Annotated in this window: 112 protein-coding genes (1 of these 112 cut by a window edge); 55 read left to right on the forward strand and 57 right to left on the reverse strand. The window is 64.6% G+C overall.

The features are described from left to right. Positions 1-130: 130 nt before the first annotated feature. From B0E48_RS13580 to B0E48_RS13605, 6 genes are all read right to left on the reverse strand, one after another. Complete coding sequence (locus tag B0E48_RS13580) at positions 131-496, reverse strand: hypothetical protein (protein ID WP_077518699.1); 366 nt, start codon at positions 494-496, stop codon at positions 131-133. A gap of 218 nt (positions 497-714) precedes the next feature. Further along, positions 715-1314, reverse strand: a complete 600-nt coding sequence (locus B0E48_RS13585; RefSeq protein ID WP_077518700.1) for a hypothetical protein — start codon at positions 1312-1314, stop codon at positions 715-717. A gap of 2 nt (positions 1315-1316) precedes the next feature. Beyond that, a complete protein-coding gene (locus tag B0E48_RS13590) occupies positions 1317-1898 on the reverse strand; it encodes a DUF3501 family protein (RefSeq protein ID WP_077518701.1) in 582 nt (193 codons plus the stop codon). Between the two features lie 206 nt (positions 1899-2104). Further along, positions 2105-3448 (reverse strand): heterodisulfide reductase-related iron-sulfur binding cluster, encoded by a 1344-nt coding sequence (locus B0E48_RS13595; RefSeq protein ID WP_077518880.1) that lies wholly within the window; start codon positions 3446-3448, stop codon positions 2105-2107. Between the two features lie 133 nt (positions 3449-3581). Further along, entirely contained in the window at positions 3582-4001 is a 420-nt protein-coding gene (locus B0E48_RS13600) for a rubrerythrin family protein (RefSeq protein ID WP_077518702.1), read from the reverse strand. 127 nt (positions 4002-4128) lie between these two features. After that, positions 4129-5100 carry a LysR substrate-binding domain-containing protein gene (locus B0E48_RS13605; RefSeq protein ID WP_077518881.1) on the reverse strand — a complete coding sequence of 324 codons (972 nt, stop codon included), beginning with the start codon at positions 5098-5100 and terminating at the stop codon, positions 4129-4131. A gap of 150 nt (positions 5101-5250) precedes the next feature. Here B0E48_RS13605 and B0E48_RS13610 point away from each other — a divergent pair, with 150 nt between their 5' ends. The 3 genes from B0E48_RS13610 to B0E48_RS13620 all read left to right on the forward strand — a co-directional run bounded on the left by B0E48_RS13610 (position 5251) and on the right by B0E48_RS13620 (position 9347). After that, positions 5251-5790: a peroxiredoxin gene (locus B0E48_RS13610; RefSeq protein WP_077518703.1), complete on the forward strand. Its 540-nt coding sequence runs from the start codon at positions 5251-5253 to the stop codon at positions 5788-5790. Positions 5791-5926: 136 nt separating this feature from the next. After that, the gene (locus tag B0E48_RS13615; RefSeq protein ID WP_254423972.1) at positions 5927-6481 is read left to right on the forward strand and encodes a carboxymuconolactone decarboxylase family protein; all 555 of its coding nucleotides are present in this window, start codon (positions 5927-5929) and stop codon (positions 6479-6481) included. A 163-nt stretch (positions 6482-6644) separates the two neighbouring features. Beyond that, entirely contained in the window at positions 6645-9347 is a 2703-nt protein-coding gene (locus tag B0E48_RS13620; RefSeq protein ID WP_077518705.1) for a M1 family metallopeptidase, read from the forward strand. 85 nt (positions 9348-9432) lie between these two features. On the opposite strand, the gene B0E48_RS13625 is transcribed toward B0E48_RS13620, so the two are convergent. Together B0E48_RS13625 and B0E48_RS13630 are read right to left on the reverse strand one after the other, a co-directional pair. Further along, a complete protein-coding gene (locus B0E48_RS13625) occupies positions 9433-9915 on the reverse strand; it encodes a hypothetical protein (RefSeq protein ID WP_077518706.1) in 483 nt (160 codons plus the stop codon). 141 nt (positions 9916-10056) lie between these two features. Continuing rightward, positions 10057-10947 (reverse strand): LysR family transcriptional regulator, encoded by an 891-nt coding sequence (locus tag B0E48_RS13630; protein ID WP_077518707.1) that lies wholly within the window; start codon positions 10945-10947, stop codon positions 10057-10059. Positions 10948-11066: 119 nt separating this feature from the next. Between B0E48_RS13630 and B0E48_RS13635 the strand changes: the two genes are divergently transcribed. The 5 genes from B0E48_RS13635 to B0E48_RS13655 are packed head-to-tail and all read left to right on the forward strand — an operon-like array spanning position 11067 to position 15402. Beyond that, on the forward strand, positions 11067-12062 hold the full coding sequence (locus tag B0E48_RS13635) for an aldo/keto reductase (RefSeq protein WP_077518708.1): 996 nt from the start codon (positions 11067-11069) through the stop codon (positions 12060-12062). A gap of 25 nt (positions 12063-12087) precedes the next feature. Further along, the gene (locus B0E48_RS13640; RefSeq protein WP_077518709.1) at positions 12088-13071 is read left to right on the forward strand and encodes an aldo/keto reductase; all 984 of its coding nucleotides are present in this window, start codon (positions 12088-12090) and stop codon (positions 13069-13071) included. Between the two features lie 26 nt (positions 13072-13097). Further along, positions 13098-13850 (forward strand): carboxymuconolactone decarboxylase family protein, encoded by a 753-nt coding sequence (locus tag B0E48_RS13645; protein ID WP_077518710.1) that lies wholly within the window; start codon positions 13098-13100, stop codon positions 13848-13850. A 56-nt stretch (positions 13851-13906) separates the two neighbouring features. Continuing rightward, the gene (locus B0E48_RS13650; RefSeq protein WP_077518711.1) at positions 13907-14314 is read left to right on the forward strand and encodes a cupin domain-containing protein; all 408 of its coding nucleotides are present in this window, start codon (positions 13907-13909) and stop codon (positions 14312-14314) included. Positions 14315-14349: 35 nt separating this feature from the next. Next, complete coding sequence (locus B0E48_RS13655) at positions 14350-15402, forward strand: NAD(P)-dependent alcohol dehydrogenase (protein ID WP_077518712.1); 1053 nt, start codon at positions 14350-14352, stop codon at positions 15400-15402. A 221-nt stretch (positions 15403-15623) separates the two neighbouring features. Here the strand turns inward: B0E48_RS13655 and B0E48_RS13660 are convergent, their stop codons facing one another. The 6 genes from B0E48_RS13660 to B0E48_RS13685 all read right to left on the reverse strand — a co-directional run bounded on the left by B0E48_RS13660 (position 15624) and on the right by B0E48_RS13685 (position 22067). Beyond that, a complete protein-coding gene (locus tag B0E48_RS13660) occupies positions 15624-18452 on the reverse strand; it encodes a valine--tRNA ligase (RefSeq protein ID WP_077518713.1) in 2829 nt (942 codons plus the stop codon). A 159-nt stretch (positions 18453-18611) separates the two neighbouring features. Beyond that, positions 18612-18962, reverse strand: a complete 351-nt coding sequence (locus B0E48_RS13665) for a DUF3147 family protein (protein WP_077518714.1) — start codon at positions 18960-18962, stop codon at positions 18612-18614. Between the two features lie 23 nt (positions 18963-18985). After that, complete coding sequence (gene hemE / locus B0E48_RS13670) at positions 18986-20056, reverse strand: uroporphyrinogen decarboxylase (protein ID WP_077518715.1); 1071 nt, start codon at positions 20054-20056, stop codon at positions 18986-18988. A gap of 5 nt (positions 20057-20061) precedes the next feature. Continuing rightward, positions 20062-20322, reverse strand: coding sequence for a WGR domain-containing protein (locus B0E48_RS13675; protein WP_077518716.1), 261 nt, complete (start codon positions 20320-20322; stop codon positions 20062-20064). Between the two features lie 93 nt (positions 20323-20415). Continuing rightward, positions 20416-21513: a 3-dehydroquinate synthase gene (gene aroB, locus B0E48_RS13680; protein ID WP_077518717.1), complete on the reverse strand. Its 1098-nt coding sequence runs from the start codon at positions 21511-21513 to the stop codon at positions 20416-20418. Next, complete coding sequence (locus B0E48_RS13685; RefSeq protein ID WP_077518718.1) at positions 21510-22067, reverse strand: shikimate kinase; 558 nt, start codon at positions 22065-22067, stop codon at positions 21510-21512. The genes aroB and B0E48_RS13685 overlap by 4 nt, the downstream gene beginning before the upstream one ends. Before the next feature lie 35 nt (positions 22068-22102). On the opposite strand from B0E48_RS13685, the gene B0E48_RS13690 reads away from it, so the two are divergent. Together B0E48_RS13690 and B0E48_RS13695 are read left to right on the forward strand one after the other, a co-directional pair. Continuing rightward, complete coding sequence (locus B0E48_RS13690; RefSeq protein WP_077518719.1) at positions 22103-22936, forward strand: NAD-dependent epimerase/dehydratase family protein; 834 nt, start codon at positions 22103-22105, stop codon at positions 22934-22936. A gap of 26 nt (positions 22937-22962) precedes the next feature. Next, entirely contained in the window at positions 22963-23307 is a 345-nt protein-coding gene (locus B0E48_RS13695) for a YbjQ family protein (RefSeq protein WP_077518720.1), read from the forward strand. A 42-nt stretch (positions 23308-23349) separates the two neighbouring features. Here B0E48_RS13695 and B0E48_RS13700 read toward each other — a convergent pair whose 3' ends face one another. Beyond that, the gene (locus B0E48_RS13700) at positions 23350-24180 is read right to left on the reverse strand and encodes a kinase (protein ID WP_077518882.1); all 831 of its coding nucleotides are present in this window, start codon (positions 24178-24180) and stop codon (positions 23350-23352) included. A 239-nt stretch (positions 24181-24419) separates the two neighbouring features. Between B0E48_RS13700 and pdxH the strand changes: the two genes are divergently transcribed. Genes pdxH through B0E48_RS13715 form a run of 3 tightly spaced genes read left to right on the forward strand, consistent with a single transcriptional unit; the run spans position 24420 to position 26267 of the window. Then, positions 24420-25007, forward strand: a complete 588-nt coding sequence (gene pdxH, locus B0E48_RS13705; RefSeq protein ID WP_077518721.1) for a pyridoxamine 5'-phosphate oxidase — start codon at positions 24420-24422, stop codon at positions 25005-25007. Beyond that, the gene (locus B0E48_RS13710) at positions 25004-25444 is read left to right on the forward strand and encodes a secondary thiamine-phosphate synthase enzyme YjbQ (RefSeq protein ID WP_077518722.1); all 441 of its coding nucleotides are present in this window, start codon (positions 25004-25006) and stop codon (positions 25442-25444) included. The genes pdxH and B0E48_RS13710 overlap by 4 nt, the downstream gene beginning before the upstream one ends. Positions 25445-25463: 19 nt before the next feature. Next, on the forward strand, positions 25464-26267 hold the full coding sequence (locus B0E48_RS13715; protein ID WP_077518883.1) for a cobalamin-binding protein: 804 nt from the start codon (positions 25464-25466) through the stop codon (positions 26265-26267). A 36-nt stretch (positions 26268-26303) separates the two neighbouring features. Here the strand turns inward: B0E48_RS13715 and B0E48_RS13720 are convergent, their stop codons facing one another. From B0E48_RS13720 to proC, 3 genes are all read right to left on the reverse strand, one after another. After that, positions 26304-28403 (reverse strand): M13 family metallopeptidase, encoded by a 2100-nt coding sequence (locus tag B0E48_RS13720; RefSeq protein WP_077518723.1) that lies wholly within the window; start codon positions 28401-28403, stop codon positions 26304-26306. 81 nt (positions 28404-28484) lie between these two features. Next, the gene (locus B0E48_RS13725) at positions 28485-29060 is read right to left on the reverse strand and encodes a YggT family protein (RefSeq protein ID WP_077518724.1); all 576 of its coding nucleotides are present in this window, start codon (positions 29058-29060) and stop codon (positions 28485-28487) included. Further along, the gene (gene proC / locus B0E48_RS13730; RefSeq protein ID WP_077518725.1) at positions 29057-29881 is read right to left on the reverse strand and encodes a pyrroline-5-carboxylate reductase; all 825 of its coding nucleotides are present in this window, start codon (positions 29879-29881) and stop codon (positions 29057-29059) included. The genes B0E48_RS13725 and proC overlap by 4 nt, the downstream gene beginning before the upstream one ends. Before the next feature lie 363 nt (positions 29882-30244). Between proC and B0E48_RS13735 the strand changes: the two genes are divergently transcribed. Both B0E48_RS13735 and B0E48_RS13740 read left to right on the forward strand, forming a co-directional pair. Further along, complete coding sequence (locus B0E48_RS13735; RefSeq protein WP_077518726.1) at positions 30245-31282, forward strand: type IV pilus twitching motility protein PilT; 1038 nt, start codon at positions 30245-30247, stop codon at positions 31280-31282. A gap of 99 nt (positions 31283-31381) precedes the next feature. Beyond that, positions 31382-32554 (forward strand): PilT/PilU family type 4a pilus ATPase, encoded by a 1173-nt coding sequence (locus B0E48_RS13740; protein WP_077518727.1) that lies wholly within the window; start codon positions 31382-31384, stop codon positions 32552-32554. 73 nt (positions 32555-32627) lie between these two features. Here B0E48_RS13740 and B0E48_RS13745 read toward each other — a convergent pair whose 3' ends face one another. The 7 genes from B0E48_RS13745 to gshB all read right to left on the reverse strand — a co-directional run bounded on the left by B0E48_RS13745 (position 32628) and on the right by gshB (position 39035). Continuing rightward, positions 32628-32999 (reverse strand): BON domain-containing protein, encoded by a 372-nt coding sequence (locus B0E48_RS13745; protein WP_077518728.1) that lies wholly within the window; start codon positions 32997-32999, stop codon positions 32628-32630. Between the two features lie 262 nt (positions 33000-33261). Then, positions 33262-35049 (reverse strand): hypothetical protein, encoded by a 1788-nt coding sequence (locus B0E48_RS13750; RefSeq protein ID WP_077518729.1) that lies wholly within the window; start codon positions 35047-35049, stop codon positions 33262-33264. Positions 35050-35163: 114 nt separating this feature from the next. Continuing rightward, complete coding sequence (locus tag B0E48_RS13755) at positions 35164-36090, reverse strand: aspartate carbamoyltransferase catalytic subunit (protein ID WP_077518730.1); 927 nt, start codon at positions 36088-36090, stop codon at positions 35164-35166. 32 nt (positions 36091-36122) lie between these two features. Beyond that, on the reverse strand, positions 36123-36572 hold the full coding sequence (ruvX, locus tag B0E48_RS13760; protein ID WP_077518731.1) for a Holliday junction resolvase RuvX: 450 nt from the start codon (positions 36570-36572) through the stop codon (positions 36123-36125). Then, positions 36569-37138 carry a YqgE/AlgH family protein gene (locus B0E48_RS13765; RefSeq protein ID WP_077518732.1) on the reverse strand — a complete coding sequence of 190 codons (570 nt, stop codon included), beginning with the start codon at positions 37136-37138 and terminating at the stop codon, positions 36569-36571. Before B0E48_RS13765 ends, ruvX begins: the two co-directional genes overlap by 4 nt. Before the next feature lie 56 nt (positions 37139-37194). After that, positions 37195-38061 carry an energy transducer TonB gene (locus B0E48_RS13770; RefSeq protein ID WP_077518733.1) on the reverse strand — a complete coding sequence of 289 codons (867 nt, stop codon included), beginning with the start codon at positions 38059-38061 and terminating at the stop codon, positions 37195-37197. Further along, a complete protein-coding gene (gene gshB, locus B0E48_RS13775; protein WP_077518734.1) occupies positions 38058-39035 on the reverse strand; it encodes a glutathione synthase in 978 nt (325 codons plus the stop codon). The genes B0E48_RS13770 and gshB overlap by 4 nt, the downstream gene beginning before the upstream one ends. A gap of 401 nt (positions 39036-39436) precedes the next feature. Between gshB and pilG the strand changes: the two genes are divergently transcribed. From pilG to B0E48_RS13810, 7 genes are all read left to right on the forward strand, one after another. After that, the gene (pilG, locus tag B0E48_RS13780) at positions 39437-39802 is read left to right on the forward strand and encodes a twitching motility response regulator PilG (RefSeq protein WP_077446430.1); all 366 of its coding nucleotides are present in this window, start codon (positions 39437-39439) and stop codon (positions 39800-39802) included. Positions 39803-39824: 22 nt separating this feature from the next. Next, entirely contained in the window at positions 39825-40193 is a 369-nt protein-coding gene (locus B0E48_RS13785; RefSeq protein ID WP_077518736.1) for a response regulator, read from the forward strand. Then, complete coding sequence (locus tag B0E48_RS13790) at positions 40190-40729, forward strand: chemotaxis protein CheW (RefSeq protein WP_077518737.1); 540 nt, start codon at positions 40190-40192, stop codon at positions 40727-40729. Before B0E48_RS13785 ends, B0E48_RS13790 begins: the two co-directional genes overlap by 4 nt. A 142-nt stretch (positions 40730-40871) precedes the next feature. Beyond that, the gene (locus B0E48_RS13795) at positions 40872-42902 is read left to right on the forward strand and encodes a methyl-accepting chemotaxis protein (RefSeq protein ID WP_077518738.1); all 2031 of its coding nucleotides are present in this window, start codon (positions 40872-40874) and stop codon (positions 42900-42902) included. A gap of 74 nt (positions 42903-42976) precedes the next feature. Continuing rightward, positions 42977-49108 carry an Hpt domain-containing protein gene (locus B0E48_RS13800; protein ID WP_077518739.1) on the forward strand — a complete coding sequence of 2044 codons (6132 nt, stop codon included), beginning with the start codon at positions 42977-42979 and terminating at the stop codon, positions 49106-49108. Further along, positions 49101-50873, forward strand: coding sequence for a chemotaxis protein CheB (locus B0E48_RS13805; protein ID WP_077518740.1), 1773 nt, complete (start codon positions 49101-49103; stop codon positions 50871-50873). The genes B0E48_RS13800 and B0E48_RS13805 overlap by 8 nt, the downstream gene beginning before the upstream one ends. Beyond that, on the forward strand, positions 50870-51388 hold the full coding sequence (locus B0E48_RS13810; RefSeq protein ID WP_077518741.1) for a chemotaxis protein CheW: 519 nt from the start codon (positions 50870-50872) through the stop codon (positions 51386-51388). Before B0E48_RS13805 ends, B0E48_RS13810 begins: the two co-directional genes overlap by 4 nt. A gap of 25 nt (positions 51389-51413) precedes the next feature. On the opposite strand, the gene B0E48_RS13815 is transcribed toward B0E48_RS13810, so the two are convergent. After that, positions 51414-52148, reverse strand: a complete 735-nt coding sequence (locus B0E48_RS13815; protein ID WP_077518884.1) for a 16S rRNA (uracil(1498)-N(3))-methyltransferase — start codon at positions 52146-52148, stop codon at positions 51414-51416. Between B0E48_RS13815 and B0E48_RS17600 the strand changes: the two genes are divergently transcribed. Together B0E48_RS17600 and B0E48_RS13820 are read left to right on the forward strand one after the other, a co-directional pair. Further along, positions 52147-52350, forward strand: coding sequence for a hypothetical protein (locus B0E48_RS17600; RefSeq protein ID WP_139350303.1), 204 nt, complete (start codon positions 52147-52149; stop codon positions 52348-52350). The two genes, B0E48_RS13815 and B0E48_RS17600, sit on opposite strands and share 2 nt — an antisense overlap. Beyond that, positions 52317-52640: a hypothetical protein gene (locus tag B0E48_RS13820; protein WP_077518742.1), complete on the forward strand. Its 324-nt coding sequence runs from the start codon at positions 52317-52319 to the stop codon at positions 52638-52640. Before B0E48_RS17600 ends, B0E48_RS13820 begins: the two co-directional genes overlap by 34 nt. Positions 52641-52668: 28 nt before the next feature. On the opposite strand, the gene B0E48_RS13825 is transcribed toward B0E48_RS13820, so the two are convergent. Further along, positions 52669-54045, reverse strand: a complete 1377-nt coding sequence (locus B0E48_RS13825) for an adenosylmethionine--8-amino-7-oxononanoate transaminase (protein WP_077518743.1) — start codon at positions 54043-54045, stop codon at positions 52669-52671. Between the two features lie 67 nt (positions 54046-54112). Between B0E48_RS13825 and B0E48_RS13830 the strand changes: the two genes are divergently transcribed. The 6 genes from B0E48_RS13830 (at position 54113) to B0E48_RS13855 (ending at position 58807) form a co-directional block, all read left to right on the forward strand. Next, positions 54113-54919 (forward strand): type II secretion system protein N, encoded by an 807-nt coding sequence (locus tag B0E48_RS13830; protein ID WP_077518744.1) that lies wholly within the window; start codon positions 54113-54115, stop codon positions 54917-54919. Beyond that, a complete protein-coding gene (locus tag B0E48_RS13835) occupies positions 54916-55725 on the forward strand; it encodes an inositol monophosphatase family protein (protein WP_077518745.1) in 810 nt (269 codons plus the stop codon). Before B0E48_RS13830 ends, B0E48_RS13835 begins: the two co-directional genes overlap by 4 nt. Before the next feature lie 39 nt (positions 55726-55764). Then, positions 55765-56322 carry an ADP compounds hydrolase NudE gene (nudE, locus tag B0E48_RS13840; RefSeq protein WP_077518746.1) on the forward strand — a complete coding sequence of 186 codons (558 nt, stop codon included), beginning with the start codon at positions 55765-55767 and terminating at the stop codon, positions 56320-56322. Beyond that, positions 56319-57134: a 3'(2'),5'-bisphosphate nucleotidase CysQ gene (gene cysQ / locus B0E48_RS13845; protein WP_077518747.1), complete on the forward strand. Its 816-nt coding sequence runs from the start codon at positions 56319-56321 to the stop codon at positions 57132-57134. Before nudE ends, cysQ begins: the two co-directional genes overlap by 4 nt. Before the next feature lie 4 nt (positions 57135-57138). Next, positions 57139-57951 (forward strand): nucleoside triphosphate pyrophosphohydrolase, encoded by an 813-nt coding sequence (mazG, locus tag B0E48_RS13850; protein ID WP_077518885.1) that lies wholly within the window; start codon positions 57139-57141, stop codon positions 57949-57951. An 82-nt stretch (positions 57952-58033) separates the two neighbouring features. Then, complete coding sequence (locus tag B0E48_RS13855; protein WP_077518748.1) at positions 58034-58807, forward strand: DUF4097 family beta strand repeat-containing protein; 774 nt, start codon at positions 58034-58036, stop codon at positions 58805-58807. A 34-nt stretch (positions 58808-58841) separates the two neighbouring features. Here the strand turns inward: B0E48_RS13855 and B0E48_RS13860 are convergent, their stop codons facing one another. The 4 genes from B0E48_RS13860 to B0E48_RS13875 all read right to left on the reverse strand — a co-directional run bounded on the left by B0E48_RS13860 (position 58842) and on the right by B0E48_RS13875 (position 63992). Continuing rightward, complete coding sequence (locus B0E48_RS13860; protein ID WP_254423973.1) at positions 58842-59978, reverse strand: SLC13 family permease; 1137 nt, start codon at positions 59976-59978, stop codon at positions 58842-58844. 157 nt (positions 59979-60135) lie between these two features. Further along, a complete protein-coding gene (locus tag B0E48_RS13865) occupies positions 60136-60765 on the reverse strand; it encodes a glutathione S-transferase family protein (protein WP_077518749.1) in 630 nt (209 codons plus the stop codon). A 45-nt stretch (positions 60766-60810) separates the two neighbouring features. Beyond that, positions 60811-63294: an FtsX-like permease family protein gene (locus B0E48_RS13870; RefSeq protein ID WP_077518750.1), complete on the reverse strand. Its 2484-nt coding sequence runs from the start codon at positions 63292-63294 to the stop codon at positions 60811-60813. After that, a complete protein-coding gene (locus B0E48_RS13875) occupies positions 63291-63992 on the reverse strand; it encodes an ATP-binding cassette domain-containing protein (protein WP_077518751.1) in 702 nt (233 codons plus the stop codon). The genes B0E48_RS13870 and B0E48_RS13875 overlap by 4 nt, the downstream gene beginning before the upstream one ends. Here B0E48_RS13875 and B0E48_RS13880 point away from each other — a divergent pair. From B0E48_RS13880 to B0E48_RS13890, 3 genes are all read left to right on the forward strand, one after another. Further along, a complete protein-coding gene (locus tag B0E48_RS13880) occupies positions 63991-64602 on the forward strand; it encodes an arylesterase (protein WP_077518752.1) in 612 nt (203 codons plus the stop codon). The genes B0E48_RS13875 and B0E48_RS13880 overlap by 2 nt on opposite strands. A gap of 108 nt (positions 64603-64710) precedes the next feature. Further along, entirely contained in the window at positions 64711-65442 is a 732-nt protein-coding gene (locus B0E48_RS13885) for a response regulator transcription factor (protein ID WP_077518753.1), read from the forward strand. Between the two features lie 18 nt (positions 65443-65460). Beyond that, positions 65461-66486: a HAMP domain-containing sensor histidine kinase gene (locus B0E48_RS13890; RefSeq protein WP_077518754.1), complete on the forward strand. Its 1026-nt coding sequence runs from the start codon at positions 65461-65463 to the stop codon at positions 66484-66486. A gap of 26 nt (positions 66487-66512) precedes the next feature. Here the strand turns inward: B0E48_RS13890 and B0E48_RS13895 are convergent, their stop codons facing one another. Genes B0E48_RS13895 through purM form a run of 3 tightly spaced genes read right to left on the reverse strand, consistent with a single transcriptional unit; the run spans position 66513 to position 68977 of the window. After that, on the reverse strand, positions 66513-67220 hold the full coding sequence (locus tag B0E48_RS13895; RefSeq protein WP_077518755.1) for a DUF3108 domain-containing protein: 708 nt from the start codon (positions 67218-67220) through the stop codon (positions 66513-66515). Between the two features lie 35 nt (positions 67221-67255). Then, positions 67256-67927, reverse strand: a complete 672-nt coding sequence (gene purN / locus B0E48_RS13900; RefSeq protein ID WP_077518756.1) for a phosphoribosylglycinamide formyltransferase — start codon at positions 67925-67927, stop codon at positions 67256-67258. A gap of 21 nt (positions 67928-67948) precedes the next feature. After that, positions 67949-68977 carry a phosphoribosylformylglycinamidine cyclo-ligase gene (gene purM, locus B0E48_RS13905; protein WP_077518757.1) on the reverse strand — a complete coding sequence of 343 codons (1029 nt, stop codon included), beginning with the start codon at positions 68975-68977 and terminating at the stop codon, positions 67949-67951. 150 nt (positions 68978-69127) lie between these two features. Between purM and B0E48_RS13910 the strand changes: the two genes are divergently transcribed. The 3 genes from B0E48_RS13910 to hda are packed head-to-tail and all read left to right on the forward strand — an operon-like array spanning position 69128 to position 71991. Further along, positions 69128-70111 (forward strand): DUF2066 domain-containing protein, encoded by a 984-nt coding sequence (locus tag B0E48_RS13910; RefSeq protein ID WP_077518758.1) that lies wholly within the window; start codon positions 69128-69130, stop codon positions 70109-70111. Further along, entirely contained in the window at positions 70112-71287 is a 1176-nt protein-coding gene (locus B0E48_RS13915) for an AI-2E family transporter (protein WP_077518759.1), read from the forward strand. After that, positions 71284-71991 (forward strand): DnaA regulatory inactivator Hda, encoded by a 708-nt coding sequence (gene hda / locus B0E48_RS13920; protein WP_077518760.1) that lies wholly within the window; start codon positions 71284-71286, stop codon positions 71989-71991. Before B0E48_RS13915 ends, hda begins: the two co-directional genes overlap by 4 nt. 53 nt (positions 71992-72044) lie before the next feature. On the opposite strand, the gene B0E48_RS13925 is transcribed toward hda, so the two are convergent. Then, positions 72045-72848 (reverse strand): inositol monophosphatase family protein, encoded by an 804-nt coding sequence (locus B0E48_RS13925; RefSeq protein WP_077518761.1) that lies wholly within the window; start codon positions 72846-72848, stop codon positions 72045-72047. Between the two features lie 125 nt (positions 72849-72973). Between B0E48_RS13925 and B0E48_RS13930 the strand changes: the two genes are divergently transcribed. Then, entirely contained in the window at positions 72974-73732 is a 759-nt protein-coding gene (locus B0E48_RS13930; protein WP_077518762.1) for an RNA methyltransferase, read from the forward strand. Between the two features lie 87 nt (positions 73733-73819). Here B0E48_RS13930 and B0E48_RS13935 read toward each other — a convergent pair whose 3' ends face one another. Then, complete coding sequence (locus B0E48_RS13935) at positions 73820-75142, reverse strand: hemolysin family protein (RefSeq protein WP_077518763.1); 1323 nt, start codon at positions 75140-75142, stop codon at positions 73820-73822. 122 nt (positions 75143-75264) lie between these two features. Here B0E48_RS13935 and B0E48_RS13940 point away from each other — a divergent pair, with 122 nt between their 5' ends. Both B0E48_RS13940 and B0E48_RS13945 read left to right on the forward strand, forming a co-directional pair. Further along, on the forward strand, positions 75265-75894 hold the full coding sequence (locus tag B0E48_RS13940; protein ID WP_077518887.1) for a pit accessory protein: 630 nt from the start codon (positions 75265-75267) through the stop codon (positions 75892-75894). Positions 75895-75983: 89 nt separating this feature from the next. Beyond that, positions 75984-77102 carry an inorganic phosphate transporter gene (locus B0E48_RS13945; RefSeq protein WP_077518764.1) on the forward strand — a complete coding sequence of 373 codons (1119 nt, stop codon included), beginning with the start codon at positions 75984-75986 and terminating at the stop codon, positions 77100-77102. A 7-nt stretch (positions 77103-77109) separates the two neighbouring features. On the opposite strand, the gene B0E48_RS13950 is transcribed toward B0E48_RS13945, so the two are convergent. Beyond that, entirely contained in the window at positions 77110-77514 is a 405-nt protein-coding gene (locus tag B0E48_RS13950; protein WP_077518765.1) for a hypothetical protein, read from the reverse strand. A gap of 70 nt (positions 77515-77584) precedes the next feature. On the opposite strand from B0E48_RS13950, the gene B0E48_RS13955 reads away from it, so the two are divergent. From B0E48_RS13955 to B0E48_RS13980, 6 genes are all read left to right on the forward strand, one after another. Then, entirely contained in the window at positions 77585-77926 is a 342-nt protein-coding gene (locus B0E48_RS13955) for an MGMT family protein (protein WP_077518766.1), read from the forward strand. A gap of 74 nt (positions 77927-78000) precedes the next feature. Continuing rightward, a complete protein-coding gene (recQ, locus tag B0E48_RS13960) occupies positions 78001-79815 on the forward strand; it encodes a DNA helicase RecQ (protein WP_077518888.1) in 1815 nt (604 codons plus the stop codon). A 156-nt stretch (positions 79816-79971) separates the two neighbouring features. Next, the gene (ybaL, locus tag B0E48_RS13965; protein ID WP_077518767.1) at positions 79972-81663 is read left to right on the forward strand and encodes a YbaL family putative K(+) efflux transporter; all 1692 of its coding nucleotides are present in this window, start codon (positions 79972-79974) and stop codon (positions 81661-81663) included. A 91-nt stretch (positions 81664-81754) separates the two neighbouring features. Then, positions 81755-83179, forward strand: coding sequence for a sugar porter family MFS transporter (locus B0E48_RS13970; protein WP_077518768.1), 1425 nt, complete (start codon positions 81755-81757; stop codon positions 83177-83179). Positions 83180-83350: 171 nt separating this feature from the next. Further along, a complete protein-coding gene (locus tag B0E48_RS13975; protein ID WP_077518769.1) occupies positions 83351-84373 on the forward strand; it encodes a LacI family DNA-binding transcriptional regulator in 1023 nt (340 codons plus the stop codon). A gap of 82 nt (positions 84374-84455) precedes the next feature. Next, on the forward strand, positions 84456-84785 hold the full coding sequence (locus B0E48_RS13980; RefSeq protein WP_077518770.1) for a hypothetical protein: 330 nt from the start codon (positions 84456-84458) through the stop codon (positions 84783-84785). Between the two features lie 60 nt (positions 84786-84845). Here the strand turns inward: B0E48_RS13980 and B0E48_RS13985 are convergent, their stop codons facing one another. Beyond that, positions 84846-85886 carry a YeiH family protein gene (locus tag B0E48_RS13985; protein WP_077518771.1) on the reverse strand — a complete coding sequence of 347 codons (1041 nt, stop codon included), beginning with the start codon at positions 85884-85886 and terminating at the stop codon, positions 84846-84848. An 87-nt stretch (positions 85887-85973) separates the two neighbouring features. Between B0E48_RS13985 and B0E48_RS13990 the strand changes: the two genes are divergently transcribed. Continuing rightward, the gene (locus B0E48_RS13990; protein ID WP_077518772.1) at positions 85974-86861 is read left to right on the forward strand and encodes a LysR family transcriptional regulator; all 888 of its coding nucleotides are present in this window, start codon (positions 85974-85976) and stop codon (positions 86859-86861) included. Positions 86862-86975: 114 nt separating this feature from the next. On the opposite strand, the gene B0E48_RS13995 is transcribed toward B0E48_RS13990, so the two are convergent. From B0E48_RS13995 to B0E48_RS14055, 13 genes are all read right to left on the reverse strand, one after another. Further along, a complete protein-coding gene (locus B0E48_RS13995; protein ID WP_254423974.1) occupies positions 86976-87779 on the reverse strand; it encodes a hypothetical protein in 804 nt (267 codons plus the stop codon). A 207-nt stretch (positions 87780-87986) separates the two neighbouring features. After that, positions 87987-89732, reverse strand: a complete 1746-nt coding sequence (ptsP, locus tag B0E48_RS14000; protein ID WP_077518890.1) for a phosphoenolpyruvate--protein phosphotransferase — start codon at positions 89730-89732, stop codon at positions 87987-87989. A 68-nt stretch (positions 89733-89800) separates the two neighbouring features. Next, positions 89801-90070 carry an HPr family phosphocarrier protein gene (locus B0E48_RS14005; RefSeq protein ID WP_077518773.1) on the reverse strand — a complete coding sequence of 90 codons (270 nt, stop codon included), beginning with the start codon at positions 90068-90070 and terminating at the stop codon, positions 89801-89803. Beyond that, positions 90063-90455: a PTS fructose IIA subunit family protein gene (locus tag B0E48_RS14010; RefSeq protein WP_077518774.1), complete on the reverse strand. Its 393-nt coding sequence runs from the start codon at positions 90453-90455 to the stop codon at positions 90063-90065. The genes B0E48_RS14005 and B0E48_RS14010 overlap by 8 nt, the downstream gene beginning before the upstream one ends. Positions 90456-90492: 37 nt before the next feature. Next, positions 90493-91401 carry an RNase adapter RapZ gene (gene rapZ, locus B0E48_RS14015; RefSeq protein ID WP_077518775.1) on the reverse strand — a complete coding sequence of 303 codons (909 nt, stop codon included), beginning with the start codon at positions 91399-91401 and terminating at the stop codon, positions 90493-90495. A 4-nt stretch (positions 91402-91405) separates the two neighbouring features. Continuing rightward, positions 91406-92377, reverse strand: coding sequence for an HPr(Ser) kinase/phosphatase (gene hprK, locus B0E48_RS14020; protein ID WP_217318061.1), 972 nt, complete (start codon positions 92375-92377; stop codon positions 91406-91408). Positions 92378-92474: 97 nt separating this feature from the next. Next, positions 92475-92798: a ribosome-associated translation inhibitor RaiA gene (gene raiA / locus B0E48_RS14025; RefSeq protein ID WP_077518892.1), complete on the reverse strand. Its 324-nt coding sequence runs from the start codon at positions 92796-92798 to the stop codon at positions 92475-92477. Between the two features lie 152 nt (positions 92799-92950). Then, a complete protein-coding gene (locus B0E48_RS14030; protein ID WP_077518893.1) occupies positions 92951-94411 on the reverse strand; it encodes an RNA polymerase factor sigma-54 in 1461 nt (486 codons plus the stop codon). A 91-nt stretch (positions 94412-94502) separates the two neighbouring features. Continuing rightward, the gene (gene lptB / locus B0E48_RS14035; RefSeq protein ID WP_077518776.1) at positions 94503-95222 is read right to left on the reverse strand and encodes an LPS export ABC transporter ATP-binding protein; all 720 of its coding nucleotides are present in this window, start codon (positions 95220-95222) and stop codon (positions 94503-94505) included. A 3-nt stretch (positions 95223-95225) separates the two neighbouring features. Then, entirely contained in the window at positions 95226-95879 is a 654-nt protein-coding gene (gene lptA, locus B0E48_RS14040; protein WP_077518777.1) for a lipopolysaccharide transport periplasmic protein LptA, read from the reverse strand. Then, positions 95836-96438: an LPS export ABC transporter periplasmic protein LptC gene (lptC, locus tag B0E48_RS14045; RefSeq protein WP_077518778.1), complete on the reverse strand. Its 603-nt coding sequence runs from the start codon at positions 96436-96438 to the stop codon at positions 95836-95838. Before lptC ends, lptA begins: the two co-directional genes overlap by 44 nt. After that, complete coding sequence (locus B0E48_RS14050; RefSeq protein WP_077518779.1) at positions 96435-96986, reverse strand: HAD hydrolase family protein; 552 nt, start codon at positions 96984-96986, stop codon at positions 96435-96437. The genes lptC and B0E48_RS14050 overlap by 4 nt, the downstream gene beginning before the upstream one ends. 75 nt (positions 96987-97061) lie before the next feature. Continuing rightward, positions 97062-98072: a KpsF/GutQ family sugar-phosphate isomerase gene (locus tag B0E48_RS14055; protein ID WP_077518780.1), complete on the reverse strand. Its 1011-nt coding sequence runs from the start codon at positions 98070-98072 to the stop codon at positions 97062-97064. Positions 98073-98281: 209 nt separating this feature from the next. Here B0E48_RS14055 and B0E48_RS14060 point away from each other — a divergent pair, with 209 nt between their 5' ends. Genes B0E48_RS14060 through B0E48_RS14070 form a run of 3 tightly spaced genes read left to right on the forward strand, consistent with a single transcriptional unit; the run spans position 98282 to position 100160 of the window. After that, positions 98282-98521 carry a BolA family protein gene (locus tag B0E48_RS14060; RefSeq protein ID WP_077518781.1) on the forward strand — a complete coding sequence of 80 codons (240 nt, stop codon included), beginning with the start codon at positions 98282-98284 and terminating at the stop codon, positions 98519-98521. A gap of 44 nt (positions 98522-98565) precedes the next feature. Further along, a complete protein-coding gene (gene murA, locus B0E48_RS14065) occupies positions 98566-99825 on the forward strand; it encodes a UDP-N-acetylglucosamine 1-carboxyvinyltransferase (protein ID WP_077518782.1) in 1260 nt (419 codons plus the stop codon). Between the two features lie 29 nt (positions 99826-99854). Beyond that, on the forward strand, positions 99855-100160 hold the full coding sequence (locus B0E48_RS14070; RefSeq protein ID WP_077518783.1) for a hypothetical protein: 306 nt from the start codon (positions 99855-99857) through the stop codon (positions 100158-100160). 58 nt (positions 100161-100218) lie between these two features. Here B0E48_RS14070 and B0E48_RS14075 read toward each other — a convergent pair whose 3' ends face one another. Together B0E48_RS14075 and miaB are read right to left on the reverse strand one after the other, a co-directional pair. Next, entirely contained in the window at positions 100219-101415 is a 1197-nt protein-coding gene (locus B0E48_RS14075) for a DUF4105 domain-containing protein (RefSeq protein ID WP_077518784.1), read from the reverse strand. Between the two features lie 50 nt (positions 101416-101465). Next, a complete protein-coding gene (gene miaB, locus B0E48_RS14080; RefSeq protein ID WP_077518785.1) occupies positions 101466-102809 on the reverse strand; it encodes a tRNA (N6-isopentenyl adenosine(37)-C2)-methylthiotransferase MiaB in 1344 nt (447 codons plus the stop codon). Between the two features lie 249 nt (positions 102810-103058). On the opposite strand from miaB, the gene B0E48_RS14085 reads away from it, so the two are divergent. Further along, positions 103059-104225 carry a lytic transglycosylase domain-containing protein gene (locus tag B0E48_RS14085; RefSeq protein WP_077518786.1) on the forward strand — a complete coding sequence of 389 codons (1167 nt, stop codon included), beginning with the start codon at positions 103059-103061 and terminating at the stop codon, positions 104223-104225. Between the two features lies 1 nt (position 104226). Here B0E48_RS14085 and B0E48_RS14090 read toward each other — a convergent pair whose 3' ends face one another. After that, the gene (locus tag B0E48_RS14090; protein ID WP_077518787.1) at positions 104227-105405 is read right to left on the reverse strand and encodes a trypsin-like peptidase domain-containing protein; all 1179 of its coding nucleotides are present in this window, start codon (positions 105403-105405) and stop codon (positions 104227-104229) included. A 159-nt stretch (positions 105406-105564) separates the two neighbouring features. On the opposite strand from B0E48_RS14090, the gene petA reads away from it, so the two are divergent. The 5 genes from petA to B0E48_RS14115 all read left to right on the forward strand — a co-directional run bounded on the left by petA (position 105565) and on the right by B0E48_RS14115 (position 109363). Next, complete coding sequence (gene petA / locus B0E48_RS14095) at positions 105565-106170, forward strand: ubiquinol-cytochrome c reductase iron-sulfur subunit (protein WP_077518788.1); 606 nt, start codon at positions 105565-105567, stop codon at positions 106168-106170. After that, entirely contained in the window at positions 106170-107471 is a 1302-nt protein-coding gene (locus tag B0E48_RS14100; RefSeq protein WP_077518789.1) for a cytochrome bc complex cytochrome b subunit, read from the forward strand. The genes petA and B0E48_RS14100 overlap by 1 nt, the downstream gene beginning before the upstream one ends. Positions 107472-107484: 13 nt before the next feature. Continuing rightward, positions 107485-108213 carry a cytochrome c1 gene (locus B0E48_RS14105; protein WP_077518790.1) on the forward strand — a complete coding sequence of 243 codons (729 nt, stop codon included), beginning with the start codon at positions 107485-107487 and terminating at the stop codon, positions 108211-108213. Positions 108214-108282: 69 nt separating this feature from the next. Then, entirely contained in the window at positions 108283-108921 is a 639-nt protein-coding gene (locus B0E48_RS14110) for a glutathione S-transferase N-terminal domain-containing protein (RefSeq protein WP_077518791.1), read from the forward strand. Next, positions 108908-109363 (forward strand): ClpXP protease specificity-enhancing factor, encoded by a 456-nt coding sequence (locus B0E48_RS14115; RefSeq protein WP_077518792.1) that lies wholly within the window; start codon positions 108908-108910, stop codon positions 109361-109363. Before B0E48_RS14110 ends, B0E48_RS14115 begins: the two co-directional genes overlap by 14 nt. A gap of 41 nt (positions 109364-109404) precedes the next feature. Here the strand turns inward: B0E48_RS14115 and B0E48_RS14120 are convergent, their stop codons facing one another. The 3 genes in view from B0E48_RS14120 to B0E48_RS14130 are tightly spaced (at most 51 nt apart) and all read right to left on the reverse strand, a layout consistent with a single transcriptional unit that may run on beyond the window. Beyond that, positions 109405-109830 carry a DUF3301 domain-containing protein gene (locus B0E48_RS14120; protein ID WP_077518793.1) on the reverse strand — a complete coding sequence of 142 codons (426 nt, stop codon included), beginning with the start codon at positions 109828-109830 and terminating at the stop codon, positions 109405-109407. 51 nt (positions 109831-109881) lie between these two features. Beyond that, a complete protein-coding gene (nadC, locus tag B0E48_RS14125) occupies positions 109882-110739 on the reverse strand; it encodes a carboxylating nicotinate-nucleotide diphosphorylase (RefSeq protein ID WP_077518794.1) in 858 nt (285 codons plus the stop codon). Next, positions 110736-111868, reverse strand: the 3' end of a protein-coding gene (locus B0E48_RS14130) for a DUF1631 domain-containing protein (protein WP_077518894.1). The gene runs 1159 nt beyond the window's last position; only the last 1133 of its 2292 coding nucleotides appear in the window; the start codon falls outside the window, past its right edge; its stop codon occupies positions 110736-110738. Before B0E48_RS14130 ends, nadC begins: the two co-directional genes overlap by 4 nt.

The following is a 111868-nucleotide window of genomic DNA, read 5'->3' on the forward strand; positions in this document are numbered from 1 at the left end:
CGCCTTGAAATCATGGGTGTAACGATAGGTGGTTCGCGGGCCTGGCTTGGGCATCTTGTGGACTCCTGAAGTGGTAGTTCAGGGTGTCCACTAAAGCGAAGGAACTATCCCGTCCGCCTTGAACGAGTAGTTATGCCTGTGGCTGCGCATATGCCTTACGTACGGCACTTAAAAGGAAGACGCCATACAGAACTAAAACGGCTCCCATGGGAAAGATGAAATTTGTAACCCCGCCCTCCGTCACGAAGCCCCATGTGGCGAACAAGGAGCCTAGAACAATAAAGAATGCTGGGCCGAGGTATTTGTTGGAGCGGTTAACTGACTGGAGGCGTGCGGCTTTTGTAACCATGGCATGCGTGGATGTGACCTGTTCTTCACGGAGCTCGCGACAGGCCAGCCCGTAACCAAGATCGGTGGCGCAAGCCGCGCAGAGGCCTTTGCAGCAATGTTTGCACATGCCGATAGCCGCGCTCTCGTGATGGTTAAAGAACTGCATCGAATCTCCCCCTGAGGCATAACGCTTAGTAGACCCCAGATCTGGGGTGTTGCGCTGAGTATGTCGCCCTCATTGCGACCTGGGCAAGCGCCGAATTCACTTGTCTAGCAACGGTTTGTGCGCCTGCAGATGTGCCGGGCGGGCAGTGAAGCTCCAGTGTTATCCGGCACTTTAGAGGGTGTATGAGTTACGCCGTCAAAATCGGGGTGTAACAGCTTTCAAAGCGTCACGATGCTGAGGCTCTCCACATAAACCAATTCGCACGCACCCGCACCAACATCGTCGCGCGTCGTCGAGGTTTTCCAGAGCCAGCCACCGGGGCGGCTGGCGTCGACCAGGAAGCCTTCGATGTGCACGACTTCGCCCGGACGTACTTCCCTGAGGTCATGCAGCACGCCGGCGTCGGCGGGGATCATGTGCATGTTGGCGCTGTGCGTTTCGATCTCGCGGCGTGGTATCGGGAACTGTTTCACGTGCCATTCGTAGAAGCGGTCGGACTGGCTGATGTCGATGTTCGCCAGCACCGCGCTGTCGGACATGCGGCCCCAGCCGAGCGCGAGATCTTCGGGGATCAATTTGCCGTCGGCTCCCCAGGAATAGTCGGCGCGCGCCAGCACGCGGGCGGTAAGAGTGAAGCGGGCGCGGGTAGTGAGGGTCACGTCGTCGCGTTGCAGCTTCGCGCCATCCTCGATGTTGTCCTGCTCGGGCTCGTCTGGCGCCAGCACGCCGGGTGGTTGATGCAGTGGGCGGTGATGCCACCACGACACGCCGCCGCACAGCACCAGCAGCAGGGCGACGGCAACAAGGAGCTTGCGCATGCTCAGTTGAAGTCGGCCGCCAGCATGCAGCGCTGTTCGGGCGTGAGGGTTGCTTCGATCGGCATCGCCGGCAGGGTCGAAGCAAGAGTGACCGGCGCGCCGGCGTTCCAGTCCGCGATCATCGCTGCATCGAGTTCGAAGCGCAGGAAATGCACGGCGGCAGTCTTCTCGTCGTTGCTGCGTTCCATGTCCTCGTCGGCGATCGCGGTGACCGGTGCGTGTCCTTGCACGCTCAGCGTGATGGCGTGTTCGATATGGCGCAGGCGCACCAGCTCCAGCTTGCGCTGCTCGACGTCGGGATACTCGATCAGCAGGGTTGCCTTGAGATTGCCGCCGTCCGGGATCAGCGGGTTGTAGGCATCGAGTTCATCCTGGATGCCGATGCCCTCGAAGATGCGTTCGATGCGCAGCATCTCCTGTACCTGGTACTGCACGCTCAGCCGATCCTCGAAGATCAGCGTAAGGTGTTCGCCGATATGCACGCTGCGTTTTTTCTTGTGCACGATCACGCGGGTACGGAAATCGCCGCGTTGCTGCGCGTAGGCTTCGAGGGTGAGCAGGTCGGCGCGGGTCAGTTTTTGCATGCTGCATCCTGGATAGTTTAGCGTGATGCTTGAGTGCGCGGTCGAGGCTTTATTTTTGCTGTCATTCCCGCGAAGGCGGAAATCGCTTTACAACAACGGAGCGGGTCATCCATGGTTGTTTATGGAGTAAAGGCAACTGCGATTCCCGCCTTCGCGGGAATGACGACTATAAAGAGTGACGGCTATGGCGTGGCGTCATGCGCTCCTCAAATGCCATAGGCCTTGCGCAGCAGGCTCAGCGGGTGTTCCGCTGGCGGCTTGTCGTCGAGGCCGTGGGCGATATGGCCGCCGGCCATCGGGCAGTCGCTGGTGAAGTGATCGGGGTGGGCTTGCTCGACGCGATTTTCCACCGGTTTCGCCAGCTTGCGCGAGAGCGCATAGGTCGCATGCTTCACACCGTAGGTACCGTCGTGGCCGGAGCAGCGCTCGATGGTGATGACTTCGGTGTCCGGCACCAGTTGCAGGATGTCGCGCGTCTTCGGGCCGATCTTCTGCACACGCTGGTGGCACGGTACCTGCCAGGCGACCTTGCCCAGCGACTGCTTGAAGTCGGTCTGCAGCAGGCCGGCCTTGTGGCGCTCGGCGAGGTATTCGAACGGATCGAAGAAGCGCTCGCGCACCAGCGCCACGTCGGCATCGTCCGGGAACATCAGCGGCAGCTCCTGCTTGAACATCAGCACGCAAGACGGGATCGCCGCGGTGAAATCCCAGCCCTCGCGCGCCATCTTCGCCAGCACCGGGATATTGCGTTCCTTGTATTTCTTCACCGTCTGCAGATCGCCCAGTTCCAGCTTGGGCATGCCGCAGCAGCTTTCCTGTTCGACCAGTCGCGTCGGGATAACGTTGTGCGTCAGCACTGCGGCCAGATCCTCGACTACCACTGGGTCGGAATGGTCGCAGTAGCAGGTGGCGAACAGCGCCAGCTTGCCGCGCGTGCGGCCGGCAGGAGTCGCCGTGCCGCTGCCGTCGAGATCGCGCAGGCGCTTGCGTGCGGTAGGTGTGTGGTACTCGGGCACCCGCGCCTCGGCATCGACGCCCATGGTTTTTTCCAGTAGCTTTCGCGCGCCCGGATTGCGGTTGGCAGCGTTTATCACCTGCACCACCACCGGGATCGAAGCGAGTTTGCCGACGGCGCGGGTGTTGGACAGGATCATCGCCGACAGCGGTGCACCATGCTCATTAAAGTGCGTGGCCTTGGCGCGCAGCATCAGGTGCGGGAAGTCCACGTTCCACGGATGCGGCGGCGTGTACGGACATTTGGTCTGGTAGCACAGGTCGCACAGGTAGCACTGCTCGGTGACCTTGGGATAGTCGGCCTTGTCGACGCCGTCGATCTCCATCGTCTTCGATTCATCGATCAGGTCGAACAGGGTGGGGAAGGCGTGGCACAGGCTGACGCAGCGGCGGCAACCGTGGCAGATGTTGAACACTCGTTCGAGTTCCGCGTCGAGCGCCTGCTGATCCATGAATTCGGGATTGGTCCAGTCCAGCGGATGTCGGGTGGGTGCGTCCAGATTGCCTTCGCGTGTGCCGCTGATGGGCTCGGCCATGGTCGTGTCCTCGAAGCGTTGTAGGAGCGGCTTCAGCCGCGACCGCGGCGCAGCGTTGTCACGCAGCGCCGCGGTTATCCGGTACATCGGTCGCGGCTGAAGCCGCTCCTACAAAATGCAGGTCAGCGATAACTCAGCCCAGATCACCCAGCGCCTTGGTGAACCGGTTGGCGTGCGAACGTTCGGCCTTGGCCAGCGTCTCGAACCAGTCGGCGATTTCGTCGAAGCCTTCCTCGCGCGCAGCCTTGTGCATGCCCGGGTACATGTCGGTGTACTCGTGGGTCTCGCCGGCGATGGCGCTCTTCAGATTCAGATGGGTTTCGCCGAACGGCAGGCCGGTGGCGGGATCACCGACGGCTTCCAGGTATTCCAGGTGGCCGTGCGCGTGGCCGGTCTCGCCTTCGGCGGTGGAGCGGAACACCGCGGAGACATCGTTGTAACCCTCCACGTCGGCCTTGGCGGCGAAGTAGAGGTAGCGGCGGTTGGCCATCGATTCGCCGGCAAAGGCGTCTTTCAGGTTCTGCTCGGTCTTGGAGCCTTTCAGGTTGCTCATGACATCACCTCGTGGCGTGTGGCTGGGAGGGAAATACGAGTCGGCCTTGCGGTCTTGACCTGTCGAGCCTAGCGCCCGGCGGCCAGGGGATGAAATTGATTGTCTCGATGGAACGGATAGCCGGCGGCTATCGGCGTGCAGCGCGGCGTTTCGTTATGGGTGCGACTTCCGTGGCCAGTGGCGTGGCGGCGGTATGCGCGTCGAGCAGGTCGGCGGGCAGTTGTCGGAAGATCTGCGCCAGGCGTTTCAGGAAGCCATCCATCGCCGAACTCTTGCGCCAGATCATGGCGATGCGCCGGCTCGGCGGATGACCCTTGAACTCGATCAGGTGCAGGTTCTCCACCGGTGCCACCGGCGGCTTCACCGCGGTGACCGGCAGCAGGGTGATGCCGACATTCGCCGCCACCATCTGCCGCAGTGTTTCCAGGCTGGTGGCGCGGAAGCCGCTGTGCTCGCCGGCGCCGACCATGTGGCACACCTCGAGCGCCTGATCGCGCAGGCAGTGGCCGTCCTCCAGCAACAGCAGGTTCTGGTTGGACAGGTCGGCCAGCTTCAACTGGCCCTGCTTGTGTGCCAGCGGGTGTTCGGCCGAGACCGCCAGCAGGAACGGTTCCTCGAACAGGAACTCGCTGTGCAGGCTGTCCTCGTGCAGCGGCAGGGCGAGGATGCCGGCATCCAGCTTGCCCTCGCGCAACATGCGCAGCACCGATTCGGTCTTCTCCTCGACCAGCAACAGCTCTAGTCGTGGAAACGCCGTGCGTACCAGTGGCAGTACGTGCGGCAACAGGTACGGGCCCAGGGTCGGGAAGATGCCCAGCCGCACTGTGCCGGATTCCGGATCCAGCGTGCGCCGGGCCACGCCGCGGATCTGCTCGATCTCGTTGAGTACATCGCGCGCGCGCGCGGCGATGTCACGACCCACCTCGGTCAGCAGCACCTTGCGCGGCGTGCGTTCGACCAGCGGCACGCCAAGCTCGTCCTCGAGCTTCTTGATCTGGGTGGACAGGGTCGGCTGGCTGACGAAGCAGGCATCGGCGGCGTGGCCGAAGTGCCGATGCTCGGCCAGCGCCACCAGGTACTGGAGATCTCGCAGGTTCATCGCACGCCTCATCCAGGCCATAGGCTCAACCTATGATTGCGATGGTAACAATCAATTTGAACAATGCAAGTGCGGACGCTATCTTGTTCGTCAAGGCACCTGCTGCAAGGCGTCTCTCAACCCCCTAATCCATTACCGAAGGCTAACTCCATGCTGACCATTGGCGACAAGTTTCCCCAGTTCAACGTCCCGGCCACCGTCTCGATCGAGAGCCTGGACAAGGCGTTTCAGAACATCGACAACAACACCTACAAGGGCAAGTGGACCTGCGTGTTCTTCTACCCGAAGGACTTCACCTTCGTCTGCCCGACCGAGATCAAGGGCTTCAGCGACGTGAACCAGCAGTTCGCCGATCGTGACTGCCAGGTGCTCGCCGCCAGCACCGACAGCGAGTTCGTGCATCTGGCCTGGCGCAAGGACCACAAGGACCTGCGCGACCTGAAGTTCCCGATGCTGGCCGACATCAAGAAAGAGCTCACCAATGCGCTGGGCATCCTGACCGACGACGGCGTGGCGCAGCGCGCGACGTTCCTGGTCGATCCGGAAGGCATCATCCGCTTCGTCTACGTCACCGACGGCTCGGTCGGCCGCAACCCGGCCGAAGTGCTGCGCGTACTCGACGCGTTGCAGACCGACGAGCTGTGCCCGTGCAACTGGAGCCAGGGCGAAGAGACCCTCAAGGTCGCCTGATTCCGGCGTTTCGCTTGCAACACCCCGCGCGTCAGGAGTCCCTCCCTCTCCCCGCTGACGCGCGGGTGACCCCACCGGCGGCGAGGTTCGCTTCGCCGCCGGTTTTTTTATGCCCCGAATTTATTGAAGGTGTCCCATGAGTCATACCGACATGAGTCTTGCCGATCTGAAAAGCCAGTTGCCCGACTACGCCAAGGACCTGCGTCTCAACCTCGAGTCCGTATTGACCGAGGGTGGTGCGCCCGGCCTGACCCAGAAACAGATTGCGGTGATCGCGCTCGCTTCGGCGATTGCATCGCGCTACAAGCCGCTCACCGCGGCGATCAACGAAGAAGCCGCGCAGCACGCCAGCGCGGAGGAATTGAACGGTGCCCGCGTCGCCGCCGCGATCATGGGAATGAACAACATCTACTACCGCTTCGTGCACCTGGTCGGCGACGCCGAGTACGGCACGTTGCGCGCCGGCCTGCGCATGAACGCGATGGCCAATCCGGGCGGCGACAAGATCGACTTCGAGCTCGCCTCGCTGGCGGTGTCGGCGGTGAACGGCTGCGGCATGTGCCTGGAGTCGCATGAGAAGACCCTGCGCAAGCACGGTCTGTCGGCGCAGTCGATCCAGAGCGCGGCGCGTATCGCCGCGGTGATCCATGCGGTTGCGGTGGCGCTGGAGCAGGCTGATGTGGCTGGCTGAGTCCGGTCACCGGTAAACCGGAAAAATCCGAACCCCGGTCAGCGATGGCCGGGGTTTTTCGCATTCGTGGCGGGGATCAAGCTGTCCATGCCTTTTGGCACTGGGTCGCAAGTCATGCCTCGGCCTAGCGTGGGCGTTTGTTTTCGTCCCAGGGAAATCCGTCATGCGCCGTCTCGTTCGCCCACTTCTGCTTACCGCACTGGCCGCCTGCTGCGGCGCGGCGTTTGCCGCCACCGCCGATCAGGCGCCACAGGGCCGCCTGCCGCGCTGGGCCGTGCCGCAGTCGTACCAGCTGTCGTTCAAGGTCGACCCGGCGGAAGAGGATTTTTCCGGCACAACCACGATCAAGGTCAAGCTGACCCAGGCATCGGATCACTTGTGGCTGGACGGCAACGAGCTGAAGGTATCGAAGGTGGAAATCACCGATGCTGCCGGCAAGGTGCACGTCGGCAAATACGTTGAAGCAGATCCGAAGGCCGGCGTGGTGCGGGTCGATTTCGGCAGCACGCTCAAGCCGCAGGAACTGACCCTGAGTTTCGACTACACGGCGCCGCTCAACGCGCAGTTGCAGGGCCTGTACAAAGTCAGCGCGAAAGGCCAGCCGTATGCGATGACGCAGATGGAGCCGATCAGCGCGCGCTTCGCATTTCCGAGTTTCGACGAGCCGGGCTTCAAGACGCCGTTCGATATCAGCCTGACGATACCCAATGCCGACACCGCGGTGGCGAATACCCAGCAGGTGAAGGAAGTGCCAGCTGGCGACGGCTGGAAGACGCTGACGTTTGCACAGACGCTGCCGCTGCCGACCTATCTGGTGGCGTTTGGCGTGGGTCCGTGGGACATCGCCAAGGGCCCGGACATTTCGCCCGATGCGTATCGATCCACGCCGCTGCCGTTGCGCGGCATCGCCTCCGCCGGCGAGGCGCATCGCATGTCGCATGTGCTCAGTGAAACACCAAGCATCATCCATGCGCTGGAGAACTATTACGGCTTCGGCTATCCGTGGGACAAGCTCGACGTGCTCGCCGCGCCGGACTTCGCCGCCGGTGCGATGGAGAACGCCGGCCTGGTCACTTTCCGCGACTGGCTGCTGCTGCTCGACAAGGATTCGCCGGCGCGCAACGTGCAGGGCTCGTTCGACGTTACCGCGCATGAGCTGGCGCACCAGTGGACCGGCGACACGGTGACGCTGGAATGGTGGAACGACATCTGGCTCAACGAGGCATTCGCCACCTGGATGCAGCAGAAGGTGACGATGCAGGTGCATCCGGAATACCGCGCCGACCTCGACCGCGTGCGCGGTGCGCAGGGCGCGATGAGCAGCGACAGCCTGGTCAGCGCGCGCCGGATTCGCCAGCCGATCACCGGCAATGGCGACATCGAGACCGCATTCGACGGCATCACCTACCAGAAGGGTGCCGGCGTGATCGCCATGTTCGAGAACTACGTGGGCGAAAAGACTTTCCAGAAGGGCATGCAGGCGTATATCCAGCAGCACAAGTTCGGCAATGCGGTAGCTGCTGATCTGGTTGGCGCGATCGCCACCGCTGCGGGCAAGGGCGACGCGTTCAAGCACGCGTTCAACAGCTTCCTCGACCAGTCCGGCGTGCCGTACGTGCAGACGCAGCTGGAACAGAAGGACGGCAAGACCGTGCTGCATCTGAGCCAGAGTCGTTATCTGCCGATCGGCAGCACCGGCGATACGAAGCGCATCTGGGGCGTGCCGGTGTGCGTGCGCTACGGCACCGCCGCCAACGGCAAAGATAAAGCACAGTCCAGCAAGGTCAGCTGCGACATGCTCGACAAGGCGACTGGTTCGATGGTGCTGGCCGGCGCCAGCCAGCCGACCTGGGTGATGCCGAACGCGAATGCCGGTGGCTACTACCGCTTCAGTCTTGGCAAGCATGAACTGGCCGAGTTGACCGCGCACGTGGACAAGCTCAGCGACACCGAGCAGCTGGCTTATGCCGACGCGATCAACGCCAGCTTCCGTCACGGTGACCTGGATGCTGGTGATGTACTGGCCGCGTTGAAACCGCTGACCAGCTCGAAGATCCGCGAGGTCGCCACCGCGCCGCTGGGTCAGCTCGGCTGGATCTACCAGTACGAAGCGATCACCGATGCCCAGCGCGGCCGTCTCGCTACGTGGGCGAAGGACGCCTATCTGCCGCGTCTCGAACAGCTGGGCTACCAGCGCAAGTCCGGCGAATCCGAAGGCGACTCGTTGCTGCGCAGCTCGCTGGCCAGCAGCCTGGCGTTCGACTTCAAGCTGCCCGAAGTGCGTGCAGCCCTGCTCAAACAGGGTGAAGCAGCACTCAAACCGAAAGCAGATGGCCGTCTGAATCTGGCCGCGGCGGATCCCGACCTGCTCGGTGACGCGCTCGGCGTGGCGGTGCAAGAGCAGGGCAAGCCTGCCGTCGATGCCTTGATCGCCGAATTGCCGAAAACCAGCGACGCGGCACTGCGCAACGGCATCCTCGGCGGCCTCGCCAGCGTGGAAGATCCGGCCCTGACCGAGCAGGTGCGCAACTTCGCGCTGGACAAGCACGTCAAGGTCGGCGAGATGGCCATGCTGCTGCGCGCCGCCCGCGACACCGAGGCCCAGCGTGATGCGATGTGGCAATGGTTCACCGGCCACTACACGCAGGTGCTGGCACGCACCGGCAGCTTCGCCGGTGGTGCGTTGCCACGGCTCTCGGCGGGTGGTGGTTGTTCGTCCGCGGAGGCCGACCGCCTGCAGGCGTTCTTCAAGCCGCGACTGAACGATGCGGCCGGCGTCGATCGCGGCCTGGCGCAGACCGGCGAATCGATCCAGCTGTGCAGTGCACTGAAGGCGAAGCAGGATCCGGCAGCGATTTTGCGCTGAGGGCGGAGCAGGGCATGCATGCCGGCACATGGAACGTGCCGGTTGCCCGACGGCCCAACAGAACGCACGCCTCGGCAACGCGCCGTCATGTCGCGGAGACGAATTCCGTCGGCACGTTGGTATCGATCCAGCGGGTGATGAACACTTCAAGCGCCACTCGCTGCGGCACCTCGACGGCAGCCTCTCGCACGAACGCAGCGGCAGCCTTGATGAACGATTGCTTCGACTGACTGGAAGCCTGCCGCGCGGCAGCCTGTTGCTGTCGCAGCTGGATGATATGGGGCGATGGCTGCCCCGGCCTGGCGAACTTCTGGTAACGCCGCAATTCATCGGCTACCACGTCGGTATCGAATGACGCCTGCAGGACCGACTTGTAGGCCTTCAGCAGCTGGATCAGGTGAGCGATGGCTGGCGTCGGCTGGCCGGTTCCATCGGTTCCATCCGCGGCCAGAAGGATGCGCGCAAGTGCCGGCGGCATCGGCGTGGATGCGGTCAGGGGCGCGGATGCGCTGATGGACTCAAGCTGGCTCAGGAAGCCTGCTTGGGGGAAGGGCTTCGGCGTTGCCATGGGGAGCCTGATGTCGGGGAGCGATCACGATACGTCGTTCACTCCCGGGGCGCCATGCACGATATCGGGAATCTCCGCTTCGATTCCGACGGGCACTTCGTTCGATGTCTTGAGTGTTTGCAGAAGTGCAATGCCGCGGCCTCACGGATAGCGCAAGGCTTCCACCAGCAGCGAGAACGCCGGCGAGTGCTGGCGCCGGCTCGGGTAGTACAAGTGATAACCCGGAAACGGCGGACACCAGTCGCCCAGCAGGCGCTCCAGTTTGCCTGCCGCAATATCCGCCAGCACGATGTCTTCGGGCAGACAGGCCAGACCGAAACCGTCGAGGGCTGCCGTACGGATCTGCCGGCTGTTGTTGAAGGCCAGCCGACCCTCCACGCGGACGTTCAGGGCGTGACCGTCCTGCTCGAACTCCCACGCATAAAGGCCGCCGTGGGTAAGGAAGCGGATATTGATGCAGTCGTGTCCGGTGAGGTCGCGCGGGGTATGCACCGGCGGACGTGAGGCGAGGTAGTCGGGCGCACCGACGACGGCCATCCGCATCGGCGGCCCGATCGGCGTGGCGATCATGTCCTTGGCCACCTGCTCACCCAGCCGGATGCCGGCATCGAAACGTTCGGCGACAATGTCGGTCAAGCTGGAGTCGGTGATCACCTCGACGTGGATGTCCGGGTATTCCCGCAACAGTTTCCGTAGCGCCGGCCACAGGATCGTGGTGGCGGCATGCTCGCCAGCGGTGATGCGCAGCGTGCCGCTGGGCTTGTCGCGCAGCTCGCTCAGGTTCGCCACCGCCGCATCGATGTCGCCGAAGTTGGGTGTCAGCTCCCGGAACAGCCGCTCGCCCGCCTCGGTCGGGGCGACATTGCGCGTGGTCCGCGTAAGCAGGCGCAGACCGAGCCGGGCTTCCAGTCCGCGGATGGTGTGGCTGAGCGCCGATTGGGACACGCCCAGCTGCGCGGCGGCGCGGGTGAAGCTGCGTTCGCGCGCCACCGTCAGAAAGGCCAGCAGGTCGTTGTAGTTCTCGCGGGGCATGGGCGGACCCGGCTGATTGATGAGCTCAGATCATAAAAGCATTCGTATTGCAGCGGCTAATCACGGCAAACATTCGCGCGCAAACTGCCTGTATCCCGATTTCCGGCAAGAGTTACCTCATGCAAACCCGCAAACTTGGCAACAGCCATCTGGAAGTCTCCGCCATCGGCCTCGGCTGCATGGGCATGACTTCCGCTTATGGACCCGCAGCTGACAAGCAGGAAATGGTCGCGCTCATGCGCGCGGCCGTGGACCGCGGCGTGACCTTCTTCGACACAGCGGAGGCGTACGGTCCGTTTGCCAACGAGGAACTGGTGGGCGAGGCGCTTGCGCCGGTGCGCGACCGGGTCGTGATCGCGACCAAATTCGGTTTCGACATCGACCTTCAGACGGGTGAGCGAAGCGGCGGCGTCAACAGTCGCCCGGAGCATGTCAAGGCCGTCGCCGAGGCCGCGCTGAAGCGGCTCAGGACCGATCGCATCGACCTGTTCTACCAGCACCGTGTCGATCCGAACGTGCCCATCGAAGATGTCGCCGGCGCGATCAAGGACCTCATTCGCGAGGGCAAGATCAATCACTTCGGCCTATCGGAGGCCAGCGCGGGAACCATCCGCCGCGCACACGCCGTGCAGCCGGTGACTGCCGTCCAGAGTGAGTACTCGCTGTGGTGGCGTGGACCGGAAACCGAGATCCTGCCGACTCTCGAAGAACTGGGCATCGGCTTCGTCTGCTTCAGCCCGCTGGGCGCGGGCTTCCTCACCGGCAAGATCGATGAAACGACGAAGTTCGAGAGCACGGACTTCCGCACGGCGGTTCCCCGCTTCGCGCCGGAAGCGCTGAAGGCGAACATGGCGCTGGTGGATCTCGTGCGTGGCGTGGCCACGCGCAAGGGTGCGACCCCCGCCCAGATCGCCATTGCCTGGCTGCTGGCGCAGAAGCCGTGGATCGTGCCGATTCCCGGTACTACGAAACTGCATCGACTTGATGAAAACCTTGGCGCGCTTGTTGTCGAGCTCACTGCCGGCGATCTTCGCGAGATTGACGAAGCCGCATCGCGAATCACGCTGCAGGGAGCCCGCCTGCCCGAGAGCGTATTGAAAATGACAGGCCTGTAATCGCTGGATCATCGGAGTCAACGAAATGAAGACCCGCATATTGGGAAACAGCCAACTCGAAGTCTCCGCGCTCGGCTTTGGCTGCATGGGACTGAACCACGCCTATGGCGTTGCGATGGAGAAACAGGACGCGATCGCCTTGCTGCGGCAGGCTGTCGAAGTCGGCGTGACCTTCTTCGATACCGCCGAGGCCTATGGCCCGTTCACCAACGAGGAACTGGTGGGCGAGGCGCTGGCGCCGTTTCGCGACGACGTGGTCATCGCGACCAAGTTCGGTTTCAAGAATGGCGATTCGAAGACCGGCATGGACAGCCGGCCGGAGCGCATCCGCGCGGTCGCCGAGGCCTCGCTCAAACGATTGCGGACCGATCACATCGACCTGCTCTACCAGCATCGCGTCGATCCGAACGTACCGATGGAAGACGTCGCCGGCACCGTCAAGGATATGATCGCGGAAGGCAAGGTGAAACACTTTGGCCTGTCGGAAGCCGGCGTGCAGTCGATCCGTCGCGCGCATGCGGTGCAGCCGGTTGCCGTGCTGCAAAGCGAGTATTCGCTGTGGTGGCGTGAACCGGAGCAGGAGGTGTTGCCGACCTGCGCGGAACTGGGCATCGGCTTCGTGCCGTTCAGTCCGCTGGGCAGGGGTTTTCTCGCGGGAAAGATCGACGCAAGTACCTGGTTCGCCAAGGACGATTTCCGCAACAACGTGCCACGCTTCTCGCCCGAGGCGCGCCAGGCCAATCAGACGCTGGTCGACCTGCTGGGGCGCATCGCGGCCGGCAAGCAGGCGACACCGGCGCAGATCGCGTTGGCATGGCTGCTGGCGCAGCAGCCGTGGATCGTACCGATTCCGGGCACGACGAAGCTGCATCGGTTGAAGGAGAACATCGGCGCCGCGGATATCGCGCTGAGTGCTGATGATCTTCGATGGATCGCTGAATCATTGGCACAGATCCAGGTGCAGGGTGACCGCTACCCGGCGCACCTGGCAGCGCAAGCGGGCAAGTGAACGAACAGGATCCATGAGGCAGCACGATGGCAATCACTGAAGCAGCGCAGAGCAATCACGATCAATTGTTCCCCGGCCACATCTCGACGCTGAAGGTCAGCGATCCGGAGCTGATCGAGATTTTCGACAACTGGGCGTTCGACGAGATCATCAAGGCCAGCGACATGGATATCCGCCTGCGCCTGATGGTGCAACTGGCAGCGCTGATCGCCTGCCATGCGGTTGGGGAGTACCGCGCCATGCTGGACGGCGCGTTGAACGTCGGCGTGACGCCGGTGGAGGTGAAGGAGATCATCTATCAGGCCGTGCCCTATGCCGGCATGGGTAGGGTGTTCGATTTCATCCACGCCACCAATGAAGTCTTCCGCAACCGTGGCATCAACCTGCCGCTGGAAGGACAGTCGACCACGACGGCACAGACACGGCATGCCGAGGGGCTTGCGATACAGAAGCGCTTCTTCGGCGAACGCATCGACGCAATGGTTGCGCAATCGCCGAAGGATCAGCTGCACATCCAGCACTTCCTGTCCGCCAACTGCTTCGGCGACTACTACACCCGAAAAGGCCTGGACCTGAAAACCCGCGAGTTGCTGACCTTCGCAATGCTGGCGGCGCTGGGCGGCTGCGAACCGCAACTGGCCGGTCACGTCGCCGGCAACCTGGCCGTCGATAACGACCGCCAGGTGCTCATCGACACGCTGACTCAACTGCTGCCGTTCATCGGCTATCCGCGCACGCTCAACGCCTTGCGGGTGGTCGACGAAGGCACGTCGGCGTAAGCGAACAGGTTTGTCACGTCCGGCCCCATACACTCATCTATCCGCAGGACGTCCACATGGAAATCATCCGCAACGGCTCGCAGCCCTCCGTCACCGGGCCGGCCGAGTACTTCACCGGCAAGGTGCGCATCGATTCGCCGTTCAAGGGCATCGGTGGCGCGAACGTGTCCGGCGGCATCGTCACCTTCGAACCCGGCGCGCGCAGTTCCTGGCATACCCATCCGCTGGGGCAGGTGCTGATCGTCACCGCCGGCAAGGGCTGGACCCAGTGCGAAGGCGGTCCGATCGTGGAGATCAACGCCGGCGACATCATCTGCTGCCCGTCGAACCACCGGCACTGGCACGGTGCCACACCGACCACCGCGATGACCCACATCGCCGTCCAGGAAGCGAAGGACGGCAAGGTGGTCGAGTGGATGGAGAAGGTGACCGACGAGGAATATCTTGTGGGCCCGACCGCCTGACCCCATTACTTTCAGTCCCCAGCAAGGAAAACCCCATGACCACCAAAGCCTACGGCGCACACGCCGCCGACAAGCCGCTGCAATCCATCGACATCGCGCGCCGCGCGCCCGGCCCGCAGGATGTGCAGATCGACATCGCCTATTGCGGCGTCTGCCATTCCGACCTGCATACCGTGCGCTCCGAGTGGGGCGGCACGCTTTATCCGTGTGTGCCGGGCCACGAGATCGTCGGCCACGTCAGCGCCGTGGGCAGCGCTGTGACCGGCTTCAAGGTCGGCGACACGGTGGGCGTGGGCTGCCTGGTCGGCAGCTGCCAGCATTGCGCCGCCTGCGACGAGGGGCTGGAGCAGTACTGCGAGAACGGTTTCGTCGGCACCTATAACGGCCCGACCGCGGACGCACCCGGGCACACGCTGGGCGGCTATTCGCAGCGCATCGTGGTGGATCGGAAATTCGTGCTGAAGATCCGTCACCCCGAAGCGCAGCTCGCCGCGGTCGCGCCACTGCTGTGCGCCGGCATCACCACCTACTCGCCGCTACGGCACTGGAAGGTCGGTCCCGGCAGCAAGGTCGGCGTCGTCGGCATCGGCGGGCTGGGCCATATGGGCGTGAAGCTCGCGCACGCGATGGGCGCGCATGTGGTGGCGTTCACCACGTCGGACAACAAGCGCCAGGCGGCGCTGGACCTCGGCGCAGACGAGGTGGTGGTTTCGCGCAACGCCGACGAGATGAAGGCGCACGCCAACAGTTTCGACTTCATCCTCAATACCGTGGCCGCGAGCCATTCGCTGGATGCCTTCACGAGCTTGCTCAAGCGCGACGGCACCATGGTGCTGGTCGGTGTGCCGGAGCACCCGCATCCGTCGCCGAACATCACCAACCTGATCTTCAAGCGCCGCGCGATCGCCGGCTCGCTGATCGGCGGCATCGCCGAAACCCAGGAGATGCTGGATTTCTGCGCCGAGAAGGGCATCGTCTCCGACATCGAGATGATTCCCGTGCAGAAGATCGACGAGGCCTATGACCGCATGGTGAAGGGTGACGTGAAGTACCGCTTCGTCATCGACAATGCGACGCTGGCCAGATGAGGGATCTTTGGGCTTGCCCTGCGAGTCCGTGAGTCTCGGTCGGGTTTTTCGACAGGACTTCTATTCTGACGAGGGTGATTGGCATCCCTGCCAATCACCCTGCAGGCCTGTCGCCCACCACTCACCGCCGCAAGGAGTTCCCGCTAGAGCGGCGCACATTCTGTGCGCACTATTCAGAAAAGCGGCAAGCAAGGGCCCGAGCGAAAAGCGCGGCTACCAGCTCACCCCAGCTTTTGCGCCTGCTCGCGCAGCGCGGTCAGCGTGGTGTTCCAGTCGGTGATGCGCTGGCGTTCCTGGGTGACCACTTCGGCGGGGGCATTGGCGACGAAGTTGGCGTTGCCCAGTTTGCCTTCGCACTTCTTGATCTCGACTTCGATGCGGTTGATTTCCTTGGCCAGACGTGTCTTTTCGGCGCCGAGGTCGATCAGTCCGGCGAGCGGGATCATCACGCGCAGCGTGCCGACCACGGCAGCAGCGGCGGCCGGTTCGTCGGCGCCACTTTCGATCCACTGCGGCGTTTCGGTGCGGCCAAGGAAGGCGATTTGCGCAGCGAATTTCGCCGCGCGGGCGCGATCACTGGCGTCGCCATCGGCGAGCAACAGCGGGATCGCCTTTGCGGGTGAGATGTTCATTTCCGAGCGGATCCGGCGGATGCCGCTCAGCACGTTCTTGAACCATTCGATCTCGGCGGTGGCGGCATCATCCGCAACGATCTCATCGGCGCGTGGCCATGGCCGCTGCATCAGGCTGTTTTCGGTGAGGGCGAGTTTCGGCGCGACCGACTGCCAGATTTCCTCGGTGATGAACGGGATGATCGGGTGCAGCGCGCCCAGCACACTTTCCAGCACCACCAGCAGGGTGTGGCGAGTCGATGCGGCAGCTACTGCGTCATCGCCATTCAATGCCGGCTTGGAAAGCTCGAGGAACCAGTCGCACAACTCGTTCCAGGTGAACTCGTAGAGCGCCTGTGCGAGGTGATCGAAGCGGTAGCTGATGAAATGCTGTTCGACTTCGCCGAGAGTCTGCTTCAAGCGTGTGAGAATCCAGCGCTCCGCTTCGGTCACTGGCGCGCCGGCTGGTGCCGCGATCTCGCCTTCGGGCAGATTCATCAACACAAACCGCGCCGCATTCCACAACTTGTTGCAGAACGCCTTGTAGCCTTCGGCGCGCTTGATGTCGAAGTTGATCGTGCGGCTGTAGCTGGCCAGCGCGGCGAAGGTGAAGCGCAGCGCGTCGGTGCCGATTGCCGGGATGCCGTCGGGGTAATCCTTGCGGACACGCTTCTCGACCTTCTCGCGTACCTGCGGTATCAGCAATGACTTGGTGGACTTCGCCACCAGCGGCTCCAGCTCGATGCCGTCGATCAGGTCCAGCGGGTCCAGCGTGTTGCCCTTGGACTTGGACATCTTCTGGCCTTCCGCATCGCGCACGATCGCGTTGATGTAGACCTCGCGGAATGGCACTTGGCCGGTGAAGTACTTGGTCGCCATCACCATGCGCGCGACCCAGAAGAAGATGATGTCGAAGCCGGTGACCAGTACGGCGCTGGGCAGGAAGATCTTGTCCTGCTCCCAGTTCGCGACGATCTCGCCGCGCTCGTTCTTCACCGGCCCGTTCGCCGGCCAGCCCATTGTGGAGAACGGCCACAGTGCCGAGCTGAACCAGGTGTCGAGCACGTCGTCGTCCTGGCGCAGCGTGCCGACTGGCGCCGTGGTGGCAGACTTGCGTGCGTCCGCCTCGTCCTCGCCCACGAAGATGTTGCCGGCTTCGTCGTACCACGCCGGGATGCGATGTCCCCACCACAGCTGGCGGCTGATACACCAGTCCTGGATGTTGTCCAGCCACTGCGTGTACGTGGTCGCCCAGTTCTCCGGCACGAACTTGATCTCGCCCGAACGCACGGCATCCAGCGCCGGCTGGGTGATCGCCTTGCGGCCGCCCGGACGTCCATCGGCGAGCGTGTCGGAGGTGAGATCGACGAACCACTGGTCGGTCAGCATCGGCTCGATCACGGCGTCCGAGCGATCGCTCACCGGCACCTGCAGCTTGTGTGGCTTGGTCTCGACCAGCAGGCCGGTGTTTTCGAGATCGGCCAGTACGCGCTTGCGCGCGTCGTAGCGGTCGAGGCCACGATATTTTTCCGGCGCGTTCTCGTTGACCTTGGCGGCCAGCGTGAAGATGGTGATCGGCGCCAGCTTATGGCGCTGGCCGATCGCGTAGTCGTTGAAGTCATGCGCCGGAGTGATCTTCACGCAACCGGTGCCGAAGTCCTTGTCGACATAGTCGTCCGCAATCACCGGAATCTCGCGATCGGTCAGTGGCAGCTTCAGTGTCTTGCCGACCAGATGGGCATAGCGCTCGTCTTCCGGATGCACGGCCACGGCGACGTCGCCCAGCATGGTCTCCGGCCGAGTGGTGGCCACGACCACGCTCTCGTTGCTGTCCACGACCGGGTAGCGGATCGACCACATGTGGCCGTCGCGCTCGACATTGTTCACTTCGAGATCGGACACCGCCGTGCCCAGCACCGGGTCCCAGTTCACCAGCCGGTTGCCGCGGTAGATCAGCCCAGCGCGATACCAGTCGATGAACACCTTGCGCACCGCGGCCGACAGCCCCTCGTCCATGGTGAAACGCTCGCGCGACCAGTCCGCGGCGGCGCCGATGCGGCGCATCTGGTTGGTGATGGTGGAGCCGGACTCCTCCTTCCACTTCCACACGCGCTCGACGAAGGCGTCGCGACCCAGGTCATGCCGTGTCTTGTCTTCGACCGCCAGCTGGTTCTCCACGATCTTCTGGGTGGCGATCCCCGCATGGTCGGTGCCCACCTGCCACAGCGTGTTCATGCCGCGCATGCGCTGGTAGCGCACCAGCATGTCCATCACCGTCTGCTGGAACGCATGCCCCATATGCAGCGTGCCGGTGACATTCGGCGGCGGCAGCAGGATGCAATACGGATCGCCCTTGCCCGACGGCTGGAACGCGCCGCTGGTTTCCCAGCGCTCGTACCACTTCGACTCGATCTGGGCGGGTTCGAAACTCTTTTCCATCGGGATTGGGCTCGGTGGCGCGCGCAAGGCGCGCGCTTTGTCATGGGGATAAGCAAGCCATTGTACGGGGAGGTGGCTGTGCTGCCAAAAATGGGCGATGGCAGCCTAGGCCAGTTTTGTCCCTATCCCTTTGGGAAAGGGTCGGGGTGGGGGAGCGGGTTACAGCAATTCGATCCCAAACCGCCGCACCAGCAGTGCAAACAGCCAGAAGCACACCACCGTGATCACCACGCAGGCCAGCAGCGTCGGCCAGAAGCCGAGGCGTGGCAGCAACAAGGGAAAGGCCAGGAACATCGGTAGCGTCGGCACCACGTACCAGAACGTGTACCAGGCATGGTTGGCGATTTTCGATTGCGGCTGGCGCTCGACGTACAGCCAGATCAGCACCAGCACGGTAACCAGCGGCAGCGCGGCAAGCAGGCCGCCGAGGCGGTCGCTGCGTTTGGCGACTTCGGAGACGAGCACGACGATGGCGGCGGTGATCAGGTACTTGGTGACGAGCCAGCCCATCGGTCGATTCCTTGAAGCATTGCTCAGTTGCCGCGAAGGATGCGCCCATAGGCGTGCACTTCGTCCACCAGCACTTTGACATGCTCCGGATCGACTTCCGGCGTGATGCCGTGGCCTAGGTTGAACACGTGTCCGGGGTGGTTGCCGTAGTTGTCGAGTACGGTGCGGGCTTCGCGGCGGATCACGTCGGGGCTGGCGCGCAGGATCGCGGGGTCGAGGTTGCCTTGCAGGGCGACCTTGCCGGCGACGGCGCGACGGGCGTCGGCCAGATCCATGGTCCAGTCGACGCCGAGCGCGGCGCAGCCGGTGTCGGCCATTTCGGCGAGGTGCTGGCCGGCGCCCTTGGAGAACAGGATCACGGGTAGTTCGCGGGCATGCGGGTCAGCCTTCAGGGCGGCGACGATCTGCGTCATGTAGCGCAGCGAGAATTCGCGGAACGGCGCGGGGCCGAGCAGTCCACCCCAGGTGTCGAAGATCATCAGCGCCTGCGCGCCGGCGGCGGCCTGGGCGATCAGGTAATGCGTGACGGCTTGGGCCAGCGTGTCGAGCAGTTGGTGGGCGAGCTTCGGTTCGTTCCAGCACATCGCCTTGAGCGTGGCGAAATCCTTTGAGCCCTGGCCTTCGACCATGTAGCAGGCCAGCGTCCACGGGCTGCCGGAGAAGCCGATCAGCGGTACGCGGCCGTGCAGCTCCCGGCGGATCAGCCGCACTGCGTCCATCACGTAGCGCAGTTCACCGTCCATGTCGGGTACGGCGAGCTTGGCGATATCGGCAGCGGTACGTACCGGATGCGCGAACTGCGGACCTTCGCCCTGCGCGAACGTGAGGCCCAGGCCCATCGCATCGGGAATGGTGAGGATGTCGGAGAACAGGATCGCCGCGTCGAGTTCGAAGCGTTCCAGCGGCTGCAGGGTGACTTCGCAGGCAAATTCGGGGTTCTGCGCCAGGCCCATGAAGCTGCCGGCGCGGCTGCGAGTGGCGCGGTATTCCGGCAGGTAGCGGCCGGCCTGGCGCATGACCCAGATCGGCGTGGTGTCGGTGGGTTCCCGGCGCAGGGCGCGCAGGAAGCGGCCGTTCTTCAGCACATCATTCATTTCGATCAACGTCCGTACGGGCCTTCGAGGCCTTGGGCAAACATCAAGCGGAAGCCGCGCTTGAGCTGGGCATCGCGGGCTTTCTCAAAGGCGCTCACGGCTTCGTCGCGCTCGAGATACTGTTCGCGCTTCATCGTGGCGCGGCCGCCCTGGGTGCCGGACTCGCGGTACAGCGTCCAGCCGCCGAGCAGATCCTGCTCCAGCGTGATCTGGACGTAGCGGGGTGCGTCGGCGCTGCCGGGCACGGTTTGCAGATAGAGGCGCATGGATTCCGGATGGACTGTGCGGCATGCCGCAAACATGAGCATTCTAGAAGGCTGGCGGCCGGGTAGCGAGCGCGCCGGTGACGCAGGGGTCGCTTAAGCCGGTATGGCAGCCTGCAACACGACCAGTACATCGGCTTCGGCGACGCCCGCGACGATCTCCGCATGGCCGATGCCGCGCCACAGGATCAACCGCAACACGCCGGCGGTGTTCTTCTTGTCCAGCCGCATCAGCGCCAGCAGCTGCTGCGCGTCCATGCCGGGCGGGATCGCCGTGGGCAGACCAAGCTTTTCCAGTAACTGCCGCAGTCGCGCGGTATCGGCGGCGCTGCTCATGCCCAGCCGCTCGGACAACTGCGCCGCCAGCAGCATGCCGATCGCCACGCCTTCGCCGTGCAGCAGAGTGGTGTAGTGGCCGGCGGTTTCCAGCGCGTGGCCGAAGGTATGGCCGAGATTGAGCAGGGCGCGTTCGCCTTGTTCGGTTTCGTCGCGGGCGACCACGCCGGCCTTGTAACGCACCTTGTGTGCGATTGCCTCCAGCACGGTGGCGGGATCGCGTGCCGTCAGCGCGTCGGCATGCTGTTCCAGCCACGCGAAGAACGGCTCGTCACCGATTGCCGCGCCCTTGATCACTTCGGCGAGGCCGGCGCGGTATTCGCGTTCGGGCAGGGTGGCGAGCGTATCGATGTCGGCGATCACCGCGCGCGGCTGGTGGAACGCACCGGCGAGATTCTTGCCGACGGGCAGATTGACGCCGGTCTTGCCGCCAACCGAGGAATCGACCATCGCCAGCAGGGTGGTCGGCATCTGGATGAAGTCGATGCCGCGCATCCAGCACGCAGCGCTGAAGCCGGCCAGATCGCCGACCACGCCGCCGCCGAGCGCGATCACGCAGGCGTCGCGGGTAGCGCCGAGCTGACCTAGCGCTTCCAGCGCGCGGCCGACGTTGGCGAAGCTCTTGTGCGCCTCGCCGTCGTCGAGCAGGAACGACGACCAGTGCAGGCCTGCCAGCCCCTGTTCGATGCGCGGCAGGTACAACGGCGCCACCGCGATGTTGCTGATCACCAGCGCATGCCGCCCGCGCAGCATGGTGCGCCAGCGCGCGTGGTCGGCGAGCAGGCCGCTGCCGATCCATACCGGATAGCTGCGTTGGCCGAGCGCGACGGTGATGGTCTGGATTGCCGGATGGTTCATGCGGTCTGCTGTGATGATGCGTGGGATGGACGCTGCCAATGATGATCGATCAGTGCGATGCAGCGCTCGCTGGCGGCGGCGACGCTGCCGTGTTCGCCGGGCACGGTGAGGTCGGCCAGTTCGCGGTAGATCGGTTCGCGGATCTGCGCCATCGCCTGCAGGCGTTCATGTCGGTTCGGTACGGCCAGCAGCGGGCGGCGATGGTCGCGCTCCAGCCGTTCCAGCTGCTGCTCGATCGTGGTTTGCAGCCACACCACGTAACCGCGCTCTCGCAGATGAGCGCGATTGTGTTCGGCCAATACCACGCCGGCACCGGTGGCCAGCAACACCCCGGGGCGCTGACTGCACTCGTCCAGCAGCGCGCTTTCGCGCTGGCGAAAGCCTGCCTCGCCCTCGATCTCGAACACCGTGCTCACGTCGACGCCGCAATGCTGCTCGATCTCCTGGTCGAGATCGACGAACGGCAGTCCATAATGCGCGGCAAGCCGGCGTCCGATCGACGTCTTGCCGGCGCCGGTCGGACCGATGATGAAAAGGTTGCACGACGGATTCATGGGCAAATGCTAACAGGGCAGGTGCAAGGACAGTGATGAGCGAACGGGTGCTGCTGGCTGGCTGTGGCGACCTTGGCCTGCGCGTGGCGCAGCGACTGCGGGCGCGTGGCGATGAAGTGTGGGCGTTGCGGCGTCAGCCGCCGGCGTCGGACGACAGCGGCATGCATTGGTTGCGTGGCGACCTGACCCGGCCCGAAACCCTGCGCGAACTGCCCGCCGGCATCACCCAGGTGGTCTATCTGCCGACGCCGGACCAGCGCGATGCAGAGGCCTATCGCCGCACGTTCGTGGACGGCTTGCGACACCTGCTCGACGCGGTCGATCAGGCGTCACTGCGGTGCGTGCTGCTGGTTTCCTCCAGCGCTGTATATGGCGAACACGCTGGAGACTGGGTCGATGAAGACACGCCGCCGGCGCCGCCGGGATTCAATGGCAGCGTGTTGCTGGAGGCGGAGCAGTGGCTCGCCGCGCAGCCGGTGGCTTCGATAAAGTTGCGCTTGGCCGGCCTGTACGGGCCGGGGCGAATGCAGTTGATCGAACGCCTGCGCACCGGTCAGGTCAGCGTGCCGCGCACCCAGCCGCATTGGGCCAACCGCATCCATGTCGACGATGCCGCCGCGGCGATCGCGCATCTGCTGTCGCTGGTGGATCCCCTGCCGCTGTATCTTGGGGTGGATGACACGCCGTTGCCGCTCGATGTGTTGTACGACCACCTGTCTGCCCTGATCGGCGCGCCGCCGGCGGGTGACGGCCCGGCGCCGGCTGGGATCGGCAGTAAGCGGCTCAGCAATGCGCGTTTGAGTACCAGCGGTTTCGTGCCGCACTGGCCGGACTCGCGCAACGGGTATGCTGCCTTGCTTGATGCCTGACTATTCCTCACCCACGGAGAACCCGCATGGCCAATCCCATCCCCCATCATCAGGTCAGTACCGGCAACGAGATTATCGGTTGCCGCATCGTGCGTTCGTTCGGCATCGTGCGTGGCCTCACCGTGCGCTCGCGTAGCGTCGTTGGCAATCTCGGTGCCGCGTTGCAGACCCTGGTTGGCGGCAACATCACGATCTACACCGAACTGTGCGAGAAGGCGCGTGAGGAGGCGTTCGAGCTGATGCTTCAGCATGCCGCGGCGATGGGCGCGAACGCGGTGGTGGCAATGCGCTACGACGCTAACGATGTCGCTGAAGGCGTCACCGAGGTGCTGGCATATGGCACCGCGGTGCAGGTGGAGCCGGCGGCGTAATACCTGATCGTCCGGTGTGCTTGGGGGCTGAGTCTGACCTTGCTAGCCGTGGCTGAGTCCGGTTACATGCCGTTCCTCGTCGTATTCCACGCAACTGTCGGCGAGTGCCGGCAGCGTGGCAAGTGCGTGCCGGCTCAGTCGTTCGAAGTGCGCGAGGAACCGTTGCATCGCAGCGGCATCCATCGCCAGCGGCGCGTGACGCGCGAGCAGATCCTGTTCCTGCTCGCCGCGCCAGTCGCGCACGATTTCCCAGCTTGGCGCCTGCAGCACGATCAGCGCGTCGAACTTGCGCCATAGCGGCTGGTAACCGCGCAACTGCTTGTTGACCCAATGCCGCCAGCTGCCGTCGGCATCTTCCGTGCGCTCCAGCTCGTTGACCGGGATGTCGAGTGTGGCTTGCAGTTGCGGGCGCACGCCCAAGGCCCAGCCTTCCACGATCACCAGCTTCGGCGGTCGCGTGACACGCGGCCAGCGCGACGGCGGAATGCGCGTGTCGCGGCCCTTGTCAAAGCGCGGATGCGGCACCGGCAGTTTGTCCGAGGCGTGCGGCAACGCAGCCAGCACCGACAGCAATAGCTCGATCTCATGCGTACCCGGCACGCCGCGTGAGCGCAGCAAGGGGTGTACCTGGTGCGCCAGCGCTTCACGGTCGCTGCGGGAGTAATAGAAATCGTCCAGCGACAGCACTTCGGTGGCCCAGCCGCGTGCCTCGGCCTGGGCTTTCATCACCCGCGCCAGCGTGCTCTTGCCGCTGCCCTGCAGGCCGGACAGGCCCAGGATGTATGGTCGCCGTGAACGGGCAATGCGCCCGGCGTACTGGTCGAGCAGGTGGCCGGCAAGGGCCTCGTTCTGCTGGCTGGCAAGCGACATCATCAGCACCGCACCAGGTGACATGCGGGTAGCCTGATGACTGCCGGGTCGTGCCGACGGGACATTTCGTCGGCGCGGTTGTCCTGGTCAGCGCAAGAACATGCCATGGCAGGGAATCGAGCCATCAATGAATTCGTCAAGGCGATGCAGGATGAGTGGGGCATTGCACTATTATCGGTCATGTTCATTCGCGCCATGATGGCGCGTGTCGGCCACGATGCAAAAGGAAAGTTTCAGACACCATGCTCACACACGAGATCCTGGATACCTTTCAGCGGCTGCTGGACGAGGCCACGGCCAGCGGTGATCGCGAACCGACCGCGATGAACCTGGCCACGGCCGACGGTTCCGGCCGCGTCGCCTCGCGCATCGTGCTGCTGAAGGGGGTCGACGAGCGCGGTTTCCGCTTCTACACCAACTACCAGAGCGACAAGAGCAGCCAGATGGAGGCACACCCGCAAGTCGCGCTGTGCTTCCACTGGAAGCAGCTGCGCGAGGGTGTGCAGGTGCGCGTGGAAGGTGCCGCGCGCCGGTTGCAGGAAGAGGAGTCGGATGCCTACTTTGCCAGCCGCTCGCGCGGCAGTCAGATCGGCGCCTGGGCCTCGTTGCAGTCGCAGACGCTGCCCGATCGCGAGACGTTCGAGCAACGGCTGGCACGCTACGAGCATGAGTTCGAGGCGCGCGATGTGACCCGCCCGCCGCACTGGGGCGGCTACGTGGTGGAGCCGGATACGCTGGAGTTCTGGTATGGCGCCGAATTCCGCTGGCACGAACGGGTGCGGTGGAGCCGCCACGGCCAGACCTGGACCAGCCGGCTGCTGTACCCATGACCCGACCGTTGTCCGCAGATCATGTCGCGCAGGAAGGTTTCATCGTGCATACGCGCGGCCGCGGCTTCAGCGAGATCACGGCACCGGTGAGCAACGCGGTGGCCGCGAGCCACGTGCAGGTCGGCATAGCGAGCATCTTCACGGCGCATACCAGCTGTTCGCTGCTGCTTGGTGAGAACGCCGATCCCGCGGTGCGCGAGGATCTGGAGCGCTGGTTTGCCCGCGCAGTACCCGATGGCGACGCGATCTTCCGGCACGATGCCGAAGGTCCGGACGACATGCCCGCGCATGTCCGCTCGATCCTCACCGGCGTCAGCCTCACCGTGCCGGTGCATGGCGGCAAGTTGCTGCTCGGCACCTGGCAGGGCATCTATCTGTGGGAGCACCGTATCGACCCGCATCAGCGCAAGGTCACGGTGTCCGTGCTTGGGCATTGAGCGCGTGACCGATCAGGTCATGCCAGACCATTATCCGCAGCGCATCGTCTGCCTCACCGAGGAGCCGACCGAGGTGCTGTACGCGCTCGGCGAGCAGGATCGCATCGTCGGTATCTCCGGCTTCACTGTGCGGCCACCACGGGCGCGCAAGGAGAAGCCGAAGGTCTCGGCCTTCATCAGCGCGAAGATCGGCGAGATCCTGAAGCTCGAACCGGATCTGGCGATCGGGTTCTCCGATATCCAGGCCGACATCGCGCGCGAGCTGATCAAGGCTGGCATCGAGGTGTGGATCAGCAACCATCGCAGCGTGGACGGCATTCTTGCCTATATCCGCCGGCTTGGCGCGATGGTCGGTGCACACGAAAAAGCCGAGGTCTATGCGCAGCGTGCCGAGCAGCACATCGCCAGGATTCGTGCCGCGGTCGCGCAACTGCCGCGTCGGCCGAAGGTGTATTTCGAGGAGTGGGACGAGCCGATCATCACCGGCATACGCTGGGTCGCCGAGATCATCGGCATCGCCGGCGGTGACGACTGCTTTCCCGAACTCGCCCGCGAGCCGCTGGCGAAGCAGCGCATCCTGCCGAACGGCGACGAAGTGGTGCGGCGTGCGCCGGACATCATTCTCGGCTCGTGGTGCGGCAAGCGTTTCCGGCCGGAGAAAGTCGCGGCACGGCCGGGTTGGGAAACCATTCCGGCGGTGCGCAACGGCGACCTTTACGAAATCAAGTCACCGATCATCCTGCAGCCGGGACCGGCGGCGTTGTTCGATGGACTCGACGAGATCCATCGGATCATCGCCGAGTGGGCGGCCCGGCAGGGATGATCCGCGCCCCTGCGGCGCGGATCGGTACAGACGTAATTACCAGATCCTCACGCGATCGGCTTCGGCACGCCACATCGGCTGGCCGGGCTTGACGCCGAATGCCTCGTAGAATTCGGGCACATTCGACAGCGGCCCATTCACGCGCCACTTCGCCGGGGCATGCACGTCACTGAGCAGGCCGCGGCGCAGCAAGGCGTCCTGCTCCTCGAAGATCCACGACAGCGCATAACCGAGGAAGAAGCGTTGCAGCGGCGTGTAGCCGGCGATCTTCTCGCCTTTCTTGTATTGCTCGGTTTTCTTGAACGCGTCGAGCCCGATCAACACACCGCCAAAGTCGGCCATGTTCTCGCCCAGACTGGCGCGTCCGTTGATGTGCAGGCCGGGCAGCGGCTCGTACGCGTCGAACTGCTTGACCAGCACGTCGGCGCGCTGGCCGAATTTCTGTGCATCTTCCTTCGTCCACCAGTCGGCGAGATTGCCTTTCGCGTCGAACTGGCGACCTTCGTCGTCGAAGCCATGGGTGATCTCGTGGCCGATCGTCGAGGCTGCGGCATAGCCGTAGACGACGGCATCATCGACTTTGGCGTCCTTGAAGCCGGGAATCGAGAACTGCGCGGCCGGCAATACGATCTCGTTGTTCGACGGGTTGTAATAGGCGTTGTAGGTCTGCGGCGTCATGTCCCATTCGGTGCGATCGACCGGCTTGCCGAACTTCGACAGCTGGTCGTTGAACGCCCATCGCCGTGCGTTCATTTCGTTCTGCGCGTACGAATCGCGGCCGATCTGCAATGCGGAGTAGTCCTTCCACTTGTCCGGATAGCCGACCTTCTTGGTCACGGCCGCGAGCTTTTCGTGCGCCTTGGCCTTGGTCGCGGCGCTCATCCAGTCGAGATGGTCGATGCGTTCGCCGTAGGCGGTGCGGATCGCCTCGACCAGGTTGTTGTAGCGCTGCTTGGTCTGCTCGGGGAAATATTCCTTGACGAAGATGCGGCCAAGGATCATGCCGATCGCGTGGTTCTCCGCATCGAGAGTGCGCTTCCAGCGCGGCCGCTGCTCCTTCTGGCCCGACAGCACGCGGCCGTAGAAATCGAAATGCTCGTCGTCGATGGCCTTGCCGAGCGTCGGTGCATAGCTGTCGAGCAGATGCACGCGCAGGTAATCGCGCAGCACCGGCACCGGCGTCTGCGCGAGCAGTTTCTGCAGGCCGCCGAAGAACTCCGGCTGACCGACGATCACGTACGGTGCCGCGAGCTTCCATGCCTGCAACCGCTCGTTCCATGCGATGCCCGGCGTGAACTTCCGGGTCAGTTCGGACGGCGCCATCTTGTTGTAGTTCTTCTGCGGGTCGCGCAGGTCGGCGAGTGGCCGCGAGACCTTGGCCAGTGCGGTTTCGAAAGCCATGACCTTGGTCGCGCTGGCATCTGCCGCCGGGCCGTCCGCGCCGAGCAGCTTGAACATCCTGCGCAGATGATCGACGTAGGCGCTGCGCGCCTTGGTCACGCCGGCCTCGCTGTTGAAGTAGTAGTCGCGATCGGGCAGGCCAAGGCCGCCTTGCTCGACGTAGACCGCCATCACGTCACTCTGCTTCTCGTCCTGCTGCACGCCGAAACCGAAGAACGCATCGACGCCGAGTGGCTGCAGCGCGAAGGCCGCATCGAGCACGCCGGGCAAGTCGGTGGCGGCATCGATGCGTGTCAACTCGGGCTTGAGCGGAGCGATACCCTGGCGCTCGGCCAGTTCGCTGTCCATCGCCGTGTTCCAGAAATCGCCAATCTTCTGCTCGTCGCTTCCGCTCGTGGCGTCCTTCTTTGCGGCGGCGTCTTCGCTGATCTTGCGCAGGTTGGCGTAGAGGTCCTCCTGCACCAGCTTGCCGATCCCCCAATAGGCTTCCGAGGCAGGAATCGGGTGGCTCTTGAGCCACGCACCGTTGGCGTAGCTGAAGAAATCGTCGCCGGGATTCACCGACATATCGATGTTGGCTGCGACCACGTCGGGTTTCGGTACCGGAGCCGCCGCCGTGGCAGGAGCTGCCGGCGCCGGTGCTTGCGGAGCCGGTGCGCGATTGCAGCCCGCGACACCGGCGACGATGGCCACGGCAAGCAGGCACAGGTGGATGCGGTGCGATCTCGCTTTCATGCAGGACGTTCCATCAGGATGACGACGCATGCTAGCGGGGCAGCGGACTGCCCAGCAATGCTTACGCAGGGAGTGGCCCCGCTAGCCGCCCATGGCCAGCGTGCCGCCCAGATCCATCAAAGGTGCGGCGATCAGCAGGCGTGCGAGCAACAACACGATCATCACCGCCATCGGCGCGAAGTCGATATTGCCGGCAATCAGCTTGCCCCGCAGCGGGCGCAGCAGCGGTTCGACGATGGTGCCGGCCAGGCGCAGCAGCGGTTGCCGCCGATCCACCGCGAACATGCTCAGCAGCGACCAGCCGAACAGCAGCACGATGTAGAACAGCAGGGCGAAGTCGAGCAACTCGGCCAGTGCGAGCAGCAGCAAGCCGATGGGATGGGGCATCACGCCGAGCAGGGCAAACAGCAGCAGGCGTTTCAGCAGCATCGCCAGCCACGCCAGCAGCAGGGCGGCCAGGTTGATCCGGCGCCAGTTCGGCAACACGCGCCGGATGGGTGCCAGCACCGGGTTGGTATAGCGATAGACGAACTGGCTCAGCGGATTGTTGAAATCCGCGCGGCAGGCTTCCGCAGCCACGCGCAGCAGCAACAATGTGATGGCGGCCTCGAAGGCCAACTCGACCAGCATGGACAGCGCGTTCAGCAGATAACTCATGACAGCCGGTCCAGCTCGGCGGCCATTTCCACGCCGCGCCGGGTGGCGGCGGCGACGGCGCGGGCGGTGATGCGCGGCAGGCCATCGGCGCTGAAACTCTCCAGCGCAGCCTGGGTGGTGCCGTTCGGCGAGGTGACGCGCTGGCGCAGGATGGCGGGATCCTCGCCACCCTCGACCAGCATGCGGCCGGCGCCGAGGCAGGTCTGCGCGGCGAGCGCACGCGCGGTATCGCGCGGCAGGCCTTGCGCCACGGCAGCGGCTTCCAGTGCCTCGACCAGGGCGAAGAAATACGCCGGGCCGGAGCCGGACAGCGCGGTGACGGTGTCCATCTGTGCCTCGTCGTCGATCCAGCGGGTGATGCCGGCGGTGTCGAGGATATGTTGTGCCTGCGCCTTCTGCGATGGGCTGACTCGGCTGTTCGCGCACAGGCCGGTGGCGCCGGCACCGATCAACGCCGGCGTGTTCGGCATGCAGCGCACAATCGGCAGGCCGGCGCCGAACCAGCGCTCCAGTTGATCCAGCCGCACGCCAGCGGCGATCGAGATCAGCAGCGGCCGATTGCGTTGCAGGGTGTCGCGCAGCTCGGCGTGGATCGCCGGCATGATCTGCGGCTTGACCGCCAACAGGATGACTTCGGCATCGGCCGCGGCGAGCCGGTTCTCGGCATAGCAGGCGACGCCGAATTCGCGACCGAGCGCTTGCCGGGCTTCGGCCAGCGGCTCGGCCACGCTGATGGTGGCCGGCGCTACGCCGGTTTTCAGCAGGCCGCCGATCAGGCTGCGCGCCATGTTGCCGCCGCCGATGAAGGCAAGTCGTGTCATGCAGGGTTCCTCATTCGTCCAGACCGCGTACCTTACCGGAGCCGGTGCAGTTGCGAGGTGGTTTTGCGGGTATGGGTGGTCGTGCAAACGATCGATTGCTGCCGCCGACGACGATGGGGTGACGGTTTTCCGGGCAGCGCTGCAAACCGGGTCGACAGTTTGTACATCGGCGACGGGAAAGACTGGCCGCACAGCCGGTTGCGCGAGTAGTATCGACGCGGCTGCAAGGGGAATCGGTTTCGTTCGGATGGCTTGGTGGCGACTGCGCCACGCGCTGCGGCGCAGCATGCCCGCGAACCTCACCGCCTCCTGTTGCGGCATCCAATTCATGCCATCCAGGCGATCGGTTGAGGGGAACGACAGATGGACATTGCCGAACTGCTTGCTTTCTCGGTGAAGAACAAGGCCTCGGACTTGCACTTGTCCGCCGGGCTGCCACCGATGATTCGCGTTGACGGCGACGTGCGCCGCATCAACATTCCCGCGCTTGAGCACAAGCAGGTGCACTCGCTGATCTACGACATCATGTCGGACAAGCAGCGGCGCGATTACGAAGAGTTCTACGAGACCGACTTCTCGTTCGAAATCCCCGGCCTGGCGCGTTTCCGCGTCAACGCGTTCAACCAGAACCGCGGTGCCGGTGCGGTGTTCCGTACCATTCCGTCCGAAGTGCTGACGCTGGAGGATCTGGGCTGCCCGCGCATCTTCAAGGAGCTGATCGAGCAGCCGCAGGGCCTGATCCTGGTGACCGGCCCGACCGGTTCGGGCAAGTCGACCACGCTGGCGGCGATGGTCGACCACGTCAACAAGAACGAATACGGCCACATGCTCACGATCGAGGATCCGATCGAGTTCGTGCACACCTCGCAGAAGTGCCTGGTCAACCAGCGCGAGGTCCATCGCGATACGCATGGTTTCAACGAGGCGCTGCGTTCGGCATTGCGCGAGGATCCGGATTACATCCTGGTCGGCGAGTTGCGCGATCTGGAAACCATCCGCCTGGCGCTGACCGCGGCGGAAACCGGCCACCTGGTCTTTGCCACGGTGCATACCAGCTCGGCGGCGAAGACGATCGACCGCATCATCGACGTGTTCCCCGCCGGTGAGAAGCCGATGGTGCGCTCGATGCTGTCCGAATCGTTGCGCGCGGTGATCTCGCAGTCGCTGCTGAAGAAGGTCGGCGGTGGCCGTATCGCGGCGCATGAGATCATGGTCGGCATCCCGGCGATCCGCAACCTGATCCGCGAGGACAAGGTGGCGCAGATGTATTCGTCGATCCAGACCGGTCAGCAGTTCGGCATGCAGACGCTGGACCAGTGTCTGCAGGATCTGGTCAAGCGCGGTCTGGTGACGCGTCAGCAGGCTTCCAGTTACGCCAAGAACAAAGACAGCTTCAAGTAAAACCCGGAAGCGCGAAGCGGGACACGATCGGCAACTGCCAGTCCTGCGCCTGCTCTACGCTTCCAGTACCCCGTTCCCTGTCTCCGGAGGAGGCCCGCCATGAGCGATTTTGATTTCACCTCGTTCCTCAAATTGATGGTGCACAAGAAGGCCTCGGACCTGTTCATCACGGCCGGCGTGGCACCCTCGATGAAGGTGCAGGGCCGCATCGTGCCGATCACCCAGAGTCCGCTCAGCGTGCAGCAGTCGCGCGACATGGTGCTCAACGTGATGACGCCGGGGCAGCGCGAAGAGTTCGAGAAGACCCACGAATGCCAGTTCGCGATCTCGGCGCAGGGCGTTGGCCGCTTCCGTGTGTCGTGCTTCTACCAGCGCAACTGCGTCGGCATGGTGCTGCGCCGGATCGATTCGAAGATTCCGACCACCGAGGAACTGAACCTGCCGCCGGTGATCAAGCAGCTGGCGATGACCAAGCGCGGCATCATCATTTTCGTCGGTGCCACCGGCTCGGGTAAATCGACTTCGCTGGCGGCGATGGTGGGCTATCGCAACCTGAATTCGACCGGTCACATCATCACGATCGAGGATCCGATCGAGTACGTGCACAAGCACGAGGGCTGCATCATCACCCAGCGCGAAGTCGGCATCGATACCGACAGCTGGGAAAATGCGCTGAAGAACACGCTGCGCCAGGCGCCGGACGTGATCATGATCGGCGAGGTGCGCACACGCGAGGGCATGGACCACGCGATCGCCTTCGCCGAAACCGGTCACCTGGTGCTGTGCACGCTGCACGCGAACAACGCCAACCAGGCGATGGATCGCATCCTGCATTTCTTCCCGGAAGATCGGCGCGAGCAGCTGCTGATGGATTTGTCGTTGAACCTGAAAGGCATCGTGGCGCAGATGCTGATCCCCACGCCCGACGGCAAGGCGCGCCGGGTCGCGGTGGAAGTGCTGCTGGGTACGCCGCTGGCGCAGGATTACATCCGCCAGGGCGAGATCCACAAGCTCAAGGAATTGATGAAGGAGTCCACCTTGCTCGGCATGAAGACGTTCGATCAGAGTCTGGTCGAGCTGTATCACGCCGGCGAGATCTCCTACGAGGACGCGCTGCGTCACGCCGACAGCTCCAACGAGGTGCGTCTGCGCATCAAGCTGGCACAGGGCGGCGATGCGCATACGCTGTCGCAGGGACTGGATGGGGTGGAGCTGGAGGAAGACCGCGATGCGCAGAACTTCGGCGGCGGCAACCATCTGCTGAATCGCTGAGCGTCATCGCAACAATGGAAATGAAGAAGGAGCCCGCGGGCTCCTTCTTCATTTCTGCAGATCCGTCGCGGACTTACTGTGCTGGCGTGGCGCTGACGGCCAGGCCGCTGGCATCGACGCCCTTGACGCCCTTGACCTGCTTGGCCACGCGCTCGGCATGCATCTTTTCCTTGGCGCTGGCGACATTGCCGGTCAGGGTGACCATGCCATCGCTGGTCGAGACCGAAATATCCGTGGCCTGGATGCCCTTGGTGGTGCCGAATTCGGATTTCACCTTGGTGGTGATCCAGGCATCGGCGGCCTTGTCCGGTACGGTCTGGTTGTCGGACGACTTCTGCATCGAGCCGGCGTCCTGCGCAGCAACCTGGGCAAACGGTGCCGCCGCAAAGGCGACCATCAAGCCGGTGGCGAACAAGCTGTTGCGGATCATCGAATGGGTACGCATGGCAATCTCCTGACAGGGGTGGGGTTGGTCGGCGACGGTGGTCGTGGCTGCCGACTTCCGTGATCCATCGCAACAGCCATCCCGTGAATATCGCGTGGCGGTGGCAGGGTTTGATTCAGCAGACGATTACGGATGCGAAAGGCGTGTCATGAAGATGTTGGCTGGATGTTCGGCCAGGCTGTGGTCAGGTACGAAGTGATCACGCATGAAACCCCCGGGGCGCCGTAGCACCCCGGTTTTCGGTGACTGCCGCCGTAGCGGATTACTTCAGGGTGGTCTGGGTGCTGAACACCATGCCGTCATGGTCGACGTGCATTTCGGCATCGATGCTGTCGACCCGTTCGGCCTGAGCCTTCATCGCGGCGAATTGCGCCTTCGATCGCGCGGCGTTGGCGGCCGCCTGCGTGGCGTCATCCGCGCTGTCGCTGTCGATCGACGGCTCGTCGCTCTTGCTGAGTGCGGCGGTGGCGGCAGACAGGCTGTCGACCTTCTGCTCCATCAGCTGCAGCCAGTTCAGGTACATCGCGCCACTCAGGTGCATGCGGGTCATGCCGCCGGCATCGCCGGTGGGATCCTTGAGCGTGTCGCCGAGCTTGGCGTCCTCGCCGGCACCGATGCCCAGCGCGAGCGCCTTGTCGCCGAGAGCGATCCAGGCCGGCTGACCCAGGATGCTGGTCATGTCCTTCGGCAGCGGCAGCGGTCCGCCACCGCTGACGGGTTTCAACTGCGCCAGCGCGGGCACCATCATCTGGCCCATCGCGAGCAGGCCGGCGGGATTGTTGCTGCCGAGCACGATGCGGCCACTGAAGCTCGGCAGGCTGGCGTTCTGACCGGGCACCAGGGTGTCCAGCGCGATGCGCAGGCCGAGCATGTCGCCGAACGGCGGGATCGCCGCCTTCTGCATGGCTGGGCCGAGTTTGGCAAAACTGTCGTTGAGATCGTTCAATGCCGGACAGGTGAATGGCTTGGCGGTCACCGCATCGGCCTGGGCCGACCAGAATGTGCGCAGCTGCGCGACCGGCAGCGCGAGCGTCAGATCAAACGGCGCGGTGCCGGCACGGCCCAGTCCGGGCAGTTCCACCTTGAGGCCGGCGAAGGCCTTGCTGATGTCATCGGCCAGCGCCACGTCGAACCGTGCGTCCTGGTGCTTCGCGTCGAGCCGGATATAGCCGAAGCTCAATGACGGCACGCGGGCGGCGATACGGGCAGCGTCGGTCGCACAGCTCGGTGAGGTCTGCAGCTGGTTGGCGACGGGTTCACCGGTCTTGGCGGATTCGGCTTCGGCATGCGCCTTGAGGATTGCGCCGAGCAACGGGTCCTTGCCGCCGAGTGCCAGCGGCAAGGCACGGGTCAGATCCAGATCGCCGACGACCCATTGCTGATAGCCCTTGGCCTTGGCCAGCGTGGTCAGACGGCCATCGTCCAACAGATTCTTCTGTGGCCGATCCAAGCCAAGCGCCTGGCGCAACATGGCAGGCGCTGCATCGGCCGGCAGCAGTGCAGCCACGGCCTGTTTGCCAACCGTGGCCAGGATCACCTCGGTGCCCGACGCGGTGAAGACATACTTGCGGTAGCTCTGCGTGCCCAGATTGACGACATCGAGCTTCTTGCCATAGGCAGTTTCCAGCCGGCCGACGAAGCCCTCGAACGCCTTCGGGTCGCTCAGTTCGAAACGCATGACCGGCGCCAGGCCAAGGCCGTAGAGCGCCGAGTAGCCTTTGAGGTTGAAGCCGGCGCCGTCGGCGAAGCTCTCGACCGTCTTGCCGTTGAACTCCGCACTCAACGCGCGCAGCAGGCGCGCGCCGTCGGGATCCTTCAGCGCCATGCGATCGGCGGCGGCATTGATCTGGGCCAGCTGCGAGGGCAGCTGCGCGTCGGCCTGGGCAAGCAGGGCCTTGCGGGTGTCGTCATCCAGTACCTGCAGATTGGCCACCACGTACGGCGTGTCCGCCGGTACGAAGGCCAGTGGTGCATCCTTGTCCTTGTGCCCACAGGCAACCAGCATGACGCCGGCAAAGCCCAGCGCGATGAATCGCATCGTCGATCGCATGTAGATCCCCGGAGGTGATGGATGTTGCGCGGATATTATGCCCGCTTTGGCGCATTGCCGCAGTGCGTCAATTGTCGCCCGGCGCTGCGGGATCCGGGGATCGCACTTGGGGTATCAACGGGCCAGCACTTCGTTCAGCACGGCCATGCGCACGAACACGCCGTTGCCGACCTGTTCGAGGATGCGTGACTGCGCACCGTCGGCTACATCCGGGGCGATCTCGATGCCGCGGTTGATCGGCCCCGGGTGCATCACCAGGCAGCCCTTCGCGGCACGTGCCAGGCGGCGCTGGTCCAGCCCGTAACGGGTGAAGTAGGCCGCTTCGTCCGGCAGGTCGATCGAGGCCATGCGCTCCTTCTGCAGGCGCAGCGTGATCACCGCATCGGCACCTTCGATCGCCGCATCGAAGTCGTCGTAGTGCCGGCAATGCGGGAATTCCTCTGCTGTCGGCATCAAGGCGGCCGGGCCGCACAGGCGGATCTGCTTCACGCCGAGGGTGGTGAATGCATGGACGTCCGAACGCGCCACGCGCGAATGCTTGATGTCGCCGCAGATCACCACCGTGAGATTCTCGAAATCCGGCCGGTGCTGGCGGATCGTCAGCGCATCGAGCAGGCCCTGGGTCGGATGTGCACGGTTGCCGTCGCCGGCATTGATCACCGACACGCCGCTCATCGCGTGGCGGACCAGCTCGTCCGGCGTGCCCGAGTGCTTGTGGCGCACGATGATCGCGTCCAGATGCATCGCTTCGAGCGTGTGCAGCGTGTCGAACAACTCCTCGCCCTTGCTGGTGGATGACAGGCCAAGGTCGAAGTTGACCACGTCCGCGCCGAGTCGCCGGGCCGCCAGCTCGAACGAGGTGCGGGTGCGCGTGGATGGCTCGAAGAACAGGTTCAACACGGTGCGTCCGGCCAGTACATCGAGCTTGCGGGTGCCATGTGCGCAGGCATCGCGCAACGCCTCGGCGCGGTCGAGCAGGCGCTCGATCGTTTCGCGCGGAAGATGTTCCAGGGTGGTCAGGTGGCGCAGGCGAGGGCTCATGGCGGCAGGTCTGAGGATGGCGAAGGGAAGGGTCAGTGATCGGCGGTATCAGCGGGCAGCGAATCGGCCCCACCCAGCCAGCGTTCCACGATGATCGCGGCGGCCTCGGCGTCGATCGTCACCGCGTCGCGGCGGCGCTTGAGGCCGGCGGCGCGGGCGGCGGCAAACCGCTGGGCGGCTTCCTGCGAACTGTGGCGTTCATCGACCAGCACGACCGGCAGGCCGTAACGCTGCTGCAACTGTGCGGCAAAGCGGCGGGCGTGGCGACTGGCGGCCTGTTCGCCGCCATCGAGCGCCAGCGGCAGGCCGACGATCAAGGTGTCCGGCAGCCATTCCTTGCGCAGACCATCGAGCTGCTGCCAGTCCGGCTCACCATCCTTTACCGCCACGGTGGTCAACCCGCGCGCGCTGGCAGTGAATGCATTGCCGATGGCCACGCCGGTCAGGCGGCTGCCGACATCGAAGCCGAGCACACAACTCATGCGTGGCCCGCATAGCCGGACAACTGGCGCGGGTCGATCCCGACCAGTCCGGCAGCGGCGCTCCAGCGATCCTCCAGTGGGGTGTCGAACACTACGCGACCGCAGGCCTCGGCGGTGAGCCACGCGTTCGCCATCAGTTCCTGTTCCAGCTGACCAGCATCCCAGCCGGCGTAGCCGAGCACCATGATGGCCTGGCGCGGGCCTTCGCCGGCGGCCATCGCGACCAGGATGTCGCGCGAGGTGGTGACCGACCAGTCGGGATTGATGCTGTAGCTGGACTCCCAGTCGCCGGGTTCGCTGTGCAGCACGAAGCCGCGCTCCTGCTGCACCGGGCCGCCGATCAGCACCGCGGCGTCGGCCAGTTCGCTGTCCATGCATTCGAGCCGCATCTGCGCCAGCACGTCACCGAACCGGTATTCGGACAGCTGGTTTACCAGCAGGCCGACCGCACCACCTTCGTCGTGTTGGCATAACAGGGCCACGCCACGGGAGAACGGTGGATCGGCCAGGCCCGGCATGGCAATCAGGAAGTGACCGGTGAGGGTGGTCGATGCAGTCGTGCTCATGCGGCCATTGTAAGCCGAGCGGCCCCAAGTCGCGCGAAACGCAGGTGAGGACGGGACTATTTGTTGCGCAGCACATCGCCGGGCAGGAATTGCCAGGTGCGGGTGATGTACAGCTCGTCGACATGGGTATCTGTCGGCAACGGGGGGAACGGCGCGGCCAGCCGTACGATGCGTTCGGCGGCCGCATCCAGCAGTGGCTGGCCGGAGCTCTTGATGATCGTGATGTTCTTGATGCCGCCGTCGCGGTTGAGTCCGACGGTGAGCAGCAGATCGCCATACAACTTGCGCTCGCGTGCTTCGGCGGGATAGTTGAGGTTGCCGATCCGCTGCACCCGGTCCGACCAGCCGCGCATGTAGCTGGCGTAGACGTATTCCTTGGTGTTCGCCGAGATGAATTTCTTCTTCGGCCGCTTGGCCAGCGCCTCGGTCTGCTGGCGCAACTCGGCCGCGAGCTGGGCGATCGCCTGCTGGCGCTTCAGCTCGGCCGCGGTCGGGGTCGGCTCCTCGGGGTCGACCTGGGTCTGCGCGGTATCGCTGGAAACAGTGAGGTCGGTAGCGCCCGTGGTGGTGACCATCCGCGTCGGTGTGGCCTCGCGCGGCTGTGGCGTAGCGGCCTCGACCGGTTGCGCGGCGGTGCCAGGGTCCGGCTTGGGCAGCGCGCCGGAGAACATCTGCGACGGCCGCGCGGCGCGGTCACTCTGGCCGCCGCCGCTGTTGTTGGCCTGGGCCAGGAAATCCGCCTTGTCCGGTGCCTGCTGGTTCGCCACGTTGACCAGGGTCACGTCCAGCGTCGGCAGGCTGGGGCTGGGTTTCACGAAGTGGAATGTGATGCCGAGCAACAGCACGCCATGCAGCAGCAAAGAGAACAGCAAGGTGGCGCCGATCGGGTCCGGCGCACTGGAAACGGTTGCAGGGGTACTCACGTAGTGCGGTTTCCGGAGACGTGCTGTTCGATGACGTCGAACAACTGGCCGGCAATGTTAATCCCGAACTGGGCATCGAGTTCACGCACGCAGGTCGGGGATGTGACGTTGATCTCGGTCAGGTAGTCACCGATCACGTCCAGTCCGACAAAGCGCAGGCCGCGCCGGCGCAGCTCGGGTGCCACCTGGGCTACGATCCAGCGGTCGCGATCGGACAAAGGCACGCCTTCACCCCGGCCGCCGGCGGCGAGATTGCCGCGGAACTCATTGCCTTGCGGGATGCGTGCCAGCGCGTACGGTACCGGTTCGCCATCGATGACCAGGATGCGCTTGTCGCCGGCGGTGATCTCCGGAATGTACTTCTGCGCGATCGCCAGTTGCCGGCCTGCGCCGTGGGCATCGCCGCCGAGCAGGGTTTCCAGCATCGAATTGAGGTTGCTGTCGGCCGCCTTGACCCGGAAGATGCCGCGGCCGCCCATGCCGTCCAGCGGCTTCAGCACCACCTCGCCGTGCTCGCCGGCGAAGCGGCGCAGTTCGCCGGCGTCGCGGGAGACCAGCGTGGGTGCGATGCACTGCGGAAAAGCTAACGCGAACAGTTTCTCGTTGCAGTCGCGCAAGGCCTGCGGATCGTTGATTACGGCCACACCACCGCGCTGAGCGGCTTCCAGCACCATCGTGTCGTAGATGAACTGCGCATCGACCGGCGGATCCTTGCGCATCAGCACCACATCGAGTTCGCGCAGGTCGCGCCACTGCGCCTGCCCCAGGGTGAACCAGCGCTGCGGATCCTCGCGCACGTCGAGCGCGGCAATGCGTGCCCACGGCGCGCCGTCGCGCAACGCCAGGTCGCCCTGCTCGAAATAATGCAGTGCATGTCCGCGTCGCCGGGCTTCCAGCAACATAGCGAAGCTGGTGTCCTTGGCTATCTTGATCGCGCCGATGGGGTCCATCAGCACGCCGACCGAAAGGGCCATCGTGGTTCTCCGTTGGTGGCCCGGATGCGGCTGCGCGTGCGGGCGGCGAGGATCGTCAGGGGACTATCTTAAGTGGGATGGCTGACACGGAGTTCGCCGAGTGACGAGTCCGTCATGGTTTCGAAGCTGTCGCAGGTGGCCAGATGGTGCCACTATGGGTCACCTTTGTGCGCCATCTCGAAGTATTGCTTGACAGTTTTGACGGGCAGGCGGTAAACAGCAAAGTTACGGGATGCACCGCCGCAGAGCGGTTACAGGGTTGTCAGCTTCGAAATTTTTTACATGCACGCCTGGCGGCATGGCTGTTGCATGTCTTGGTGTCTAACCTGAGCCCGGGGCGGGCCGCAGGGGGAGTAGTGAATTTGAACGTGAGTGCAAATGACTTGGCGGGTCTCAAGGTCATGGTGATCGATGACTCGAAGACCATCCGCCGTACAGCGGAAACCCTGCTGAAAAAGGAAGGGTGCGAAGTATTGACCGCGGTGGATGGGTTCGAGGCGCTGGCCAAGATCTCCGACCAGAAGCCCGCGATCATCTTCGTCGACATCATGATGCCGCGGCTGGATGGTTATCAGACCTGCGCGCTGATCAAGAACAATCCGCTTTTCCGTGCCACGCCGGTGATCATGCTGAGCTCGAAGGATGGCCTGTTCGACAAGGCCCGCGGGCGCATCGTGGGGGCCGAACAGTATCTGACCAAGCCGTTCACGCGGGACGAGCTGCTTGGTGCCATTCATCGCCACGTCAGCACGGTGCCCAATCGCTGACTGCAGATTCTGAGGGGGACCTGTGGCAACTATTCTCATCATCGACGACTCGCCGACCGACGTGCGCGTGTTCACCACGCTGCTTGAGCGTGCCGGTCATCAGGTCGCCGCTGTCGGTACGGCCGAGGAAGGGATCGAGCGCGCGCGCGCCGAACTGCCTGACCTGATCATCATGGACGTGATCATGCCCGGCATGAATGGTTTCCAGGCGACCCGCACGCTGACCCGCGACCCGATCACGGCGGCGGTGCCGATCGTGATGATCACCACCAAGTCGATGGAAACCGACCGGGTGTGGGGGTTGCGCCAGGGCGCCCGCGCGTTCATCACCAAACCGGTGAACGAGAAGGAATTGCTGACCTGTATCCATGATCTGTCGAGCGCGACATGAACCAGTCCGTCAATCGCACCCCGTTCGAAATCCTGGCTCGCTACGAGCGGCTGTCGCTGGCGCATGCTTCCGATACGCAGGACAAACTGGAGGCGCCCGGACTGTGGCGCGGCATCGGCTTCCGTGTTGGCTCGCGGGTGCTGGTCAGTGGCATCGACGAGATCAACGAATTGCTGGCCGTGCCCACGCTCACGCCGGTGCCGGGCACTCAGCCATGGCTGCTCGGGGTGGCCAATGTGCGCGGCAACCTGGTGCCGGTCGTCGACTTCGGTCGCTTCCTGTTTGGCGAACGCACGCAGCATTCCGATCGCACCCGCCTGCTGGTGGTGCGCCAGGGCAGCGGCAGCGTGGCACTGCTGGTCGATGAAGTGTTCGGTCAGCGTACGGTGGACGAGCAACAGCGACGCGAGGCCGAGCGCGAGGAAGATCCGCGGCTGACCCGCTTCGTCGAAAGCCGGGTAGGTGAGCAGCAACTGGCGATTTTCAGCATGAATCGGTTGGTGCGTGCACCGGATTTCCGGCAGGCAGCGGCCTGAGCGGGACACGGTTTCAGTTATTTTAGGGCCGGTGCCGATCGTGGCCGGAAGCTTGGAACGACAACAATTCCCTGGCCAGCTGCCGCGCTTTGATGCGGAGCCGGCAACGTTATTGGTAATTAGCTAGACGGATGAGGTGAACATGAGCACTACAGGGGGCGTCAGCAGGGAACGGGGTTACACCGCACTCATTGTCCTGCTGCTGATTGCGATTGGTCTGGCGGCGTTTGACTTCTGGCGGTTGAACATCAAGAACGATGAGGATCGCCAAGCCATCGCGCTGACCACGCAGATCCAGGTGCTGTCACAGCAGACGGCCAAGTTCGCGCTGGAATCGGCAAGCGGCAACACGGACTCCTTCAAGGAGCTCGAGAGCACCCGCAACTCCATCGATTCGGCGGTGCAGCGACTGGACAAGGGCGATGCGACGGGTGGCATGCAGGCGTACGCCGATAACAACGCCACACCGGCCGGGCGCGCCGTGAGCGCGCTCGACGCCTCCTGGAAGCAGCTCGACGCCGATATCGGCAAGATCCTTTCCAACAAGGCGGTGGTGCTCGATTCCGGGGAGCGCGCCGACACGTTGTCGCAGCAGATGCCCTTGCTCAACTCGAGCATGGATCAGGTGGTCAACATCCTGCAGCAGCGCAACGGCAGCCCCGAACAGATGCTGGGCACGTCCCGTCAGATGCTGTCGGCTGACCGCATCATCCGCCGCGTGCAGGAAGTGCTGCAGGGTGGTGACAACGCGCAGTCGGCAGCCGATGGCCTGTCACGCGATGCGCAGCTGTACGGCAACGTGCTGAAGGGATTGATCGGGGGCAACGCCGACAGCGGCGTGAAGCCGATCGGCGACGCCAACGCGCGCAAAATCCTCACCGACATGGATGCCAGCTGGGAAAAGCTGGCCGACCCGGTGGCCAAGCTGGTCGCCGCCGCCGGCAACATTGCCGACGTGAAGCACGCAGGCAATCAGGCCTCGCTGGATTCGCAGACGGTGCTGTTGCGCGCGAACGACCTGTCCGAGCAGATCGGCAAGTTGCCGTTGCGCCGGCTGTTCCCGAACGTGTGGTGGGGTCTGCTCGGTGCGATCGCCGCGGTGGCGTTCGCGCTGTTGCTGGTGATCACGCTGGTGCGCGACCAGCGCAAGCGTTTCGCCAGCAGTACCGAACTGAACCAGCGCAACCAGGAGGCGATCATGCGTCTGCTGGACGAGATGGGCTCGCTCGCCGAAGGTGACCTCACGGTCAAGACCACGGTGTCGGAGGACATCACCGGCGCGATCGCCGACTCGGTGAACTACGCCATCGACGAGCTGCGCTCACTGGTCACCACCATCAACGAGACCTCCGAGCAGGTGTCGTCGTCGGCGCAGGAAACCCAGACCACCGCGCGCCATCTGGCTGACGCGGCCGAGCAGCAGGCGCAGCAGATCAGCTCGGCGACCTCGGCGATCAACCAGATCGTGAGCTCGATGGATACGGTATCGAAGGACTCCGCCGAATCGGCCGATGTGGCCGAGCGCTCGGTGAAGATCGCCTCGCACGGCGCCGAGGTGGTGCGCGAGACGATCTCCGGGATGGACTCGATCCGCGACCAGATCCAGGAGACCTCCAAGCGCATCAAGCGGCTGGGCGAATCCTCGCAGGAGATCGGCTCGATCGTGGAACTGATCAACGACATTGCCGAGCAGACCAACATCCTCGCATTGAACGCGGCGATCCAGGCGGCTTCGGCCGGCGAGGCGGGTCGCGGTTTCGCGGTGGTGGCGGACGAAGTGCAGCGACTGGCCGAACGCTCGACCAGTGCGACCAAGCGTATCGAGACGCTGGTGCAGACGATTCAGTCCGATACCAACGAGGCGGTGAACTCGATGGAACAGACCACCGCCGAGGTGGTGGCCGGTGCACGCAAGGCGGAAGATGCCGGCAGCGCACTGGGTGACATCGAGCGCGTGTCGCACGATCTGTCCGCGCTGATTCAGAACATCTCCAGCGCGGCACGTCAGCAATCCGCGGCGGCGACCGACATCTCGCATTCAATGAACGCGATTCAGGAAATTACTTCGCAGACCTCGCAGGGCGCGAGCCAGACCGCCGACTCGATCGGCACCCTGGCGCAGCTGGCGAGTGATCTGCGGCGCTCGGTAGCGCATTTCAAGCTGCCGGGTTGACATCGGAATTCAAGACGGGGGGCAGTCTCGTTGGTTGCGTGATGCTTGCGTTGTGCAACCGCTGAGAGAGGCGCATGAGACTTCAAGACCACATCGATTTCACCACGCTGCAGTGGGTCAAGCCGGAGCTCGACGATACCTTGTCGATCGCCCGCGAGGCACTGGAGTCCTACGTCGACAATCCGGGCAAGCGCGAGTTCATGCGCACCTGTGCGGATCACCTGCATCAGGTGCTAGGCACCTTGCGCATGGTCGAGCTATACGGCGCGGCGATGGTGGCCGCGGAGATGGAGACGCTCTCCATCGCGCTGCTTGAGGAGCATGTCGCTCATCGCGAGGAAGCTTATGCCGCGTTGATGCGCGGCCTGATGCAGCTGCCGGACTACCTCGAACGGTTGTCCAGTGGCCATCGTGACGTACCGGTAGTGTTGCTGCCGTTGTTGAATGACCTGCGTGCCAGTCGCGAGCAGCCGCCGCTGACCGACTCGGCGATGTTCCACCCCAATCTCGACGCGTTCCTGCCGGAGCAGGCGCCCGCGGCGATGAGCGAGGCATATGCCGAAGCGCATCGTGGCGAGTTGGTGGACTTGCGTCTGCGCTTCCAGCAGCAGTTGCTGAGCTGGTTCCGCGGACAGAATGCGGCACAGCAGCTGATCGGCATGCGCAAGACCCTGCTGGCGATTACCGCGCGCTGCCATCACGTACATGGCCGGCGCTTGTGGTGGATTACCGCCGGAGTACTCGAGGGACTGGAACAGGGTGCACTCAGGAGTCATGCAGCCGAAGTGCGCCAGCTGATCGGCAAGGTCGACCGCAATATCCGCCTGCTGATCGAACAGGGTGAAAACAGCCTGCGTGGCGGCGAAGCGGACGAAGTAGCAAGCCAGTTGCTCTACATCGTGGCCCAGGCCAAGCAGCGCAGTCCGCATATGGAACTGCTGCGCACGACTTATGCGCTGGACGGCCTGTTGCCTGCCGCCGGCGAACTGGAACACGCCCGTGGCTCGATGGCCGGGCACAACCGCGCGCTGCTTGATTCCGTATCGCGCGCCTTGAAGGACGACCTGCTGCGAGTCAAGGAAGCACTGGATCTGTTCCTGCGTCAGCAGGATGGTGATCCGGCACAGTTGGCCGCGCAGGGTGAGGTGCTCGAACGTGTGGGCGATACGCTGGGCATGCTGGCGCTGGCCGTGCCGCGCCGGGTGGTCAACGAACAACGGCGAGTGCTCGACGAGATCGCCAATCGCCTGCGCATGGCCGACGAAGATACCCTGCTCGACGTGGCCGGGGCCTTGCTGTATGTCGAGGCCTCACTGGACGATCACATCGAGAGTCTGGGCTCCGAAGGTGAACCGGTTTCCAGTGGAGCCGGACACGGTCTGCCGCGCAGCGAGGCGCTGGGCGTCGTCACGACCCTGATGCAGGAAGCGATCAGCAATACCAACAAGGTAAAGGATGCGATCGTTGCCTTTGTCGAATCCGGCTGGCAGCACGACCGTCTGGCCGGGACGCCGACCCTGATGAACGAGGTTGCCGGCGCCATGCGCATGCTGTCGGCGACGCGTTCGGCCGAGTTGGCGGATGGCGTGGGCCGTTTCGTCGGCTACGAATTGCTGGATGACCACCGCGTGCCCAGCGGGGCACAGATGGATCACCTGGCCGATGCGCTGGCGGCGCTGGAGTACTACCTTGAAGCCGCGCGTGAACATCGCGGTGGTCTGGAACATATTCTCGACGTGGCCGAGCATAGCCTGGGGCTGCTCGGTTACTGGCCGGTGCCGGCGATGCGCGAGTCGTCTGCGGCAACGGTTGCCGCGTCCGATGTGGAGGCGCCAGCGGAAGCGCGTGCCGGTCACGGCATCGAGCACGAGGAACATCCCGAACTTTCCGAGTCCGTCAGCCTGCTGCCCGGCGACGACTTGGGTCATTTGTTCATTGGCACCAGCGAACCGCATGCCGCTCCCGTCCACAATCTGGACGGACTGCGTCTGGCACAGACCGAAGCGACCACGCCGGCCATGCTGGAGGGGAGTTCGTCCGAGCTTCCGGATGGTGACTGGGTCGAGATCGAGGAAGAGGTCTTCGAACAACAGCCGGTCCGCGATGCACTGGCGGCCAACACCACCTTCAACACGAACGCGGAAGGTATCGATGACGATATCCGCGAGATCTTCCTGGAGGAAATGCAGGAAGAGATCGAGAACCTGCGCAGCGCCGAGGGTGTCTGGCTGGCTGACCCCGCGCAGATCTCGTCACTGATTGGTATCCGTCGCTCGTTCCACACGCTCAAGGGCTCCGGCCGACTGGTCGGTGCCGGTGTACTCGGCGAGTTCGCGTGGAAAGTGGAGGACATGCTCAACCGGGTACTGGACAACAGCATCCAGCCGGACGAGAACGTGCAGGCGGTGGTGCGGCACGCGATCGATTCGCTGCCTCAGTTGCTGGTCGCACTCAAGGGCGAGGGCGCGCCGACGGCACCGCTCAGCGCCATCATGCAGGCCGCCGAGCAGCTGGCGGCCGGTCAACCGGCACGCATGGAGGATTACGCGTCGGCTGCGACCGAAACAGTTCGACGTGTGGTGCGCCGGCGCGTGCCGCGGCTCGACGTGGCGGCGCAGTCCGTCCCGGAAGCGAGCGTGACCGATGCGCACAGCTTCGCCGCCGCGCATGAAGCGGTCGAGCAGATGCCGGTCATGGCCGGCCCGGTGATGCCGCCGGTTGATCCGGTACTGCTGGAGATCCTGCGCAGCGAGGTTGCGCAGTACCTGCAGACCATTCGCGCGGCGATCCAGCGCAGCCGTAACGCGTTGCCGATCGGCGAAGAACTGTTGCGCGCCGTGCATACGCTGCATGGTGCCATCGCGATGGTCGACATTCCGCTGCTGACCCAGCTGCTGTCGCCACTGGAAGGGCTGCTCAAGCGTCTGCGTGCCGCCAGCCTGCCGCTGTCTGCCGATGGCGTGCACCTGCTCGGCCAGTCGGTCGATGTGGTCGATCAGGTGATGAGCCAGTTCGATGTCGCTGAGCCGCAACTGCCCAATGTGGATGAATTGACCTCGCAGCTCATTGCCATGCGCGACCACTATCCCGAGTCGCAGGTGGCACATGTGGTGTTCGAGCCGCATCCCGACGAGGTGGAGCCGGCAGCAGAAGCCGCCGCGCCGGCACCTGCCGGGATCGACGAAACGGCGATGGGCGCTTCGCTGGATGCCAGCATGGATCGGCTTACGGCTGAACAGCCACAGCAGACGGGCACCGAGGCGCCGTCGAATGCCGCCCCGCTGCCGGAGATCCATCCGGACGACGCACACCATGCCGAACTCGCCGCCGAACTGGTCGCCGCACTGGGCGCGTTCGAGCCCGAGGCTGCCGTGGCCGAACGGGCTGCTGCCGAGAAGCTGGCCGTGGAGCAAGCGGCTGCCGAGAAAGCGGCCGCGGAGCAAGTTGCGGCCGAGCATGCCGCCGCGGAACAAGCTGCAGCCGAAAAGCTTGCGGCCGAGCACGCCGCCGCCGAAAAGCTGGCTGCGGAACAAGCTGCAGCTGAGAAGCTTGCGGCGGAGCAGGCAGCCACCGAGAAGTTGGCCGTGGAGCAAGCTGCTGCCGAGAAAGCGGCTGCGGAGCAAGTTGCGGCCGAGCATGCCGCCGCTGAGAAGCTGGCTGCGGAACAAGCGGCAGCGGAGCACGCTGCGCAAGAACAGGCAGCACACGAGCACGCTGCGGCCGAGAAACTGGCCGCCGAGCATGCGGCTGCCAACGACGGGTCCGTGGCGACTGAGGCTGAGCCGGCGCAAGAGCCGACTTACGCCCTGGCGGGATCGGGCCTGATCGATGCCGACCTGCTCGAAGTATTCATCGACGAGGCGCGCGAAATCCTCGATCACGCCGATGGCGTGCTGGCGCAGTGGCATGCCGAGCCAACCGAGCTGGCCCATGTGGCGGAATTGCAGCGCGACCTGCATACGCTCAAGGGCGGCGCGCGGATTGCCGGGTTGTCGTCGGTGGGCGATCTTGCCCATGCGATCGAGACCGTACTCGAGAAGCCGGTTCGCGATGCGCAAAAGACCGGGCCACTGATCGCGGCGCTGGAGGCGAGCTTCGACCAGTTGCATGCGCTGACCCAGCAGATCTCCCAGGGTCAGACGCCGGCGTACCCGCAGACCACGATCGATCATCTGTTGGGCCTGGCCGGCGAGCACACCCTGGCCGACGACGAACTGCCGGCAACGGCCGTCATGCCGACGCCGGAGTCGAAGCCGGTGCGGACAACACCGCTGCCGGTGCTGCCGAGCACGCTGGACGGCCTGGAGCTGCCAGAGTTGCTGCCGGAAGAGGAGCAGGAGGTACGCTCCCCGCAGGAACAGATCCGTGTTCGCGCCGACTTGCTCGACAACCTGGTCAACCATGCGGGCGAGGTGGCGATCTATCGGTCACGCCTCGAACAGCAGGTGGCCGGCTATCGCTTCAACCTGGTCGAGCTGGAGCAGACCGTCGCACGCTTGCGCAGCCAGTTGCGCATGCTTGAGATCGAGACCGAGGCGCAGATCATCGCGCGCTTCCAGCGCGAGCATCGCGAAGCGGGCCTGGCGGCATTCGATCCGCTCGAGCTCGATCGTTACTCGCAGCTGCAGCAGTACTCGCGTGCACTGGCCGAGTCGGTCTCCGATCTGGTGTCGATCCAGAGCATGCTGGACGAGCTGACCCGACAGGCCGAGACCCTGCTGATCCAGCAGTCGCGCGTCAGTACCGAACTGCAGGATGGCTTGCTGCGCACGCGCATGCTGCCGTTCGACACGATGGTGCCGAATCTGCGGCGCACCCTGCGACAGGCCGCGCAGGAGCAGGGCAAGAGTGCTCAGCTCTACGTGGATGGTGCGCATGGCGAAATGGATCGCAACCTGCTCGATCGCATCAAGGCACCGTTCGAGCACATGCTGCGCAATGCGATCGCGCATGGCATCGAAACCCCGGCCGAACGCCGCAAGGCAGGCAAGCCGGCCGAAGGTTCGGTGCATATCCAGGTCGCACGCGAGGCCACCGAGGTGGTGATCCGGGTCAGCGATGACGGTCGTGGACTGGATCGTGCGGCGATCCGCAAGCGCGGCATCGAGCGTGGCCTGCTGCGTGCCGATACCAAGCCGACCGACAACCAGCTGCTCTCGCTGATCACGCTGCCGGGCTTCTCCACCGCCAGCAAGGTGACCCAGCTGGCCGGTCGTGGCGTCGGCATGGACGTGGTAGCCAACGAGATCAAGCAGCTCGGCGGTTCACTGTCGATCGAGTCGGATGAGGGCAAAGGCAGCACCTTCGTGCTGCGCCTGCCGTTCACGCTCGCGGTGACCCAGGCCATCCTGGTGCGCATCGGCGAGGCGACGTTTGCGATACCGATGACGTCGGTGCAGGGTGTGGCGCGGGTCAATCCGGACGATCTGACGATCCTGCTGGCCGAAGACGAACCCTCATTCCAGTATGGTCTGGAATCGTATGGCATCCATGATCTGGCTGAATTGCTGGGTCTGCCGCCTGGCCTTCCGGCCGAGGGTGAGCAGCAACCGTTGCTGCTGACCCGTGCAGGTGATCTGCGTGCGGCGATCCGCATCGACGCGGTGCTCGGTTCACGCGAGATCGTGGTCAAGTCGGTCGGTCCGCAGATCAGCTCGGTGCCGGGTCTGCTCGGCGCAACGATCATGGGCGACGGTTCGGTGCTGGTCATTCTGGATCTGGCACCGCTGGTCCGTCACGGCATCACCCGTCGCATACAGCGCCTGTCCGATGGCCTCAGTGCGGTACAGGCACCAGTCATCGAGGAAGTGCGGGTACGTCCGCTGGTGATGGTGGTGGACGATTCGATCACCATGCGCAAGGTCACCAGCCGTGTGCTGGAACGTCACGAGTACGAAGTCAGCACGGCCAAGGACGGCGTCGATGCGGTGGAGAAACTGCACGAGCGCGTGCCGGATCTGATGCTGCTCGACATCGAGATGCCGCGCATGGACGGCTACGAGCTGGCGACCCACATGAAGGCCGATCCACGCCTGCGCAACGTGCCGATCATCATGATCACCTCGCGCAGCGGCGACAAACATCGCCAGCGTGCGTTCGACATCGGCGTGGATCGCTACCTCGGCAAGCCGTACCAGGAGGCCGAGCTGCTGATGCAGATCGGCGAGGTGCTTGAGCAGCGTGCGGCGGAGCCGGTTCATGACTGATACGACGCCGGCGGTCGCCCTGCTGTTCGACGACACGGTACTAGGCGGTCAGTTGCGCGAGGCGCTGCATGAGCGTGGCGCGCGGATTGTCCATGAGGGTGGCGTTGCCAGCCTCAATCGGGAGTTGTTGCACCAGGTGGGCGCCGATGTGCTGGTGGTCAATCTGGACGACAGTGCCGACGACGCGCTCGATCATCTGTACGAGCTGATCGATGGCGACCGACCGCGGGTGGTCTTCAATGATGCACAGGCCAGTCGCAACTTGAATGGCTGGGACCGTGCCCGCTGGGCGCGGCATCTGGCGGTCAAGGTGCTGGCGGCAGGCGATCTCGATCCGCCGCGCCCGGAAGATGCCCGCGGCATCGAAACACCGGCGCCGGTCGGGCAGCCTGAATCTGCCCACATTGCGGCTGTCACACTCGAAACCCCGGCTGAAGCCGCAGCGGCATTTGCCGAGACAGCACCGGTGCCGGCGGAATCCGGAATTGAAGAGCATGCGCCGGCCACTGAGCCAACGCCGGAAGCCGAGTCGGAGTCGATGCTGCTGGAGTCGGACTTGCTGCCGCATGACGACCTCGATGGTCAGTACGAGAAGAGCGCCAGCGCCGAATCGGAAAATCTGGCAGCGGAACTGGAGGCGTTGCTGGCTTCCGATGAATTGCACATCGACGCCGATGACGCATCCGGGCCTGGCCTGCGCTTCACCAGTGACGAGGAGTTGCCGCCGTTGCATGATGGCGATTTCGGCGTGCTGCCGACTCCAACCGAGGCAGGAGCGGGTCATCACGCGGCATCGTTTACTGCTGCAGCCACCCTGCCGCAGGCTGCGGCCTTTCAGCTCGATCATCTGCAGCTGGCATCGCAGGACGATCCGTCGATCGTGACCCTTCCGGCATCTGCGAACGAGTCTGCTCCTGTCGCTTCCATGGCTGCACCGGTCAGTGCGCCCGACAGTTGGGCGCTGCTGGATGACGATGTGCTACTTGCCGAGCCGACCAGGACCGATGCCGCTGCGTTTGGCGTCGAAAAATTGAGTGCCGCCGATTTCCTCGCGCCGGATGTCGGACCGGTTGCACCCGGGGTCGAGGCAGTGATGAATCTGGAGCTGATGTCGATCGAAGAGGCGATCGCTCCGACACCTTATTTGCATGACCATGATGGGCATGACCACGTGATGATGCTCGACGAACTGGGCGGTGCCCTGAGCCGGCTCGTCCTGTTGGGGGCCGCCCCCAGTGGCGCGGATTCCGTCTGCAGCTTCCTTGCGGCATTGCCGGCAAGTTCGCGATTGACCTTTCTGCATACCCAGCACCTGGGCGAACAGGAATCGGATGCTGTGTTGGCGCAGCGGCTGGCGGCAGTTTGCCCGCTACCGGTACGACTGGCGGAGCAGGGCAGTCGCGCCACGTCCGGTGAGGTGCTGCTGGTGCCGGCAGGAAAGCAGGTGATACTGCGTCGTGACGGCAAGATCGAACTGCAGGCGATCGCTTCGGATCAGGTACAGGGCCCGTCGATCGACACCAGCTTCACCATGGCGGCGAATGCGTTCGGCCGCGATGCAGTGGCGATCGTGTTCGCGGGGCGGGCCAACGATGCCGTCGCGGGCTCGCAGGCGATCCATGATCGCGGCGGCCAGGTCTGGGTAGAGTCGTCGTCCGGCGAGCATTTCGCCGATATGGTCAGCGGTATCTTCGCCGAACGACTGGTCAGTTTTTCCGGTACGCCGCATGAGTTGGCGGCGCACCTGATCGAGGTGTTTCCATGAGTGATCCGCTGCCGCGTGAAATCCGTTGCGTGCTGGTGCCAGTCGGCAACCAGCGCCTGTTGTTGCCCAATGCCACGATCGCCGAAGTGATCACCCAGAGCAAACCCGAACCGGTCGCCGGTGCACCTGAATGGTTGCTCGGGCGTATTGCCTGGCGCGGCTGGCGGGTGCCGCTGGTGTCGTTCACCCAACTGGCCGGTACCGAAGAAGGTGACGCCGAGTTGAGTGTGCGTGTGGCCGTGCTGAAGGCGCTTGGCGGCAACCAAAAACTGCCGTTCATCGCCGTGCTGACGCAGGGTTTTCCACGCCTGACCACGTTGAACGCAGAGTTGATCATCCCCACCCACGACGGCAGCCAGCTGCCGGCAGGTGTGCGCGCGCAGGTATTGGTGCGCGATGACGTCGCGATGATCCCCGATCTGGAATGGATCGAGACCGAACTGCTCGACCTGCTCGACAAGGCGGATGCGCCGGAGCCGGTGGAATCCGGCGAGTCGTCCGACAGCGAAGGCTGAAAGCAGATCGGGGACGGCGACAGGCCTAGCTGTCGCCGTGCAAGGCCTGCAACGCCGCGAGTGCGGCCAACCCGGCGGTCTCCGTGCGCAGAATGCGCGGGCCCAATCGCAGCCCGTCGAAACCGGCGGCAGTCAATGCGTTGATGTCGCGTTCACCCAGACCGCCTTCCGGACCCACCACCAGCAAGCCACCCGCTGCGGTGAAGCGCAGTTCGCGGGATGATCGGGTGGCCTCTGGTAGCAGCGCCAGGCGCAACGCATCCTCTCCGGTCAGGCCAGCCAGCCACAGCGGCAGCGGCAGCGCCGGGGTGATCTCGGGCAGGCGCGCGCGACCGCTCTGCTCGCAGGCACTGGAAGCCACCGCGCGCCAATGTGCCAACCGCTTTTCCGCGCGTGCGGCATCCAGTTTCACTTCCGAGCGCTCAGTCAGCAGCGGCACGATGCGCACTACGCCAAGCTCGGTCGCCTTCTGCACGATCAGGTCCATCTTCTCGCCACGTGCAACGCCCTGCGCCAAGGTCAGCGGCAGTGGCGATTCGTTGGCGAGCACCTGTCGGTCATCCACCCGCACCACGACTTCGCGCTTGCCGACACTCCGGATGGTGGCCGGGTAGTCGCTGCCATCGCCGTTGAACAGCGTGAGCGGGTCGCCGACTGTCAGACGCAGAACGCGGGCTACATGTTCCCCGGCCTGTGTCGGCAGGGGCCATTCGGTGCCGATGGCCAGCGGCAGGTCGACATGGATACGGATGGTGCGCATGAAGCTGTCGCTGGGCGAAAAGGGCAGCATAACCGAGCGCGCGCCGGCTGGCCTGCGCGGTGCCAAGCTGAATTCCAGCGAGATGAACGACGGCGATGCATTTGTCTACAGCGACGCAAGCGCGCAGCATGGATGCCCCACCCAAGGTTGCAACCGAGGTTTTCCGCCATGTCCAAGCTATCCATCATTACGTTCGCCCTGATGACCGGCCTTGGCATCAGCGCGACGGCATTCGCCCAGAGTGCTCCGCCAGCGGGTACTGCCCAGGTCAGCCAGTTAGGGCAGCAATCGGTACCGGCAGTGCACCAGGTCATCAAGCCTGGCGACCGTAATTGCATACGTGATACCGGCAGCCTGATCCGGGCCAGGAAGGGCGAATGCCTGCCGGTGACCGGCCGCAGTTATAGCCGCGACGAATTGCAGCGCACAGGCTCTCCCAATACCGGCCGTGCCTTGCAGATGCTCGACCCGAGCATTGGCAGCGGGCATTGACGTGGGCGGCGCCTGACGCGTTGACGGCCTATGGTAGAGACGTGCTTCCCACGGCTTGCTCGATGCCGGCGATGGCGGTATCCACCAGTTGGTCGAGCTCCTGCTCGGTGACCACATACGGTGGCATGAAATACACCACGTTGCCGAGCGGGCGCAGCAGCGCGCCATGCTGCAGACCGTGCAGGTACACCTGCAGCCCGCGTCGCTCCACTGCTGGAAACGGGCGTCGGCTGACCTTGTCGGCGACCAGTTCGATCGCCGCGATCATGCCGGTCTGACGCACGTCGGCGACATGCGGATGGTCGCGCAGCGGTTCGAGGCGTGTGGCCAGGTGCTTGGCGAGCTGGCGATTGCGTTCGAGTACCGGCTCATCGCGGAAGATCGCCAGCGTCTCCAGCGCCACCCGGCAGGCCAGCGGGTTGCCGGTATAGCTATGCGAATGCAGGAAGGCCTTGCCGGCGTTGTATTCCGCGTAGAACGCTTCGTAGATTCCGGTGGTGGTGAGTACCGCCGACAATGGCAGGAAGCCACCGGTGAGTCCCTTCGACAGGCACATGAAATCCGGCGTTACGTTGGCCTGCTCACAGGCGAACAGCGTGCCCGTGCGGCCGAAGCCCACCGCAATTTCATCCGCGATGAAATGCACCGCGAACTCGTCGCACAGCGCTCGCAGGCCGGTGAGGTAACTAGGGTGATACATGCGCATGCCGCCGGCGCATTGCACCAGCGGCTCGACGATCACCGCGCAGGTTTCATGCGCGTGTCGTTCGAGCAGCACGCGCATCTCGCCCAGGCGACGCGTGGCGATCTGTTCCGGTGACTCGCCTGGCTCGCCCTCGTACGCATCCGGCGATGGCGCCAGGAACGGCGTCAGCAGCAGCGGTGCATAGGTCTTGCGATACAGCGCCACGTCGCTGACCGACAGCGCGCCCAGCGTCTCGCCGTGATAGCTGCCAGTCAGCGCGATGAAGCGGGTCTTCTCGCCGTGGCCCTGATTGAGCCAATAGTGGAAGCTCATCTTCAACGCGACTTCGATAGCGGCCGAGCCATTGTCGGCGTAGAACACGCGATCCAGCCCGGGCGGCGTGATGCGTACCAGTTCTTCGGCCAGTTCGATCGCCGGCTGGTGGGTGAATCCGGCAAAGATCACGTGTTCCAGGGTGCGCGCCTGTTCGGCCAGCGCGGCGGCGATGCGTGGATTGGCATGGCCGAACAGGTTGGTCCACCATGAGCTGATGCCATCCAGATAGCGGCGACCGTCGGCGTCGATCAGCCACGCGCCGTCGCCGCGCACGATCGGCACCATCGGCACGCTTTCGTGATCGTGCATCTGGGTGCAGGGATGCCACAGGTGTTTCAGATCGCGCGTGGCGAGCGCGACATTGCTGCTTGCAGGGATGATCATCCGGCTATCATCGGTGCTCCACGATGGGCACTCAAGCCTGCGCATGGATCATCCCGGGAATCGACGTTTGAAGTATTTGCGAAAATGCCTGATCGGTTTCGGCATCTTGGCGTTGGTCGTGGCGTTGCTGCTGTGGTTTCTGCCGGCACGCCTGGCACTGCCGTGGATCGGGCCGCAACTACACGGGTTGCGCCTGCAGCAGCTGCAAGGCTCGCTGTGGGACGGTCATGCCGGCCAGGTGCTGACGGCCGATGGCCACGTCATGGGGCGACTGCAATGGACGCTGTCGCGGCGCGCCCTGTTCGGACAGGCGCAGGCACAGCTGGAGTTTCATGGGCCGCCGCTCGATTTTTCCGGTGGCATGCAACGCTTGCCGGATCACAAGCTTGAATGGCACGACGTGAGCCTGCGTGCCGAACTCGGGACATTGATGCCACGCACGAGTCTGCCGTTGGGTCAGCCGCGTGGCGAACTGCAACTGAACATCGAACATGCGCTGCTGCAAGGTGGCTGGCCGCTGCAATTGCAGGCGCAGGCGCAGTGGCGACATGCCGTCATGCACACACGTGATGGCGATGTGGCTTTGGGCGATCTGCACGGACAGGCGCAAGCGCAGGCCGGGGTGATTCAGGCGCAATGGCATGATGACGGACAGGGCCCGCTGCAGGTCGACGGCCAGCTGCAACTGAGTCCGCTCGGCTGGCGACTGGACGCAACGCTGCGCGCCAGACAGACTGATCCGGCATTACGCCATTGGCTGGCCGGGCTGGGACAGCCGGGTGCCGACGGAGATGTGCATATCCAACGCAGCGGCGGACTGGCGGCGACCCTGCCGGGCGCTGCCGCCACCAACCAGAGCACCAAACCACCATGAATTCCGAGATGGTCGCGTCGGCACTGACCGCCGCGCGCGAAGCGGCGGCTGCGGCCGCCGAAATAATTCGTCACTACTGGCATCGAGGCGTCGAGGTGGAACTGAAGCCGGATGCGACGCCGGTGACGATTGCCGATCGCGAGGCGGAGCGTGCGATTCGACAAATCCTGCAGGCGGCGTTGCCGCAGGCGGCGATCTATGGCGAGGAGTTCGGTTATGACGGCGGCGGGCTCGAAGGCGAGCGCGGTGGCCTGCTATGGCTGGTCGATCCGCTCGATGGCACCAAGAGTTTCGTGCGGCGCACGCCGTTTTTCTCCACCCAGATTGCGTTGATGGATGGCAACGAGCTGGTGCTCGGCGTGTCCAGCGCACCGATCTACGGTGAGACCATGTGGGCCAGCGCCGGCGGCGGTGCATGGCTCGATGGCGAGCGCGTGCGAGTAGCGGATACCAGCACGATCAGCGAGGCATCGATTTCCACCGGCAACGTCAAGACGCTGACCGCCGATGCTCGCTGGGATGCGCTCGGCGCCTTGATCCGCGACAGCAACCGCATCCGCGGCTACGGCGATTTCTGCCATTACCACCTGCTGGCGCGTGGCTCGCTGGATCTGGTGATCGAGTCGGACGTGAACATTCTCGATATCGCCGCGCTGGCGGTGATCGTGCGCGAGGCCGGCGGAGTGTTCACCGATCTGGCTGGCGCAGCATTGACGCTGGATACGCGCAGCGTGCTGGCCGGCACGCCGGCGATCCACCGGCAGGCGTTGCAGCGACTGCGCCTGGATGCCGGCACGGCGCCATGACCGCCTGCGTCGCGGCGGTCATGGCGCTAGAATGACCAGATGCGCAAGCCACCCATCATCCACGCTACGCGGGACGTCACCGACAGCCATTTCCTGCACGTCGAGCAGCTCGATCTGGAGTTTTCCAACGGCGAACGTCGCACCTATGAGCGACTGAAAAGCGGCAGCCTGGGTGCGGTGATCATTGTGCCGATGCTTGACGACGAAACAGTGTTGCTGGTGCGCGAATATGGCGCCGGTGTCGGTCGTTACGAACTCGGCCTGCCGAAGGGCCGGCTGGATCAGGACGAGACTGCCGAGCAGGGCGCCGAGCGCGAGCTGAAGGAAGAGATCGGCTACGGTGCGCGTCGGCTGAAGATTCTGCACGACCTGTCGCTGTTGCCGTCGTACATGACCCATGTGGCGCATGTGGTGCTGGCGCAGGATCTGTATCCCGAACGTCTGATAGGTGATGAACCCGAGGAACTCGACGTGGTGCCATGGAAGATGTCCGAACTGCATACCTTGCTCGGTCGCGATGACGTGACCGAAGGCCGCTCGATCGCTGCGTTGTTCATGGCTCGCGAGTACCTCGCCGGGCGCTTTCAGCGCGCATGAGTACGCCCCCCGCTTTTGCCCGGCAGATTGGTGAGATCGCCCGCGCTGCCGGCGCGGCGATCCTGGCGATCTACCACAGCGACTTCGCGGTGCAGACCAAGGCGGACGCTTCGCCATTGACCGCCGCGGATCTGGCGGCGCAGCAGGTCATCATGGCTGCCTTGGCCAAGCTTGAGCCGACGCTGCCGGTGTTGTCGGAGGAGGCCAAGGCACTGGCCTGGTCCGAGCGCCAACACTGGTCGCGCTACTGGCTGGTCGATCCGCTCGATGGCACCCGCGAATTCGTGAAGCGCAACGGTGAATTCACCGTCAATATCGCGCTGATCGACGATCACCAGTCCGTGCTGGGCGTCGTGCTGGCGCCAGTCACTGGCGAGTTGTATGTGGCGTCGCGCGGCGATGGCGCATGGTTGCAGACGCAGGCCGATGGTGACTGGCAACGTATCGAAACGCGGCCGCTGGCACAGCCGCCGGTACTGGCCGGCAGTCGTTCGCATGGCAGCCTGCAGGACTCCATGTTGCAGGCTCTGCTCGGTACAGACCATCAACTGGTGCCGCTCGGTTCCTCGCTGAAGTTCTGCCTGATCGCGCGCGGTGCTGCGGACGTCTATCTGCGCTTGGGTCCCACCAGCGAATGGGATACTGCCGCTGCGCAATGCGTGCTGCAGGAAGCCGGTGGCGCAGTGATGGATTTGCAGGGGCGCGCATTCCGCTACAACCGCGGCGAGTCACTGCTCAATCCCGAGTTCATCGCCGTCGGCGATCCCGCGGTCGACTGGGCGGCGCGGTTGCGTGCGGCTGGTTGTGAATGATCCGGTGAGCGACGATCGCCGCTACAGCCTCGATGACCTGCTCGCGATCATGGCGCGTCTGCGTGATCCCGAGCGTGGTTGTCCGTGGGACCTGCAGCAGGATTTCGCTTCGATAGCGCCGTACACCATCGAGGAGGCCTACGAGGTTGCCGATGCAATCGATCGTGGCGATTTCGATGACTTGCGCGACGAGCTTGGCGACCTGCTGCTGCAGGTGGTGTTCCATGCGCAGATGGCGAAGGAGGCCGGGCTGTTCGATTTTGCCGATGTCGCCGATGCGATCAGCGGCAAGATGCGCCGCCGCCATCCGCATGTGTTCGGTGACGTGCGTTATGCGGATGTCGAAGCGCAGAAGCAGGCATGGGAAGACATCAAGACGGCCGAACGCGCCAGCAAGGGCGCGCTGGCCGATGCCAGTGCACTGGCCGGCATTTCATCGGGACTGCCGGAATGGAAGCGCGCATTGAAACTGCAGCAGCGCGCGGCCGGCACAGGTTTCGACTGGACCGATCCGCAGCCGGTACTGGCCAAGCTGGCCGAGGAAGTGGACGAGGTGCGCGTCGAGTTCGCGGACGGCGCCGATCCGGCACGGCTGGAAGACGAGATTGGCGACGTGCTGTTCGTGATGGTGAATCTGGCACGCCATGCCAAGGTCGATTTCTCGCGCGCGCTGCGGCATGCCAATGCGAAGTTCGAGCGACGTTTCCGCCAGATGGAGCAGCTGGCGGCTGCCGAAGGCAGTGTGTTCGACGAGCGTACGCTCGTCGAACAGGAGCAACTGTGGCAACGCGCCAAGGCGATCGAGCGCGAGTCCTGAAACTCCGCGACCCCGCGCCATGGTTGCAACCCTTTGGTCGCCAGCGGCATCTGATGCCGTAGACCATCCGAGGAGAGTCACCATGCGCCGTCTTCTTTCCGCAGCCCTGTTGCTGGCCCCGTTCGCAGCATTCGCCGCCACCTCGTGCAAGTACGAGGCGCCGCGCCATTTGCAGCTCGACCTGGCCGGGGTTCGCGCCGTGCAGATTGAGGTACACAACCAGAATCTGCACCTGACCGGCAGCGACAGCACCAAGGGTCTCACGCTCAATGGCCGTGCCTGCGCTTCGGACCAGGCGGCACTGGATGGCCTGCAGGTCACCCAGCGGCGCGAGGGCGATCAGTTGCTGCTCGACATCGGTGGCGATAACCATGTCAGCTTCAACCTGTTCGGCAACTCCTACGCAAGCCTCGATGTCACCGTGCAACTGCCAGCCAGCCTGCCGGTGACCGTCAGCGTGGGCTCCGGCGACGCCGACGTCAGTGGTCTGCAACAGCTGCAGAGCAACGTCGGCTCGGGCGATCTGCATGTGCGCAAGGTGTCCGGCAAGTTCGCCACCAGCGTGGGCTCCGGCGATGTCGATGTCACCGATGTCGGCAGCTTGGAACTGGGGTCGGTTGGCTCGGGTGACTTCAAGGCGGCGGGCATCACCGGCGACGCCAAGGTCGGCAGCATCGGCTCGGGCGACGTGGTATTGCGCACGGTCGGCGGCAGCGTGCGCGCGGATACGCTCGGTTCCGGTGATCTCACCGTAAGCGATGTGGCTGGCGATTTCAGCCTCGGCGCCAAGGGCAGCGGCGACGTCAGTCATAGCGGCATCAAGGGCAAGGTCAGCGTGCCGAAAGACGACGATTGATCGCGGTCTCCGTAGGAGCGCACCCTGTGCGCTCCTACGACGTGGTCCAGCGCCAGACCAGATAGACCAGCGGCGCGCACACAAGCAGGAACGGGATCGACACCAGCTGGAGCAGGCGCAGGCCATGCTGCTGCCTGGCCAGGCGCAGCGCGATCAGGTTCGCCAGCGAGCCGATCGCCACGCCGAAGCCACCCACGTTCACTGCAACCGCCAATGCAATCGCATCGTGTGTGCGGTCGAGCAGCAGCACCGTCGCCGGCACATTGCTGATCAATTGCGAGGCGAAGATGCCGCTGACGTATAGAGTCAGTGGCTCGCTGAAGTCGAGTCGGTCCAGCGCATCGCGCACCAGCGACAGCTCGGCGAAATGGCCCAGTCCTAGAAAGATCGCCGCGAACGTCAGCAGCAGCAGCCAGTCGACCCGCGCCAGGCTCGAACGCGCCAGCAGCGCGAACAGCACCAGCAGCAGTACGGCACCCAGCGGCGCCTGGTGGTATTCCATCAGCAGCACCATGCCGACCAAGGCGACTGTCGACCATGCGCCGAGCCGGTTCGACGTCACCTGACCATCGATCTTGTCCGGAGTCAGTTCGATCCGGTCGCGCGGCAGCCACAGCCATGTGAATGCCGCCAACAGCACGAACATCACGGCCGCCGCCGGCAGCATGGCTGCAGCGAAATGCAGGAATGGCATCAACGAGTGCTGCCACAGCAGCAGGTTCTGCGGATTGCCGATCGGGCTGAGCGTGGAACCGGCGTTTACCGCGAGCGCCTCCAACACCACCATGCGCAGCACCGGCAGGTTCGACATACCGCCGATCGCCAGCGTCAGTGGCACGATCAGGAACAGGCTCACGTCGTTGGTCAATACCATCGACAGCAGTGCCGTCGCGCTGACCAAGAGCAAGCCAAGACTGCGCAGCGAATGCGCCCGTGCCACCACGGCCACGGCTGCATGCTGCACCAGCCCGCTGTCGCGAATGCCCTGGATCGCGATCAGCAGGCCCATCAGGCCGGCCAGCGTCGGCAACTGCAGCCAGTGCTGATACTTCGCCGACGGCTGAGGGTCGAGCAGGGTCAGCACGATCGTCAGCGCGGCGAACAGCAGCAACAGCCATTCGGCCTGCAGTTTCGCGCGCCAGTCAGTGCGCGGGTGTTCGAGCTCGTTCAACACGGCGAGCCGCGAACAACTGGCTTTTGCTCGTCATTCCTGCGGAGGCAGGAGTCCAGTTGCTTTGTGCGAATGAAGCCAAGGGCGCTGGGTTCCTGCTTTCGCAGGAATGACGGTGGTTTTGGAGGCTCTGTGCGTTTTGTCGTTACGCCGTAGCTCACCACTCGCTCAATCCTTCGATCTGGTACAGCTTCTGCCAGCTCGGCCGTGCGCGCACCAGGTCGGCCAGCCGCTTCAGTGCGGGCCATTCGGTGGCCGGACGCGGCATGTTGCGCGACCAGCGCATCAGCATGGTCAGCAGCAGGTCGGCGCCGGAGAATTCGGTGCCGAGCAGATACGGCCCATGTGCGGCGAGTTGTGCATCCAGCAGCACCCACACGCCTTCGATCTTGCGTTGCAGGGCGGCGCGCACTTCCGGCGTGTGCTCTGCCGCACCCAGTTCCGGTGGGTAGAACCAGAAACGATACGTCGACATCAGCGTATTGCTGAGATAGACGATCCACTGCTGCCATGCCTCGCGCTCGGGCGTGCCGGGCGCTGGCGCCAGCTTGGCTTCCGGGTGACGTTCGGCCAGCACCATCAGCAGCGCCGCCGATTCCGACAACGGCCGGTCGTCAATCACCAGCGTCGGCACCACGCCACGCGGATTGAGTTTCAGATAGGCCGGATCGCGCTGCGCCTTGGTATCAAAATCGACCAGCCGCAACTCATGCGGCGCACCGATCTCCAGCAGCGCCAGGTGCACCACCATGCTGGCGGTGCCGGGGGAGTAGTAGAGCGTATACATGCGATCTCCTCAGCAGTGTTCGGCACACGCGATCTTGGCGGCGGCTCACCCTTCGCGCAACAAGCGCATCGGCGATGTCCGCGTCACCTTCCGTGTCCCGGCCAGCCCAAGCAGCATCACCACGAAGGCGGCGCCGAGCGCGGCGAACGCGAGTGGCCACAACGGAGGCACGAAGCCGTCGATATGGAACACGGCGTGGCCCAGCCACAGCCCGGCGCCGGCGGCACCGAAGGCGGCGGTGAGCCCGGCGACAAGGCCGAGCAGGGCGAATTCGCAGGCGGCGGCGACGCGCAGTTGATTGCGACGTGCACCGAGTGTGCGTAGCAGCGCGGCCTCGTGCCGGCGTTCGGCGGCACTGGCGGCGAGCGCGGCGGCCAGCACCAGCGCGCCGGCTAGCAGGCTGAAGCCAAGGATCCAGCGCACCGCATTGCCGACGCGGTCGACGATCTCGCGCACGCGGTCGAGCAGCGAGTCGACATCGACCAGACTGAGGTTGGAATAATCGCGCGACAGCTGCGCCAGTTGCGTGGCATGGCCGCGCGGCAGATGGAAACTGGCCAGCCAGGTATGCGGCAAGTCACTGGCGTGGGCCGGGTCGAGCAGCAGGAAGAAGTTGACCCGGAACGAACTCCAGTCGACCTTGCGGATACTGCCGACCTTCGCCTCGATGTTGCCTTCGCCAACGTTGAAGCTCAGCGTGTCGCCCACTTTCAGCGCAAACATGTCGCGCCACATGGTGTCGATCGACACTTCGGCCTGGGTCGGATGCGCCCCCTGCCACTGACCGGCGATCACCTGGTTCGATGGTGGCAGGACATCGGCCCATGACAGGCGCAACTGCCGGTCGGTCCAATCCTTCGCGCGTTCGTCGGTGAAGTGCAGCTGGTCGATCGGTGAGCCGTTGATCGCGGTGAGCTTGCCCACCGCCAGCGGCAGCATGTTGAGCTGATCGCCACCGATGCCGGCCAGCGCGTGCTCGAAACCGGCGCGCTGATCGTCCTGCAGATTCAGCGCGAACCAGTTCGGCGTATCCGCTGGCAGTTCCTGCCGCCAGCCCTGCAGCAAGGCCGGTGCGACGATCGCCAGCAACAGCAGCGCGCACAGGCCGAGGCTGAGTGCAGTGGCCTGGATCAAGCTCAGCGTACGCCGTCGTGCCAGTGCGGCGAGGCCGAGTCGCAGCGCCGGATGCGCGCCGGGAGCTACGCGGCGCGCCAGCCATAACAGCAGGGCAGCCAGCAGCGCTGCGATCACCGCCACGCCGAGCAGGCTGGCGGCGAGGATGCCGGCCAGCTGCAGCGAGCTGCTCTGGCTCCAGATCAGGCCCAAGGCGACCAGCACCGGGATCAGGTACAGCGCATCGAAACGCCGCACCCGCCGCTGCACGCTCTGGCGGAACACCGCCACCGGGGGTACCTCGGCCAGCCGTACCAGCGGCGGCAAAGCGAAACCGACCAGCACCGCGATGCCCATCGCGGCGGCGGCGACCGATGGTGCCAGCGGCAGCACGGTCGGCACGCTGCCGAACAACGAGCTGGCGAACAACCACGCCAGTTGTGCCAGCCCCAGCGCCAGCAACAGACCGAGCGCGGTTGCGGGCAGGGCGAGCGCACCGAGCGTGCCGAGCAGCAGCCCCAGCACGCGCCGGCGTGATGTACCCAGGGCGCGCAGCAGTGCGACTTCCGAGGTCTTGCGCCGCGCGTAGCGTTGCGCGGACAGCGCAATGGCGATGCCAGCCAGCAACGCCGACAGCAGCGCGGTCAGGCGCAGGAACGCGCCGGCCCGATCGAATGCCGAGCGCATGCGTTCCTGGGTCTGTTCCGGCGTAATCAATTCGGCACCTTGCGGCAACGTGGTCGACTGCGCCCAGTCGCGCCAGCCCTGCACCGCCGACGGTTCGCCGGCCAGCAGCAGGCGATGGCGCGCGCGGCTGCCGACACCTAGCAGACCGGCCTTTTCGGCATCGGCCAGATTCATCAGCGCGCGTGGCGCCAGTGCGAACAACTCGCCGCCGTCCGGCTGACGCAGCAACTCAGCGGCAATGGTCAGATCGCGGCCGCCCAGCTGCAGTGGTTCGCCCACTTTCAGATGCAGCGCGACCAGCGCGCGATGATCGAGATAGACCTGGCCCACCGCCGGTGCATGGCCGTTGTAGGCGTGTCCATTCGCGTCGCCCAGCTCCAGCGTGCCGCGCAGCGGATAGTGCGCATCGGTGGCCTGCACGTCGAGCAACTGGGTTTGCTGATGCGCGAACGCCACGCTGGGGAAGCTGGCGGTGCGCGTGATCTGCAGGCCGCGCTGGCGGGCCTCGGCGGCGAAGCTTTCCGGCACAGTCTGCGGCGACGCCACGCCGATGTCGCCGCCGATCAGTTCGGCGGCGCTGGCCAGCATGCCGCGTTCGATCCGCGTCGCCAGCGTGGCAACCACGCCCAGCGCGACCACCGCCAGCACCAGCGACGCGGCCAGCGTGCGCAGTTCCGGCAGATGCCATTCGCGGCGCAGGCTGCGCAGGGCGAGCAGCAACATTTTCATGCGCGTGCGCCCACGCTTGGCGACACCACGCAGCCTTCCTCCAGTTCGATTCGGCGATCGCAACGCGCGGCCAGGGTGGCGTCATGCGTCACCAGCACCAGGGTGGTGTGGTGGTCACGGTTCAGCGCGAACAGCAGGTCGCAGATGTGGTGGCCGGTGCGCTGGTCGAGGTTGCCGGTGGGCTCGTCGGCAAACAGCACGCGCGGGCCGTGCACGAAGGCGCGGGCGATCGCCACGCGCTGCTGCTCGCCGCCGGACAGCTGGGCCGGATAGTGCCGGCGCCGTGGAGTCAGCCCGACCGCTTCGAGTGCTTCGCGGGCGCGTTGGCGCGCTGCGCTGCTGCCTTCCAGCTCCAGCGGCAGCATCACGTTTTCCTCGGCGGTGAGTGCGGGCAGCAGATGGAACGACTGGAACACGAATCCGACCAGTCGCCGGCGCAGGTCGGCGCGCGCTTCCTCGTCCAACTGCTCCAGCGCGTGGCCATCCAGGCCGATGCGACCGGTATCCGGCGTATCCAGCCCGGCCAGCAGGCCGAGCAGGGTGGTCTTGCCGGAGCCGGAGGCGCCGACGATGGCGAAGCTCTCGCCCGGCTGGATCTGCAGGCTGACCTTGCTGAGGATTTCCAGTTTCCCCTCGGGGCCGCTGACCGACTTGCTAACATCGCAGGCCTCAAGAAGTGGACGGGAAGAATCACTCATGCGTCGATGCCTTTGGCTGTTGGTCTTACTTTGTGGCATCGGCAGCGCCCAGGCGGCGCAACCGAAAACCGTGCTGGTGCTGGGTGACTCGTTGTCTGCCGCGCACAACATACCGGTCGAGTCCGGCTGGGTGCATCTGCTCGACGTGCGTCTTGGCAAGATGGTGCCGAAGTGGACGGCGATCAATGCCAGCATCAGCGGCGAAACTTCGTTGAGTGGACGCAACCGCCTCTCGGTGCTGCTCAGGAAGTACCACCCGAGCGTGCTGGTGCTGGAGCTGGGTGCCAACGATGGCTTGCAAGGGCTGCCATTGCCGACCCTGCGCGACAACCTCACGGCGATGATCGACATGGCGCAGCGGGCGAAGGCGCGGGTGCTGCTGCTCGGCATCGAGCTGCCGGTGAATTACGGGCCACAGTATCGCGATGGCCTGCGTGCGACCTATGCGGATCTTGCACGCGACCGACACACGGCGCTGGTGCCGTTTTTGCTCGACGGGGTTGCGCTCGATCCCGCGCAGATGCAGGAAGACGGTCTGCATCCGGTCGCCAGCGCGGAGCCGAAGGTGCTCGACACCGTGTGGAAACAACTGCAGCCGCTGCTGCATTGAGCAGTAAACCGAACGTGTTCTGAATTGCGGGCAAGCCAATTCACGCGACCATCACCCTGCAACCGGTTAGCTCTTCACATATGTGAAGCCGAACGAGGTAGGGACGACATGACCATGCATGACGAGCAAGCGGGACTGATTCTTCTGGTCGAGGACAACCGCCAGATAGCCGAGATGGTCGGCGAATTCCTGGAGCGTCGCGGCTACTCGGTCGACTATGCCGCCGATGGTGTCAGCGGCCTGCACCTGGCGGTGTCGAACAGCTACGACGTCATCGTGCTGGATCTGATGTTGCCCGGTCTGGAAGGACTGGAGGTCTGTCGCAAGCTGCGCCGCGAGGCCAAGAAATCCACGCCGGTGCTGATGCTGACTGCACGCGACACGCTGGAAGACAAGCTGGCAGGACTCGAAGCGGGTGCCGACGACTATCTGGTGAAGCCGTTCGAGGTGCGCGAGCTGGAGGCGCGGCTGCGTGCGTTGATCCGCCGCGATCGCCGCCAGGTATCCACCGAGGTGCTCACGGTCGGCGACATGACCCTGGATACCGCCACGCTGCGGCTGACCCGCGAGGGCCAGGAGCTGACCGTGTCGCCGATCGGACTGAAGCTGCTGGCGATCCTGATGCGCGAATCGCCGCGAGTGGTCAGTCGGCGCGATATCGAACGCGAGATCTGGGGCGACACCTTGCCCGATTCGGATACCTTGCGCTCGCATCTGTACAACCTGCGCCGAGTCATAGACAAACCCTTCGCACGGCCCCTGTTACACACCATCCATTCGGCCGGGTATCGCCTCGCGGATCTTGAATCGGAGGTGGCGTCGACCGTCCAGACAGCTTGAGGCTGAGCGGCGAAGCTAATGGACAGCAAGGTCAAACCAGCAGTGACATTTCCGGTGGGTGCCTTTCGACGGCACACCGCGTGGGTATTCGGGTTGCAGTTTGCGGCCGTGGCGATCGTGTGTGTCATGGGTATCTATGACGTGGCGCCCCTTGCGGCGGTGATCGCGGTGGTCGTCATCACCACCATCCTGGCGTGGCTGGCGATGCAGCGCGAATGGCGTCCGGTCAGCGCGCTGGCCAGGCTGGTCAACGGCTGGGACGATCAGCAACCCGATCCGGACATGCTGCGGCCAGAGCGGCTATCGCGGCACACCGATGCCGACGTGGCTTCGCTGGCGCGTGGCCTGCACGGCTTCGCCACGCGTGTCGCCGGCTTCAACCAGCGCGAGCGCAACTTCACCCGCGACGCCAGCCATGAACTGCGCAGTCCGCTCACCGTGATCAAGATGTCGGTCGACATGCTGGTCGACGAAGAGGGCATCAGCGAGTTTGGTTCCCGTTCGGTGCGCCGGATCAAGCGGGCCACGCTTGAGATGGAAGCGCTGGTCGAGGCGTTGCTGATCCTCGCGCGCGAGTCGGATGTCGGTCTCGACAGCGAACGCTTCGTTGTCAACGAGGTGTTGCGGCTGGAACTGGAGTCTGCCCGCGAGCTGCTGGTCGGCCGACCGATCGAGCTGCAACTGGAAGAGCCGGCGCGCTTTGCGCTGCAAGGCTCCTCCCAGGTGTTTTCCGTGCTGTGCTGGCAACTGATCCGCAATGCCTGCCAGCAGACCGAGCAAGGCCGCGTGGTGATCACCGTTTTGCCCGGTGTGGTGAGCGTGAGCAACCACGCGAATCCGGCGGTGCCAGTCGACCTGTCCCGGTCCATGCGTGCGCATGGTGCGGACCGGCATGGGTTTGAGCTGGCGATCGCCCAGCGCATCAGCGACCGCTTTGCGTGGCCGCTGGAGTTGCAGACACGGACGGGGCAGGAAAACATTGCGCGCATCCGTTTTCCGCATCCGCTTCCGGCCGAAGTGCCATGGGATTCCGTGCAATCGTAGCGGCGCCTTGTCGCGCCCTGATCGACTCAGTGCTGGCTATAGCTGACCAACTCCATCACCAGATCACCGCCATCGTGTTGCGAGAGTTTCACCGGCAGCAGGTAGCTGCCCGGTGCGTACCACGCGCTGAAGCCGCGCTCCGCATCGGTACGATCGATGCGTTCGGCATTGAAGCTGCCGGCCGGCACCTTGACGGTTTCCTTGCCGGTCACCTTGAAGTTCTGCGTCTGTACTTGCTGGCGTACCGCTACCGGCAGCGCGATCTGCTGCTGGCCATCGCGCAGGGCCAGCCCCAATGCCAGTGGCGTGGTGTTGCGCTCGACCATGCCGGGAACCGCCGGGTAGGCATTGGGGCCCTTGCCCTCGTCGACGGTCACCTGCTGTTTCGCCCAGTTGACCAGCATGTGGCGCTGTTTGTTCTTGATTGCTGCATCCAGCTGATAGTCGTAGCTGATCGCTTCGGGGACATCGCCTTTCCAGCGGAAGCGCGAGGTTTCCTTGATGCTGGCGCTCATCATGGCAGCCATGCCGGCGGTGCCCTTGACGTCCCGGCTGTAGATCCATTCACCGTTGCTGCCCTTGCGCAGGGTCACGGTGGCTTCGCCCATCGGTTCGCCGCCCTGCAGCACGTTGTAGTGGGCGGTAAAGCTGCTGGGTGTGGCGGCGAAGATGGCCGGAGCGCCGAGCAACAGGCCAAGGCCGAGAAGGGGAGCGAGCAGGGGTCGGATAGTCATGTAGCGAGTCTGCCGGCGCCGGGCTGAACCGTGGATCACTCTGCGGGCTGCAGGCCGTGATTGCCCAGCACCAGCGATGCGTGCAGCGGCTGGCCGTCGAAGCGGGGAGCATGGCCATCCCATTGCAGCCGCTGGCTGGCCAGCAGGTGCAGTACGGCCGGCAGCAGCCGGTGTTCCAGCGGCAGCAGGCGCTGCGCCAGCCGGTGCTCGTCGTCGCCAGCTTCGATCGCGAGGCGTGCCTGCGCGATCACCGGGCCGCCATCCAGTTCGGCGGTGACGAAGTGCACGCTGGCGCCATGCTCGCGGTCGCCAGCTTCCAGAGCACGACGATGGGTATGCAGGCCACGGTATTTCGGCAGCAGCGAGGGGTGGATGTTGATGATACGGCCGACCCACGGCCGCAGTGCCTCGCCATCGAGGATGCGCATGAAGCCGGCCAGCACCAGCCACTGCGCACCGCTGGCACTGATGCGGGCGAACAGGTCCAGGTCGAATGCACGCCGGTCCGGATAGCTGCGCGGATCGAGTGCCAGTGTCGGGATACCGGCCGCCTCAGCCAGCCGCAATGCACCGGCCGTGGCCTTGTCGCTACCGACCAGCACGAATTCGACCGGCAGTTCGCCGCGTTCGCGCGCGGCAAGCAGGGCGGCAAGATTGCTGCCGCGCCCGGAGGCGAGCACGGCGACGCGTGGCAGTGGGGTGGTCATCGACGGTGCTGGGAGACTGGATCAGCCAATCCGCACGCGTTCGTCGCCCTGCGCCGGCACGATCTCGCCGATCACCGAACTGGCCAGGCCGTGCTTCGCGAGCAGGGCCGAGGCGGCACTGACGGCATCGCGCGGCAGGATCACGGTGAAACCGATGCCGCAGTTGAACGTGCGCCACATTTCCTCGCGCGCCACGTTGCCTTCGCGCATCAGCCAGTCGAATACCGGCGGCAGCACGATGGTGCTGGCATCCAGTGTGATGCCGAGGCCGTCCGGCACCACGCGGATGATGTTTTCTTTCAGGCCGCCACCGGTGATGTGTGCCATGCCGTGCACGGTTTGGCTATGCAGAAGATCAAGCATGGCCTTCACGTAGATCGTGGTCGGCGCCATCAACGCGTCGGCCAACTTCACCCCGCCAAGATCAAGATCCAGTGGGTTGCCGGCGCGCTCGAGAATCTTGCGGACCAGCGAGTACCCGTTCGAGTGCGGGCCGGACGAGGCCACGCCGAGAACCACGTCGCCGGCGACGATCCCGTCGCCGCTGAGCATCTGCGACTTCTCCACCGCACCCACGGTGAAGCCGGCCAGATCGTATTCGCCCGGTGGGTACATGTCCGGCATCTCGGCGGTCTCGCCGCCGATCAGCGCGCAGCCGGCCAGTTCGCAGCCTTTCGCGATGCCGCCGACCACGGCGACCGCGGTATCCACATCGAGTTTGCCGGTGGCGAAGTAGTCGAGGAAGAACAGCGGCTCGGCGCCCTGCACCAGCACGTCGTTGACGCACATGCCGACCAGGTCGATGCCGATCGTGTCGTGGCGGTTGAGGATCTGCGCCAGCTTCAGCTTGGTGCCGACGCCGTCGGTGCCGGACACCAGCACCGGCTCCTTGTAGCGGCCGGACAGGTCGAACAGGCCGCCGAAGCCGCCCAGTCCGCCCATCACTTCCGGGCGGGCGGTGCGCTTGACCAGCGGCTTGATGCGTTCGACCAGCGCATTGCCGGCATCGATATCGACGCCGGCGGCGCGGTAGGTGAGGGCGTCAGACATGGCGGAAACCGGCGTGGATGAAACGCGCAAGTTTAGCAGCTTGTGAAGTCGTGCTGCCCGGCGCTGGTGGCTGCGCGCGGGCGCCGATGGACGCTGGGGGCGCGATTGGGCAGACTTCCCGGAGCTTTCCCCTCGAAGATGCCCACGTCCATGCGCCTGTCACGTCTGCTGATCGTTGCCCTGCTACTGGGTTTTGCCACGCTGCCGTCGCTGTACGCGCAAACGGCCGGTTCGCCCTATTCGGTCATCGTGCCGGTCACCGACACCAGTGCCGTCCAGCGTGATCAGGCCTTCGCTACCGCATTGGGGCAGGTGTTGACGCGGGTTGCCGGCGGTCAGGACCTGCGCGGCAATGCCGGTTACCCCGATGCGCTGGGGAGTGCCGGATCGATCGTGCAGAAGTTCCAGTACCAGCGTGCCGCCACCGGGCTGACCCTGGCGGTGGACTTCGAGCCCGGCTCGGTGCGCCGGCTGGTGACCAAGCTCGGTGTCGCCAGTACCGGCATCAAGCCGCCGGTGCTGCTGCTGGTACAGGGGGATGATGGCGCACTGTTCGACCAGACCGCGCTCGCCAGTCTGGCCGCGGCGGCGGCGGCGCGCGGTACCAACGTGGTGTATCCGGCCGCGGGCAGTACGCTGGATCTGGCCAAGCTCGGTGCGGCCGATTCGGCGACGCTGGCAGCGGTCAACCAGCAATACCACACCGGTCTGGTGCTGCTCGGCAAGCTGCATGGCGGTAGTGCCGACTGGACGCTGATTTCCGGTGGACAGGCGCAGCACTGGAGCAGTCAGGGCGCCACCGAGGACACTTTGCTCGCTACCGCCGGCACGGGCATGGTCGATCGCATCGGCAAGCAGCTCAACGTGGTCGGTGCCAGTGTCAGCGAGGGCAAGCTATGGGTGAGCGGGCTGAAATCGGCGCTGGACTACGCCAACCTGCTGGCCACCCTGCAGGCCGATCCGTCGGTGCGCCAGGTGTCGACACTGGGTGCCCAGGACGACGGCGTGCTGCTGTACGTCAAGGCAGCCCTGCCGCTGAGCGGACTGGCCGCGAACCTCGCCGCCAGTGGCCGCCTGCTGCTGAAGGGCGAACCGCATCAGGGCGCCGATGCCAACCTGCGCTGGGTGCATTGAGTGAATCACGAAAAGGACACTGCACGACACTGGCAGATGCTCGCCATCGCGGCGGTCATCGTCTACCTGATCTGGCTGCTGTCGCCAGTGCTGATGCCGTTCGCGGTCGCCGGCATGCTGGCTTATCTGGGCGATCCGCTGGCTGACCGGCTGGAGCGGCTCGGACTGAGCCGCGCCTGGGCGGCCACGATCGTGTTCATGGTGCTGATGGTTGTGCTGGTTGGCGTGCTGCTGCTGCTGATTCCGCTGATCGCGCGACAGGTCGAGAACGTGATCGAGAACCTGCCGCGCTACGGCGAATGGGCGCAGAACACCGCGTGGCCGTGGCTGCAGGCGCGCCTGCATCTGGATCCGCGCATGTTCGACAGCGATCGCCTGCTGGCCGCGATCAAGGCGCACCTCGGCTCGATCGGCGGGGTGGCGTCGACCGTGCTGGGCAAGGTGTCGCGCTCCGGGCTGGGCATCGTGATGTGGCTGACCAACCTGGTGCTGATCCCGGTGGTGGCGTTCTACCTGCTGCGCGACTGGGATCGGCTGGTCGGCACGATTGATCGCATGCTGCCGCGCTCGATCCAGCCCACCATTGCTTATCTGGCGCGCGAGTCCGACAAGGTGCTCGGTGCCTTCGTGCGGGGTCAGCTGTTGGTGATGCTGGCATTGGGCGTGTTCTACGGCACCGGCCTGACCCTGATGGGGCTGAGCGTGGGTCCGCTGATCGGCATGGTCGCCGGCCTGCTCAGTTTCGTGCCGTACCTGGGCTTCATCGTCGGCTTTGCCGGCGCGATCATCGCCGCGCTGGTGCAGTACGGCGACTGGACGCATGTGCTGCTGGTCTGCGGCGTGTTCATCGTCGGCCAGTTGCTGGAAGGCTATGTGCTGGTGCCCAAGCTGGTCGGCGACAAGATCGGCCTGCATCCGGTGGCGGTGATCTTCGCGGTGCTCGCGGGCGGCTCGCTGTTCGGCTTCCTCGGCGTACTGCTGGCGCTGCCGGCGGCCTCGGTGATCATGGTGCTGCTGCGCTACCTGCTCGAACGCTACCGGATGAGCGAGCTGTACAACGAGGAGGGGCCGGACGATCCGGTGATCGCCGAAGTGGACGTCACCGTGCATCGCGATGGGGAGGTCGAAACCGACACCACGATCGCACCGTCCGGGGATGATCGGGCCGCGCCATGATTCCGCAGTTGCCGCTCGCCCTGCGCTGGCCACGTCGCCAGCGCTTCGAACATTTCCACGCCGGTGCCAATGCCGCTGCGCTGGCCGCGGTACAGGCTTTGGCGCTTGAACTTGGCGCGCCATGGGTCTACCTGCATGGCGCCAACGGCAGCGGCCGCAGTCATCTGCTGATGGCTGCGTGTCAGGCAGCGAACTCTGCTGGAAGGCGCGTGCAATATCTGCCACTGGCAACGATTGATGATCATGCGGCGGCGTTGCGCGGCGTCGCCGGCAGCGAACTGCTGGCGCTGGACGATCTCGGCGCGATCGCCGGCAACCGCGAAGCGGAACATGCGCTGTTCGACCTCTACAACCGTGCTCGCGCCGAAGGCAGCGCGTTGCTGTTCGCTGCCGATGCCACGCCAACCCAGTTGGGTATCGGCCTGCCCGATTTGCGCTCGCGTCTCGGCGCCTGCACCCAGTTCGCGCTGAAGCCGCTCGACGACAACGAGCGCCGTGTCGTGCTGAAAGCTCAGGCCGCCTCGCGAGGTATCGAGCTCGATGACAGCGTGCTGGACTGGTTGTTCGCGCGTTATGCGCGTGATCTGGGTGCGTTGCTCGATCTGCTGGACAAGCTGGATGTAGCGTCGTTGGCAGCGCAGCGGCGTATCACGATTCCGTTCCTGCGTGGATTTCTGCGCGAGGCCGGCGAAGCCGCACCCTGAAACAGCAAAGGCGCCCTAGGGCGCCCTTGCTCGTGCAACCGCGTTGAGAACGCTCAGGCCTTCAGCAACCCAGGCGTCGCCTGCTGCCCGATCGCATCGACCATCGCCTTCGCCACGTTGAGGTTGCCGGCGATGATGTTGCCGCTGGCGGGGATGCCGTCGCGGCCGGCGAAATCGCAGTAGCGGCCGCCAGCTTCGTGCACCAGCAGCACGCCTGCGGCCATGTCCCACGGCTTCAGGCCGATCTCGAAATAGCCGTCGTAGCGGCCGGCGGCGACGTAGGCCAGGTCGAGTGCGGCGGAGCCGGAGCGGCGGATGTCTTCGGCCTGACCGAGGATCGCGCGGGTCATGTCGAGTTGTGCGGTCAGGTGTTCGCGCTGGCGGAACGGGAAGCCGGTGGCGATCATCGCGCCACCGAGGTTCTCGCGCTTGGACACACGCATGCGGCGGTCGTTGATGTAGGCGCCATCGCCCTTGCTGGCGGTGTACAGCTCGTCGCGCAACGGGTCGAATACCACCGCGTGGATCGGCACACCCTTTTCCAGCAGCGCGATCGACACGCTGAAGTGCGGGATGCCGCGCAGGTAGTTGTGGGTACCATCGAGCGGGTCGATGACCCACTGCAGCGGGCCCTTGCCGGTCGCGCCGCTTTCCTCGGCGAGGATCGCGTGGTCGGGATAGGCGCGACGCAATTCCTTGATGATCTCCGCCTCGGCCAGCTTGTCGACTTCGGAGACGAAGTCCAGCTGCTGCTTCTCGACGATGTTGAGGCCGTCGATGCGGTTCATGTAGCGCAGGATCACGTTGCCTGCAGAACGCGCGGCGCGCGCCGCGATCGTAACGTGGGGTCTGGGCATGGCTTCGACTTTGCAAAAGAGCGGGGTTGCGGCCGGCGATTCTAGCAGAGGCAGGCCCGGACCGGGCTGCAGTCGCCCGAAAACCACTATCCTTGCCCACTTGTTTACCGCCCAGCCTGCATCGCATGACCGACCTTCACGACCTTGCCACCCGCATCCGCTACGTACTGGTGCGCACCTCGCATCCGGGCAATATCGGCAGCGCGGCGCGGGCGATCCGCACGATGGGTTTCGAGCGGATGGAGCTGGTGGCGCCGGCGCGTTTTCCCGATCGGGAGGCGAATGCGCTGGCCGCCGGTGCGGATGAGGTATTGGCCAATGCGGGTATTCATGCGGAGCTGGTCGACGGCTTGGCCGGCAGCAGCCTCGCGCTCGGCTTGTCCGCGCGCCGACGCGGCGTGACCTTGCCGGAGATTTCCCCGCGTGAGGCGGCGCAACAGGCGCTGGCCGCGGCGGCCCGCGGCGAGCAGGTGGCGCTGGTGTTTGGCAACGAGCGTACCGGGCTGGAGAACGACGAGCTCGCGCGCTGCCATGCGATGGTGCGGATTCCCAGCGTGGATGATTTCAGCTCGCTCAATCTGTCGCAGGCAGTGCAGGTGATGGCCTACGAGCTGCGCGTGGCGATGCTGGGCGAGGCGCCCGCAGCGGTGCCTCCGGTGCATGATGAACCGCCGGCCGATGCCGCGCAGATGGAGCAGTTCTATCGGCATCTGGCGCAGACGCTGGACGAGATCGAGTTCCACAAGGGGCGCGAACCCACCACGATCATGCTGCGGCTGCGCAAGCTGTTTCAGCGCGCCCAGCCGGATGAGCGCGAGCTGCGCGTGCTGCACGGCATCCTCGCCGATGCGCAGCGGATGGCGGGGTTGGCGAAGAACAAATAGTGCTGTGCCGCCGGTCGCATGCAGGCGCACCCTATGCGCGATGTTCTTCGCGCAATAAACATCAGAGCATCGCGCAAAGGTGCGTTCCTACTGCTCGTCGTCCGACGGTTCCAGCGATGGCGCTGGGGTAACCAGCAACTTGTCGATGCGGGCACCATCGAGGTCGATCACCTCGAAACGGATGCCGTGCCACGCGAATACTTCGCCGGTCTGCGGGATATGGCCGAGCGCGGTCATCACCATACCGGCGACGGTACGGAAGTCATGTTCCTGTTCGCCGGGCAGCTCGCCAAGCTGCAGCAGTTCGCGCAGGTCATCGGTGGACAGGCTGCCATCGATCAGCCAGCTGCCGTCGGCGCGCTGCACGATCGGGGCGTCCTCGGCATCGCCGGCATGGCCGATCTGGCTGGCGCCGACCACCGCGGCCAGCAGGTCGTTGACGGTCACCACCCCTTCGATGTCGCCGTACTCGTCGACCACCAGCGCCAGCGGCGTCTCGGCGTCGCGGAACTCTTCCAGCAGATCCAGTGCGCGCGCGGTGGCTGGCACGAACAGCGGCTTGGACAGGTGCTCGAACATTTCCAGCTTGCCGTCGGCAAAGCTGTGCAGCAGTCGTTTGACCTCGACCACGCCGACCACGTCGCTCTCGTCGCCGCGATACACCGGGTAGCGCGAATACGGCGTCTGTCGTAAAACCTCGATGTTCTCCTCGCGCGGCGCGGCCAGATCCAGCCACGCGATGCGCATGCGCGGGGTCATCACGCTGTCCACCGTGCGGTCGCCCAGACGCAGCACGCGGTTGACCATGTTGTGTTCGTCCGGGTCGAGCACGCCCTGTTCGGCGCTCTCGGCGACCAGCAGGCGGATTTCCTCTTCGGTGACGGCTCCGCGGCCATGCTGGTTGACTCGCAACAGCCGCAGTATCAGGTTGCTTGATATGTTCAACAGCCACACGAACGGCGCGGTCAGCCGCGACAGCACCAACATCGGGATCGCCGCATACGAGGAAAACCGTTCCGGTGCCGACAGCGCCAGCCGCTTGGGCACCAGTTCGCCGATCACAATCTGGATGAACGAGATCAGCACGAAGCCCAGCAGGATGCCGAGGATCCGGGTATACGGCGCCAGCCAGGCCAGTTGTTCGTCATGCAGCGCATCGGCGATATGACCGCCGAGCGCATCGCCGGCAATCGCGCCGGTAACCAGCATCAGCAGGGTGATGCCGACCTGCACGGTGGACAGGAAATGCTCCGGCGCCTCGGCGTGGCGCAGCGCCAGTGCGGCACGGCGGCTGGTTTTCGCCATCTGCTTGAGCCGGCTCTTGCGGGAAGCGACCAGCGCCATTTCCGACAGCGCGAAGAAGCCGTTGCACAGGGCCAGGATGAGGACGAGCGCGATTTCGGTCAGCATCGCGGCAATGATAGGGGTGTCATGTGCCACAGTGTAAGGGCTGCCGGCCCGTGGTGGTGCGGGGCAGCATGACAGTCCTGTAACATGCGCGTCATTCCGTACCCCCTTCAGGCATGGCCAACATGTTTTCACTGCAGACGATTTTCGGCAAAGGCGACAAGTTCTACGGTTTGCTGGAACAAAGCGCCGCCACCGTCTGCGAGAGCGCCAAGGCCCTGCATGAGTTGTTGAGCAAGCCGGGCCAGGGCTCGGTGATGGCTGCATTTACCGCCACCCGTGCCCGCGAGAAGGAGCTGGCTGCGCAGATCAGCGAAGGACTGGTGAACACCTTCGTTACCGCACTGGATCGCGAAGACATCGAGGCGTTGAATTCGGCGCTGTACAAGATTCCCAAGACGATCGAGAAGTTCGCCGAGCGTTACGAGATCGTGGCCGCGCGCCTCGATGGCGTGGATTTCGCCCAGCGTGCGCTGGTGCTGGAGCGCTCCAGCGAAGTCGTGGCCCAGATGATCGGCGAGCTGCGGCGCGGTCTGCGCATCGACCCGGTGAAGAAATTGCAGGACCGCCTTCAGGCGCTGGAGTCGGAAGGTGACCGCATGCTGCTGTCGCCGTACCGAACCTTGTATGTGGAAGGTGGCGATGTGATGCGCGCGGTGCTGGCGAAGGATCTGTTCGAGCTGATCGAGAAGGCGATCGACAAGTGCCGCGATGTCGGCAACATCGTCTATTCGATCGTGCTGAAAAACTCCTGAGGGTTCGCCGTGATACCTTCCCTCGCGCGTTGCCTGATCGTGACACGGACGCTCCTGCGGCTTGAAGCTGGTGTCGCCGGAGACTTCACATGAGTCTCGGCCTGGTCGTGGCGGAAGTGCTGATTGCACTGGCCTTCACCTACATCAACGGCTTCCATGACACCGCCAACTCGATCGCCACGGTGGTGGCGACCAAGGTGCTGACACCGGGCCAGGCGGTGCTGCTAGCGGCCGTGACCAACCTGTTTGGCGCGTTGCTGGGCACCGCCGTGGCGGCCACGATCGCCTCGGGGCTGATCAACACCGGAGTGATCGCGGTGGGTCCGCAACTGGTGATCTGCGCCTTGCTGGCAGCGATTGTATGGAACCTGATTACCTGGTGGCTGGGCTTGCCGTCCAGTTCCAGCCACGCGCTGGTCGGCTCGCTGGTCGGCGCCGCACTGGCCGCATCAAGCAACAATTTCGCGTCGGTGATCTGGGTGCAGGGCAACTGGATCACCGGGCATGGCGTGATCCCCAAGGTGATCATCCCGATGGTGCTGTCGCCGCTGAGCGGTTTCATCATCAGCTTTGCGTTGATGGGCGGGCTATATGCGCTGCTGGCCTGGTTCGCCAATCGGCATGGCTGGTCACGCCGGTTCGGGCGCACCCCGTTCGTCAACAGCTTTTTCGGCAAGGCGCAGATTGTCTCGGCCACCGCTATGGGCGTGGCGCACGGCATGAACGATGCCCAGAAAAGCATGGGCATCATCGCGCTGGCGCTGGCTGGCGGCACCGCGGCGCATCAGTTCGACCAGCTGCCGCAGTGGCTGGGGTTCATGCGGATCGCCGAGGATACCGCCGGCGGCTTCGCCATTCCGGTCTGGGTGAAAGTGGTCTGCGCGCTGACCATGGCTGCCGGTACCGCCGGTGGCGGCTGGCGCATCATCAAGACGCTGGGCCACAAGATGGTCAAGCTGCATCCGATCAACGGCTTCGCCGCCGAGACCAGTTCGGCCGTGGTGATCCTCACTGCCTCGGCGTTCGGCATCCCGGTATCGACCACCCACAACGTGTCGGCTTCGATCATGGGCGTGGGCGCGGCCAAGCGGTTCAATGCGATCCGCTGGTCGGTGGTGGAGCGCATGGTATGGGCGTGGATCCTGACCCTGCCGATCACCGCGCTGCTGGCCTATGGGCTGGTGCGGCTTATCGCGACGGAGTTGTAAGCGCAGTTCAGAGTGCGTCGCCACCGTTGACGACGATCTGTTCCAGCTGGTCGCCGAGCGTGCCCAGTTCACCAACGACACGTTGCAGCTCGTCGCCGTCGAGAAATTCGTAGGGGCGGTTTTCGCACAGGTGCAGGTAGGGCGAGCCATCCAGATCGGCTACCGCCAGGAAACCGGTGCGCTGCTGCCAGTTGAAGCGCAGGCAGCGGCTGGGGTCGGTACCGGCCAGCGGTCCGATCGGGGTCGAGATGCGCAGGTAACGGCGCCCGGACTCGTCCTCGAGTTCGGCCAGATAGATGCCTTGATGACGATCGTGCGCCAGTTTCAGGTCGAAGCTGATCAGGTAAGGATCGTTGTGGCGCAGTTCGTGCTGGCTGCCGATATGGGAACGCACGGCTTCGAAGTGGCGCATGGTGCGACTTCCTTGGCTGGCGAAAAGCACTGCTACTCTGACACGACTCCGTGTCCAAGTCGCGCCTGTCATGAACGATCCTGCCACCCGTATTTACGCTGCCATCGCCGCGATTCCACCTGGCCGCGTCGCCAGTTATGGCGCCATCGCCGCCCGCGCGGGCCTGCCGGGACGGGCGCGACTGGTCGGTCGGCTGTTGGGCGAAGTACCTGATGGCATGGAACTGCCGTGGTACCGCGTGTTGCGATCGAGCGGTCACATTGCGATGCCGCCCGGCAGCCGTGGGTTTCGCGAGCAATCCCGGTTGCTGCGGGCCGAAGGCGTCGAGGTGAAGAACGGCCGCGTGCCACTGTCGCGGTTCGGCCTGGATGGTGATCTCGATCACACGTTGTGGGGCATGCCGGACGCCTGAATGGCGGCGGCTCTGACGATACGCCGCAGGTTTTACCGGCGGGTCGAGTGGCCCGGTTTGGTAGCATGTGGCCGATGAATGCCTCTGCCCTCGACCTGCTTCAAAGCGTTTTCGGTTATCCCAGTTTCCGCGGCCAGCAACAGGCGGTGGTCGAACACCTGAGCGAAGGTGGTGACGCGCTGGTGCTGATGCCGACCGGCGGCGGCAAGTCGTTGTGCTACCAGATCCCCGCGCTGTTGCGCCAGGGCACCGGCATCGTGGTGTCGCCGCTGATCGCGTTGATGCAGGACCAGGTCGACGCACTGCGCGAAGCCGGCGTAGCTGCCGCCTATCTCAATTCCAGTCTCGGCGCCGAAGAGCAGCGCGAGGTCGAGCGGCAGCTGCTGGCGGGTGAACTGAGCCTGCTCTACGTGGCGCCCGAGCGCTTGCTGACCGGACGTTTCCTCGGCCTGCTCGAACGCACGGAAGTGGCGCTGTTCGCGATCGACGAGGCGCACTGTGTATCGCAATGGGGCCACGATTTCCGTCCGGAATATCGCGAACTGGCGATCCTGCATCAGCGTTTTCCGCAGGTGCCGCGCATCGCGCTCACCGCCACCGCCGATCCGCGCACACGCGAGGAAATCGTCGAGCGCCTGTCGCTGCAGCAGGCGTGCCAGTTCGTGTCCAGTTTCGACCGGCCGAACATCGGCTACCGGGTCGGTCTGCGCCACAACGCGAAGCGGCAGTTCACCGAATTCCTGCAGGGGCATCAGGGTGAATCCGGCATCGTTTATTGCCTCAGCCGGCGCAAGGTGGACGATACCGCCGAATGGCTGGCCGAACTCGGGGTCGAGGCGTTGCCGTATCACGCCGGTCTGGATGCGGCGACCCGCGCGAAAAACCAGCAACGCTTTTTGCGCGAGGACGGAGTGGTGATGGTCGCCACCGTTGCGTTCGGCATGGGCATCGACAAGCCAGACGTGCGCTTCGTGGCGCATCTGGACCTGCCACGCAGCATCGAAGGTTATTACCAGGAGACCGGGCGCGCGGGCCGCGACAGCCTGCCGGCCGAGGCGTGGATGATCTACGGCCTGTCCGATGTGGTGACGATGAGCCAGATGATCGCTCAGTCCGAATCGGCCGACGAGCGCAAGCGGGTCGAGCGGCAGAAGCTGGAATCGCTGCTGGCCTATGCCGAAGCCACCGATTGCCGTCGCCAGCTATTGCTGGGCACATTCGGTGAAATCTATCCCGGCCCGTGTGGCCACTGCGACAACTGCATCGCGCCACCGAAAACCTGGGATGCCACGGTGCCGGCGCAGAAGGCGCTGTCGGCGGTCTATCGCAGCGGCCAGCGCTTCGGCTCCGGCCATGTCATCGACATCCTGCGTGGCGAGGAGACCGAGCGGGTGCTGAGCCTGCATCATCATCAGCTCAGCACGTTCGGCATCGGTGCCGAGATGGACGAGAAGCAGTGGCGTTCGGTGTTCCGCCAACTGCTCGCCGCCGGCCTGCTCGAAGCGGATGCCGAAGGTTACGGCACGCTGCGGCTGACTGCCGCCAGCCGTGCCGTGCTGAGTGGCGGCAAGCCTGTGAAGCTGCGTGAGGATGCGCGGCCTGAGCGCGGCAGTCGCCGCCGCCGCGACAGCAAGCTTGTCACCGGTGGCAGCCTCGGTATCGAAGCCTATGAACAGTCGATGTGGGATGAACTGCGCGCGCTGCGCACGCAGCTGGCCAAGCAGCAGGGCGTGCCGCCGTACGTGGTCTTCCACGACGCCACCTTGCTCGCGATGCTGCGCGCACTTCCCGCGAACGAAGACGAGCTGGCCACCATCAGCGGTGTCGGCGAAGCCAAGCTCAAACGTTATGGGCGCGATTTCCTCGCAGTGATCAACGCACAGGAATAAGTGCGCGTGGCGCTTGCGCTGGCCACGGATCGCCCTTACAACTGAAGGATCTTGCACGTGCAGGCCAGCGTCGTCAGATGGCGGCGGCGCACATCTCTGCATGCCGCGCCGCGGTCATCCCGCGCGGCTGCCATTGTTGTACTGAAAGGATCGCGCATGCACGACGCCCCACTCATTGGCACCCTCGTCAGCGGCATCGTGCTGGCCTTCATGTTTGCCGCGCTGGCGCACAAGCTGAGGTTGCCACCGCTGGCCGGTTACCTGATGGCCGGTGTCGTCGTGGGTCCGTTCACGCCAGGCTATGTCGCCGATGGTCATCTGGCGCACCAGTTGGCTGAAGTGGGCGTGGTTTTGCTGATGTTCGGTGTCGGTCTGCATTTCTCGTTGAAGGATCTACTGTCGGTCAAGAACATCGCGATTCCGGGTGCACTCGGCCAAATGGCGGTGGCCACCGTGCTCGGCATGTTGCTCGGCTGGGGTCTGGGCTGGCCATTTGCGCAAAGTTTCGTGTTCGGGCTGGCGCTGTCGGTGGCCAGTACGGTGGTGCTGCTGCGGGCGATGGAAGAGCGCCGCCTGATGGAAACCGAACGTGGCCGCATCGCGGTCGGCTGGTTGATCGTCGAGGATCTGGCGATGGTGCTGGCGCTGGTGCTGCTACCGGTGATCGGGCTGGCGCTGGGCGGTGGCGAGTCCGGTGGCGCCAGCTTGTCGTTCGCAGCGATCGCCGGCACCGTCGCGCTGACCATTGGCAAGGTGGTGCTGTTCGTGGCGATGATGCTGGTGGTCGGCAAGCGGCTGATTCCGTGGATTCTCAAGGTCGTCGCACATACCGGTTCGCGCGAACTGTTCCGCCTTGCGGTGCTGGCGATCGCGCTCGGCGTGGCGTTTGGCGCGGCTGGCCTGTTCGGCGTGTCGTTCGAGCTGGGTGCGTTCTTCGCCGGGATGATGATGGGCGAGTCGAAACTGGCCCAGCGCGCCACCGAGGAAACTTTGCCGCTGCGCGATGCGTTCGCGGTGTTGTTCTTCGTCTCGATCGGCATGCTATTCAACTATCAGGTGGTGCTGACCCAGCCACTGGTGGTGCTGGCGGCGCTGTCGATCATCGTGATCGGCAAGTCGCTGGCTGCGTTCGGCATCGTGCTGGCGTCTGGACGGCCATTGCGCACCGCGCTGACGATTGCCACCAGCCTGGCGCAGATTGGCGAGTTCTCGTTCATCCTGATCGGCGTGGGTGTGGCGCAGAACCTGGTGTCAAAGGAAGCACAGGACGTGCTGTTGGCCGCCGCGATCCTGTCGATCCTGATCAACCCGTTGCTGTTCAAGCTGCTCGATCGCGCCAAGCCATGGCTGGATGCACGCGAAGCACGGCAGCTCGGTGGCACGGCTGTGCCTGCGAGTATCGAACCGGCAGCGGAGACCCTGGTCACCAGCACGCTGAGCGGACATGTGGTGGTGGCCGGTTATGGTCGGGTGGGGCGGCTGGTCGGCGAGTCGCTGCACGAACAGGGCCATGCGGTACTGGTGCTGGAAGAGGAAAAGGAGCGGGTGGCGATGCTGCGCCAGCACGGCATCGAGACGATCGTCGGCAATGCGGCGCGGGATGATGTGCTGGAAGCCGCCAATCTCCCCCAGGCGCGTGCGTTGGTGGTGACCGTGCCCGATGCCTTCGAGAGTGGCGAGGTGGTGCGGGTAGCACGGCTGGCCAATCCGCACCTGCAGATCATCGCCCGTGCCGATTCCGATGACTGCATGACCCACCTGCAGCAGCAGGGTGCCGATCTGGTAGTGCTGGCCGAGCCCGAACTGGCGCGCTGCATGCTCGAGCATCTGGGTGCGCCGCAGCACTAAACGCTGCATACGTATTCAGCCGGACACGGCGGGGGGCACAGTGCAGACTCGGGTGCAAACATCTTGATGCCATGAACGTTGGGGAGACGCGATGAGCACAGTGGGCGCGACAGATGATGGGCTGGGCCAACGGGCCACTGCACGGGTAGTACTGATCTCGGGGGCAGCAGCGCTGGGCGGCTTCCTGTTCGGTTTCGACACGGCGGTGATCAACGGCGCGGTCGACGCGATCCGCGGCGCCTTCACACTGGATGCCGCACAGACCGGTTTCGCGGTGTCCTGCGCCTTGCTCGGCTCGGCGCTGGGTGCCTGGTATGCCGGCATGCTGGCGAACCGCTGGGGCCGTGTGCGCACCATGCAGGTCGCGGCCGTGCTGCTGGTGGCCAGCGCGCTGGGCTCGGGACTGGCGGGCGCCGTGTGGCAGCTGATCCTGTGGCGGCTGGTCGGCGGCATCGGCGTCGGCGTGGCCTCGGTGATCGCGCCGACCTACATTGCCGAAGTGTCGCCCGCGTATATCCGCGGCCGGCTCGGCTCGATGCAGCAGCTGGCGATCGTGCTGGGTATCTTCGCGGCGCTGCTCAGCGATGCGTGGCTGGCCGGTTCGGCCGGTGGTGCGTCGCACTCGCTGTGGTTCGGTATGGGTGCGTGGCGCTGGATGTTTCTGGCGGCGGTGCTGCCGGCGCTGGTCTACGGCACCCTGGTGCTGGGCGTGCCGGAGTCGCCGCGCTATCTGGTGGCCAAGGGGCGTCTGGCGGAAGCCAGGGATGTGCTGCGCCAAGTGCTGAACATGCACAACGACACAGCATTGGATAGCAAGCTGCACGACATCGAGGACAGCCTGCGTTCGGAACACCAACCACGCCTGAGCGATCTGCTCGGCAAGGCCGCCGGCCTGCTGCCGGTGGTATGGATCGGTATCCTGCTGTCGGTGTTTCAGCAGTTCGTCGGCATCAACGTGATCTTCTATTACTCGTCCACCCTGTGGCATTCGGTCGGCTTCAGCGAGGCCGACTCGTTCACGATCACCGTGGCCACTTCGGTGGTCAACGTGCTGGTGACCCTGTTGGCGATTGCCTTGGTCGACAAGATCGGTCGCAAGCCGTTGCTGGTGGTTGGTTCGGCTGGCATGGCCGTGACCCTGGCGGCGATGGCGTGGTGCTTCTCGCAGGCCACCGGCAGCGGCGCCACGCTGAGCCTGCCCGGTGCCACTGGCATCGTTGCGCTGGTCGCGGCGAATGCCTACGTGGTGTTCTTCGGGGTGAGCTGGGGTCCGGTGGTGTGGGTGCTGCTGGGCGAGATGTTCCCGAACCGGATCCGCGCCACCGCGCTGGCCGTGGCGGCGGCGGCGCAATGGCTGGCGAACTTCGCGATCACCAGCAGCTTCCCGGCACTGGCCGAAATCGGCCTCACGTTTGCCTATGGGCTGTACGCCGCCTTCGCGCTGTTGTCGCTGCTGTTCGTGCTGTACGCAGTGCGCGAGACCAAGGGGGTCGAGCTGGAGGACATGCGCGCCTGAGTGTCGTCAATCACGATGTGATCCCGAAGGCAGCCTCAGCGCAAGCACCGGGTTGACCCTGCCGCGAGGAGCGGCGGGAGGCATACGGCAGGCGGTGCGCAAAGCAGCTAGGATTCGGAACAGCCGACGGCGCTTCGCCGTACGGTGAGTGGGTTCCGGACCGGGCAGCAGATGAAGGGAAAATCCACATCGATCGACATTGCCCATCTGGCCGGGGTCTCCCAGGCCACAGTGTCGCGTGCGTTGCGCGGCAGCCCGCTGGTCAACGAGGAAACCCGCCGGCGCATCGAAGCTGCCGCCGAGCAGCTCAACTACAAGCTCGACAAGAACGCCTCCAACCTGCGCCGGATGCATACCGGCACGCTGGCGCTGCTGTTCTTCGAGGATCCTACCGCTGACGAGTCGCACATCAACCCGTTCTTCCTGTCGATGCTCGGCTCGATCACCCGTGCCTGCGCATTGCAGGGTTACGACCTGCTGATCTCGTTCCAGCAGTTCTCGCGCGACTGGCATGCCGATTTCGCCGACAGCAAGAAGGCCGACGGCCTGATCCTGCTCGGCTACGGCGATTATCTGGCTTACACCGACAAGCTGGAAAAACTGGTCGCCCAGGGCACCCGCTTCGTGCGCTGGGGTGCGGTGCTGCCGGATCAGCCGGGCGTCTCGATCGGTTGCGACAATTTCTGTGGCGGCCAGATGGTGGCCGAGCATCTGCTGGAGCGTGGCTGCCGCCGCATCGCCTTCCTCGGCGACGCCTCCAGCCACTATCCGGAATTCTTCGCGCGCTATCGCGGCTATGCCGCCGCCTTGCAGCAGGCTGGCGTGGAGCTTGACTCTGATTTGCAGGAAAACGCCGAGAGCACCGAACGCTCCGGCTATGAGGCGATGCGCGCGCTGATCATGCGCGAGGTCGGTTTCGACGCGGTGTTCGCCGCCAGCGACCTGATCGCGATCGGTGCGATGCATGCACTCAGCGACCACGGCTTGCGCGTGCCGCAGGATGTCGCGCTGGCTGGCTTTGACGACATCGCGATGGCCAGCTTCGTCAATCCACCGCTGACCACGATCCTGCAGGACACCCGGCAGGCCGGCGAAGCCCTGGTTGACAGCCTGCTCAGCCTGATCCGCGGCGAGCCGGTGGAAAGCCAGGTGCTGCCGGTGAAGTTGATGGTGCGGCGCTCAAGCCTGCGCTAGAGCAGACGGACAAGCCGCGATGTGCGGACATTTTTTTCAATGTGGATGTCGTGTGCAGGGTTCTTGCCTACAGGAGATTGCCATGTTTCGTGCGATGCTCATCTTGCTTGTATTCGGCGCCTGCGTGAGCGCCCCGTTGTTGGCCTCGGCACAGAACGGACTCAGCAGTATCGTCGACAGCGTCAATAGGTTGGACAAGAATTTCGACGCTGCTGACAGAAGTCATGACGGCCTGCTCAGCAAGGATGAGGCGGAAGCCGGACATGTCGCGTTCATTGCCAAAAACTTCGACGCCATCGACACGTCCAAGCGTGGTCTGGTGTCGAAGGACGACGTCCACGCCTATATCCGGCGCTTGCTGATGCACGGCCAGCCGGCGCCAGCTTCAGCGGCCAGTTCAAGTGGAAAGTGAATGTGTGGATTGAGTAACGAGTCGGGCATCCGCCCTTTTCTCACTCCTCTCCATTCACCTCTAAAGCTGCCCGATCGCCAGTTGCACCAGCAGGCTGCTTACCGATACGGCGATCCACACGCCCAGGCCGAGCAGGATCGGCCGTATGCCGCTGGCGGCCATCCGGCGCAGGTTGGCCGACAGGCCGATCGCGGTCAGCGCGACGATGATCAGGAACTCCGCCAGCAGGTGGATCGTCGGCTGGATGGCGGGCGGGATCAGGCCGGCGGTGCGGATCGCCGAGGCGACCAGGAACCACAGGATGAACCACGGGAAGATGCTGGCTAGGCTGAAGTGACCGGTGCTACCGCCCTGCGCGTGCTTGCGCTTCTCACGCGCTGCGACGACGAATGCCAGCACCAGGCAGACCGGGATGATCAGGGTGGCGCGGGTCAGCTTGACGATGGTGGCGTAATCGCCGGCGGCGGTGCTGTAGCTGTAACCGGCGGCGACCACCGACGAGGTGTCATTGATCGCGGTGCCGGCCCATAGGCCGAAACCCATGTCCGACATGTGCATCAGGTGGCCGAGTAGCGGGAACAGCAGCACCGCGACCAGGTTGAACAGGAAGATGGTGGAGATCGCGAATGCCGTGTCGTGATCATCCGGGCGGATGATCGGCGTCACCGCGGCAATCGCCGAGCCGCCGCAGATCGCGGTGCCGACGCCGATCAGGATCTTCAGCTTGTCGTGCACACCGAGCCAGCGCCCGAGCAGCCACGCGGCGAGGAAGGCCACGGTCATCGTTACCAGCGTGACCGACAGTGATTCGAGACCCGTCTTCGCCACCTGGCTGAGACTGAGTCCGAAACCCAGCGCGATGATCGACCACTGCAGCACGTACTTGCCGGCGAAGGCGATGCCCGGCTGGTAACGTTCGCCCGGAGACAACAGATTGCGCACGAGGATACCGAGCACGATACCGATCACCGGACCGCCGATCAGTGGCGCGTAACGTCCCAGCACCATGGCCAGCACACCAATTGCCACCGCCAGCAACAGGCCCGGTGTGCGCATGCGCATCGTGGGGTGGGTAAGGGCAGCAATGGATGACGCGTTCATGCATGGGCTCCGGTAATTGCGCCATTGTCCGCGCCCGCATCCATCAGGAAAATTTGGAATATCTGATGATGTGTATAAGATAGGCTGATGATCAACATCAGCCCGCGCCAGCTTCAGGTATTCGTGCAGATCGCGCTGCACGGCAGCGTGCGTGCCGCCGCCGAGCGGCTGCACCTGACCCAGCCTGCCGCCAGCATGGCGCTGGCGGAAATGGAGCGGCAGCTGGATGCGCCGGTGTTTGCACGCGAGCGCGGCCGCTTGCGTCTGAACGCGCGTGGCCGCGAGTTGTTGCCGCTGGCGCAGGAGTTGCTGGAGCGGCATGCTGAATTCGGTCGCCGTGGCCGTGAGGACGGTACGGCGCTGGGCGGCGAGCTGCGCATCGGCGCCAGCAACACGGTGGGCAATTACCGCGTCGGTGAACTGCTGGGTGCGTTCGTGCGTGCGCATGCTCAGGTGGCGATCCGCCTGCGCGTGGGCAATACCGAAACGATTGCCGCCGGCGTACTCGATCACAGCCTGGATATCGGTTGCGTCGAAGGGCCGGTGACTCATCCCTTGCTGGAAGTGCGGCCGTGGCGCGACGACTTGCTGGTCGTGTGCGCGCCGCCGGAGCATCCGCTGGCACGCAAGCGCAGCCTGAAGCCGGCGGATTTCGCCGGCGCTCGCTGGGTGCTGCGCGAGCCGGGGTCGGCCACGCGTGCGATCAGCGAACGCGCGCTGGCGCAGCTGCCGCCGGGTGAAACCGTGCTTGAACTCGACCAGATCGAGGCGATCAAGCAAGTCGTGGTGGCCGGACTCGGCATCGCCTGCCTGCCCGCGGTGGCAGTTACCGATGCGTTGGCGACGGGACGGTTGAAGGCATTGAAAACCCCGTTCCTCGACCTGCGCCGCAAGCTCTCGCTGTTGCTGCATCGACAAAAATATCGCGGCGCGCTGCTGGATGCCTTTCTCGACGGCACCGGTTTTGGCGGTTAAGTTCGCGCCGTAGCCTGCGCGCTTCCATTGACCTGCCGACAGGCCATCCATGGCCGGCGAAATCCCTGCAGTTGTACAAGATAGTCTTCAGGTGACAGGCAGGTCGTTGCAGGCCTACTGCTTTGCTGCCACGTACGACATGGTGGTTCCGTGCAGCTTGTCATTGACGGCGATATTCATCGTCTTGCCATCGGCCGCGATGGTCATCTTCGCGACACTGATGACTTTCCCGTCGCGCTTGTCGGTCTCTTCCACGCTGTTCTTGCCGAGCTTCTTCACCGCGACGCTGGTGGTTCCTGGATCGCCCATGTACGGCGCATCGGTGCCGTCCATCTTCGCGTTGTAGGACTGACCGGTCGGCGTGGTCATGCTCAACTTGTTGTCTTCGACCTTCAAGGTGACGGTCAATCCGTTATCCGAGACATTCGCGACGCTGGAGGTTCGCCATGAGCCGGAAATGGCATGCGCTCCCTTCGGACCTGCCGCTGTGCGGGTCATGGTGCCCTTGCCGGTCACCGGGTCGGCATTGGTGTCGCTGCTGTCGCTGAATTCGAACGCCGCGGTTTTCCCATCGGGCGCCACCGTGGTTTGCGAAGTGGCGACGACCTTGCCGTCTTTTTTCTGTGTTTCCTGGATCGTGTGATCGTCGATGACCTTGATCGCGATCAAGTCGAAATACGGATGTCCGGCAACTTTCTGGTCCGTGCCGTCCGCCTTGACGCTGAACGCCGGGGCGCAGGTCTTGCACTCGTACATGCCGTTTTGCAGCAGCAGGACGTCCGGCTTCGTTGGCAGGTGCGCCTTGCTCAAGTCGACCTTCCAGGTGCCGTCAAACGCGCTCTGCGCCAAGGCTGGTGTGGGTAGCCACCAGGCCAGCAGCAAGCCGCCCAGCAATCCGGCAAAAAGTAATTTCTTCACGATGGATTCTCCCCGATGTCGTTGATTGGATGCGCGAGGCGCCGGGAGCGGCCGTAGTGAAATACCGGCCGTCCGAACCTGCATGCCTCGACCTTCCCCTGACCTTCAACAATGCGCCGGGATGTGTAAAGGATGCCGAAACAATTCGTGACAAATTGGGTCGCTGAGGCAGCCGGTTGCCGAGTCGTCGCCATGGGGCAGAAAGCTTCAGCTCGCGGCTGACGCGTCGACGATCTCGCTCAGCAGCGCCTCGGCCTGCTCGTGCGTATGCGCGCGCAGCAGGCGGGCGGCATGGCGGCGCAGATGGGCGTGGTCGAGCGTGGCGAGGCGGTCGCGCACCTGCAGGATCTGGCCCGGATGCATGCTGAATTCGTGCAGGCCCAGCATCAGCAGCAACGCGGTGAAGTTCACGTCGCCGGCAATCTCGCCGCACAGGCTCACCGGTTTCTTCGCACGACGGCCGGCACTGATCACGTGCGACAGCAGCCGCAGCAGTGCCGGCTGCAGCGGGTTGTAGATGTTCTCCAGTGCGTCGTTGCCGCGATCGGCGGCGAGCACGTACTGGGCCAGGTCGTTGGTGCCGATCGCGAGGAAGTCTGCGTGTTCCAGCAGCGCGCGCACGTTGATCGCCGCGGCCGGCACTTCGATCATCGCGCCCAGCGGAAGCTTCTCCGGCAGGTCGATGTTCTCGCGCTTCAATTCCTGTCGTGCCAGCTTGAACAGCGTGCGCACCGCAATGAGTTCGTCCGGCTGAGTCACCATCGGCACCAGCACGCGCACCGGGCCGTAGCAGGCGGCGCGCAGGATCGCGCGGATCTGGGTGGAGAATACCGCGGGGTAGCGCAGCGACAGGCGCACGCCGCGCACGCCTAGCGCCGGATTGTCCTCGCCGCGCAGCACCAGTCCGGCGGCATCGGCCTTGTCGGCGCCGAGGTCCAGCGTGCGGATCGTCACCGGCAAACCGCCCATGCCCATCACCAGGTCGCGATAGGCGATGAACTGCTCGTCTTCCGACGGCAGTCCCTTGTGCTTGAGGAACAGGAATTCAGTGCGGTACAGGCCGACGCCGTCGGCACCGCGCGCGCGCGCGCTGGCCACGTCGGTGGGAGTTTCGGCGTTGGCCAGCAGGCAGATCTCGATGTTGTCGCGGGTGCGCGTGGGCGCATTCGCGAGCTTGGCCAGGCGGCGGCCCTCGATCACCGCCTCGCGTTGCCAGGCGCGGTAGCGCGACAGATCCTGTGCGGTGGGATGCACGATCGCTTCGCCGCGCTCGGCGTCGAGCAGGATCAGATCCTCGTCGTGGATGTTGGACAGTGCATCGCGCGTGCCGACCAGCATCGGCAGACCGAGGCTGCGCGCGAGGATCGCGCTGTGCGAATACGGGCTGCCGGAGCTGCCGACCACGCCGAGCAGACCGTTGCCGGCCAGCTGCGCCATGTCGGCCGGCGCGATGCTGTCGGCGATCAGGATCTCACCCACGCGCGCGGCCAGCTTGCGTTCCTCCGGGCTGGTCTGCCGCAGCAGGGCGGAGATCACCCGGTTGATCACCTGCTCGACGTCTTCCTTGCGGCTGCGCAGGTACGGATCGTCCATCGCCTCGAACACGGCGCAAAGGCGATCACGCTGTTTCTTCAGTGCGGCACCGGGACGGTAGTGGCCGATCCGCACCAGATCATCCAGCCCGCGCAGCAGCTCGGCGTCATCCAGCAGCAGGCTGTGCGCATCGATGAACTCGTTGACCTCGCGTGCCAATGCGCCATGCAACTTGCCGCGCAGTTCGCGCAGTTCCTGCCGTGCGGTGTCCAGCGCACGGTGCAGGTGGCCAATCTCTGCCTCGATCTCTTCCTCGGCCAGTGGCCGGGTGTCGACGCTGTAGCGGCTGGGTTGCACCAGCCGGGCCCGGCCCAGCGCCATGCCGTGGGCGGCGATCGTGCCATTGAGTACGTGCCTCACGCGCAGCACCTCGCATGCCGGATCGGCATGCGCAGCAGGATCACCAACTTGGCAGGCGCATTGCCCATTCAGGCTCCTTCGTCGAACTTGCGCTCGAACAGCGCGACCACGGCATCCAGGGTGGATTGCTCGTCCGGGCCGTCGGCGCGGATGGTCAACGGCGTGCCGATGCCGGCGGCCAGCATCATCACGCCCATGATGCTCTGTGCGTTGATCTCGCGGCCCTTGCTGACCAGCCACACGGTGGATTTGAAACCCTGCACCAGCTGCACCAGTTTTGCGGAGGCGCGGGCATGCAGGCCGAGTTTGTTGGAAACGATGATTTCTTGTTCAAGCATGATCGATGAAGATTCCCCCGCGGCCACCGCTGGCCGCGATCTCGGCCAGTTCGTCCAGTGGTTTTTCCGCATAGTTGAGTACACGCAGCAGCATCGGCAGGTTGAGACCCGACACGCAGCGAAGATGGACGCCCAGCGCACTCAGCGACAGACCGATATTGCATGGAGTGGCGCCATACAGGTCGGCCAGCACCAGCACGCCGTCGCCCTGATCGAGTTCGCGTGCATGGCGCACAGTGAGTGTGCGCATCACATCCGGATCGGATTGCGGCGGTATTTCCACCGCAGCGACCTGCAGCGGCAGTTTCGGCATCACGTGATGTGCGGCGGAGATCAGCGCCTTGCCGACCGCCTCGTGGGTCATCAACAGCACGCCGACGTTCATGAGAGGTTCTCCGTGATGCTTGCCAGCGGCATGATCTTCACTCCAGCTCACGGTGGAAGGTGAGTACGCCTTCGCGGCGATCACGGTAATGCGCGGCGAGTTTCTCGACCAGGTAGACCGAACGATGCCGTCCACCGGTGCAGCCGACCGAAATCGTCACGTAGCTGCGATCGTCCTGCTCGAAGCGCGGCAGCCACGCATCCAGCCAGCGCGCGGTGTCGGCAAAGTATTCGCTGACCAGCGGCTCGGCGTCGAGGAATTCGCGTACTGGTGCGTCCTTGCCCGACAGCGGTCGCAAGTGCGCGTGCCAGTGCGGGTTCGGCAGGCAACGCGCATCGAACACGAAGTCCGCATCCAGCGGCAAGCCGCGGCGGAACGCGAATGACTGGAACATCAAGGTGAGTCCTGCCGTCGCCTGGGCGTAACCGGTGGCCACGAGGCGGCGCAGCTGGTGCACGTTGAGCTCGCTGGAATCGATCACCTTCTCGGCGATCGCCATCAGCGGGCGCAGCAGTTTGCGTTCTTCGACGATCGCGTCGGCCAGCGACACGCCGCGTATGGCCAGCGGATGACGGCGGCGGGTTTCCGAGTAGCGCTTGATCAGTACCGCGTCGCTGCAATCCAGAAAGATCAGATGCACCTGTACGCCTGCGCCAGCCAGTTGCGAGAGTACGGTCGGCATGTGCGAGAAATCGGCACCGCGATTGCGCACGTCCACCCCCACCGCAATGCGTCGCGGCCGGCCACGGCGGTCGCCGCTGGTGGCGGCATCGACCAGTTGCGGCAGCAGCGCCGAGGGCAGGTTGTCGACGCAGTAGAACTCCAGATCCTCCAGCGCGCGCAGCGCCACCGTCTTGCCGCCGCCGGACATGCCGGTGAGCACGATCAGGTGGATCTCGTGCGGATCGTCCAGTGAATTGAGCAGGGGCGTGTCGGTTTCGTTCATGAGGTCACCACGGCGGCAGCCGACGCAGCTGGTGCGCCTGGCGGTCGATGAAGGTCTGTGCGGGATCGATGCCCTTGCTCTTCAGCGCGTGACTGCGCACGGCGGCTTCGACCAGCACGGCAAGGTTGCGTCCCGGCGCCACCGGGATGGTGATCATCGGCACCGGTACGTCGAAGATTTCGCGATGGCCGATGTCGCCGGTGAGGCGGGTCAATGCATCGGTTTCGTCGCCCTCGCGCATGGGCTTGAGGTGGATGACCAGACGCAGGTATTTGGACGGCTTGACCGACATGTGGCCGAACATCTCGCGCACGTTGAGTACGCCCAGGCCACGCACTTCCAGCAGGTCCTGCAGCAGCTCGGGGCAGGTGCCGTCGATCACGTCGGGTGCGATCAGGGTGAACTCGGTGGCATCGTCGGCGACCAGCCGGTGGCCGCGGCTGATCAGTTCCAGCGCCAGCTCGCTCTTGCCGGAGCCGGCTTCGCCGGTGATCAGCACGCCGATCGAGAACACTTCCAGAAACACGCCGTGCAAGGTGGTCTTCGCCGCCAGCATGCGTGCCAGATGGTATTGCAGATAAGTCAGCAACTCATGCCCACGCTTGGGGCTGATCCACAGCGGCGTGTTGGTTTCCTCAGCGACCTCGCGCAGGTCGGCCGGTACCGCCTGGTCCTTGGTCACGATCAACGCCACCGGCTGGTAGGCGGCGATCTTGTGCATCACCTCCCAGCGCTGGCGCGAATCAAGCGTGTCGAGGAAGTTCAGTTCCTCGGTGCCGATGATCTGGATCTTGTTCGGATAGATGACGTTGAGGTAGCCGATCAGCGAAGGCCGGCGCGACTGCGCGGCACCAGGCTCGATCACGCGCGTTTCCCCGCGCATGCCCGACAACCAGCGCAGGGCCATGCGTTCGTGGACGCCATCGTAGAGTTGTCGCGCGCTGATCCGGTCCAAGCGAAGATCCTTGCGTCGCATGGCGGGCTGCTGCGACGGCATGACCATTGTGCCAGCTTGGACGGATACGCGCCTTCGCAAGAAAGCGGCCTGCCGGAAGGGCAGACCGCGGGAGGGATCAGCCGTACTGGCGCGCGTCGCGCGCTTCCTGCTGATGCTTGTCGCTGACTTTTTCGCGATGCTTGCGCAACTGGTTGACCAGTTTGTCGAACAGGACGTCGATGGAGGCGTACATGTCGGCTTCGACGGCTTCGGCATGCAGGGTGGCGCCGATCACTCCCAAGGTACCTTCAGCCCGCTGTCGGAGCTTGTCGACCGACAATACGATGGCAAGGCTGATCAATTTCTCGTCGAGGCGTGTCAGGCGGTCAAGCTTGGCGGTGGCGTGGTCCCGTAGGGCCGGGGTGACTTCGATCTGCTGGCCGCTGAGTTGGAATTGCATAGCGTGCGCCTCCTCTGGTGCTGCAGTGCCGCTTTCGCGGCGGGTGGACGTACCGTGGCCGAGTGGCGGCGGTACATCGTCAATCATTCTTCGGTATCAGGTATGGGAACGTTTTTGGATTAACCAAGTTCCCGTGAATATATGCCAGTGAATCAACCGGCACGCTGGCGTTCGCTGGAACTGGGGATGCGCAATCCTTCCCGGTATTTGGCGACCGTGCGACGGGCGACCTGGATACCCTTGCGTTGCAATTCCTCGGCAATCGCCTGATCGGACAGCGGCTTGCGCGCATCCTCCGCATCGATCAGCTTGCGCAGCATGGCCTGGATCGCGGTGGCAGAAGCAGTCCCACCATCCTCGGTGGATACCCCGCTGGAAAAGAAATATTTCAGTTCGAACGTGCCACGCGGGGTATGGATGTACTTGCGCGTGGTCACCCGTGAAATGGTCGACTCATGCATGGCCACTTCCTCGGCCACCTCGCGCAGCACCAGCGGGTGCATCGCCTCGGGACCGTAATCGAGAAACGCGCTCTGCCGCCGCACGATCGCTTCGGCGACCTTGAGCAGCGTCTCGGCACGCGATTCCAGGCTCTTGATCAGCCAGCGCGCCTCCTGCAGCTGGCCGCGCATCCAGCTGGCGTCTTCGCCGCGCGCCTGTGCGATCAGTCCGCAGTAATGCTGGTTGAGCCCCAGCCGCGGCTGCGCATCCGGATTCAGGCTGACCCGCCAGCGGCTGCCGTCACGCAAGGCGTAGACATCCGGTGCGACATATTCCACCGGGGTGGCATCGAGACTCGCACCGGGGCGTGGATCGAGACTGCGGATCAACACGGCGGCGGCGGCCACATCATCCTCGCCGGCACGCAGGCGGCGCGCCAGCCGCGCGATATCGTTGCGCGCCAGCAGTTCCAGCTCGCTGTCGACGATGCGCAGGGCCAGTTCACGTTGCGGTGTGGCCGGATCGAATTGTTCCAGCTGCACGCGCAGGCAGTCGCGCAGATCCAGGCTGCCCACACCGGCAGGGTCAAAGCCCTGCAGTTGCCGGCGCACGGCGTCGACTTCGTCGAGACTCGCCTTCAGGTCGGCGGGCAGCACGGCCAGCACCGCCTCCAGCCCTTCGTTCAGGTAACCGGAGGCATTCAGTGCGTCGATCAGTACCGTGGCGATCAGATGCTGACGGGGATTGAACGAGGCCATGTTGAGCTGCCACAGCAGATGCTGCTGCAGGGTTTCCGGTGCGGCGTTTTGTGGCTCGAAATCGTCGTCGCCGCGCGAGCCAAGGCTGCCACTGCTGCCAACGCTGCTGCTGGAGAAGTCGATCGGTGCTTCGGCGCCGCCGCCATCGGCCCATTCACCGGTGTCTTCGCTATCGGTGCTGCCGGCCGCCGCGACGCTTTCGGCGCTCGGGTATTCGCTTTCGGCGCTTTCGCGATCGACGGTTTCTTCGTCCTCGGCCTCTTCGGCGAATTCCAGCAGCGGATTGCTCTCGGCGATCTGCCGCAGTTCGGCCTCCAGCTCCAGCTGCGACAATTGCAACAGACGGATCGCCTGCTGCAGCTGCGGCGTCAGGGTCAGTTGCTGGTGGAGGCGAAACTGCAGTGCGGGTTTCATGCCAGCCAGGTCGAAGGAACTCGCAGCCATCCTAGCGCTTGCTCGCAGATGCGGCCATAGCCGCATGCAACCGATTGCCGGGTAACGGCAATCAGAGGCGGAATTCGCGGCCCAGGTAGACCTCGCGCACCTTTTCGTCGGCCAGGATGTGCGCCGGGGTGCCGCGCGAAAGTACTTCGCCTTCGCTCATGATGTAGGCGCGGTCGCAGATGCCCAGTGTCTCGCGCACATTGTGGTCGGTGATCAGCACGCCGATGCCGCGCTCCTTCAGGTGCCGCACGATGCGCTGGATCTCGCCGACCGAGATCGGGTCGACGCCGGCGAACGGCTCGTCCAGCAGCATGTAGCGCGGCTGCGCGGCCAGCGCACGGGCGATTTCCACACGGCGGCGTTCGCCACCGGAAAGGCTGATGCCCTTCTGGTCGGCGATATGGCCGATCTTCAGTTCGTCCAGCAGGCTTTCCAGCTCGCTGTTGCGCTGCTGCTCGCTGAGGCCATCGCGTAGTTCCAGCACCGCCATGATGTTGTCGGCCACGCTGAGCCGGCGGAACACCGAAGCCTCCTGCGGCAGGTAGCCGATGCCGAGCTTGGCGCGTGCATGCATCGGCAGGCCGGTGATGTCCTGCTTGTCCAGCTTGATGCTGCCAGCATCGGCCTCGATCAGACCGACCACCATGTAGAAGCAGGTGGTCTTGCCGGCCCCGTTGGGGCCAAGCAGACCGACCACTTCACCCTCGCGGATCGAGAACGCGAAATCGCGCACCACCTTGCGTGCCTTGAAACTTTTTTGCAGACCGTCGGCGGAGAGCATCGGTTACGGCTGTCCGTGGGTAGCAGTCGAGGTGCTGGGGGCCGGTGTTGCGTCCGGCGCAGTCGCCGAAGCCGGCTTGGTAGCGGCTGGCGTGGTGGCGTGCTGCGGTGCCGTGGCAGCAGGTTTGGGCTTGGGCAGGATGATGCCGTGCACCAGGCCGTCGCCGCTGGATTCGCCGGTGATCAGCTGGGTGTTGGTGTTGTAGGTCAGCTTTTCGCCATGGAACTCGCCGCGACCTTGCTGTTTCATCTGGGCACGGGTGGTGAGCACGGCAATGCCGTTGATGTTGTCGTAATCGAGCGTGACGGCATCGCCTTGCACCAGCTGGTTGTTCTCGTCCAGCTGCTGGATATGCGCCAAGTTGCCGGTAACCACGATGCGGGCGATCTGGGTATCGGCGTCGAGGTACATCTTGGCCACATCGCCGGTGACCAGCAGGGAGCCCTGGGTGATTTTGACGTTGCCGGTGAGAGTGGTGACCGTGTTCGGCGCGTTGAACGCGTTGGTGGTCTTCGCCACGTAATTCATCGGCAGATCGCGATCCGATTTCTTGGCCAGCGCGAGCGTGGGCAGCAGAGTCAGCAGCGCTGCCGAGAGCAGGCCGATGGCGAGCTTACGACTTGCGCTTGCGTGGTGGGAACGTGCCGTGGCTGTCATCGAGCAACTCCAGGTGATTGTCGTTGAGATTGGCACGCATGCCGACCCCGTTCATTCTAGCGTCGCCTTGGATCATCTGTGCCGGCGCCGCAGTTTCCATGCGGTTTTCCTTGGGCCACGCGGTGATGTCGGTGGTGTACATGTCCGCGGCGGCGGTGTCGGCATACGCATTGCGGTGCATGTGGACCGGCCCTTGCAACTTGAGCAGGGTGCCGGGCTTGTTGACCCAGCCGTACAGCGACTCGCCTTCCCAGTCCGGTACGCCGGGTTGCTTGGCGGGCATCTGGAAGGTCGGCGTATTGAGGTAGAGTGAGTCGTCGCCCTCGCGCCGCTCCAGGTGCGGCGACTGCACCCGCAATCCGGGCTGGCCGTCGACGTTGTATTCGGTCACGCGGGCGTTGATCAGCGTATAGCCGGAACGTGGCGGTCCCACAAAATCATGGGTTTCCGCTGACGGCCCCATCCACCACAGTAGCAACTGGAGCATGCCCGCGGCGAGCGCGATCACGATGATCGCGGCCGGCAGGCGCCGGTCGCGCAGCCAGAGCCATAACTTCACTGCCAACGCTCCCGCTCGGCGGCGCTCTTGCCCTGCGCCTGCAGGATCAGGTCGCAGGCTTCACGCGCGGCGCCCATGCCACCACTTTTGCTGGTCTGCCAGTGCGCCTGCTCGACGACCCACGGATGCGCGTTGGCCACCGCCACCGCCAACCCGGCGATGCGCATCGGCGGCAGGTCGGGCAGGTCGTCGCCGATGAAGGCGGCCTGCTCAGGCGTGAGATGCAGTGCGTCGAGCAGCTCCAGCAGACAGGCGCGCTTGTCGGCCTGACCCTGGTAGACGTGAGCGATGTCCAGTTCCTCGGCGCGCAGCGCGACTGGATGGCTGATCCGCGCGGTGATCAGTGCCACCTGCACGCCATTCGCCTGCAGCTGTTTCAGGCCGACGCCGTCATGCACGTGGAATACCTTGGTTTCGTGACCGCCCTCGCCGTACCACAGCCGCCCGTCGGTCAGGGTGCCGTCCACATCGAACACGGCCAAGCGAACCTTGGCGGCACGGGCGAGGATGTCGGCGGGAAGATTTGCGAGGTAGGGGGAGTTGGGCACGGTTTTTGGGGTTCGGGGTGGAAAAGCGTCAAGAGCGGGCTTGCCTGATTTTCTGATTTGCCAAGGCAAATCAGATCAGACCACACGTGCACGGAGCAGATCATGAATGTTCAGCGCGCCGACCACGTGCTGTTCGTCATCGACCACCAGCAACGCATGGATCTGGTGCCTTTCCATCAACTGCGCCGCTTCGGCGGCCAGCTTGTCGGCGCCGATCGTCTTCGGGCCGCGGGTCATCAGCTCGGCCACGGTTGCACCGCGCAGATCCACCCCTTCGTCGTCCAGCGCGCGGCGCAGATCGCCGTCGGTAAAGACTCCCAGCAAGCGTTGCTCGGCGTCGACCACGGCGGTCATGCCCAGGTGCTTGCGGGTCATCTCGACCAGGGCAGAGGTCAACCCGGCATCTGGCGATACGCGTGGCACATCGTCACCGGTGTGCATCACGTCACTGATGCGCAACAACAGGCGGCGGCCGAGACTGCCGGCCGGATGCGAGCGGGCGAAATCGTCCGAGGTGAAACCGCGCGCTTCCAGCAATGCGATCGCCAGCGCGTCGCCCAGCACCAGCGCGACCGTGGTACTGGTGGTCGGCGCCAGGCCCAGCGGGCAGGCTTCGCTGGAAATGCTGCCGTCCAGATGCACGTCGGCCTGGCTCGCCAGCGAGGAGCCGGGCTTGCCGGTGATGGCGATCAGCGGGATGCCTTGCCGCTTGATCACCGGCAGGATGAACAGCAGTTCGTCGGTCTCACCCGAGTAGGACAGCGCCAGCACCACGTCCTGCGGCAGGATCATGCCGAGGTCGCCATGGCTGGCTTCGCCCGGATGCACGAAGAACGCCGGCGTCCCGGTGGAAGCCAGGGTGGCGGCGATCTTGCGCGCCACGTGCCCGGATTTGCCCATGCCGCTGACGATCACCCGGCCCTTGCAGGCCAGGATCAGCTGGCAGGCCTCGACAAACTCCGGGCCGATCCGTGAGTCGAGCGCATGCACGGCATTCGCTTCGGTGGCGATGACGGTGCGTGCGCTGCGGATGATGGCGTCCGGCTTCAGGTCGATCGGGGCAGGTGGCGCGATGCGTGCGTTCATGGGGACTCGATGGAAGGAGGGGCGGATGCCGGAATCAACGTGACGCGAGGTATCGGTCAGGGCGTTCCCGGTATCACCGTCGTTTCTGTGCCAGCGGATTTCCATTACCATGGCATATTCGCATTTTAACGTCATAAGTCTGCATGTTGGATTCGGCAAGCGCCTGCATCCATGCCGTGCCGACTCTGCTCCCGTATTGGAAACCCCCGATGGACCCAGCCAGCATCCAGGCAATGATCGAAAATGGCTTGCCCGGAGCACAGGTCGAGGTCAGTGGTGCCGATGGCGTGCATTTCGAGGCCACCGTGGTGGCCAGCCAGTTCGCCGGCAAGCTGCCGCTGGCGCGGCATCGGCTGGTCTACGCCACGCTGGGTGACTTGATGGGCGGCGCGATCCACGCGCTGGCGTTGAAAACCCTGACACCCGAGGAAGTCGCGGCGCGCCGTTGAGGCTGCAGCCGCCATTCCTCTTTCCGAATTATTGAAGGAAAACGATGGCCAAGATCCTGATCAGTGGCGGTGTGCCGCTTCATGGCGAGGTCGGCATTTCCGGCGCCAAGAACGCCGTGCTGCCAATTCTTGCCGCCTGCCTGCTGGCCGATGAGCCGGTCAGCATCGGCAATGTGCCGCATCTGCACGACGTCACCACCTTCATCGAGCTGCTCGGCCAGATGGGCGTGCAACTGGTGCTGGACGACCGCATGAAGATGCATGTCGACCCGCGCACCACCAGCACCTGCGTGGCGCCGTACGACCTTGTACGCACGATGCGTGCCTCGATCCTGGTGCTTGGCCCGCTGGTGGCGCGTTTCGGCCAGGCTGAGGTCTCGCTGCCGGGCGGTTGCGCGATCGGTTCGCGCCCGGTCGACCAGCATATCCGTGGCCTGCAGGCGCTGGGCGCCGAGATCAGCGTCGAGAACGGCTACATCAAGGCGAAGGCGAAGCGGCTCAAGGGTGCACGCATCGTGATGGACATGGTTACCGTCACCGGCACCGAAAACATCATGATGGCTGCCACTCTGGCGCAGGGCACCACGGTGATCGAGAACGCCGCGCAGGAACCCGAAGTGGTCGATCTGGCCTACTGCCTGATGGCGATGGGTGCGCAGATCGAGGGCGCCGGCACCTCGACCATGGTGATCCACGGCGTCGAGCGCCTGCACGGTGCGGAATACGACGTGCTGCCCGACCGCATCGAAACCGGCACCTTCCTGGTGGGCGCCGCCATGACCGGCGGTAAGGTACGCACGCGGCATGCCCGCGCCGACACGCTCGATGCGGTGCTGGCCAAGCTGGAGGAATCCGGCGCGCACATCTCGACCGGCGACGACTGGATCGAGCTGGACATGGGTGGACGCCGGCCGAAGGCGGTGAACATCAGCACCGCACCGTATCCGGCATTTCCCACCGACATGCAGGCGCAGTTCACCGCGCTCAACTGTGTTGCCGAAGGTACCGGTGTGGTGATCGAGACCGTGTTCGAGAACCGTTTCATGCATGCACAGGAATTGCAGCGTCTGGGTGCAAACATCCAGCTCGAAGGCAATACCGCGGTAGTGAAGGGCGTGCAGCAGATGAGCGGTGCACCGATCATGGCCACCGATCTGCGTGCGTCGGCCTGCCTGGTGCTGGCCGGTCTGGTGGCGACAGGCGACACTATCGTCGATCGCGTCTATCACATCGATCGCGGCTACGAGAACATCGAAGAGAAACTCGGCGTGCTCGGTGCGAAGATACGTCGCCTGCCGAACTGACCCGTCGTTACTGCCAGGGAGAGCGGTGCATGACGTTTTACTGGCGGCTCAAGAACATCCCGGAACTGCGCGACGTGGCTGCGCGGGATCGGCGCGAATGGTGGTGCGAAGCGCTCGTGCGCAGTCGCACGAAACGCGCCCAACGGATATCCGCAACGATCGGCATCGCCGTAACGGTGGGTACCGTATTTGCGTTGAATCACTCGGATTGGGGGCTGCTGGCGAGTCTGCTGGTCGTTGCTGGTGTCGCAGAATGGATACACCATATCCGCTACCAGCAACCGCGCGCACGGGAATGGTTGCGTCTGCACATCCATGACGAGAAGTTCGACTGAATCATCGGACACTGGGCCGGAGGCTACGCCATCAGACCGCGCAACCATGAGCGCGGATCTACCGATTTCTTCGCAGACCCCACGCAAGCACCAGCCAGCAGGGCAGTGCGAGCAGCAGCCATGGCTGGTTCTGCTGCACGGTGCCGGGCAGCAAGTGCAGCAGGATCGCGACCAGTGCCGCGAGCAGCTGCAGCGCAATCACGCCATCGATGAAGCGTGAGGCGGCGAGACCGCGCCGCGATCGCCACAGCGTCGGCAGCAGCAGGAACGCCAGCGGATTGAACAGCAGCAGGTTGGCGTTGGCCCAGGCCGAGTGATGCGCGGTCAGCGTCCACAGCACCAGCAGCAGGACGCCGACAAGGCCGGCCGCGAGCAGGTACAGCGTGCCGAGCAGGGCGTAACCGGTCGGCCACCAGCGTCGTGTCGCGATGATCAGCACGGCGAGCAACAGCCCGGCCAGTGCCAGTGGCAGGCGCAGGTCGGGTGCGGTCGTCGGCGGCACATCGAGCCGGTTCGGCGACAACAGCTGCTCACTCAGCAGCAGCGGCTGGCCGTTGTCGAGGTGCACATCGCGCAATTGCGCCTGCAGCACCATCGGCAGAAAACTTTCCTGCCACGCGTTGAGCGGCTGGTCGGCATACGGCCCCAGGCCCAGATCCATCACCAGCATCAGCCACGGTTGTGCGCTCATCAGGCGGGCGGTCTGCTGGCGATAGGTCATGCCGCCGGCACGTGCGCTGAGCTGGGTTTTCAGCACTCCGCCGAGCGCCTGGTTCAGCGCATCGCGCACGCGGGTGGTGCAGTTGTCGGCGTAGTAGTCGTAGTTGTAGCCGGCATTTTCCGGGCGCAGGTTCCATAGCAGGAAGTCGCGCAGTGCGGCGGCCTGGTCAGCGTTCAGTGCCAGCCGTTGGCGGGTCACCGAACGACCGTCCTGCACATAGCTGGCCTGCTCGGGTTCGCTGTAGCCGGCGTCCATCAGGTAATGCATGCGGCCGCGGGCGAAGTTGAGGAAGAAGTTCGACTCGTTGAAGTCGAACACGCCGTAGTTGAAGTCGACCGCTTCACCCGAAACGCCGTCGCGCAACTCGATTGCGTCGTGGCCGAAACGCTCCCAGTAGGTGGCACCGGGACCATAGCTGATCAGCGACACCTCGAGGTTGGCACCGGGTGCATTGGCGACGCTGGCATGCGCGCTGGAAAGCATGCCGAACAGCAACAACGCGAACAGCAGCAGGGTGGAACCGGTGCGATGCATGCGGCGGGAGTCTCGGCAGGGAAGCGCAGGGGTGTCGTGCGAAGAAAGTGTCAGGCGGCCACGGCGTCAGTCAGCTGCAGGCGTCCGCGCAGCGAATTGCTCATCGCCTCGGTGATCATCACGTCGACGAACTGGCCGATCAGGCGCGGGTTGCCGGGGAAGTTGACGAAGCGCATGTTCTCGGTGCGACCGGTCAGCTCGCTCGCATCGCGCGTGCTGGGCTTTTCCACCAGCACGCGTTGCACGCTGCCGATCATCGCCTGGCTGATCTTCCTGGCGTTCTCGTTGATCGTCGCCTGCAGCCGCATCAGTCGCGCGTGCTTCTCCGTCGCGGGCGTGTCGTCGGCGAGATTCGCCGCCGGTGTGCCGGGGCGCGAGGAGAAGATGAAGGAGAAGCTCTGATCGAAGCCGATGTCCTCGATCAACTTCATGGTCTTCTCGAAATCCGCTTCAGTCTCGCCGGGGAAGCCGACGATGAAATCGGACGACACGCAAATATCCGGGCGTACCGCGCGCAGCTTGCGGATCTTCTGCTTGAACTCCAGCGCGGTGTAGCCGCGCTTCATCGCGCTGAGGATACGATCGGAGCCGGCCTGCACCGGCAGGTGCAGGTAGTTCGCCAACTGCGGCACGTTGGCGTAGGCCTCGATCAGCGAGTCGGAGAACTCCAGCGGATGCGAGGTGGTGAAGCGGATGCGGCCGATGCCGTCGATCTGCGCGATCGCGTGGATCAACACGGCGAGATCCGCGATGCCGCCGTCGTGGGTGGGCCCACGATACGCGTTGACGTTCTGACCGAGCAGGTTCACTTCGCGTACGCCTTGCGCGGCAAGCTGCGCGACTTCGACGAGCACATCGTCAAATGGACGGCTGAGCTCCTCACCGCGGGTATACGGCACCACGCAATAGCTGCAGTACTTCGAGCAACCTTCCATGATCGAGACGAAGGCGGTCGGGCCTTCGGCGCGCGGTTCGGGCAGGCGATCGAACTTCTCGATCTCGGGGAAGCTGATGTCAACCTGCGGCTTGCCGCTGGCGCGCTGCTGCTCGATCAGCTGGGGCAGGCGATGCAGGGTCTGCGGACCGAACACCAAGTCGACATACGGCGCGCGCTTGACGATCGCATCACCTTCCTGCGATGCCACACAGCCGCCGACGCCGATCAGCACTGGCCTGCCATCCTTCTTGTGCTGCTTCCAGCGGCCGAGCTGGCTGAATACCTTCTCCTGCGCTTTCTCGCGGATCGAGCAGGTGTTGATCAGGATCACGTCGGCCTCGGACTCGTCCTGGGTCAGTTCCATGCCGTGCGACGCCTTCAGCACGTCGGCCATCTTGGCCGAGTCGTACTCGTTCATCTGGCAGCCGTGGGTCTTGATGAAAAGCTTGCCGCTCATGGCGTGGAAATACCTGGTTCGTGAAGCAGTAGGTGCAATTCGCTTAACCACGCAGTTTACCCGTGCGACGGCAACGCCGCCAGCTGATCGGCATGGCGGATCAAGCACTTGCGCCGGTGAGAGACGGTTTTCGTCGGGTGGGGAGGGTCCGCGCCACCCAAGCGCACCGGGTACGAAAGCGCTGCCGTAGTGCACGAAATCGTCAGCGCACACTTGGCGGCGGCAACGCATGGCGGCACACTGCGCCCCATGTTCGACGTCGCAAACCACGGGGGAAGCGTCGATCGGCCTGCCGGGGGCTTCCCATTACGTTCGATCCTGTCCCGGGTCGTGCTGGGCTGTGCCCTGCTGTGGGCCGGGTGCTGGTGCACCGGGGCACGCGCCGGCACGCTGTATCAGTGCACCGGCGCCAGCGGCGAGGTGGCGTACAGCAGCAGCAAGGCCGGCTATCACGGCTGCAGGGCGATCAGCAGTTATGTCGCACCGACCCCGCGTCGTCAGGTGCCGCCGGTGCGAGTCACTTCGTTGAACGGGGTGACTGGCTCGGTCGAGACTACGGCGCATAATCTTGGAGCGGACGGGGCCGAGCCCACCTCGCTGGCCAATGTGCAGGGCAGGGTCGCGACCAGTGCACGCGAAATCGGCGAAGCGAAGGTGCAGCGTGCCTCGCTGGCAGCTGTGCAAGGCACGGTCGAAACCACAGCGAAACCACCGCTGGCGGCGGCCATCACGGGCACGCCGGGTCATTGGAGTTATCACGAATCCCGTGGCGCTGAATCACCGCTGGCAGCGGTCGCGGATGCCCCGGATACGCGCGTCCTGCGCGGCGCGGTCTATCGCATCGTGCAGGCGGACGGCAGCGTGGAATACACCAACCTGCGCCCGGCTGGCCAGAAGAGCCATAGCGTGACCATGTTGTTCACCTATATCGCCAGTTGTGTCGCCTGCGACCTGCATTCGACGATCCGCTGGGGCAGCGTCTCGCTGAACCTGGTCGCCTATGCCGACACGATCCGCGCCGCCAGCATCGAGTACGGGGTCGACGAGGCGTTCCTGCGCGCAATCATTCATGCCGAGAGCGCGTTCAATCCGCGTGCGTTGTCGCTCAAGGGTGCGCAGGGGCTGATGCAGCTGATGCCGGCCACCGCCGGGGACATGGGTGTGCTGGACGCGTTCAACACCGACCAGAACATCCGCGGTGGCGCGCGTTACCTGAGCCTGCTGCTGCACGACTTCAACGGCAGCGAACGACTGGCCGCCGCCGCCTACAACGCCGGTCCCGGCGCAGTACAGCGTTACAGCGGCGTGCCACCGTATGCCGAAACCCAAGTGTATGTAGAACGCGTGGAAACCCTGCGCAAGCGCTATGGCGCGGCGATCCATCCACCGCTGGCGGCTGCGGGCGGGCGCGGCTGAATCATTCGCCGGAGGATGGGCTGGCGTTCGTCGGTGGCCGTTGGGTCAGGGTGACCTCGACATGCAACGCAGCGCCATTGCGCAGGCCGGAGACTTCCACCGTGCTGCCTGGCTTCAATGCGGCTTCGCGCCGGCGCAGGTCGGCCGGATCGAGGATATCGTCATCGCCGATGCGCAGCAGGATGTCGTGTGGTTTGATGCCGGCCTGCGCGGCCGGGCCGCCCGGGTAGACCTCGGTGACCTCCACGCCGCGCGCCGCTGCCGGCAGGCCACCGTTGGCTGCCACTGGCACGAACGCATAATCGGCGCCCAGCCAGCCACGCACGACGTGGCCGGTGGCGATGAGCTGATCCAGTACCTTGCGCGCGGTGGCGACCGGAATCGCGAAACCGATGCCCTCGGCGCCGTATGCCTTGCTGATCAGCAAGGTATTGATACCGACGAGCTCACCCTGGGTATTGATGAGGGCGCCGCCCGAGTTGCCCAGATTGATCGCCGCGTCGGTCTGGATGAACTCCTCGGCACTGCCGCTGTTCAACTGGCGCTCCACCGCACTGACAATACCCATCGTCACGGTCTGGTTGAGGCCGAGCGGGTTGCCGATCGCGAGCACCACGTCGCCGGCGCGCAACGGCTGCTGGTCGGCCATGCGTATCACCGGCAAGTTGCTGGCGTTGATCTTCAGGACCGCCAGGTCGGTTTCCTCGTCAGCGCCGACGAGCGTGGCATTGGCGATGCGCCCGTCGTACAGCAATACCTGGATGTCTTTCGCGTGGGCGATCACGTGGTTGTTGGTCAGCACGTAGCCCTGGCCTTGCGCACTGACGATGACGCCGGAGCCGAGGGTCTGCTCGCTGTGCTGATAAGTGGTGGGCTGGCCGCCGAACAACTGCTGCAGCACGGGATTGTCGTACATCCGCACCGCCGGCTCGGTGACGAGCTTGTTGGCGTAGATGTTCACCACCGAGGGCGCTGCGATGGCGACTGCGTCGGCGTACGAGACTGGGCCGTTGCCCATGTGCGTGGTGGTCGTTGGTGCGACCGGTACCGTGGCCACGCCAAAACGTGCGCGCAGGCGCTCACCGCTGCCGGGCCAGAACAGGCCGATCACGAACGCCACCGCCAGGCCGAGGACGACGAAGCGGGCAATGAAGGCAAGCGTGCCGGCGGCATGTTTCATGTCGAAAGGAGGGAGTTCCGGCAAATCATGGCGAGGGTCACGGCGGATCGACTTCGCCGGGATGCGGTTTTATTGTACGGGGCGGGGCCTGACGCTACACTAACGCGATTTTTGCGGGGTCCAAAACCCCACCATGCATTGCAAGTACCGGAGAGCCTGATGGCGAACGAAGTCGTCGACCACGGCCGCCGCCGTTTCCTGACAGCGACCACCGCGGTGGTCGGTGGTCTGGGAATCGTGTCGGCAGCTGTGCCCTTCATCAAGTCGTGGGAACCCAGCGCGCGCGCCAAGGCCGCTGGCGCTCCGGTTACCCAGTCGCTCAAAAAGATCGAGCCCGGTCAGCAGCTGATCGTGGGCTGGCGCAGCCTGCCGGTCTTCATCGTCAACCGCACGCCGGCCCAGCTGGCGACGTTGCCGCAGCAGGACCCGCGGCTGGTCGATCCGAAGTCGGACGGCAGTTCGGCCGCGCAGCAGCCGAAATACGCGCAGAACGAGACCCGCTCGATCAAGCCTGAGTGGCTGGTGATGGTCGGCATCTGCACCCACCTGGGTTGCGTGCCGAACTTCGTGGGCGAGATGAAGCCGGAGCCGTTCGATCCGAACTGGCAGGGTGGCTACTACTGCCCCTGCCACCATTCGCGTTACGACATGGCCGGTCGTGTATACCAGGGTGTGCCGGCGCCGAAGAACATGGAAATCCCGCCGTACAACTTCATCGATGATTCGACCATCCAGATTGGCGTGGATCCGAAGGGGGCTGCGTAATGGCCAACGTATTCACGAACATCGGTGACTGGGTCACCGAGCGCGCGCCGAACATGATGCCGATGTACCGCAAGCACATGACGGAGTACTACGCGCCGAAGAACTTCAATCTCTGGTACTACTTCGGTTCGCTGGCGATCGTGGTGCTGGTCAACCAGATCGTCACCGGCATCTTCCTCACCATGAACTACAACCCGAGCGCGGCGGGCGCGTTCGACTCGGTGCAGTACATCATGCGTGACGTGGAGTGGGGCTGGCTGATCCGCTACATGCATTCCACCGGTGCCTCGCTGTTCTTCGTGGTGGTGTTCCTGCACATGTTCCGCGGCATCATGTACGGCTCGTACAAGAAGCCGCGCGAGCTGGTGTGGCTGCTCGGCATGCTGATCTTCCTGGTGCTGATGGCCGAGGCGTTCATGGGCTACGTGCTGCCGTGGGGCAACATGTCGTTCTGGGGCGCCAAGGTGATCGTGTCGCTGTTCGGCACCATCCCGGTGATCGGCGGCACCCTGGTCGAGTGGATCATGGGCGACTTCCTGCCGGCCGATGCCACGCTGAATCGCTTCTTCGCGCTGCACGTGATCGCGTTGCCGCTCGTGCTGCTGCTGCTGGTGGTGCTGCACATCGCCGCGCTGCATGAAGTGGGTTCGAACAACCCGGACGGCGTCGAGATCAAGAAGGGTCCCAAGGGCAACCGCTGGGATGCGCTGAAGCCGGCCGACGGCATTCCGTTCCACCCGTACTACACGGTGAAGGATCTGTTCGGCGTGGGCTTCTTCCTGCTGATCGCCGCCTTCATCATCTTCTTCGCGCCGACCTTCGGTGGCTGGTTCCTCGAGCACGACAACTCGATCATGGCCAACAACCTGGTCACCCCGGCCGAGATCAAGCCGGTGTGGTACTTCACGCCGTTCTACGCGATCGTGCGCATGGTTCCGTCCTTCCTCGGCACCGCCGTGTGGGGCGTGCTGGCGATGTTCGGTGCGATCGCCGTGCTGTTCCTGATGCCGTGGTTCGACCGCGGCCAGGTCAAGTCGATCCGCTACCGCGGCACCGGCTACAAGGTGGCGCTGGGCGTGTTCGTGATCGCGTTCCTCGGTCTCGGTGCGGTCGGTGCCGGCATCACGGCGGAAGTGATTCCCGAGTGGTTCGGCAACGTCGACCTCACGACCTGGGAAAACGCGTTTGGTCGCCTGATGACCCTGCTTTACTTCGGCTTCTTCGCGTTCCTGTGGGCCTATACGCATTTCGGCTGGGAGAAGACCAAGCCGGTTCCGGATCGGGTGACGATGCATGACTAAGCGGCAGATCACGATGAAGCATTTTCTCTCCTCGGCCGCGCTGGCACTCGGCTTGCTGGTCGGCACCATGCCGGCACACGCCGAAGGCGAATCCGGGCTGCTCAAGTCCGGTGCCGACGTGCGCGACCAAGCTTCGTTGCAGCGCGGCGCCAAGCTGTTCTTCAACTACTGCGTCGGCTGCCACTCGCTGAAGTACGTGCGCTACTCGCGCATTTCCGAGGATTTGGGCCTGTCCGAACAGGAAGTGATGCAGAACCTCAACTTCACCGGGGCCAAGTTCGACGATCCGGTGATTTCGCACATGCCGGCCGAGTCGGCAGGCAAGTGGTTCGGCAAGGCTCCGCCGGATCTGTCGCTGGAAGCGAGTGCTAAGAGTTCGGATTGGGTCTACACCTACCTCAATACGTTCTATCTGGATCCGCACAGCCCGATCGGCTGGAACAACACCACGCTGCCGAATGCCGCGATGCCGTTCCCGCTGTGGGAACTGCAGGGCATGCAGACGGCGGAATACAAGCCGGGCACCAACGAGGTGGAGAAGCTGGAGCTGAGCAAGCCGGGCAAGCTGACGCCGGCGCAGTTCCAGCAGGCCACCCGCGACCTGACCAGCTTCCTGGAATACGCGTCCGAGCCGGCCGCCCTGCAGCGTCACCATTACGGGATCTGGGTGCTGCTGTTCCTGGCGTTCTTCACCTTGCTGGCCTACATGCTCAAGAAGGAATACTGGAAGGACGTCCACTGACGCCCAGTAGCATCTCCGACTGCGGCGGCCACGAGCCGCCGCAGTCGTCTCATCGATGAGGAAGTGCGCATGGTTCAAAGCGTTCGCTCGCGTACCGTACTGACGCTCTACACCACGGCCGATGACATCCAGTGTCATCGCGCGCGGCTGGTATTGGCCGCCAAGGGGGTCAGTTATGAGCGGGTGCTGGTGGATCCGGCCCGTCCGCCGGAGGATCTGATCGATCTCAACCCGTACGCCAGCACACCGACCCTGATCGACCGTGATCTCACCCTGTTCGATACGGCGGTGGTTTGCGAATACCTCGACGAGCGTTATCCGCATCCGCCGCTGATGCCTATCGATCCGCAGTCGCGCGCGCGGTTGCGCGTGGCGGCGGTGCGTATCGAGAAGGACTGGCTGCCGGAAGTGGAGATTATCCGCGCCGGTGGCCGCCCGGTAGAGGCGGCGCGCAAACGTCTGCGCGAGCAGCTGCTGTCTACCTTGCCACTGTTCAAGGCATCAAAATTCTTTCTCAATCCGGAAATGAGCCTGGCCGATTGTCTGGTCGCGCCGGTGATCTGGCGGCTGCCGTGGCTCGGGGTAGAGCTCGGCCGCGAAGGCAAGCCGATCGTCGATTACGGTGAGCGACTGTTCCACAGCCAGGGTTTTGCGCGCAGCATGACCGATCAGGAAAAGGCGATGCGGCAACTCCATGAGCAAGCATGACACCGTACCAATGAGCTCCAATCGCCCGTATCTGCTGCGGGCGATCTACGACTGGATCAGTGACAACAACCTCACGCCCTACGTGCTGGTCGACGCCACCGTAGCGGGCGTGCGAGTGCCGCCGCAGGTGATCAAGAACGGGCAGGTCGTGCTCAACCTCGCGATGCGCGCAGTAGCGAATCTGGATCTGGGCAACGAATGGATCAGCTTCCAGGCGCGCTTTTCCGGCGCCAGCCAGACGATCCAGATTCCGGTGCAGGCGATCTTGGCGCTGTATGCGCAGGAAAACGGGCAGGGCATGATGTTTCCGGCCGACGAAGAGGGCGGCGACACACCGCCGCCGTCCTCACCAGAGCCCGACGATACGCCCCCGGCACCCGCTGCCGACGAAGGCGGCGAGAAGCCCAAGCGCGGCGCACCGCATCTGCGCGTAGTCAAGTAACAGCTTTGCGACGCGAGCTGGGGATCCCATGCGGGCTGCCTTCAATGCAGCCGGTCATCCATGCGCGGACGCGGATGCAGCAACACGACATTGCTGGTGGGTGCGGGCAGGGCTGGGTCGTGTGACACTGATCCAGAATGGGCCTCGCGCGGCGGCAACGATGCGATCGTCGGCAGGCTCAGGCTGGTCAAGGCGTCATCGAGCATCCACAACCGCCCCGGTTCGCGATCGTGCCCGTCGATGCTTACTTCGAAGCCATAGCAACGTTCGAGTCGGCGCAGGCCATTGACACGACGCAGCCGCAGGCCGCGCAGGCCGACCGTCTCGTCCAGTAGCTGCAGCCCATGCTGCTGGCATTGCCGGCGCGCTTCACGCACGGCGCGCTCGCGCGCCACGCTGAGCTTCAGCCACAGCCCGACGATGGTGGCAAGCACCAGCAACAGCAGCAGACTGGAAAGATCATTCATGCCAGCAGTGTGTGGGCGGGAACGCCGGTGTGCAAGCCGACCAGGTGCGACTCAGCTCAGTTGCAGCCGCAGCGACAGATCGATTGCCCGCACATGCTTGGTCAGCGCGCCGACCGAGATGAAGTCCACGCCGGTACGGGCAAACTCGCCGATCGTGTGCAGGTCGACGTTGCCGGATACTTCCAGCGGCACGCGGCCAGCGGTGTACTGCACGGCTGCCGCCATCTGCGCCAGGCTGAAGTTGTCCAGCATGATCCGGTCCACGCCAGCGTCCAGTGCCTGCGCCAATTCATCGGAGTTTTCCACTTCGACCTCGAGCAGCAGGTCCGGGTGCAACCGGCGCGCCGCCTGTACTGCGGCATTGATGCTGCCGGCGGCGATGATGTGGTTTTCCTTGATCAGGATCGCGTCGTACAGGCCGATGCGATGGTTGTGGCCACCGCCGCAGCGCACCGCGTATTTCTGTGCGAGGCGCAGGCCGGGCACGGTCTTGCGGGTGTCCAGGATACGCACCTTGGTGCCGGCAACGGCAGCCACATACTCGGCGGTCACCGTGGCGGTGCCGGACAGCAACTGCAGGAAGTTCAGCGCCGAACGCTCGGCACTGACCAGCGAGCGGGCATGCCCTGACAGGCGGCAGATCATCGCGCCGGCACTGACCCGTTGCCCGTCATGCGCCTGCCAGTCGATCCGTACGGTGGGGTCCAGCCGGCGAAAACAGGCATCGAACCATGCCGTACCGGCGATCACCGCCGCGTCGCGACAGGTCAGTTCGGCCTGCGCGTGGGCATCGATCGGCAGCAGTTCAGCGGTGGCGTCGCCCTGGCCAAGATCCTCCGCGAGGGCACGTTCGACATCGATGGAAATGTGGGCGGCATCCGGCGCCGCCGGCAGGGACGGTGGACTCATTCGGTGTCCGTAGCCGGCGAAGGGCTCTCCGGCTGGCTCAGGCGGCCGACGATCGCACTCAGTGCGCGATCGAACAATGCATTGGCGGCAAGTATCCGGGCCTTGCCGTCGATCAGCAGGATGGCCAGCTCCTGTGGCGAGTAGTCGGCCACTTTCAGGCCGCGCCGGTTGACGAACAGATAACGCCCGCTCATCGGACTGATCCACGACAGCTTGGCGCGGACCATCGGCTCGTCGAGGTGGCTGAACTCCAGCCATGTACCCGGCTGCAACACCTGGACTTGCTGCCATTCGGGACTGTCCGGCGGTACCGCAAGACTGTCCTCGATAGGAGTGTCGTCCGGCTCGGCATCGCGTTCGATCACCGGCTGGATGCTGTCGGGGATCGCCAGCATTGCGGTGTCCTCGTCGGTGGTAATGGTCTCGGCCGCCGCCACCGGTTCGCCGAGCTGCTGCCGGTAATAGGCGTGCAATTGGCCCAGCAAACGCTCGATGTCGTGCTCCTGGAACGCCACATTGGCCAGGCCCAGACGCAGCGAGCGCTCGATGCCGGGCAGCATCTGCCGCAGCATCTGCCGGCTTTCCGGATCCGGCGCGGGACGGGTGCTGACAATGAAGTCATCGACGAAGTGCAGGGCACTTCTGAACTCGGGCGAGGACTCACCCTGGCGCAACAGGGTCAAGACCAGATGGTTGGCCCAGGCCCGCGCCAGCACGCCATGCACCAGCGGCGGCAGTTTCCGTTCGCCGATGCGATCGAGGATTTCGCGGGCGGCACGACGACGCGCCTGTTCGAGCTTCTCGCGGCCACGGGTGGATTCGGCCACACGCTGTTCGGCCAGTTCGGAGCGACGCTTGTTGACGTCCTGGAACTGCTGCAGGTCGACCAGCAGGCGCTCGAAGATGCCCATGTCATCGTCGAAGTCGTGCAGCAGATGCTCGACCACCGACTTCACCTTGTCGTGCAGGCGGCGGTCGCGGTCGGACTCTTCCGACCAGCTCTTGGCCTGCTCGGCCAGACAGTCCAGCAGCCGGCGTGCCGGGTGCTGGCGGTGCGCGAACAGCTTGCGGTCGAGGATCGCCGCCTTGAGGTAGGGGATCTGCAGGCGCGCCAGCATGACCTGCATCT

The sequence above is a fragment of the Rhodanobacter sp. C03 genome (genome assembly GCF_002001175.1).
Lineage (GTDB): Bacteria > Pseudomonadota > Gammaproteobacteria > Xanthomonadales > Rhodanobacteraceae > Rhodanobacter.

Bases quoted from the DNA above. Each gene is read 5' to 3' on its own strand.
- B0E48_RS13580 (WP_077518699.1), bottom strand. From the start codon at position 496: ATGCAGTTCTTTAACCATCACGAGAGCGCGGCTATCGGCATGTGCAAA.
- B0E48_RS13585 (WP_077518700.1), bottom strand. From the start codon at position 1,314: ATGCGCAAGCTCCTTGTTGCCGTCGCCCTGCTGCTGGTGCTGTGCGGC.
- B0E48_RS13590 (WP_077518701.1), bottom strand. From the start codon at position 1,898: ATGCAAAAACTGACCCGCGCCGACCTGCTCACCCTCGAAGCCTACGCG.
- B0E48_RS13595 (WP_077518880.1), bottom strand. From the start codon at position 3,448: ATGGCCGAGCCCATCAGCGGCACACGCGAAGGCAATCTGGACGCACCC.
- B0E48_RS13600 (WP_077518702.1), bottom strand. From the start codon at position 4,001: ATGAGCAACCTGAAAGGCTCCAAGACCGAGCAGAACCTGAAAGACGCC.
- B0E48_RS13605 (WP_077518881.1), bottom strand. From the start codon at position 5,100: ATGAACCTGCGAGATCTCCAGTACCTGGTGGCGCTGGCCGAGCATCGG.
- B0E48_RS13610 (WP_077518703.1), top strand. From the start codon at position 5,251: ATGCTGACCATTGGCGACAAGTTTCCCCAGTTCAACGTCCCGGCCACC.
- B0E48_RS13615 (WP_254423972.1), top strand. From the start codon at position 5,927: ATGAGTCATACCGACATGAGTCTTGCCGATCTGAAAAGCCAGTTGCCC.
- B0E48_RS13620 (WP_077518705.1), top strand. From the start codon at position 6,645: ATGCGCCGTCTCGTTCGCCCACTTCTGCTTACCGCACTGGCCGCCTGC.
- B0E48_RS13625 (WP_077518706.1), bottom strand. From the start codon at position 9,915: ATGGCAACGCCGAAGCCCTTCCCCCAAGCAGGCTTCCTGAGCCAGCTT.
- B0E48_RS13630 (WP_077518707.1), bottom strand. From the start codon at position 10,947: ATGCCCCGCGAGAACTACAACGACCTGCTGGCCTTTCTGACGGTGGCG.
- B0E48_RS13635 (WP_077518708.1), top strand. From the start codon at position 11,067: ATGCAAACCCGCAAACTTGGCAACAGCCATCTGGAAGTCTCCGCCATC.
- B0E48_RS13640 (WP_077518709.1), top strand. From the start codon at position 12,088: ATGAAGACCCGCATATTGGGAAACAGCCAACTCGAAGTCTCCGCGCTC.
- B0E48_RS13645 (WP_077518710.1), top strand. From the start codon at position 13,098: ATGGCAATCACTGAAGCAGCGCAGAGCAATCACGATCAATTGTTCCCC.
- B0E48_RS13650 (WP_077518711.1), top strand. From the start codon at position 13,907: ATGGAAATCATCCGCAACGGCTCGCAGCCCTCCGTCACCGGGCCGGCC.
- B0E48_RS13655 (WP_077518712.1), top strand. From the start codon at position 14,350: ATGACCACCAAAGCCTACGGCGCACACGCCGCCGACAAGCCGCTGCAA.
- B0E48_RS13660 (WP_077518713.1), bottom strand. From the start codon at position 18,452: ATGGAAAAGAGTTTCGAACCCGCCCAGATCGAGTCGAAGTGGTACGAG.
- B0E48_RS13665 (WP_077518714.1), bottom strand. From the start codon at position 18,962: ATGGGCTGGCTCGTCACCAAGTACCTGATCACCGCCGCCATCGTCGTG.
- hemE (WP_077518715.1), bottom strand. From the start codon at position 20,056: ATGAATGATGTGCTGAAGAACGGCCGCTTCCTGCGCGCCCTGCGCCGG.
- B0E48_RS13675 (WP_077518716.1), bottom strand. From the start codon at position 20,322: ATGCGCCTCTATCTGCAAACCGTGCCCGGCAGCGCCGACGCACCCCGC.
- aroB (WP_077518717.1), bottom strand. From the start codon at position 21,513: ATGAACCATCCGGCAATCCAGACCATCACCGTCGCGCTCGGCCAACGC.
- B0E48_RS13685 (WP_077518718.1), bottom strand. From the start codon at position 22,067: ATGAATCCGTCGTGCAACCTTTTCATCATCGGTCCGACCGGCGCCGGC.
- B0E48_RS13690 (WP_077518719.1), top strand. From the start codon at position 22,103: ATGAGCGAACGGGTGCTGCTGGCTGGCTGTGGCGACCTTGGCCTGCGC.
- B0E48_RS13695 (WP_077518720.1), top strand. From the start codon at position 22,963: ATGGCCAATCCCATCCCCCATCATCAGGTCAGTACCGGCAACGAGATT.
- B0E48_RS13700 (WP_077518882.1), bottom strand. From the start codon at position 24,180: ATGATGTCGCTTGCCAGCCAGCAGAACGAGGCCCTTGCCGGCCACCTG.
- pdxH (WP_077518721.1), top strand. From the start codon at position 24,420: ATGCTCACACACGAGATCCTGGATACCTTTCAGCGGCTGCTGGACGAG.
- B0E48_RS13710 (WP_077518722.1), top strand. From the start codon at position 25,004: ATGACCCGACCGTTGTCCGCAGATCATGTCGCGCAGGAAGGTTTCATC.
- B0E48_RS13715 (WP_077518883.1), top strand. From the start codon at position 25,464: ATGCCAGACCATTATCCGCAGCGCATCGTCTGCCTCACCGAGGAGCCG.
- B0E48_RS13720 (WP_077518723.1), bottom strand. From the start codon at position 28,403: ATGAAAGCGAGATCGCACCGCATCCACCTGTGCCTGCTTGCCGTGGCC.
- B0E48_RS13725 (WP_077518724.1), bottom strand. From the start codon at position 29,060: ATGAGTTATCTGCTGAACGCGCTGTCCATGCTGGTCGAGTTGGCCTTC.
- proC (WP_077518725.1), bottom strand. From the start codon at position 29,881: ATGACACGACTTGCCTTCATCGGCGGCGGCAACATGGCGCGCAGCCTG.
- B0E48_RS13735 (WP_077518726.1), top strand. From the start codon at position 30,245: ATGGACATTGCCGAACTGCTTGCTTTCTCGGTGAAGAACAAGGCCTCG.
- B0E48_RS13740 (WP_077518727.1), top strand. From the start codon at position 31,382: ATGAGCGATTTTGATTTCACCTCGTTCCTCAAATTGATGGTGCACAAG.
- B0E48_RS13745 (WP_077518728.1), bottom strand. From the start codon at position 32,999: ATGCGTACCCATTCGATGATCCGCAACAGCTTGTTCGCCACCGGCTTG.
- B0E48_RS13750 (WP_077518729.1), bottom strand. From the start codon at position 35,049: ATGCGATCGACGATGCGATTCATCGCGCTGGGCTTTGCCGGCGTCATG.
- B0E48_RS13755 (WP_077518730.1), bottom strand. From the start codon at position 36,090: ATGAGCCCTCGCCTGCGCCACCTGACCACCCTGGAACATCTTCCGCGC.
- ruvX (WP_077518731.1), bottom strand. From the start codon at position 36,572: ATGAGTTGTGTGCTCGGCTTCGATGTCGGCAGCCGCCTGACCGGCGTG.
- B0E48_RS13765 (WP_077518732.1), bottom strand. From the start codon at position 37,138: ATGAGCACGACTGCATCGACCACCCTCACCGGTCACTTCCTGATTGCC.
- gshB (WP_077518734.1), bottom strand. From the start codon at position 39,035: ATGGCCCTTTCGGTCGGCGTGCTGATGGACCCCATCGGCGCGATCAAG.
- pilG (WP_077446430.1), top strand. From the start codon at position 39,437: ATGGTGATCGATGACTCGAAGACCATCCGCCGTACAGCGGAAACCCTG.
- B0E48_RS13790 (WP_077518737.1), top strand. From the start codon at position 40,190: ATGAACCAGTCCGTCAATCGCACCCCGTTCGAAATCCTGGCTCGCTAC.
- B0E48_RS13795 (WP_077518738.1), top strand. From the start codon at position 40,872: ATGAGCACTACAGGGGGCGTCAGCAGGGAACGGGGTTACACCGCACTC.
- B0E48_RS13800 (WP_077518739.1), top strand. From the start codon at position 42,977: ATGAGACTTCAAGACCACATCGATTTCACCACGCTGCAGTGGGTCAAG.
- B0E48_RS13805 (WP_077518740.1), top strand. From the start codon at position 49,101: ATGACTGATACGACGCCGGCGGTCGCCCTGCTGTTCGACGACACGGTA.
- B0E48_RS13810 (WP_077518741.1), top strand. From the start codon at position 50,870: ATGAGTGATCCGCTGCCGCGTGAAATCCGTTGCGTGCTGGTGCCAGTC.
- B0E48_RS17600 (WP_139350303.1), top strand. From the start codon at position 52,147: ATGAAGCTGTCGCTGGGCGAAAAGGGCAGCATAACCGAGCGCGCGCCG.
- B0E48_RS13815 (WP_077518884.1), bottom strand. From the start codon at position 52,148: ATGCGCACCATCCGTATCCATGTCGACCTGCCGCTGGCCATCGGCACC.
- B0E48_RS13820 (WP_077518742.1), top strand. From the start codon at position 52,317: ATGTCCAAGCTATCCATCATTACGTTCGCCCTGATGACCGGCCTTGGC.
- B0E48_RS13825 (WP_077518743.1), bottom strand. From the start codon at position 54,045: ATGATCATCCCTGCAAGCAGCAATGTCGCGCTCGCCACGCGCGATCTG.
- B0E48_RS13835 (WP_077518745.1), top strand. From the start codon at position 54,916: ATGAATTCCGAGATGGTCGCGTCGGCACTGACCGCCGCGCGCGAAGCG.
- nudE (WP_077518746.1), top strand. From the start codon at position 55,765: ATGCGCAAGCCACCCATCATCCACGCTACGCGGGACGTCACCGACAGC.
- cysQ (WP_077518747.1), top strand. From the start codon at position 56,319: ATGAGTACGCCCCCCGCTTTTGCCCGGCAGATTGGTGAGATCGCCCGC.
- B0E48_RS13855 (WP_077518748.1), top strand. From the start codon at position 58,034: ATGCGCCGTCTTCTTTCCGCAGCCCTGTTGCTGGCCCCGTTCGCAGCA.
- B0E48_RS13865 (WP_077518749.1), bottom strand. From the start codon at position 60,765: ATGTATACGCTCTACTACTCCCCCGGCACCGCCAGCATGGTGGTGCAC.
- B0E48_RS13870 (WP_077518750.1), bottom strand. From the start codon at position 63,294: ATGAAAATGTTGCTGCTCGCCCTGCGCAGCCTGCGCCGCGAATGGCAT.
- B0E48_RS13880 (WP_077518752.1), top strand. From the start codon at position 63,991: ATGCGTCGATGCCTTTGGCTGTTGGTCTTACTTTGTGGCATCGGCAGC.
- B0E48_RS13875 (WP_077518751.1), bottom strand. From the start codon at position 63,992: ATGAGTGATTCTTCCCGTCCACTTCTTGAGGCCTGCGATGTTAGCAAG.
- B0E48_RS13885 (WP_077518753.1), top strand. From the start codon at position 64,711: ATGACCATGCATGACGAGCAAGCGGGACTGATTCTTCTGGTCGAGGAC.
- B0E48_RS13890 (WP_077518754.1), top strand. From the start codon at position 65,461: ATGGACAGCAAGGTCAAACCAGCAGTGACATTTCCGGTGGGTGCCTTT.
- B0E48_RS13895 (WP_077518755.1), bottom strand. From the start codon at position 67,220: ATGACTATCCGACCCCTGCTCGCTCCCCTTCTCGGCCTTGGCCTGTTG.
- purN (WP_077518756.1), bottom strand. From the start codon at position 67,927: ATGACCACCCCACTGCCACGCGTCGCCGTGCTCGCCTCCGGGCGCGGC.
- purM (WP_077518757.1), bottom strand. From the start codon at position 68,977: ATGTCTGACGCCCTCACCTACCGCGCCGCCGGCGTCGATATCGATGCC.
- B0E48_RS13910 (WP_077518758.1), top strand. From the start codon at position 69,128: ATGCGCCTGTCACGTCTGCTGATCGTTGCCCTGCTACTGGGTTTTGCC.
- hda (WP_077518760.1), top strand. From the start codon at position 71,284: ATGATTCCGCAGTTGCCGCTCGCCCTGCGCTGGCCACGTCGCCAGCGC.
- B0E48_RS13925 (WP_077518761.1), bottom strand. From the start codon at position 72,848: ATGCCCAGACCCCACGTTACGATCGCGGCGCGCGCCGCGCGTTCTGCA.
- B0E48_RS13930 (WP_077518762.1), top strand. From the start codon at position 72,974: ATGACCGACCTTCACGACCTTGCCACCCGCATCCGCTACGTACTGGTG.
- B0E48_RS13935 (WP_077518763.1), bottom strand. From the start codon at position 75,142: ATGCTGACCGAAATCGCGCTCGTCCTCATCCTGGCCCTGTGCAACGGC.
- B0E48_RS13940 (WP_077518887.1), top strand. From the start codon at position 75,265: ATGTTTTCACTGCAGACGATTTTCGGCAAAGGCGACAAGTTCTACGGT.
- B0E48_RS13945 (WP_077518764.1), top strand. From the start codon at position 75,984: ATGAGTCTCGGCCTGGTCGTGGCGGAAGTGCTGATTGCACTGGCCTTC.
- B0E48_RS13950 (WP_077518765.1), bottom strand. From the start codon at position 77,514: ATGCGCCACTTCGAAGCCGTGCGTTCCCATATCGGCAGCCAGCACGAA.
- B0E48_RS13955 (WP_077518766.1), top strand. From the start codon at position 77,585: ATGAACGATCCTGCCACCCGTATTTACGCTGCCATCGCCGCGATTCCA.
- recQ (WP_077518888.1), top strand. From the start codon at position 78,001: ATGAATGCCTCTGCCCTCGACCTGCTTCAAAGCGTTTTCGGTTATCCC.
- ybaL (WP_077518767.1), top strand. From the start codon at position 79,972: ATGCACGACGCCCCACTCATTGGCACCCTCGTCAGCGGCATCGTGCTG.
- B0E48_RS13970 (WP_077518768.1), top strand. From the start codon at position 81,755: ATGAGCACAGTGGGCGCGACAGATGATGGGCTGGGCCAACGGGCCACT.
- B0E48_RS13975 (WP_077518769.1), top strand. From the start codon at position 83,351: ATGAAGGGAAAATCCACATCGATCGACATTGCCCATCTGGCCGGGGTC.
- B0E48_RS13980 (WP_077518770.1), top strand. From the start codon at position 84,456: ATGTTTCGTGCGATGCTCATCTTGCTTGTATTCGGCGCCTGCGTGAGC.
- B0E48_RS13985 (WP_077518771.1), bottom strand. From the start codon at position 85,886: ATGAACGCGTCATCCATTGCTGCCCTTACCCACCCCACGATGCGCATG.
- B0E48_RS13990 (WP_077518772.1), top strand. From the start codon at position 85,974: ATGATCAACATCAGCCCGCGCCAGCTTCAGGTATTCGTGCAGATCGCG.
- B0E48_RS14005 (WP_077518773.1), bottom strand. From the start codon at position 90,070: ATGCTTGAACAAGAAATCATCGTTTCCAACAAACTCGGCCTGCATGCC.
- B0E48_RS14010 (WP_077518774.1), bottom strand. From the start codon at position 90,455: ATGAACGTCGGCGTGCTGTTGATGACCCACGAGGCGGTCGGCAAGGCG.
- rapZ (WP_077518775.1), bottom strand. From the start codon at position 91,401: ATGAACGAAACCGACACGCCCCTGCTCAATTCACTGGACGATCCGCAC.
- hprK (WP_217318061.1), bottom strand. From the start codon at position 92,377: ATGCGACGCAAGGATCTTCGCTTGGACCGGATCAGCGCGCGACAACTC.
- raiA (WP_077518892.1), bottom strand. From the start codon at position 92,798: ATGCAATTCCAACTCAGCGGCCAGCAGATCGAAGTCACCCCGGCCCTA.
- B0E48_RS14030 (WP_077518893.1), bottom strand. From the start codon at position 94,411: ATGAAACCCGCACTGCAGTTTCGCCTCCACCAGCAACTGACCCTGACG.
- lptB (WP_077518776.1), bottom strand. From the start codon at position 95,222: ATGCTCTCCGCCGACGGTCTGCAAAAAAGTTTCAAGGCACGCAAGGTG.
- lptA (WP_077518777.1), bottom strand. From the start codon at position 95,879: ATGACAGCCACGGCACGTTCCCACCACGCAAGCGCAAGTCGTAAGCTC.
- B0E48_RS14055 (WP_077518780.1), bottom strand. From the start codon at position 98,072: ATGAACGCACGCATCGCGCCACCTGCCCCGATCGACCTGAAGCCGGAC.
- B0E48_RS14060 (WP_077518781.1), top strand. From the start codon at position 98,282: ATGGACCCAGCCAGCATCCAGGCAATGATCGAAAATGGCTTGCCCGGA.
- murA (WP_077518782.1), top strand. From the start codon at position 98,566: ATGGCCAAGATCCTGATCAGTGGCGGTGTGCCGCTTCATGGCGAGGTC.
- B0E48_RS14070 (WP_077518783.1), top strand. From the start codon at position 99,855: ATGACGTTTTACTGGCGGCTCAAGAACATCCCGGAACTGCGCGACGTG.
- B0E48_RS14075 (WP_077518784.1), bottom strand. From the start codon at position 101,415: ATGCATCGCACCGGTTCCACCCTGCTGCTGTTCGCGTTGTTGCTGTTC.
- miaB (WP_077518785.1), bottom strand. From the start codon at position 102,809: ATGAGCGGCAAGCTTTTCATCAAGACCCACGGCTGCCAGATGAACGAG.
- B0E48_RS14085 (WP_077518786.1), top strand. From the start codon at position 103,059: ATGTTCGACGTCGCAAACCACGGGGGAAGCGTCGATCGGCCTGCCGGG.
- B0E48_RS14090 (WP_077518787.1), bottom strand. From the start codon at position 105,405: ATGAAACATGCCGCCGGCACGCTTGCCTTCATTGCCCGCTTCGTCGTC.
- petA (WP_077518788.1), top strand. From the start codon at position 105,565: ATGGCGAACGAAGTCGTCGACCACGGCCGCCGCCGTTTCCTGACAGCG.
- B0E48_RS14100 (WP_077518789.1), top strand. From the start codon at position 106,170: ATGGCCAACGTATTCACGAACATCGGTGACTGGGTCACCGAGCGCGCG.
- B0E48_RS14105 (WP_077518790.1), top strand. From the start codon at position 107,485: ATGAAGCATTTTCTCTCCTCGGCCGCGCTGGCACTCGGCTTGCTGGTC.
- B0E48_RS14110 (WP_077518791.1), top strand. From the start codon at position 108,283: ATGGTTCAAAGCGTTCGCTCGCGTACCGTACTGACGCTCTACACCACG.
- B0E48_RS14115 (WP_077518792.1), top strand. From the start codon at position 108,908: ATGAGCAAGCATGACACCGTACCAATGAGCTCCAATCGCCCGTATCTG.
- B0E48_RS14120 (WP_077518793.1), bottom strand. From the start codon at position 109,830: ATGAATGATCTTTCCAGTCTGCTGCTGTTGCTGGTGCTTGCCACCATC.
- nadC (WP_077518794.1), bottom strand. From the start codon at position 110,739: ATGAGTCCACCGTCCCTGCCGGCGGCGCCGGATGCCGCCCACATTTCC.